The sequence below is a fragment of the Agrobacterium tumefaciens genome, assembly GCA_025559845.1.
GTDB lineage: Bacteria > Pseudomonadota > Alphaproteobacteria > Rhizobiales > Rhizobiaceae > Agrobacterium.
Genome location: CP048469.1, coordinates 1 through 115,343 on the forward strand (window position 1 = coordinate 1; position 115,343 = coordinate 115,343).

At 57.2% G+C, this 115,343-nt stretch carries 107 protein-coding genes, 3 tRNA genes and 1 riboswitch (1 of these 111 running past the window's edge); of the genes, 73 read left to right on the forward strand and 37 right to left on the reverse strand.

The features are described from left to right. Window positions 1-1,464, forward strand: coding sequence for a chromosomal replication initiator protein DnaA (dnaA, locus tag FY156_00005; GenBank protein UXR99983.1), 1,464 nt, complete (start codon window positions 1-3; stop codon window positions 1,462-1,464). Window positions 1,465-1,519: 55 nt separating this feature from the next. On the opposite strand, the gene FY156_00010 is transcribed toward dnaA, so the two are convergent. The 3 genes from FY156_00010 to rph are packed head-to-tail and all read right to left on the reverse strand — an operon-like array spanning window position 1,520 to window position 4,102. Continuing rightward, a complete protein-coding gene (locus FY156_00010; protein ID UXR99984.1) occupies window positions 1,520-2,719 on the reverse strand; it encodes a coproporphyrinogen III oxidase in 1,200 nt (399 codons plus the stop codon). Window positions 2,720-2,724: 5 nt separating this feature from the next. Further along, on the reverse strand, window positions 2,725-3,369 hold the full coding sequence (gene rdgB / locus FY156_00015) for an RdgB/HAM1 family non-canonical purine NTP pyrophosphatase (protein ID UXR99985.1): 645 nt from the start codon (window positions 3,367-3,369) through the stop codon (window positions 2,725-2,727). Between the two features lie 16 nt (window positions 3,370-3,385). Next, window positions 3,386-4,102: a ribonuclease PH gene (gene rph, locus FY156_00020; GenBank protein ID UXR99986.1), complete on the reverse strand. Its 717-nt coding sequence runs from the start codon at window positions 4,100-4,102 to the stop codon at window positions 3,386-3,388. Window positions 4,103-4,377: 275 nt separating this feature from the next. Between rph and hrcA the strand changes: the two genes are divergently transcribed. Both hrcA and grpE read left to right on the forward strand, forming a co-directional pair. Then, window positions 4,378-5,469: a heat-inducible transcriptional repressor HrcA gene (gene hrcA / locus FY156_00025; GenBank protein ID UXR99987.1), complete on the forward strand. Its 1,092-nt coding sequence runs from the start codon at window positions 4,378-4,380 to the stop codon at window positions 5,467-5,469. Window positions 5,470-5,589: 120 nt separating this feature from the next. Then, entirely contained in the window at window positions 5,590-6,240 is a 651-nt protein-coding gene (gene grpE / locus FY156_00030; GenBank protein UXR99988.1) for a nucleotide exchange factor GrpE, read from the forward strand. Window positions 6,241-6,342: 102 nt separating this feature from the next. Here grpE and ptsN read toward each other — a convergent pair whose 3' ends face one another. The 6 genes from ptsN to FY156_00060 all read right to left on the reverse strand — a co-directional run bounded on the left by ptsN (window position 6,343) and on the right by FY156_00060 (window position 11,457). Continuing rightward, window positions 6,343-6,804, reverse strand: coding sequence for a PTS IIA-like nitrogen regulatory protein PtsN (gene ptsN, locus FY156_00035; GenBank protein ID UXR99989.1), 462 nt, complete (start codon window positions 6,802-6,804; stop codon window positions 6,343-6,345). 82 nt (window positions 6,805-6,886) lie between these two features. Next, entirely contained in the window at window positions 6,887-7,465 is a 579-nt protein-coding gene (gene raiA, locus FY156_00040) for a ribosome-associated translation inhibitor RaiA (GenBank protein ID UXS02961.1), read from the reverse strand. A 233-nt stretch (window positions 7,466-7,698) separates the two neighbouring features. Then, window positions 7,699-9,252 (reverse strand): RNA polymerase factor sigma-54, encoded by a 1,554-nt coding sequence (gene rpoN, locus FY156_00045; GenBank protein ID UXR99990.1) that lies wholly within the window; start codon window positions 9,250-9,252, stop codon window positions 7,699-7,701. 152 nt (window positions 9,253-9,404) lie between these two features. Continuing rightward, window positions 9,405-10,190, reverse strand: coding sequence for an LPS export ABC transporter ATP-binding protein (lptB, locus tag FY156_00050; protein ID UXS02962.1), 786 nt, complete (start codon window positions 10,188-10,190; stop codon window positions 9,405-9,407). A 33-nt stretch (window positions 10,191-10,223) separates the two neighbouring features. After that, window positions 10,224-10,778: a hypothetical protein gene (locus tag FY156_00055; protein ID UXR99991.1), complete on the reverse strand. Its 555-nt coding sequence runs from the start codon at window positions 10,776-10,778 to the stop codon at window positions 10,224-10,226. A 13-nt stretch (window positions 10,779-10,791) separates the two neighbouring features. Continuing rightward, entirely contained in the window at window positions 10,792-11,457 is a 666-nt protein-coding gene (locus FY156_00060) for an LPS export ABC transporter periplasmic protein LptC (GenBank protein ID UXR99992.1), read from the reverse strand. A gap of 249 nt (window positions 11,458-11,706) precedes the next feature. On the opposite strand from FY156_00060, the gene sppA reads away from it, so the two are divergent. The 27 genes from sppA (at window position 11,707) to trmB (ending at window position 40,987) form a co-directional block, all read left to right on the forward strand. Beyond that, complete coding sequence (sppA, locus tag FY156_00065) at window positions 11,707-12,660, forward strand: signal peptide peptidase SppA (protein UXR99993.1); 954 nt, start codon at window positions 11,707-11,709, stop codon at window positions 12,658-12,660. 26 nt (window positions 12,661-12,686) lie between these two features. Beyond that, a complete protein-coding gene (locus tag FY156_00070; GenBank protein ID UXR99994.1) occupies window positions 12,687-12,989 on the forward strand; it encodes an integration host factor subunit beta in 303 nt (100 codons plus the stop codon). 56 nt (window positions 12,990-13,045) lie between these two features. Continuing rightward, entirely contained in the window at window positions 13,046-13,378 is a 333-nt protein-coding gene (locus FY156_00075; GenBank protein UXS02963.1) for a LapA family protein, read from the forward strand. Window positions 13,379-13,471: 93 nt separating this feature from the next. Further along, window positions 13,472-14,605, forward strand: coding sequence for a class I SAM-dependent rRNA methyltransferase (locus tag FY156_00080; GenBank protein UXR99995.1), 1,134 nt, complete (start codon window positions 13,472-13,474; stop codon window positions 14,603-14,605). Then, window positions 14,602-15,462 carry an RNA methyltransferase gene (locus FY156_00085; protein ID UXR99996.1) on the forward strand — a complete coding sequence of 287 codons (861 nt, stop codon included), beginning with the start codon at window positions 14,602-14,604 and terminating at the stop codon, window positions 15,460-15,462. Before FY156_00080 ends, FY156_00085 begins: the two co-directional genes overlap by 4 nt. Beyond that, window positions 15,462-15,950, forward strand: coding sequence for a signal peptidase II (locus FY156_00090; GenBank protein ID UXR99997.1), 489 nt, complete (start codon window positions 15,462-15,464; stop codon window positions 15,948-15,950). Before FY156_00085 ends, FY156_00090 begins: the two co-directional genes overlap by 1 nt. Window positions 15,951-16,005: 55 nt before the next feature. Then, entirely contained in the window at window positions 16,006-18,270 is a 2,265-nt protein-coding gene (locus tag FY156_00095) for a response regulator (GenBank protein ID UXR99998.1), read from the forward strand. Between the two features lie 128 nt (window positions 18,271-18,398). Beyond that, on the forward strand, window positions 18,399-19,283 hold the full coding sequence (locus FY156_00100) for a GNAT family N-acetyltransferase (GenBank protein UXR99999.1): 885 nt from the start codon (window positions 18,399-18,401) through the stop codon (window positions 19,281-19,283). Window positions 19,284-19,400: 117 nt separating this feature from the next. Next, a complete protein-coding gene (mutS, locus tag FY156_00105) occupies window positions 19,401-22,115 on the forward strand; it encodes a DNA mismatch repair protein MutS (GenBank protein UXS00001.1) in 2,715 nt (904 codons plus the stop codon). 93 nt (window positions 22,116-22,208) lie between these two features. After that, window positions 22,209-25,037 carry a [protein-PII] uridylyltransferase gene (locus tag FY156_00110; protein UXS00002.1) on the forward strand — a complete coding sequence of 943 codons (2,829 nt, stop codon included), beginning with the start codon at window positions 22,209-22,211 and terminating at the stop codon, window positions 25,035-25,037. A 4-nt stretch (window positions 25,038-25,041) separates the two neighbouring features. Further along, a complete protein-coding gene (gene murJ, locus FY156_00115; protein UXS00003.1) occupies window positions 25,042-26,631 on the forward strand; it encodes a murein biosynthesis integral membrane protein MurJ in 1,590 nt (529 codons plus the stop codon). After that, entirely contained in the window at window positions 26,631-27,035 is a 405-nt protein-coding gene (locus FY156_00120; GenBank protein ID UXS00004.1) for a VOC family protein, read from the forward strand. The genes murJ and FY156_00120 overlap by 1 nt, the downstream gene beginning before the upstream one ends. A 104-nt stretch (window positions 27,036-27,139) precedes the next feature. Further along, window positions 27,140-28,204 carry a tryptophan--tRNA ligase gene (gene trpS / locus FY156_00125; protein ID UXS00005.1) on the forward strand — a complete coding sequence of 355 codons (1,065 nt, stop codon included), beginning with the start codon at window positions 27,140-27,142 and terminating at the stop codon, window positions 28,202-28,204. A 115-nt stretch (window positions 28,205-28,319) separates the two neighbouring features. Then, on the forward strand, window positions 28,320-28,811 hold the full coding sequence (locus tag FY156_00130) for a universal stress protein (protein ID UXS00006.1): 492 nt from the start codon (window positions 28,320-28,322) through the stop codon (window positions 28,809-28,811). Window positions 28,812-28,988: 177 nt separating this feature from the next. Further along, window positions 28,989-29,552, forward strand: a complete 564-nt coding sequence (locus FY156_00135; GenBank protein UXS00007.1) for a NifU family protein — start codon at window positions 28,989-28,991, stop codon at window positions 29,550-29,552. Window positions 29,553-29,567: 15 nt separating this feature from the next. Further along, window positions 29,568-30,236 carry a tRNA (adenosine(37)-N6)-threonylcarbamoyltransferase complex dimerization subunit type 1 TsaB gene (tsaB, locus tag FY156_00140; GenBank protein UXS00008.1) on the forward strand — a complete coding sequence of 223 codons (669 nt, stop codon included), beginning with the start codon at window positions 29,568-29,570 and terminating at the stop codon, window positions 30,234-30,236. Between the two features lie 39 nt (window positions 30,237-30,275). Beyond that, window positions 30,276-30,770 (forward strand): GNAT family N-acetyltransferase, encoded by a 495-nt coding sequence (locus FY156_00145; protein UXS00009.1) that lies wholly within the window; start codon window positions 30,276-30,278, stop codon window positions 30,768-30,770. Between the two features lie 69 nt (window positions 30,771-30,839). Beyond that, entirely contained in the window at window positions 30,840-31,268 is a 429-nt protein-coding gene (locus tag FY156_00150) for a transcriptional repressor (protein ID UXS00010.1), read from the forward strand. 30 nt (window positions 31,269-31,298) lie between these two features. After that, window positions 31,299-32,093, forward strand: a complete 795-nt coding sequence (locus FY156_00155) for a 1-acyl-sn-glycerol-3-phosphate acyltransferase (protein ID UXS00011.1) — start codon at window positions 31,299-31,301, stop codon at window positions 32,091-32,093. Between the two features lie 135 nt (window positions 32,094-32,228). Beyond that, window positions 32,229-33,632, forward strand: a complete 1,404-nt coding sequence (gene miaB / locus FY156_00160; protein ID UXS00012.1) for a tRNA (N6-isopentenyl adenosine(37)-C2)-methylthiotransferase MiaB — start codon at window positions 32,229-32,231, stop codon at window positions 33,630-33,632. Between the two features lie 40 nt (window positions 33,633-33,672). Then, window positions 33,673-34,728: a phosphate starvation-inducible protein PhoH gene (gene phoH, locus FY156_00165; GenBank protein UXS00013.1), complete on the forward strand. Its 1,056-nt coding sequence runs from the start codon at window positions 33,673-33,675 to the stop codon at window positions 34,726-34,728. Window positions 34,729-34,737: 9 nt separating this feature from the next. Then, complete coding sequence (gene ybeY / locus FY156_00170) at window positions 34,738-35,244, forward strand: rRNA maturation RNase YbeY (protein UXS00014.1); 507 nt, start codon at window positions 34,738-34,740, stop codon at window positions 35,242-35,244. 15 nt (window positions 35,245-35,259) lie between these two features. Further along, a complete protein-coding gene (locus FY156_00175; GenBank protein ID UXS00015.1) occupies window positions 35,260-36,390 on the forward strand; it encodes an HlyC/CorC family transporter in 1,131 nt (376 codons plus the stop codon). A 192-nt stretch (window positions 36,391-36,582) separates the two neighbouring features. After that, window positions 36,583-38,172, forward strand: coding sequence for an apolipoprotein N-acyltransferase (gene lnt / locus FY156_00180; protein ID UXS00016.1), 1,590 nt, complete (start codon window positions 36,583-36,585; stop codon window positions 38,170-38,172). Between the two features lie 135 nt (window positions 38,173-38,307). Then, entirely contained in the window at window positions 38,308-38,727 is a 420-nt protein-coding gene (locus FY156_00185) for a helix-turn-helix transcriptional regulator (protein ID UXS00017.1), read from the forward strand. A 188-nt stretch (window positions 38,728-38,915) separates the two neighbouring features. Further along, window positions 38,916-40,178 (forward strand): methionine adenosyltransferase, encoded by a 1,263-nt coding sequence (locus FY156_00190; protein ID UXS00018.1) that lies wholly within the window; start codon window positions 38,916-38,918, stop codon window positions 40,176-40,178. Between the two features lie 110 nt (window positions 40,179-40,288). Continuing rightward, a complete protein-coding gene (trmB, locus tag FY156_00195; protein ID UXS00019.1) occupies window positions 40,289-40,987 on the forward strand; it encodes a tRNA (guanosine(46)-N7)-methyltransferase TrmB in 699 nt (232 codons plus the stop codon). A gap of 10 nt (window positions 40,988-40,997) precedes the next feature. On the opposite strand, the gene FY156_00200 is transcribed toward trmB, so the two are convergent. Both FY156_00200 and FY156_00205 read right to left on the reverse strand, forming a co-directional pair. After that, the gene (locus tag FY156_00200) at window positions 40,998-41,897 is read right to left on the reverse strand and encodes a ribokinase (protein ID UXS00020.1); all 900 of its coding nucleotides are present in this window, start codon (window positions 41,895-41,897) and stop codon (window positions 40,998-41,000) included. A gap of 52 nt (window positions 41,898-41,949) precedes the next feature. Next, window positions 41,950-43,140, reverse strand: a complete 1,191-nt coding sequence (locus tag FY156_00205) for a DNA recombination protein RmuC (GenBank protein ID UXS00021.1) — start codon at window positions 43,138-43,140, stop codon at window positions 41,950-41,952. Between the two features lie 145 nt (window positions 43,141-43,285). On the opposite strand from FY156_00205, the gene FY156_00210 reads away from it, so the two are divergent. The 3 genes from FY156_00210 to truA are packed head-to-tail and all read left to right on the forward strand — an operon-like array spanning window position 43,286 to window position 45,591. Further along, the gene (locus FY156_00210) at window positions 43,286-43,798 is read left to right on the forward strand and encodes a peptide deformylase (GenBank protein UXS00022.1); all 513 of its coding nucleotides are present in this window, start codon (window positions 43,286-43,288) and stop codon (window positions 43,796-43,798) included. Window positions 43,799-43,849: 51 nt separating this feature from the next. Beyond that, complete coding sequence (locus FY156_00215; GenBank protein UXS00023.1) at window positions 43,850-44,785, forward strand: methionyl-tRNA formyltransferase; 936 nt, start codon at window positions 43,850-43,852, stop codon at window positions 44,783-44,785. Then, window positions 44,785-45,591, forward strand: coding sequence for a tRNA pseudouridine(38-40) synthase TruA (gene truA / locus FY156_00220; GenBank protein UXS00024.1), 807 nt, complete (start codon window positions 44,785-44,787; stop codon window positions 45,589-45,591). The genes FY156_00215 and truA overlap by 1 nt, the downstream gene beginning before the upstream one ends. A gap of 2 nt (window positions 45,592-45,593) precedes the next feature. Here truA and FY156_00225 read toward each other — a convergent pair whose 3' ends face one another. From FY156_00225 to dapD, 3 genes are read right to left on the reverse strand one after another with little or no spacing between them, the layout of a single operon-like run. Further along, the gene (locus FY156_00225; GenBank protein ID UXS00025.1) at window positions 45,594-46,190 is read right to left on the reverse strand and encodes a hypothetical protein; all 597 of its coding nucleotides are present in this window, start codon (window positions 46,188-46,190) and stop codon (window positions 45,594-45,596) included. Then, on the reverse strand, window positions 46,174-47,370 hold the full coding sequence (gene dapE, locus FY156_00230; GenBank protein UXS00026.1) for a succinyl-diaminopimelate desuccinylase: 1,197 nt from the start codon (window positions 47,368-47,370) through the stop codon (window positions 46,174-46,176). The genes FY156_00225 and dapE overlap by 17 nt, the downstream gene beginning before the upstream one ends. Window positions 47,371-47,387: 17 nt before the next feature. After that, window positions 47,388-48,242: a 2,3,4,5-tetrahydropyridine-2,6-dicarboxylate N-succinyltransferase gene (gene dapD, locus FY156_00235; GenBank protein UXS00027.1), complete on the reverse strand. Its 855-nt coding sequence runs from the start codon at window positions 48,240-48,242 to the stop codon at window positions 47,388-47,390. Between the two features lie 135 nt (window positions 48,243-48,377). Here dapD and FY156_00240 point away from each other — a divergent pair, with 135 nt between their 5' ends. After that, a complete protein-coding gene (locus tag FY156_00240; GenBank protein UXS00028.1) occupies window positions 48,378-49,238 on the forward strand; it encodes an LOG family protein in 861 nt (286 codons plus the stop codon). A gap of 167 nt (window positions 49,239-49,405) precedes the next feature. After that, on the forward strand, window positions 49,406-51,736 hold the full coding sequence (locus FY156_00245; GenBank protein UXS00029.1) for a methyl-accepting chemotaxis protein: 2,331 nt from the start codon (window positions 49,406-49,408) through the stop codon (window positions 51,734-51,736). Between the two features lie 68 nt (window positions 51,737-51,804). Here FY156_00245 and FY156_00250 read toward each other — a convergent pair whose 3' ends face one another. Continuing rightward, complete coding sequence (locus FY156_00250) at window positions 51,805-52,749, reverse strand: nucleoside hydrolase (GenBank protein UXS00030.1); 945 nt, start codon at window positions 52,747-52,749, stop codon at window positions 51,805-51,807. 194 nt (window positions 52,750-52,943) lie between these two features. On the opposite strand from FY156_00250, the gene FY156_00255 reads away from it, so the two are divergent. Next, a complete protein-coding gene (locus tag FY156_00255) occupies window positions 52,944-53,375 on the forward strand; it encodes an Hsp20 family protein (protein UXS00031.1) in 432 nt (143 codons plus the stop codon). Window positions 53,376-53,428: 53 nt separating this feature from the next. Next, window positions 53,429-53,686, forward strand: a complete 258-nt coding sequence (locus tag FY156_00260; GenBank protein UXS00032.1) for a DUF1150 family protein — start codon at window positions 53,429-53,431, stop codon at window positions 53,684-53,686. Window positions 53,687-53,782: 96 nt separating this feature from the next. Here the strand turns inward: FY156_00260 and FY156_00265 are convergent, their stop codons facing one another. Both FY156_00265 and FY156_00270 read right to left on the reverse strand, forming a co-directional pair. After that, window positions 53,783-54,382: a hypothetical protein gene (locus FY156_00265; protein UXS00033.1), complete on the reverse strand. Its 600-nt coding sequence runs from the start codon at window positions 54,380-54,382 to the stop codon at window positions 53,783-53,785. Between the two features lie 112 nt (window positions 54,383-54,494). After that, window positions 54,495-55,217, reverse strand: a complete 723-nt coding sequence (locus FY156_00270) for a pyrimidine 5'-nucleotidase (GenBank protein UXS00034.1) — start codon at window positions 55,215-55,217, stop codon at window positions 54,495-54,497. 106 nt (window positions 55,218-55,323) lie between these two features. Here FY156_00270 and FY156_00275 point away from each other — a divergent pair, with 106 nt between their 5' ends. Then, window positions 55,324-56,226, forward strand: coding sequence for a DMT family transporter (locus FY156_00275; protein UXS00035.1), 903 nt, complete (start codon window positions 55,324-55,326; stop codon window positions 56,224-56,226). 48 nt (window positions 56,227-56,274) lie between these two features. Here the strand turns inward: FY156_00275 and argB are convergent, their stop codons facing one another. Continuing rightward, complete coding sequence (gene argB / locus FY156_00280) at window positions 56,275-57,162, reverse strand: acetylglutamate kinase (protein ID UXS00036.1); 888 nt, start codon at window positions 57,160-57,162, stop codon at window positions 56,275-56,277. A gap of 289 nt (window positions 57,163-57,451) precedes the next feature. Between argB and FY156_00285 the strand changes: the two genes are divergently transcribed. Next, window positions 57,452-57,829, forward strand: coding sequence for a hypothetical protein (locus FY156_00285; GenBank protein ID UXS00037.1), 378 nt, complete (start codon window positions 57,452-57,454; stop codon window positions 57,827-57,829). A 13-nt stretch (window positions 57,830-57,842) separates the two neighbouring features. Here FY156_00285 and FY156_00290 read toward each other — a convergent pair whose 3' ends face one another. From FY156_00290 to rpmH, 4 genes are read right to left on the reverse strand one after another with little or no spacing between them, the layout of a single operon-like run. Beyond that, on the reverse strand, window positions 57,843-58,496 hold the full coding sequence (locus tag FY156_00290) for a YihA family ribosome biogenesis GTP-binding protein (protein ID UXS00038.1): 654 nt from the start codon (window positions 58,494-58,496) through the stop codon (window positions 57,843-57,845). Beyond that, a complete protein-coding gene (yidC, locus tag FY156_00295; protein UXS00039.1) occupies window positions 58,493-60,292 on the reverse strand; it encodes a membrane protein insertase YidC in 1,800 nt (599 codons plus the stop codon). The genes FY156_00290 and yidC overlap by 4 nt, the downstream gene beginning before the upstream one ends. Further along, window positions 60,292-60,675, reverse strand: a complete 384-nt coding sequence (locus FY156_00300; protein UXS00040.1) for a ribonuclease P protein component — start codon at window positions 60,673-60,675, stop codon at window positions 60,292-60,294. The genes yidC and FY156_00300 overlap by 1 nt, the downstream gene beginning before the upstream one ends. Before the next feature lie 35 nt (window positions 60,676-60,710). Further along, on the reverse strand, window positions 60,711-60,848 hold the full coding sequence (gene rpmH / locus FY156_00305; protein ID UXS00041.1) for a 50S ribosomal protein L34: 138 nt from the start codon (window positions 60,846-60,848) through the stop codon (window positions 60,711-60,713). Between the two features lie 358 nt (window positions 60,849-61,206). Between rpmH and FY156_00310 the strand changes: the two genes are divergently transcribed. The 9 genes from FY156_00310 to FY156_00350 all read left to right on the forward strand — a co-directional run bounded on the left by FY156_00310 (window position 61,207) and on the right by FY156_00350 (window position 72,592). Next, window positions 61,207-63,231 (forward strand): methyl-accepting chemotaxis protein, encoded by a 2,025-nt coding sequence (locus FY156_00310; protein UXS02964.1) that lies wholly within the window; start codon window positions 61,207-61,209, stop codon window positions 63,229-63,231. Between the two features lie 126 nt (window positions 63,232-63,357). Then, a complete protein-coding gene (locus tag FY156_00315; protein UXS00042.1) occupies window positions 63,358-64,878 on the forward strand; it encodes a HAMP domain-containing histidine kinase in 1,521 nt (506 codons plus the stop codon). Window positions 64,879-65,095: 217 nt separating this feature from the next. Beyond that, window positions 65,096-65,172, forward strand: a tRNA-Arg gene (locus tag FY156_00320). A 355-nt stretch (window positions 65,173-65,527) separates the two neighbouring features. Next, entirely contained in the window at window positions 65,528-67,024 is a 1,497-nt protein-coding gene (locus FY156_00325; GenBank protein ID UXS00043.1) for an acetyl-CoA hydrolase/transferase family protein, read from the forward strand. A 145-nt stretch (window positions 67,025-67,169) separates the two neighbouring features. Then, window positions 67,170-68,492, forward strand: coding sequence for an alpha/beta hydrolase (locus tag FY156_00330; protein UXS00044.1), 1,323 nt, complete (start codon window positions 67,170-67,172; stop codon window positions 68,490-68,492). Window positions 68,493-68,562: 70 nt separating this feature from the next. After that, a complete protein-coding gene (locus FY156_00335; protein ID UXS00045.1) occupies window positions 68,563-69,600 on the forward strand; it encodes a proline racemase family protein in 1,038 nt (345 codons plus the stop codon). Window positions 69,601-69,772: 172 nt separating this feature from the next. Beyond that, window positions 69,773-70,810, forward strand: coding sequence for a dihydroorotase (pyrC, locus tag FY156_00340; GenBank protein ID UXS00046.1), 1,038 nt, complete (start codon window positions 69,773-69,775; stop codon window positions 70,808-70,810). Between the two features lie 69 nt (window positions 70,811-70,879). Further along, window positions 70,880-71,578 carry an orotate phosphoribosyltransferase gene (locus FY156_00345; GenBank protein ID UXS00047.1) on the forward strand — a complete coding sequence of 233 codons (699 nt, stop codon included), beginning with the start codon at window positions 70,880-70,882 and terminating at the stop codon, window positions 71,576-71,578. 87 nt (window positions 71,579-71,665) lie between these two features. After that, window positions 71,666-72,592: a carbohydrate kinase gene (locus FY156_00350; GenBank protein UXS00048.1), complete on the forward strand. Its 927-nt coding sequence runs from the start codon at window positions 71,666-71,668 to the stop codon at window positions 72,590-72,592. A 153-nt stretch (window positions 72,593-72,745) separates the two neighbouring features. Here the strand turns inward: FY156_00350 and pgi are convergent, their stop codons facing one another. Together pgi and FY156_00360 are read right to left on the reverse strand one after the other, a co-directional pair. Next, window positions 72,746-74,371 (reverse strand): glucose-6-phosphate isomerase, encoded by a 1,626-nt coding sequence (gene pgi / locus FY156_00355; GenBank protein UXS00049.1) that lies wholly within the window; start codon window positions 74,369-74,371, stop codon window positions 72,746-72,748. Between the two features lie 108 nt (window positions 74,372-74,479). Continuing rightward, the gene (locus FY156_00360) at window positions 74,480-76,189 is read right to left on the reverse strand and encodes a long-chain fatty acid--CoA ligase (protein ID UXS00050.1); all 1,710 of its coding nucleotides are present in this window, start codon (window positions 76,187-76,189) and stop codon (window positions 74,480-74,482) included. 341 nt (window positions 76,190-76,530) lie between these two features. Between FY156_00360 and FY156_00365 the strand changes: the two genes are divergently transcribed. The 7 genes from FY156_00365 to FY156_00395 all read left to right on the forward strand — a co-directional run bounded on the left by FY156_00365 (window position 76,531) and on the right by FY156_00395 (window position 84,726). Beyond that, the gene (locus tag FY156_00365) at window positions 76,531-77,586 is read left to right on the forward strand and encodes an ABC transporter ATP-binding protein (protein UXS00051.1); all 1,056 of its coding nucleotides are present in this window, start codon (window positions 76,531-76,533) and stop codon (window positions 77,584-77,586) included. Window positions 77,587-77,738: 152 nt separating this feature from the next. Continuing rightward, on the forward strand, window positions 77,739-78,755 hold the full coding sequence (locus FY156_00370; protein ID UXS00052.1) for a Fe(3+) ABC transporter substrate-binding protein: 1,017 nt from the start codon (window positions 77,739-77,741) through the stop codon (window positions 78,753-78,755). A gap of 171 nt (window positions 78,756-78,926) precedes the next feature. Continuing rightward, window positions 78,927-80,501, forward strand: coding sequence for an iron ABC transporter permease (locus FY156_00375; protein UXS02965.1), 1,575 nt, complete (start codon window positions 78,927-78,929; stop codon window positions 80,499-80,501). Between the two features lie 169 nt (window positions 80,502-80,670). Beyond that, window positions 80,671-82,860, forward strand: coding sequence for a TonB-dependent siderophore receptor (locus tag FY156_00380; protein ID UXS00053.1), 2,190 nt, complete (start codon window positions 80,671-80,673; stop codon window positions 82,858-82,860). 112 nt (window positions 82,861-82,972) lie between these two features. Further along, window positions 82,973-83,254: a DUF2218 domain-containing protein gene (locus tag FY156_00385; GenBank protein UXS00054.1), complete on the forward strand. Its 282-nt coding sequence runs from the start codon at window positions 82,973-82,975 to the stop codon at window positions 83,252-83,254. A 109-nt stretch (window positions 83,255-83,363) separates the two neighbouring features. Then, window positions 83,364-84,245, forward strand: coding sequence for a helix-turn-helix transcriptional regulator (locus FY156_00390; GenBank protein ID UXS00055.1), 882 nt, complete (start codon window positions 83,364-83,366; stop codon window positions 84,243-84,245). Between the two features lie 88 nt (window positions 84,246-84,333). Then, window positions 84,334-84,726 carry a PRC-barrel domain containing protein gene (locus FY156_00395; protein ID UXS00056.1) on the forward strand — a complete coding sequence of 131 codons (393 nt, stop codon included), beginning with the start codon at window positions 84,334-84,336 and terminating at the stop codon, window positions 84,724-84,726. Between the two features lie 72 nt (window positions 84,727-84,798). Here the strand turns inward: FY156_00395 and FY156_00400 are convergent, their stop codons facing one another. The 4 genes from FY156_00400 to FY156_00415 all read right to left on the reverse strand — a co-directional run bounded on the left by FY156_00400 (window position 84,799) and on the right by FY156_00415 (window position 86,816). Beyond that, the gene (locus tag FY156_00400; protein ID UXS00057.1) at window positions 84,799-85,041 is read right to left on the reverse strand and encodes a DUF982 domain-containing protein; all 243 of its coding nucleotides are present in this window, start codon (window positions 85,039-85,041) and stop codon (window positions 84,799-84,801) included. Between the two features lie 316 nt (window positions 85,042-85,357). After that, the gene (locus FY156_00405) at window positions 85,358-85,516 is read right to left on the reverse strand and encodes a YqaE/Pmp3 family membrane protein (protein UXS00058.1); all 159 of its coding nucleotides are present in this window, start codon (window positions 85,514-85,516) and stop codon (window positions 85,358-85,360) included. Window positions 85,517-85,636: 120 nt separating this feature from the next. Further along, a tRNA-Thr gene (locus FY156_00410) sits at window positions 85,637-85,712 on the reverse strand. 141 nt (window positions 85,713-85,853) lie between these two features. Next, window positions 85,854-86,816: a nitronate monooxygenase gene (locus FY156_00415; GenBank protein UXS00059.1), complete on the reverse strand. Its 963-nt coding sequence runs from the start codon at window positions 86,814-86,816 to the stop codon at window positions 85,854-85,856. Between the two features lie 255 nt (window positions 86,817-87,071). On the opposite strand from FY156_00415, the gene FY156_00420 reads away from it, so the two are divergent. Then, window positions 87,072-88,205: a hypothetical protein gene (locus FY156_00420; GenBank protein UXS00060.1), complete on the forward strand. Its 1,134-nt coding sequence runs from the start codon at window positions 87,072-87,074 to the stop codon at window positions 88,203-88,205. A gap of 42 nt (window positions 88,206-88,247) precedes the next feature. Here the strand turns inward: FY156_00420 and ppk2 are convergent, their stop codons facing one another. Next, window positions 88,248-89,129 carry a polyphosphate kinase 2 gene (gene ppk2 / locus FY156_00425; GenBank protein UXS00061.1) on the reverse strand — a complete coding sequence of 294 codons (882 nt, stop codon included), beginning with the start codon at window positions 89,127-89,129 and terminating at the stop codon, window positions 88,248-88,250. A gap of 208 nt (window positions 89,130-89,337) precedes the next feature. On the opposite strand from ppk2, the gene phoR reads away from it, so the two are divergent. The 7 genes from phoR to phoB all read left to right on the forward strand — a co-directional run bounded on the left by phoR (window position 89,338) and on the right by phoB (window position 97,251). Further along, on the forward strand, window positions 89,338-90,606 hold the full coding sequence (gene phoR / locus FY156_00430) for a phosphate regulon sensor histidine kinase PhoR (GenBank protein UXS00062.1): 1,269 nt from the start codon (window positions 89,338-89,340) through the stop codon (window positions 90,604-90,606). Window positions 90,607-90,801: 195 nt separating this feature from the next. Further along, window positions 90,802-91,836: a phosphonate ABC transporter substrate-binding protein gene (locus FY156_00435; protein ID UXS00063.1), complete on the forward strand. Its 1,035-nt coding sequence runs from the start codon at window positions 90,802-90,804 to the stop codon at window positions 91,834-91,836. Window positions 91,837-92,075: 239 nt separating this feature from the next. Next, window positions 92,076-93,560: a phosphate ABC transporter permease subunit PstC gene (pstC, locus tag FY156_00440; GenBank protein ID UXS00064.1), complete on the forward strand. Its 1,485-nt coding sequence runs from the start codon at window positions 92,076-92,078 to the stop codon at window positions 93,558-93,560. After that, window positions 93,557-94,876 (forward strand): phosphate ABC transporter permease PstA, encoded by a 1,320-nt coding sequence (pstA, locus tag FY156_00445; GenBank protein ID UXS00065.1) that lies wholly within the window; start codon window positions 93,557-93,559, stop codon window positions 94,874-94,876. The genes pstC and pstA overlap by 4 nt, the downstream gene beginning before the upstream one ends. A gap of 16 nt (window positions 94,877-94,892) precedes the next feature. Next, on the forward strand, window positions 94,893-95,708 hold the full coding sequence (locus tag FY156_00450) for a phosphate ABC transporter ATP-binding protein (GenBank protein ID UXS00066.1): 816 nt from the start codon (window positions 94,893-94,895) through the stop codon (window positions 95,706-95,708). 103 nt (window positions 95,709-95,811) lie between these two features. After that, window positions 95,812-96,537, forward strand: coding sequence for a phosphate signaling complex protein PhoU (gene phoU / locus FY156_00455; protein ID UXS00067.1), 726 nt, complete (start codon window positions 95,812-95,814; stop codon window positions 96,535-96,537). Window positions 96,538-96,564: 27 nt separating this feature from the next. Beyond that, entirely contained in the window at window positions 96,565-97,251 is a 687-nt protein-coding gene (gene phoB / locus FY156_00460) for a phosphate regulon transcriptional regulatory protein PhoB (protein ID UXS00068.1), read from the forward strand. A 68-nt stretch (window positions 97,252-97,319) separates the two neighbouring features. On the opposite strand, the gene FY156_00465 is transcribed toward phoB, so the two are convergent. Continuing rightward, window positions 97,320-97,853: a GcrA cell cycle regulator gene (locus FY156_00465; GenBank protein ID UXS00069.1), complete on the reverse strand. Its 534-nt coding sequence runs from the start codon at window positions 97,851-97,853 to the stop codon at window positions 97,320-97,322. A 430-nt stretch (window positions 97,854-98,283) separates the two neighbouring features. Between FY156_00465 and FY156_00470 the strand changes: the two genes are divergently transcribed. From FY156_00470 to FY156_00480, 3 genes are all read left to right on the forward strand, one after another. Then, on the forward strand, window positions 98,284-99,486 hold the full coding sequence (locus tag FY156_00470; protein UXS00070.1) for an aspartate aminotransferase family protein: 1,203 nt from the start codon (window positions 98,284-98,286) through the stop codon (window positions 99,484-99,486). A 55-nt stretch (window positions 99,487-99,541) separates the two neighbouring features. Continuing rightward, window positions 99,542-100,459, forward strand: coding sequence for an ornithine carbamoyltransferase (argF, locus tag FY156_00475; GenBank protein UXS00071.1), 918 nt, complete (start codon window positions 99,542-99,544; stop codon window positions 100,457-100,459). A 243-nt stretch (window positions 100,460-100,702) separates the two neighbouring features. Next, entirely contained in the window at window positions 100,703-101,692 is a 990-nt protein-coding gene (locus FY156_00480; protein ID UXS00072.1) for an Hsp33 family molecular chaperone, read from the forward strand. A gap of 49 nt (window positions 101,693-101,741) precedes the next feature. Here the strand turns inward: FY156_00480 and apaG are convergent, their stop codons facing one another. Together apaG and FY156_00490 are read right to left on the reverse strand one after the other, a co-directional pair. After that, window positions 101,742-102,134: a Co2+/Mg2+ efflux protein ApaG gene (gene apaG, locus FY156_00485; GenBank protein ID UXS00073.1), complete on the reverse strand. Its 393-nt coding sequence runs from the start codon at window positions 102,132-102,134 to the stop codon at window positions 101,742-101,744. 228 nt (window positions 102,135-102,362) lie between these two features. Then, window positions 102,363-103,547 (reverse strand): O-succinylhomoserine sulfhydrylase, encoded by a 1,185-nt coding sequence (locus tag FY156_00490; GenBank protein UXS00074.1) that lies wholly within the window; start codon window positions 103,545-103,547, stop codon window positions 102,363-102,365. Window positions 103,548-103,590: 43 nt separating this feature from the next. Then, window positions 103,591-103,669: riboswitch (SAM riboswitch) on the reverse strand. A 72-nt stretch (window positions 103,670-103,741) separates the two neighbouring features. Between FY156_00490 and FY156_00495 the strand changes: the two genes are divergently transcribed. The 3 genes from FY156_00495 to FY156_00505 all read left to right on the forward strand — a co-directional run bounded on the left by FY156_00495 (window position 103,742) and on the right by FY156_00505 (window position 107,030). Next, window positions 103,742-104,839 carry a 2'-deoxycytidine 5'-triphosphate deaminase gene (locus FY156_00495; protein ID UXS00075.1) on the forward strand — a complete coding sequence of 366 codons (1,098 nt, stop codon included), beginning with the start codon at window positions 103,742-103,744 and terminating at the stop codon, window positions 104,837-104,839. Window positions 104,840-104,895: 56 nt separating this feature from the next. After that, window positions 104,896-104,969: transfer RNA gene (locus tag FY156_00500), tRNA-Gly, on the forward strand. Between the two features lie 225 nt (window positions 104,970-105,194). After that, window positions 105,195-107,030: a tyrosine-type recombinase/integrase gene (locus FY156_00505; GenBank protein UXS00076.1), complete on the forward strand. Its 1,836-nt coding sequence runs from the start codon at window positions 105,195-105,197 to the stop codon at window positions 107,028-107,030. A 74-nt stretch (window positions 107,031-107,104) separates the two neighbouring features. Here the strand turns inward: FY156_00505 and FY156_00510 are convergent, their stop codons facing one another. Then, window positions 107,105-107,755: a LysR family substrate-binding domain-containing protein gene (locus FY156_00510; protein UXS00077.1), complete on the reverse strand. Its 651-nt coding sequence runs from the start codon at window positions 107,753-107,755 to the stop codon at window positions 107,105-107,107. A gap of 106 nt (window positions 107,756-107,861) precedes the next feature. Here FY156_00510 and FY156_00515 point away from each other — a divergent pair, with 106 nt between their 5' ends. Next, complete coding sequence (locus FY156_00515) at window positions 107,862-108,188, forward strand: helix-turn-helix transcriptional regulator (protein ID UXS00078.1); 327 nt, start codon at window positions 107,862-107,864, stop codon at window positions 108,186-108,188. A gap of 29 nt (window positions 108,189-108,217) precedes the next feature. Here FY156_00515 and FY156_00520 read toward each other — a convergent pair whose 3' ends face one another. After that, window positions 108,218-108,421, reverse strand: coding sequence for a hypothetical protein (locus FY156_00520; GenBank protein UXS00079.1), 204 nt, complete (start codon window positions 108,419-108,421; stop codon window positions 108,218-108,220). Between the two features lie 703 nt (window positions 108,422-109,124). Here FY156_00520 and FY156_00525 point away from each other — a divergent pair. After that, a complete protein-coding gene (locus FY156_00525; GenBank protein UXS00080.1) occupies window positions 109,125-110,702 on the forward strand; it encodes a methyl-accepting chemotaxis protein in 1,578 nt (525 codons plus the stop codon). Between the two features lie 42 nt (window positions 110,703-110,744). Here the strand turns inward: FY156_00525 and FY156_00530 are convergent, their stop codons facing one another. After that, entirely contained in the window at window positions 110,745-111,668 is a 924-nt protein-coding gene (locus FY156_00530; GenBank protein UXS00081.1) for a LysR family transcriptional regulator, read from the reverse strand. Between the two features lie 140 nt (window positions 111,669-111,808). Here FY156_00530 and FY156_00535 point away from each other — a divergent pair, with 140 nt between their 5' ends. Both FY156_00535 and FY156_00540 read left to right on the forward strand, forming a co-directional pair. Continuing rightward, on the forward strand, window positions 111,809-112,507 hold the full coding sequence (locus FY156_00535) for a type 1 glutamine amidotransferase domain-containing protein (GenBank protein UXS00082.1): 699 nt from the start codon (window positions 111,809-111,811) through the stop codon (window positions 112,505-112,507). 3 nt (window positions 112,508-112,510) lie between these two features. Beyond that, window positions 112,511-113,704: an MFS transporter gene (locus FY156_00540; GenBank protein UXS00083.1), complete on the forward strand. Its 1,194-nt coding sequence runs from the start codon at window positions 112,511-112,513 to the stop codon at window positions 113,702-113,704. 156 nt (window positions 113,705-113,860) lie between these two features. Here FY156_00540 and FY156_00545 read toward each other — a convergent pair whose 3' ends face one another. Next, the gene (locus tag FY156_00545) at window positions 113,861-114,475 is read right to left on the reverse strand and encodes a TetR family transcriptional regulator (GenBank protein ID UXS02966.1); all 615 of its coding nucleotides are present in this window, start codon (window positions 114,473-114,475) and stop codon (window positions 113,861-113,863) included. 23 nt (window positions 114,476-114,498) lie between these two features. Further along, on the reverse strand, window positions 114,499-115,343 hold the 3' portion of the coding sequence (locus tag FY156_00550; protein UXS00084.1) for a hypothetical protein. Its footprint extends 22 nt past the window's final position; only the last 845 of its 867 coding nucleotides appear in the window; its start codon lies beyond the right edge, outside the window; it ends in the stop codon at window positions 114,499-114,501.

A 115,343-nucleotide genomic window follows, 5' to 3' on the forward strand; every position in this document is an offset into this window, starting at 1 on the left:
ATGAAGCACGATGCGCTGTTTGAACGTTTTAGCGCGCGGCTCAAGGCACAGGTCGGTCCCGAAGTTTACGCCAGCTGGTTTGCAAGACTTAAACTCCATTCTGTTTCCAAAAGCGTTGTTCGCTTTACTGTTCCAACGACCTTTTTGAAGTCGTGGATCAACAACCGTTATATGGATCTCATCACCAGCCTGGTGCAGAGCGAGGATGCGGATGTTCTGAAGGTCGAGATCCTCGTCCGTTCGGCAACCCGTCCGGTTCGTCCTGCGCAGGCGGAAGAGCGCATGCAGCCCGTACAGGAAGTCGGTGCGATCCAGCGGAACAAGCCATCCATTCCGCAGCAGCCGGCTATAACGCCGTCGCTTCAGTCTGCTACGGCGCAGCCTACAGTGCGGCAGGGAAGCTCTGGTCCATTGTTCGGCTCTCCGCTTGATACACGTTTCACCTTCGATACCTTCGTTGAGGGCTCGTCGAACCGTGTTGCTTTGGCGGCGGCCAAGACCATTGCAGAAGCTGGTGCTGGCGCTGTGCGCTTCAACCCGCTGTTCATTCATGCAGGCGTTGGCCTAGGCAAGACGCACCTGTTGCAGGCTATCGCCAATGCAGCCATCGACAGCCCGCGCAATCCGCGCGTCGTCTATCTGACGGCTGAGTACTTCATGTGGCGTTTTGCAACGGCGATCCGTGACAATGATGCACTGACGCTCAAGGACACCTTGCGCAACATCGATCTGCTCGTCATCGATGACATGCAGTTCCTTCAGGGCAAGATGATCCAGCACGAGTTCTGCCATTTGCTGAACATGCTGCTGGACAGCGCCAAGCAGGTCGTTGTCGCTGCCGATCGCGCCCCTTGGGAGCTGGAATCGCTTGATCCACGCGTCCGTTCGCGCCTTCAAGGTGGCATGGCCATCGAAATCGAAGGCCCTGATTATGACATGCGTTATGAAATGCTGAACCGTCGCGTCGGCTCAGCCCGTCAGGATGATCCGTCCTTTGATATTTCGGAAGATATTCTGACGCATGTTGCCAAAAGCGTCACGGCAAGCGGGCGCGAGCTTGAGGGTGCCTTCAACCAGTTGATGTTCCGCCGCTCGTTCGAACCGAACCTGTCTGTGGATCGCGTTGACGAACTGCTGTCGCATCTCGTCGGTACGGGCGAAGCCAAGCGTGTTCGCATCGAAGACATCCAGCGTATTGTTGCCAAGCATTATAACGTGTCGCGCCAGGAACTTGTGTCCAACCGTCGTACACGCGTTATCGTCAAGCCGCGTCAGGTTGCCATGTATCTGTCGAAGATGCTGACACCTCGTTCCTTCCCGGAGATCGGCCGTCGTTTCGGTGGACGTGACCACACGACCGTTCTGCATGCGGTGCGCAAGATCGAGGAACTGATTTCGGGCGACACCAAGCTCGGTCACGAGGTCGAACTGCTGAAACGTTTGATCAACGAGAACAACGCATAAAAAAAGCGGCCTTCGGGCCGCTTTTTTATTTATCAGTCAGAGGCTTGAAGTTCAGTCAGCAGGCCAGATCAGCGACGACGGCGTCCAGAATGAGCATGCCGGCAGGCGTGCAGCGCAAGCGAGAATTGCCGAGCCGTTCGACAAAACCGTGTTGCAGCAGGAAGTCTTCCTTTTCCGGATCGAGTTCACGACCTGAAAGTTCGCTCCACCTGGCAAGATCAACGCCTTCCCGAAGCCGAAGACCCATCAGCAGCAGTTCGTCCGACTGTTCGTCAACGCCCAGAAGCTCCTGGTCGACCATGCCGTGCCCGTCGCGTTCCACGGCTTCGAGCCAGGTTTCCGGATGTCGCTGGGTCGCGGTCGCAAGCTTGGACGAGCCCTTTGTCAAACGCCCATGGGCGCCAGGTCCGATGCCGGCATAATCTCCATACCGCCAGTAAGTGAGATTGTGTCGGCTTTCCGCGCCGGGACGCGCGTGGTTCGACACTTCATAGGCGGGCATGCCGTAACGCTCGGTGATTTCTTGCGTTGCCTCATAAAGAATAGCCGAATGTTCACCGTCCGGCACAATGAGTTTGCCTGCTTTGTGCAGACCGTAGAAGGGGGTGCCTTCCTCGATCGTCAACTGGTAGAGCGACAGATGATCCACGGCGTAGGAGATCGCTTCTTTCAGTTCCGCGTCCCATTCCTCCACCGTCTGTTTGGGGCGGGCATAGATCAGATCGAAAGACATGCGTGGAAAGATCTCGCGTGCCAGCCGGATCGCTTTCAAGGCATCGGCAACATCATGCAATCTGCCCAGGAATTTCAGGTCACGATCATTGAGGGCCTGCACACCGAGTGACACCCGGTTGACACCCGCCGCCCGATAGCCGCGAAAACGCTCAGCCTCGACGCTGGACGGGTTGGCCTCCATGGTAATCTCGATGCCATCTGGCACATGCCAGAAGCGTGAGACGCCATCGAGGACAGCGCCAACCGTCCGTGGGTCCATCAGCGATGGTGTGCCGCCGCCCATGAAGATGCTGGTGACGACGCGAGGACCACTGATGGCCCGCATGCGCTCCATTTCTTTCAGGAAAGCTGCAGTAAATCGCTCCTGATCCACGGGTTTGTGGCGGACATGACTGTTGAAATCACAATAGGGACACTTGGCCGCACAGAACGGCCAGTGCAGATATATACCAAACCCCGGATCACCCGTATCCGGCAGAAGCGATGTGCCGGGGGCAGAAATCTGATGCTCCCCGTTCATCGGGTTCAAGCCTCCAGGCACGTTTCTACGAATTTCTTGAATGCACGCGCACGGTGCGAAAGGGCAAAATCATCGCCCGGTTTCCAGCCGTGTTTTTCCTCGGCGGTCATTTCGCCGAATGTCGCCTCATAGCCTTGCGGCTGGAAAATCGGATCGTAACCGAACCCGCTCGTTCCGCGTGGCGGCCAGGCAACAGAGCCTTCAACCTCTCCACGGAAATACTCGAGATGACCATCCGGCCAGGCAAGGCAGAGCACGCTGACGAAACGGCAGCCTCGCTCGGCAGGAGTTGCAGCCCTGCGCTCGGCAAGTGCATCCTCGACCTTCTGCATGGCCATCTGGAAATCGCGCGTGCCGTCAGCGGTTTCCGCCCAGTTGGCCGTATAGACACCAGGTGCGCCATCAAGAGCATCGATCACCAGACCGGAATCGTCGGAGAGGGCCGGCAGACCAGACGCTTTCGCTGAGGCAAGCGCCTTGATGGCAGCATTTTCCTCAAACGTCGTGCCGGTCTCGTCCGGCTCGGCGAAATTGAGTTCCGCCGCCGATTTTGCCGAAAAGCCGAACGGTCCGATGAGGTCGGCGATTTCGGCAATCTTGCCCTTGTTGTGGCTGGCGACGACGATCGTGCGGGTATCGAGCTTGCGCATGGCGTATCCTATCGGCTCAGGCAATTGCCTGCTTCTGCAGGGAAACCAGTTCAGCGCATCCTGTCTTGGCAAGACCAAGCAGCGTCAGGAACTCGTCTTCGGAAAAAGGCGTACCTTCCGCCGTACCCTGGATTTCGACGATACCGCCTGCACCGGTGATGACGAAATTGGCATCGGTTTCGGCAGAAGAGTCTTCCAGATAGTCGAGATCGATGACGGGCTGGTTGGCAAAGATGCCGCAGGAAATCGCAGCAACATGGTCTTTGAGAACCTTGTCGACCTTGATCATGTTGCGGGTTTCCATCCACTTCAGGCAATCGTGCAGGGCAATCCATGCGCCGGTGATCGAGGCTGTGCGTGTCCCGCCATCTGCCTGGATCACGTCGCAGTCGATGCTGATCTGGCGCTCGCCAAGTGCCTGCAGATCAACGACAGCGCGAAGCGAGCGACCGATGAGGCGCTGGATTTCCTGGGTGCGGCCACCCTGCTTGCCAGATGCAGCTTCTCGCTTCATGCGCTCATGCGTGGAACGTGGCAGCATGCCATATTCTGCTGTGACCCAACCTTTGCCGCTGTTGCGCAGCCACGGCGGCGTCTTTTCTTCAAGGCTCGCGGTGACAAGCACATGCGTGTCACCGAATTTGACAAGACAGGAACCTTCCGCATGTTTCGAGAAATTACGCTCGAAGGAAACCTTGCGCATCTGGTCGGTTTTTCTGCCTGAAGGCCGCATCTCGTCACTCTCCTTGTTCGTTTCAGCCTTCTAGAGCGTTTCCCGGTGAAATGGAAACAGTTCTGTGGGTTCTGAGGGGATTATATGTATGCGAATAGCCTGCATCGTTGCGATCGCATTCGGACAGGGCCCTTCATACCGATGGATCGTCCACATCAATTGCCTTCGGCGAGGCGATGAAGAAGCGCCTTGTGTTACGCCAATTTCCGTTTTGCCGTGGCCGCACGACGCATTATATTGACGCAGAATAATGACGATGAAAAAGAACGGGCAAAATGGGTTTTTCGGCGCCGCTTTCAAGAGATCAGGCATCGTTGCTGGACGAACGCTCGCGGGAGATCTTCCGGCGAATTGTCGAAGGATATCTGGAGACAGGTGAGCCCTTGGGCTCGCGCAGTCTGTCCCGATTGTTGCCGATGTCGCTTTCGCCTGCCTCAGTTCGCAATGTCATGAGCGACCTGGAAGAACTGGGCCTGATCTATTCGCCGCATATCAGTGCCGGGCGCCTGCCGACGCAGACGGGTCTGCGGTTTTTCGTTGACGCCTTCATGCAGGTCGGCGATCTGCCGGAAGATCAGCGTGCCAGTATCGACCGTCAGATCGGCCCCATGTCGGGCCAGGAGCAGCCGCTCGACGGATTGCTGACCGAAGCAAGCCGCATGCTATCTGGCATGTCGCGTGGTGCCGGATTGGTGTTGACCGCCAAAAACGACGTCATATTGAAGCATGTCGAGTTCATACGGCTTGAGCCGACGAAGGCGCTTGCCGTGCTGGTCGGTGATCACAACCAGGTCGAAAACCGGATCATCGAATTGCCGGCGGGAATTTCGTCCTCGCAGCTCACGGAAGCCGCAAACTTCATCAACGCCCATCTTGGCGGGCAGACATTGCAGGAACTGAGGAGCCAGTTTCAGATCCACAAGGCGGAGCTCCAGACAGAGCTCGGCCAGCTCGCGCAGGATCTGGTCGAACGGGGACTGGCGATATGGGCTGGTGATAATGAGGATGGCAAGCTTGGCCGTCTCATTGTTCGTGGCCGCTCCAACCTGCTGGAGGGCCTTGCGGGGGAAGAGGATATCGATCGTGTCCGCATGTTGTTCGATGATCTCGAGCGCAAGGAAAACCTCATCGAGATCCTCAATCTGGCCGAGAGCGGTTCGGGTGTGCGTATTTTCATTGGCTCGGAAAACAAGCTCTTTTCGCTTTCCGGCTCGTCGCTGATTGTCGCGCCTTATCGCGACGAGGAAAACCGGGTTGTTGGCGCGGTTGGCGTTATCGGCCCGACGCGGCTCAATTACGCCCGCATCGTTCCCATGGTGGACTACACGGCACAGATTATGGCCCGCCTTTCCAGGAAAACACGATAGGAATTGGTCTAATGACCAGACAATTGCGGCAGGCTTTTTGCCGCAAGCCTTGATTTTTGCCGACCAAAGCTCGATATCGGGCGCAAACAACAAAGTTAATCTTCCAATCTGGAGAACGTCATGACCGACGATACAAAAAAGCCCGGACCTGACGCGGACGTCGCCGAAGAAGTAATCGACAGTGCGCTGGCGGGTGAAGAAGCTCTCGAAGACATCACCGCAAAGGCAGCAGAACCCGATCCGATCGAGGTTTTGAAGGCCGAAAATAGTGATCTGCGTGATAAATTCCTGCGTCTTGCCGCAGAAATGGACAATCTTCGCCGTCGCACAGAACGCGAAGTCAAGGATGCGAAGCTTTATTCCGTGGCAGGTTTTGCGCGCGATATGCTGGCTGTATCAGACAATCTGCGCCGTGCGCTGGAAGCTATTCCAGACCATCTCAAGACCGATGCGGAAGCCGGTATCAGCGGACTGATCGAAGGCGTTGATATGACTGAACGCTCGATGTTGTCTGCGCTTGAGCGCCACGGCGTCAAGAGGATCGATGCTGAAGGTGAGAAGTTCGATCCGAATTTCCATCAGGCAATGTTCGAAATTCCGAACACGACTGTTCCCAACAACACGGTGCTTCAGGTCGTTCAGGCGGGCTATACCATCGGTGATCGTGTATTGCGCCCCGCCATGGTTGGCGTTGCAAAAGGTGGTCCGAAGCTGGAAGCTGTTGCGACTGCTGAGCCGGGCACAGGCTCGCTCAATGAAAAAGATGCCTGAGACAACAAGTCTCCGGAAGAATAAAAAAACGCGCCTCGGGGCGCGTTTTTTTTGTGTGAATGTCTTCCCGAACGTTAGCCGCTCTCACAAAGGCTCGCGCCGTCAGGCAGCGGTTGCCTGCTCCTGATTGAGAAATGCATAGATCGCCGTGTCGGAATCTGTTGCACGCAGCTTGGCCACAAGCTCCGGGTCACGCAGCGCACGCGCAATGCGCGACAGCGCCTTCAGATGGTCGGCGCCGGCCCCTTCGGGGGCAAGAAGAAGAAACACCAGATCGACAGGCTGATCATCCAGCGCTTCGAAATCGACCGGCGTCTCAAGGCGCGCAAAGACGCCGGTGATCGCGTTGATGCTGCTGAGTTTGCCATGCGGAATAGCGATGCCATGCCCCACACCGGTCGAGCCGAGCCGCTCGCGCTGGAGGATGACGTCAAAAACTTCCCGTTCCGACACTCCAGTAATTCTGGCCGCTTTCGCCGCCAGTTCCTGGAGCAGTTGTTTTTTGGAATTCACCTTGAGGGCGGGAATAATCGCATCTTGTTGCAGCAAATCTGCCAACGCCATTCTATTTTTCCTTCATGCCATCGAGACGGTAGGGAGGCAAATTCGCTGTTGCGGGGATGCCTCCCACGTCTTGTCAGACTGTTCAGCTCTTGATCGTCGCTGCGTCGATCCAGCCTATATTGCCGTCGTTCCGCCGGTAGACGATGTTGAGATATTCCTTACCGGGGCTGCGAAACACCAGAACCGGTTCGTCCGTCATGTCGAGGGCCATAACGGCGCTGGCGACGGACATGGTCTTAATCTGTTTCGAGCTCTCGGCTACGATGGTGGGTGCGTAATCTTCCGGAACTTCGTCGTCCGCGTCCGAGATTGCATCCATCACGGTATAAGCAATTTCCTGTGTGCCGCCGTTGGAAGCAGAACCGTTGTGGTGGTCCTTCAGCTTCCGCTTGTAGCGACGCAGGCGTTTTTCAATCCGTTCCGCAGCAGCATCGAAGCTTGCCTGAGGATCATTGGCCTGACCTGCTGCGTGCAAAACAACACCCGTATCGAGGTGAATTTTGCAATCTGCAGCAAAACGCGGCCCGGATTTTTCAACGGTCACTTGTCCTGAATACCCCCCATCGAAGTATTTGGTAACCGCCAGACCTATGTTGTCCTCGATCCGCTGACGGAAAGATTCGCCGATCTCCATATGTTTACCAGATACACGCACACTCATGGAATTTTTCCTTTTTGTAGTGATTTGCGAGTACCAGCTTACGTCAAGCTGCGCGCGCATCCAAGCGTTTCGAAGACCTCTTTGGGCCTCCATTCCAAATTTACGCCTCTGGACGGTGGAGATGAATCCGTTACAAACAACCTTGCTACCGTGTGCGGCGGGCTTCTAGCCGTTGCATCGGTAAGAGTCAATGGGATGCCGGAAAACCCTAGAAAACGTGATCTCTGGGGTCCTTAATAGGTCGACAATTTCGCCATCGCCTTTTTCTCGCGACGTCTTTGAACGGAGGAGGGGATGTTCATCGCTTCACGGTATTTTGCAACCGTGCGGCGTGCGAGATCGATACCGCTGCTTTTCAGATTATCGACAATATCATCGTCGGAAAGAACAGCATCCGCGGCCTCCTGAGCGATCATCGTCTTGATACGATGGCGGACCGCTTCTGCGGAATGGCTGTCGCCACCCTCGACGGAGCTGATCGACACGCTGAAGAAATATTTCAGCTCGAAAACCCCGCGAGGTGTCAGCATGTACTTCTTGGACGTGACGCGGCTGACGGTGGATTCGTGCATCTTGATCGCATCGGCAACGGTCTTGAGGTTCAACGGCCGCAGATGGCCAACCCCATTGACCAGGAACGCATCCTGCTGGCGCACGATTTCCGTGGCGACTTTCATGATTGTCTTGGCGCGTTGATCGAGGCTTCGCGTCAGCCAGTGCGCGGTCTGCATGCACTCCGACAGGAAATCTTGATCCTCGCCTTCCCGCGTCTTGTGTTTCGAGACCTCGGCAAAATAGGTCTGGTTGATCAGCACCCTTGGCAGGGTATCGGGATTGATCTCCACCAGCCATCCACCTTCGGACGACGGGCGCACGATGATGTCGGGCACGATCGTCTCGGAAACAGTCGACTCGAAACCGGCACCTGGTCGTGGGTTGAGCGTTCTGATCTCCGAGAGCATATCGAGGAGGTCTTCTTCATCCACACCGCAAAGTTTTTTTAACGTCGCAAAATCGCGTTTTGCCAGGAGTTCCAGGTTGTCGATGAAAGCCCGCATAGCCGGATCGAGCCGGTCTTTCTGGGCAAGCTGTATGGCCAGACATTCGCTGAGTGAGCGCGCAAAAACACCAGGTGGGTCAAATCCCTGAAGTGCTTTCAGGACGTTTTCCGCTGCAGCCGTTGTCGTTCCCAGCCGCTCCGCGGTCTCCTGCGCCGCATCGACGGCAATATAACCGGTCTCGTCGAGTTGGCCGATCAGTGCGTCCGCAATCAGGCGATCTTCGGCAGAGGTAATGGCGAAGGGTACTTGCTGGTTCAGATGGTCATGCAGGCTTGGTTTGGCGGCGACAAAATCGTCAAGATCGTAGCTTTCGCCAGCTTCCTGGCCCGGCATTGAGCGCCACTGGCTCAGAAGCTCCGGCGCATCGGCCTTCCGCGGTTCCGCGTCGTCAGGGAAGACGTTCTCGAAGCTGGTATCAAGCTGTTCACCGAGATTAGCGGCGCGGTCCCCGTACCAGTCGTCCGAATCGGATGTGACGGAAGGCGTTTGCGCGCTGGAAAGATCGTCATCTCCATCGTTGAAGTTTGCTGCATTTTCAGGCGCAGTCGTGCTTAAATCGCTATCGTTTGCTGCAATTTCCAGCAGCGGGTTTCGCTCGACCTCTTGCGCGATAAACTGCGTCAGCTCGAAATGCGTCATTTGAAGCAGCTGGATCGACTGCATCAATTGAGGTGTCATCACGAGGGACTGGTTTTGACGCAGCAAAAGGCTGGCAGACAATGCCATGGCGGACGCGAAACTCCCCTTACAGCTTCCTCACAGCCTCATTTTCCAGAAAATTCACGGAGACAATGAAACTTGGCCCAAAAATTGCTTTTTTATCTCATTTGGTCAAGCGTCAGAGTGGGGCGAGGTGAAGAATCTTTCGCGTCCAGCCGTCAAAGGCTAAAATTATTGCCGAGATAGAGGCGGCGTACATCGGGATTATTGACGATGTCATCCGCACGGCCATGAGTCAGCACTTCGCCCGCATGAATAATGTAGGCACGGTCGATCAGGCCAAGCGTTTCCCTCACGTTATGGTCTGTAATCAGAACGCCGATCCCACGGGCAGTCAAGTGCCTGACAAGATTCTGAATATCGCTGACGGAGATTGGATCAACGCCGGCGAAAGGCTCATCGAGCAGCATGAAGGTTGGGTCGGTCGCAAGCGCGCGGGCAATTTCAAGACGACGGCGTTCACCGCCCGAAAGGGCAACGGCCGGAGACTTGCGCAACTGCGCGATGTGAAACTCTTCCAGCAACTCATCGAGCTTGTGGTTGCGTTTCTTGGCGTCCGGTTCATGCACCTCAAGAACGGCCTTGATGTTGTCTTCGACCGTCAGTCCGCGGAAAATCGACGCTTCCTGCGGCAGGTACCCTACGCCGAGGCGGGAACGACGATACATAGGCATGGAGGTAACGTCGTTGCCGTTAATGGCGATCTTGCCCGTATCAACAGGTACAAGACCGGTAATCATATAAAAGCAGGTCGTCTTGCCGGCGCCGTTCGGGCCTAGCAAGCCCACGGCTTCGCCGCGGCGTACAACCAGCGAAACACCATTGACGACGCGTCGCGTATTATAGGTTTTCGTGAGGCCGTGCGCGATCAGCGTGCCTTCGTAGCGTGCCTTGTCAGCACCAGACGCCGCTTCATCGGAGCGGCCCGGCGTGCCGCCGAACATATTTGAGAACGATGGTATCTTCACGAGGAAAGACTACTGTTTCTTTTGCGACTTGGGGTCGAGCATGATCCGAACCGGACCACCACAGCTTTCAAGCTTGGCCTGTCCCGTGTTCATCAGCACCGTCAGCTTGCAGCCGGTGAAGACATTGGTGCCTTCAGACAGAACGACCTGTTTGCCGGTCAGGATGAATGTCTGTGCCGCCATGTCGAACTCGCCGTGATCGGCGGTTGCTTTCTGGGTTCCGGATGTCAGGAAGACGTTGTTGTCGACGAAGATCTTTTCGATATTCGCGTCACCGCTCGTCAGCGACGAACCTTCACCCTTGTAGTTCACAGTCATCTTGCCGGACTGAAGGGTGGTCGTTCCCTGAACCACTTTCACATTGCCGGTGAAATAGGCCTTGCGCTCCTGATCCCGGATCTCGAGCTGGTCGCTTTCGATGGCGATCGGCTGGTCACCGGAAAGTTTGACGCCCTGCATGTTGCTGGTCGTGTTCTGCGCCAGCGCGGTGGAGGCGAAACAGACAGCGGCGATCGCAAGATAGGCCGACTTGCCGAGGAAAACGGGACGGGAAATGTGCATCATCTGGACCGGGCTCTCACTTGCCTTCATTCTTGATATTGGATGCAGCGATACGTGCGCGTACCTGCCCCGAAAAAGTGATTGTTTTGCCATTATCGGCGATATGAATCGATTGCGCAACAATGGAGCCGTCCTTTGTCTTAATGGAAACGGGCTCTTCGCTGCTCATTTTTCCGGCCTTCAGATCGACATCCGCAGACTGGAACTTTGCTTGTATGCCATTGCTGAGATTGATGTCAAAAGGTGCAGTCATCTTCAGCGAGTTTGTCGAACGGTCGAAAATGCCTTCCTGTGCGATAACCTGTGCAATGCTGTCATTGACCGGCACTGCGGCAAGAACCTTTTCAAGCGTCATGAGATTGGGGTTTGCGATGTCCTGAAGCGCGCGATCGGCATTCATGGAGTAGTCGATGCCCTGCTCGTTGCGGCCTGCAACAGCAGGTTTCTCCATCACGATCTTGCCGTCTTCAATGCGAGCGCTCTCGAGCGAGACTTCGTCCGGGACCCAGGTTCTGACAAGCGAGACGCCAATGAATGCGAGCGAAACCACAATCGCGCTGACCGGTAGAATGATCTTCAGACGCTTGACCAGCACGGAATGTTTGAGCGCACGTTCGTAGGCCGCGGCCTGACCGTTCGGCAATGAAAATGCGGGCGCTGGTTCGCGAAGTCTTTCAAGCATGTGAGTGGGTCCGGTCACTTCGTGCGCGCCATTCATGGTCCGCAGCGGAAGTTTTTTGTTCATCCTGATGTGTTTGGCACGTGTGCCTTGCCCTGCCAATATGGTTTTTGTCTGGAAAGGTGCAAGAGATGCGCTAATTTTATGATTATTCGGTTTACGCATTGCTTCCTTGCAGCTTCACGCTAGAACCACCACATTGCGCGTTGCATGCGGCATCGCTTGCTCAGGACCGCCGAGGCAGAGGTTTTCATGGATCAGATGGCGATAGCGGATCGCAGGCAGTTGCGCCGAAAGCTTACATTCTGGCGGGTTGCTGCCGTTTTCCTGTTGATTGCAGGCCTCTTTGGACTTTACCGGGTTTTCTGGACAGCGCCGCAACAAAGCGAGCGCCCGCATATCGCCCGTGTCGAAATTTCCGGACTTATCCAGGACAATACCGAGCTTCTTGAGCGCCTCGCCAAAATCGAGAAAAGTGACAATGTGAAGGGGTTGATCGTTTCGATCTCGTCTCCGGGCGGCACGACCTATGGCGGTGAACGCATCTTCAAGGCACTTCGTGCTGTGGCGGAAAAGAAGCCGGTGGTTTCCGATATCCGCACTCTGGCTGCTTCGGCAGGATACATGATTGCCGCGGCTGGCGACACGATCGTTGCAGGCGAAACCTCGATCACCGGCTCGATCGGCGTGATCTTTCAGTATCCGCAGCTCGGGCCGTTGATGGAAAAGCTCGGTGTCTCACTGCAGGAAATCAAGTCATCTCCGCTGAAAGCCGAACCGTCGCCGTTCCATGACGCGCCCGAAGAGGCGAAGACCATGATAAGGGCCATGGTGACGGACAGCTACGACTGGTTTGTCAACCTTGTGGCGGATCGTCGCAAGCTTCCGAAAGAGACCGTTCTGGCACTGGCGGATGGATCGATCTACACGGGCAGGCAGGCGCTGGCCAACAAGCTGGTGGATGCTCTGGGTGGTGAAAAGGAAATCCGCGACTATTTCCAGACACGCGATGTGGCAAAGGATTTGCCGATCGTCGAATGGCGCGCGCCGTCATCGAAATCGCCACTTTCGCTCTTCAGCATTGCCGGGATCGCAAGAATACTCGGATATGAGGATTTTCTACCGCTTGCAGGGGCTGGTCAGATCGGCGCGGACAAGTTGTTTCTTGACGGTCTCGTTTCGGTTTGGCAGGTTGAGCAAAATTAAAAACCCAATTTTTTCAGGGGGCAACCGTGATAAAGTCTGAACTGGTGCAGATCGTTGCTGCGCGTAACCCGCACCTTTATCACCGCGACGTCGAAAATATCGTCAACGCGGTGCTGGATGAAATCACGGATGCGCTGGCTGCAGGAAATCGTGTCGAGCTTCGCGGTTTCGGCGCATTTTCCGTGAAGAACCGACCTTCCCGCTCAGGCCGGAACCCACGTACGGGTGAATCGGTTTTTGTCGAAGAAAAGTGGGTGCCGTTTTTCAAGACCGGCAAGGAATTGCGCGAGCGCCTCAACCCCGGCATGGGTGATGAAGAGGACGATTGATCCTCTCGGCCTTCAAGGTCGGACCCAGGCCCGCCCGCCAAGATGGAGTATTGCGGATGTCGAAAAAACTCATCAACCTCATCATCCTGGTGCCGCTGGCAATTGTGCTGATTATTCTGTGCGTCGCCAATCGACAGTCGGCTACGCTTGCGCTCAATCCGTTCAGACCTGAAGACAGCGTTCTTTCTTTTACTGCGCCGTTTTTCGTGTTCCTGTTCCTCGCGGTCATTTTCGGCGTTTTGCTGGGCTCGGCGGCGACCTGGTTTTCGCAAGGGAAACATCGAAAGCGCGCCCGTGCCGAAGCAAAAGAGGCGGTGCGCTGGCATGACGAGGCAAACCGCCAGAAGGCCGCCGCAGCCGCGCAGGTTTCGCAACTCCCGGCAAAGTGATATCGCAGACATTCGTGTGGTCTCTATGCGAGCGCCGCATGGAGTGGTATTTGCTGCCTGATAACGAGTTGGGCAGAAGCGGAAAGATTTCCATTGAAGAAAAAAGACAGCCGGCCGGGCAGTAAGGTTCGTGCCGGGAGCGAAAAAAAACAGGCTTATTCTGCAAAGTCGCCAAGACGCCCGGAAACCGCGCTGAAAAAGCGTGAGCCCGACGCCGTAAGGAGCGCGCCAAAAGCTGCTGCCAAAGAAAAAGTTGCTGCGCCCCTTCCCGTAGAGCAGGTCCCGACCCGCGCGCTGAAGACCCGGATCGGCGATCTGCCGACGGAACAGGTTCCGATCATTCTGGAATCGAGCGGTGCAGGCGATTTCCATCTGATTGACAGCGGTAACGGGCTGAAGCTCGAACAATATGGCGATTACCGGATCGTTCGCCCGGAAGCGCAGGCCCTCTGGCGGCCGACGCTGCCAGAGCGCGTCTGGCAGAATGTCGACGCGGTGTTCACCGGCGATACCGATGAAGACGGGATGGGCCGCTGGCGTTTTCCCAAGGCAGCACTTGGTGAAACCTGGCCATTGTCGCTTCTCGGTGTTGATTTCCTTGGCCGTTTCACGGCGTTTCGTCATGTCGGTGTCTTCCCGGAGCAGATCGTGCACTGGGAATGGCTGAAAAACACGATCGAGACCGCTGATCGGCCGCTGAAGGTGCTCAATCTGTTTGGATACACTGGCGTTGCATCGCTGGTCGCGGCGGCTGCAGGTGCGGAAGTCACCCATGTCGATGCCTCCAAGAAAGCAATTGGCTGGGCAAAGGAAAATCAGGCCCTGGCGCGACTGGAAGAGGCGCCGATCCGCTGGATCTGTGAAGATGCCATGAAGTTCATTCTGCGCGAGGAACGACGCGGCAATACCTACGACATTATTCTGACCGACCCGCCGAAGTTCGGCCGTGGCACGCATGGCGAGGTCTGGGAGCTTTTCGACCACTTGCCGCTGATGCTGGACGTGTGTCGGGACATTCTGTCGCCAAAGGCAGTCGGGCTTGTGCTGACCGCTTACTCCATTCGGGCCAGCTTCTATTCCATGCATGAATTGATGCGCGAAACGATGCGCGGTGCCGGTGGCGTGGTGGCCTCAGGCGAGCTTGTCATTCGCGAGGCCGGTCTTGATGGCAAGACGCCGGGCCGGGCTCTTTCCACTTCACTTTTCAGCCGCTGGGTGCCGAAATGACAAACGATATGCGCGAAAGCGGCGCGCGCCGCGTTGGGCAGGTCAAGGAAGTAACCAGCCTTGCCAACCCGATCGTCAAGGACATCAAGGCTCTTACCCAGAAGAAGGGGCGTGAAGAGACCGGCACCTTCCTGGCGGAGGGGCTGAAACTGGTCATTGACGCCGTCGAACTGGGCTGGACGATCAAAACGCTGGTTTATGCCAAGGCTGCCAAGGGCAAGCCGCTGGTGGAGCAGGTTGCGGCAAAGACCGTGGCTTCCGGTGGCCTCGTGCTGGAAGTCAGCGAAAAGGTTATCTCTTCCATCACCCGACGTGACAATCCGCAGATGGTTGTTGGTATTTTCGAGCAGAAATGGAAGCCTCTCAGGGACATTCGCCCGCTTAAGGGTGAAACCTACATTGCGCTCGACCGGGTGCGCGATCCTGGTAATCTTGGCACCATCATTCGTACCGCAGATGCCGCAGGTGCATCCGGCGTCATTCTGGTTGGTGATTGCACCGATCCGTTTTCACTGGAGACGGTCCGAGCCACCATGGGGTCTATTTTTGCAATCCCGGTCGCACGAGCCAGCGTCGAGGAATTTCTGGCCTGGAAAAAAACGGCTGACGTCAGTGTCGTTGCGACCCATCTTGCCGGTTCCGTCGACTATCGGACCATCGATTACGCAAAAAAGCCGGTCGTGCTGTTGATGGGCAACGAACAATCCGGTCTGCCGCCGGAACTCGCCAGCAAGGCGGATCAGCTTGCGCGTATTCCCCAGCAGGGGCGCGCCGATAGCCTGAATTTGGCCATAGCGAGTGCTGTCATGCTTTTTGAAGCACGTCGCCATCTCCTAGAGCTTGCGCCGGTGAAATGATGCAGAACACAGCCGTCTTTTCGAAAACCGTTCCCGCTGTTGCTTTGATCGTCGCCGCGCTGGTGCTCGATCAAGTCGTCAAGCTACTGGTAGAAGCCTACCTGCCATTGCAGGAGATGGTGCCGGTGATGCCATTTCTGGCACTATACCGCACCTACAATCTCGGTGTTGCCTTCTCGATGCTGGCGGATATGGAGGGCTGGTTCATCGTTGGCATGCGCCTCGTCATCGTCTGTTTCGTCATCTGGATGTGGCGCAAGACGGAGCCGAACCGAACCTTCGCACATCTTGGTTTTGCTCTGATCATCGCAGGCGCGGCAGGAAATATTTTCGACCGTTTTCTGTATGGGCACGTGATCGATTATATCTTGTTCCACACGCAAACCTGGTCTTTTGCCGTTTTCAATCTTGCTGACAGTTTCATAACGATCGGTGCGGGCTGCGTTATTCTGGACGAGTTTTTGCACGCGAGAGCGGCCAAAAAGTAAAATTTTAGAGTTTCGTCGAAAGATATCAAAACCGTTGCTGTGCTAGCGGTTTTGTATGAGCGAACTTGCGAAACGCCGGGAAAAGATTGCGGACGATTTTGATGCTGCGGTTGCTTCAAAAAAGCAATCGTCGGTGGCTGAAGACGTTTCACCGCATTTGGGTCGCCAGAAGCACTCTTCGCAGCTCGCCCGCCTTGCCGATTTTCCAACATCTGTTGTCTTCCTGGCGGCTGTCGCGCTGGGATTGTTGTTCGCGCTGGCCCTGCCATTTGCTGCGACAGTTCTGGTCGCTCTTTCAGCGGCAGTTGCTGCGGTCGCATTTTTTGTACGGCATCGTTTCTTCGCTTCGAAGGTGTTGGATGCAATATCCATGCATGAGGAGGATGGCATCTCCGCACGACGTATGGAGAACCGCTCTATCGTTGCAGACATTCATGAGGTGATGGGCGATATTGTCGTGATCCGCGACATGGATCGCCGCATTGTTGAGGCCAATGCGATTTTCCGCGACATGACCGGCTGCGTTGCTCCCGAAGGACGGACATGCGAAGAAATCGGCATTGCATTTCGGCCTGGGGACCGGGCGCATGCCTATGACGTTGAAATCGCGACGCCTTTCGGGCAGCGTATTTTCGTATGGCAGGATGCCGTCACGCGGGATATTGGCAGCAGCCGACTTCTCATCAGCAGCATTGCACGAGATGTGACCGAGGAAAGGTTCGCAGTCGCGACACGCGAAGATGCGCGTGCCCGAGCGGAAAAGGCCGATGCCGACAAGGCGAGGCTGCTTGCCACTGTCAGCCACGAAATCCGTCTTCCCTTGTCGGGCATTCTGGGCATGAATCACCTTCTTTCGCAGACAAGGCTGAACCAGGAGCAGCGCAACTACCTTGATGGCATGAGACAGTCGGGCCAGTCTCTTGTCCAGCTTGTCGAAGATTTGCTTGATTATTCGACGATGGAGGCGGGCCGCTTCACGCTCAATCCACGGGCTGAAAATCTGCGGCAGTTGATCGAGAGTGTCGTGGAAATGCTGGCGCATCGCGCCCATGAAAAAGGCATCGAGATAGCGTCTTCGATCTCCGTCGATGTGCCGGATTATCTCGATTTCGATCCGGCGCGATTGCGCCAGGTTCTGTTCAACCTGATTGGAAACGCGGTAAAATTCACGAAAGAGGGTGGCGTTGTCGTGCGCGCTGATTTCGCGGATGGGGATTTGCGCATCGCCGTTGAGGATAGCGGCCCCGGCATGACCAAAGCGGAACAGGCACGTATTTTCGGCGAGTTCGAGCAGGCCGGACCTCTGACACAACGCAGCGCCGGAACAGGTCTCGGATTGGCGATTTCTGCTCGCATCATGCGTGAATTTGGCGGCAAACTGATGGTGTCTAGCCGTAAGGGCAAGGGTAGCGTCTTTACCCTGTCATTTCGTCCGGGCTCGGTCGGCGCAGGCAAACGAACCAGCGATCGCAGGCGCTGCCTCGATCACACCAATGTCCTGCTTCTCGCGCCGTCAGGCGTCGCATCCGGCACGATGGCGAGCGCGATCTCGGCATTTGGTGGCAGGTGCAAACATGTTTACAGGCTCGACGATCTCACGGCATTACTTGAAAGCCCCGCTAACTATCTCGCCGATATCACTGACGTCATCGTTGACCAGCGGATCGCCGATGATTTCAAGGAAGTATTGCGAAACGCGGCCGTGCTCAACGAAAAAACCGTTCGTCGCACCTTGCTGGTTAGTCCCGAGGAGCGTCCGTCGCAAATGCATGGCGATTTCGACGCCTGGCTCATTCGGCCGCTGCGCGAAAAGTCGCTCATCGATGTGCTGTGTGGGCGCCTGCGCGGGATTGAGCGGCGCGATGCCATAAATGACAATCATCCCGATGTCGGCCTGTCGCCACGCATGACAAGTGGTTCATTTGGTATCGATGTCCTTGTCGCCGAAGACGATGCCGTTAATGCGCGCATCATTGAAGCAGTGCTTCGCAAAAGCGGCTTTTCGCCCCGACTTGTTTCGGATTTCGACGCCTTGAGGTTGGCGATCGCACCGGGAGCGGAAACCTTGCCGGATGTCGTCATCTCTGACCTTAACATGCCTGGTGGTGACGGTCTGGAAGTGTTGCCGGCGCTTTTCCAGTCCCGCAAGGGCGAAAGGCAAATTCCGGTGATCGTCCTCACCGGAGAGACAGACCGCAGCACCGCTGACCGGCTGCTGGAGGCAGGGGCTGGAGCGGTGCTGACAAAGCCGGTCGATCCGAAACGGCTGATCGAGGAAATCCGTCGCCTGCTCGAAGGAAAACGTCTGTTTCTGTCCTAGGTCAAATCGACGATTGCATCGTCGCCACGGTCGCGAACGGTAATTTATTACGGTGGCATATTGTCACTGTTCTGTCGTCAATTGGTGATTTATGACAATGAAATCCTTTGGCGGTGGAGCGATTCCCCATGGTTGCGGAAATCCTGAATCACGACGTTTGTGAAAACGATGGTGCCGTCAAACCCATCTCGGGTTTGAAGCCAAACAATGAGGGTGTTCTCGGCCGGATTGGCACGCTGGAGACGAGGCTTGCCCGAACCGACCGCGAAATCGATGCTGCCCAGTCCGTCCGTTTTCGGGTTTTCGTTGAAGAGATGAAAGCACGGCTTCCCGCCGATGCCATGCGACGCAAACGCGATATCGATGCCTGGGATAGTGTGTGCGACCACCTGCTTGTTCTCGACAATGCAATCGAGGGTGACACAGAAGATCAGATTGTTGGTACGTATCGCCTGCTGCGGCAGGATACGGCGGTCGCAAACAATGGATTTTATTCGGCCAGCGAGTTTGATATCGCCGGCCTGATCGCGCGTCATCCAGGAAAGCGTTTCATGGAACTTGGTCGTTCCTGCGTCCTTCCGGAATATCGTACCAAGCGCACGGTTGAACTGCTGTGGCAGGGAAACTGGGCCTATGCTGTCAAGCACCGTATGGACGCGATGATCGGCTGCGCTTCGTTCCCCGGTGTTCAGCCTGAAAGCCATGCGCTTGCTCTTTCCTTCCTGCATCACAATTGCATTGCGAAAGGTGAGTGGGCTGCGGAGGCTCTCCCCGAGCTTTATCGTGAAATGGATTTGATGCCGGCCGAGGCTGTCAACGCTCGCAAGGCGCTGAATTCCATGCCACCCCTCATCAAGGGTTACATGCGCCTCGGTGCGATGTTCGGTTCGGGTGCCGTTGTGGATCACGCCTTCAATACCACGGATGTGCTGGTCGTCTTGCCGGTGTCATCGATTGCCGGCCGGTACATCACCTATTATGGCGGCGGTGAAGCGCAGCGCTTTAACGGCTGAGTGGCGAAATTCTCAAGCTTCCTGTGGGCAGGCTGTTTGTGCGTGTTGTCCTTGCGTGATGGGGTCGCTAGTCTCTGCGCTCCTTTCCCGTAACACGAAACCGATACGATCAGGCCATTGACGGACGTTCATTCCACTGCCTCGCTGATTTCAGAGGAGAGCCGCGCTTCGGCCACTCCGATGATGGAGCAATTTATCGAGATCAAGTCGAACAATCCCGGTTCGCTGCTGTTTTACCGCATGGGCGATTTTTACGAATTGTTCTTTGAAGACGCGGTGGAAGCATCCCGTGCCCTCGGCATCACGCTGACGAAGCGCGGTCAGCATATGGGGCAGGACATCCCCATGTGCGGTGTGCCGGTTCATGCTGCGGATGATTACCTGCAAAAGCTGATCCTGCGCGGTTATCGAGTTGCCGTCTGCGAGCAGGTGGAAGACCCCGCGGAAGCCAAGAAACGTGGATCGAAATCCGTTGTCCGTCGTGACGTGGTGCGGCTGGTCACGCCCGGCACGCTGACCGAAGAAAAGCTGCTGTCGCCAACGGAATCCAACTACCTCATGGCACTTGCCCGTATTCGTGGCAGTGCCGAAGCGCAGTTCGCCTTGGCGTGGATCGACATTTCCACTGGCGTATTCCGCCTGGCGGAAACAACGCTGACCCGGCTTCTGGCTGATATCTGGCGGATTGATCCGCGCGAACTCATTGTCGCCGATAGTCTGTTCCATGACGAGGAACTGAAGCCGGTTTTCGACGTGCTCGGCCGGGTCGCGGTGCCGCAACCCGCCATTCTTTTCGATAGCGCCACCGCCGAAGGGCGTATTGCACGCTATTTCAATGTTTCCACGCTCGACGGCTTTGGAACATTTTCGCGTGTGGAAATGGCTGCTGCCGCAGCGGCCGTTGCCTATGTCGAGAAAACCCAGATTGCCGAACGTCCAGCACTTGGCAGCCCTGAACGCGAAAGTTCCGCCAGCACGCTTTTCATCGATCCGGCAACCCGCGCCAATCTGGAGTTGGTGAAAACTTTGTCCGGTGACCGCGATGGCTCGTTGCTGCACGCCGTCAATCGAACGGTGACCGGCGGCGGTGCCCGTCTTCTGGCCGAACGTTTGATGTCGCCTCTGACTGATCCGGAGAGGATCAATACGCGCCTCGATGCGGTTGCCTATCTCATTGATGATGTGTCCTTGTGCGAAAAACTGCGGGATGCCCTGAAGCAGGTCGCGGACATGCCGCGTGCGCTGTCGCGTCTTGCGCTGGAGCGTGGTGGTCCTCGTGACCTCGGTGCGATCCGTCAAGGGCTTTCGGCCGCCGCCCACGTTGCGTCAATTCTCGACCAGGGGCTCCTGCCGGATGAGCTGGCGGCTGCGCTTGCCGATCTCAAGGCGCTGCCTGGCGATCTGGAGGCCATGCTTGCAGCGACACTCGCAGACGACATGCCTCTTCTCAAGCGCGATGGCGGCTTCGTGCGGGAGGGCTCCAATCCCGATCTCGATGAGGTGCGTGCGCTGCGTGACCAGTCACGGCGTGTCGTTGCAGGATTACAGCTAAAATACGCTGACGAAACCGGCATCAAGTCACTGAAGATCAAGCACAACAATGTTCTGGGCTATTTCATCGAAGTCACGGCTGGCAACGCCGATGTCATGACGTCGACGGACGAGGCGAAAGCTCGTTTCATTCACCGCCAGACGATGGCGGGCGCCATGCGCTTTACGACGACGGAGCTTGCTGACCTCGAAAGCCGTATTGCCAACGCTGCTGCGCAGGCGCTGACAATGGAGCTGGATGCGTTCGAGCAGATGGTGAAAGCCGTCGTGCAGCAGGCCGAGCCGATCAAGGCAGGTGCTTTGGCGCTGGCGGTGATCGATGTTGCCGGAAGCCTGGCCCATCTTGCTGCCGAACAGGCCTATTGCCGGCCGATCGTCGACGCATCCATGACCTTCGCCATCAAGGGTGGGCGCCATCCGGTTGTCGAACAGGCGTTGCGGCGCCAGTCGGCTGGCCCCTTCATCGCCAATGACTGCGACCTCTCCGCTGTCAATGGTGGCAATAACGGTGCGATCTGGTTGCTCACCGGCCCGAACATGGGCGGTAAATCGACGTTCTTGCGTCAGAACGCGCTTATTGCCATTCTGGCGCAGATCGGTGCCTTCGTCCCGGCGGAAGCCGCCCATATCGGTGTCGTGGACCGCTTGTTCTCCCGCGTTGGCGCTTCGGACGATCTGGCGCGCGGACGCTCGACCTTCATGGTTGAGATGGTGGAGACGGCCGCCATTCTCAATCAGGCGACGGATCGATCTCTCGTCATTCTGGATGAGATTGGCCGTGGTACGGCAACCTTCGATGGCTTGTCGATTGCCTGGGCAGCGGTGGAACATCTGCACGAAGCCAATCGCTGCCGCGGACTTTTTGCCACCCACTTCCATGAACTGACAGTCCTTTCCGAAAAACTCGGCCGCCTTTCCAATGCCACGATGCGGGTCAAGGAATGGGAGGGTGATGTCATTTTCCTGCATGAGGTCGGGCCGGGCGCTGCCGATCGTTCTTACGGCATTCAGGTGGCCAAGCTTGCTGGACTGCCTGCCTCGGTCGTGGAGCGTGCCCGTGAAGTGTTGACGAAGCTGGAGGATGCCGATCGCAAGAACCCGGCAAGCCAACTCATTGACGATCTGCCGCTGTTTCAGGTTGCCGTCCGTCGCGACGATAGCCGCAAGAGTGGGCCATCCAAGGTTGAGGACAGCCTGAAGGCGATGAACCCGGACGAAATGACGCCGCGAGAGGCACTGGACGCGCTCTATGCGCTGAAGAAAGAACTTGGCAAGGCTTGATGCGTAGATTGCCTGTCCATTGCCTTCGAAACTCGATATAGGACAGTGCCGACCGAAGGGTGGGCTGCCCGCAAGACATGGATACCGGCATAGATGGCCATCAGCGACCTCGATTTTTCTGCAATCCTCGATGTTCCGGCACTCAAGCAGGAATGCGACCTGGTCTTTAAGGGGGAAGGCAAGCGCATTTCTGACGTCCGGTCCGAATTGCTGCCGATCTTCCGTAAGGCCAGCACGGAAGGCCGCCAAAAGGCCCGGGATCTGTTGAATGCCGATGGCAGCGGTATCGATTGCGCGCGACGGATCTCCTGGCTTCAGGATCGTCTTATCGAAGTGCTCTACGATCTCACATGCCAATACGTCTATCCGCAGGATGCACCGCAGATTGCAGTGACTGCTGTTGGCGGTTACGGTCGCGGCACGCTGGCACCGGGATCGGACATCGACCTCCTGTTCCTGATGCCGGCTAAAAACACGCCTGACATGCACAAGGCGGTGGAGTTTGTTCTCTATCTTCTTTGGGATCTCGGCTTCAAGGTTGGTCATGCGACCCGCACCGTCGATGAAAGCATTCGTCTTTCCAAGTCCGACATGACGATCCGGACGGCTATCCTGGAAGTTCGCGCGATTTGCGGCAAGAAGGCTTTGACGGACGATCTTGAAAAACGTTTCGAGTCAGAAGTCGTGACGGGAACCGGACCGGAATTTATCGCCGCGAAACTTGCCGAGCGCGATCAGCGCCACCGCAAGGCTGGCGATACGCGGTATCTGGTCGAGCCCAATGTCAAGGAAGGTAAGGGCGGCCTGCGCGACCTGCATACCCTGTTCTGGATTGCCAAATATTATTACCACGTCCGCGATGCTGCCGATCTCGTCAAGCTCGGTGTTCTGTCGAAGCGTGAACTGAAGCTTTTCGACAAGGCCGACGACTTCCTCTGGGCTGTGCGTTGCCAGATGCATTTCATCACCGGCAAGGCGGAAGAGCGTCTGTCGTTCGACATCCAGCGAGAGATTGCCGACGCGTTAGGTTACCAGCCGCGTCCCGGCCTCTCTGCTGTCGAGCGCTTCATGAAGCACTATTTCCTTGTCGCCAAGGATGTCGGCGATCTCACGCGCATCGTCTGCGCTGCCCTGGAAGACAAGCAGGCGAAGGACGTTCCGGGCCTGACTGGTGTTCTGAGCCGCTTCGCACGCCGTCTGCGCAAGATTCCGGGTTCCGTCGAGTTTGTGGAAGACAGGGGGCGGATTGCGCTTGCAAAGCCTGAAGTCTTCAAGAACGATCCGGTGAACCTGATCCGGCTGTTCCATATCGCCGACATCAACAATCTCGAACTGCACCCCGATGCCTTGCGCGTCGTCACCCGATCGCTGTCGCTGATCAACAACGATCTGCGTGAAAACGACGAGGCCAACAGGCTGTTTCTGTCGATCCTTACCTCACGTCGTGATCCGGCCCTGACGCTGCGGCGGATGAATGAAGCCGGAGTTCTCGGCAGGTTCATTCCCGAATTCGGCAAGATCGTCGCGATGATGCAGTTCAACATGTATCATCACTATACCGTCGACGAGCATCTGATCCGTTCCGTCGGCATTCTCTCTGAAGTCGACAAGGGTGTTGCGGTTGATGCTCATCCGCTCGCCAATCAGCTCATGCCGAGCATTGAGGATCGCGAAGCGCTCTACGTTGCGGTCTTGCTGCACGACGTCGCAAAGGGGCGGCAGGAAGATCACTCGATCGCTGGCGCACGTGTTGCCCGCAAGCTTTGCCAACGCTTCCGGCTGACCGGCAAGCAGACGGAAACGGTGGTTTGGCTGATCGAGCAACACCTGTTGATGTCCATGGTCGCACAAACCCGCGATCTGCACGATCGCAAGACCATCACCGATTTCGCCGATAAGGTTCAGTCGATGGAGCGGCTGAAAATGCTGCTCATCCTTACTGTCTGCGACATACGCGCGGTTGGACCCGGCGTATGGAATGGCTGGAAAGGGCAGTTGCTCCGTTCGCTCTATTACGAGACGGAACTGCTGCTTTCAGGCGGGTTCTCGGAAGTCTCCCGCAAGGAGCGCGCCAAGATTGCCCGTCAGGCTCTTGACGACGCGCTTGATGACTGGGGGCAGAAGGCTCGGCGGAAGTATACCAAGCTTCACTATGAGCCTTATCTGCTGACAGTGGCGCTGGAGGATCAGGTCAGGCACACCCGCTTCATTCGAGAAGCGGACAAGCAGGAAAAAGCGCTGTCGACCATGGTCAGGACCCATTCGTTCCACGCCATTACCGAAATCACCGTCTTGGCACCGGACCATCCGCGTCTTCTGTCAATTATAACGGGCGCCTGTGCCGCTGCTGGCGCCAACATTGCCGACGCGCAGATCTTCACGACATCTGACGGCAGGGCTTTGGACACGATCCTCATCAACCGGGAATTCCCGATCGACGAGGACGAGATGCGCCGTGGCAACAACGTGGGCAAGCTCATTGAGGAGGTGCTCTCCGGCAAGCAGCGCCTGCCGGAAATGATCGCGACCAGAACCAAGAGCCGGCGCAAGAAAAGCGCCTTTACGATTCCGCCATCGGTCATCATCTCCAACGGCCTTTCCAACAAGTTCACCGTCATCGAGGTGGAATGCCTTGACCGTCCGGGTCTGCTCGCCGACATGACGGCGGTGCTGGCTGATCTTTCGCTAGATATCCACTCTGCCCGCATCACCACTTTCGGTGAAAAAGTCATCGACACCTTCTACGTCACAGACCTGTTCGGTCAGAAGGTGACCAACGACAATCGTCAGGCGAATATTTCCGTTCGGCTGAAAGCTGTCATGAGCGAGCAGGAAGACGAGTTACGAGACCGTATGCCGAACGGCATCATCGCGCACCCCGACGTGGCCGCATTGCCGGCTGCAACGACGGCAAAGGCCTGATGTCATGAGCCTCATTGGCAAGTTCGCCACGGTGGGAATGGCAACGCTTGGCAGCCGTGTTTTCGGCTTCATGCGTGAAATGCTGATGGCAGCCGCTGTCGGCACGGGTCCGGTCGCGGATGCGTTCAATGCCGCGTTCCGCTTTCCCAACACCTTCAGGCGGCTGTTTGCCGAAGGGGCCTTCAATTCGGCATTCGTGCCGCTTTTCGCCAAGGAAATCGAGGCGAATGGGATGGAAGGCGCGAGGCGCTTTTCCGAAGAGGTTTTCGGTGTTCTATTCACCGTACTTCTTGCGCTGACGATCCTGATGGAATTGTCGATGCCGTTCATTGTTCGGACGGTGATTGCTCCGGGCTTCGTCGATGATCCGGTAAAGTTCGAAAATACCATTCATCTCGCGACGATCATGTTCCCCTATCTCGCCTGCATGTCGCTGGCGGCAATGATGGGCGGCATGTTGAATTCGCTGCACCGATATTTTGCCGCTGCGATCGCTCCGGTTTTTCTGAATATCATTCTGATCGGCGTTCTGGCTCTGGCCTGGTGGAAGAACTACGACCCGCTGCAGGTGGGGTATGCGTTGTCCTGGGGGGTCATGGCAGCCGGTCTCGTGCAGCTTGCCATAGTCTGGGGTGCGGTGCGCAATGCGGGTATGAAGATCGGGTTTCGCCGTCCTAGGATGACGAAGAACGTCCAGCGGCTGCTTGTCCTTGCTCTTCCGGCTGCGATCACCGGCGGCATCACGCAGATCAATCTGCTCATCAACACCAACATCGCCTCCGGTGGTGAAGGTGTAATTTCTTCTCTGGCCTATGCCGATCGCATCTATCAATTGCCACTTGGCGTCGTCGGCATTGCCGTTGCCACGGTGCTTTTGCCGGAACTGGCGCGCGCCTTGCGGGGCGGGCATATGGTGGAAGCTGGCAGTCTGCAGAACCGCTCTGTCGAGTTCGTCCTGTTCCTGACGTTGCCGGCTGCAGCCGCACTTCTCGTCATGGCTGAGCCCATCGTGCGCTTTTTGTATGAACGTGGAAACTTTGCGCCATCGGCGACTGTTACGGTGTCGCAAATTCTCGGTATCTACGGCCTCGGTCTTCCGGCGTTCGTGCTGATAAAGGCTTTCATTCCGGGTTTCTTTGCCCGTGAGGATACGCGTACGCCGATGATCTTTGCGGCGATCTCCGTTGTTGTGAATGTCTCTATGGCACTTACTCTGTTTCCGCGTCTGGGCGGACCAGGCATTGCGATCGCCGAAATTACAGCCGGCTGGATAAACGCTGCATTGCTGTTTGCAACCTTGATGTGGCGCGGCCATTGGCAGATCGATATTCCGCTGCTGACCCGCATTCCACGACTGCTGTTCTCGGCTGCCGTCATGGCTGTTCTCATTCACTACGCTCTGGCGTATCTGACCTTCGAACTGTCTTCTGCATCATCCATCCTGGTGCGGGCAGGAACCATCATGGCACTCGTGTTTGCTGCAATGCTGGTCTATTTCGGTCTGGCTTTCCTTTCCGGCGGGGCGGATATCGGCATGGTTAAAAGGGCGATCAAGAAACGCGGGAAAAAGACCACACAGACGGAGAGCAACTGATGTCCTTTGCCGAAAATCGCCGCGTTGCCATCGTCACCCTTCTGGTGGACGAGTACGATCGTGCCAAAGCGTTTTATTGTGGGGTTCTCGGCTTTGAGTGTCAGGCGGATCAACCGCTTGGTGATGGCAAGCGTTGGCTGGTGGTCAAGCCGAAGGGACAGGAAGGCTGCGGCCTTCTGTTGGCTGAAGCGGATGGCGAGGCGCAACGGCAGGTCATTGGTGGCCAGACGGGAGGGCGCGTCGGCTTCTTTCTGCATACCGATGATTTCGCCCGCGACCATGCGGCTTTGCTGGCGCGCGGTGTGCGCTTTCTGGAAGAGCCCCGCCACGAAGTCTATGGCTCTGTCGCCGTGTTTGAAGATCTCTATGGAAACCGCTGGGATCTTCTTGAACCGCGTGGTTGATATCCCCTGAAAGCCCTTGATTGCCAGTGCTTGCGGGTGCATAAGCCCGCCTTGCAATTCCAATCACGGGGCGGGGCCCTCCACAAGCCTTTTCGAGGACGACAATGAACGCATTCAAGCCGCTGGTTTTCTCGGGCGTCCAGCCGACCGGCAATCTGCATCTCGGTAATTATCTCGGTGCGATCCGCAAGTTCGTGGCATTGCAGGAGGATAACGACTGTATCTACTGCGTCGTGGACATGCACGCGATCACCGCGCAGCTCGTCCATTCCGACCTGAAGGCGCAGACGCGCTCCATCGCCGCCGCCTTCATCGCCTCCGGTATCGACCCGGTGAAGCATATCGTTTTCAATCAGTCCGCCGTCCCGCAGCATGCGGAACTGGCCTGGGTGTTCAACTGTGTAGCGCGCATCGGCTGGATGGAGCGCATGACCCAGTTCAAGGACAAGTCCGGCAAGAATGCCGAACAGGTCTCGCTGGGTCTGCTTGCCTATCCGAGCCTAATGGCCGCCGACATTCTCGTCTATCGCGCCACCCATGTGCCTGTCGGTGACGACCAGAAGCAGCATCTCGAGCTTGCCCGTGATATCGCCCAGAAGTTCAACATCGATTTCAGCGATCACATCCGCAAGGCCGGTCTCGGCGTCGACATCACTGTCGGCGATGAGCCTGTACACGCGTATTTCCCGATGGTGGAGCCGCTGATCGGTGGTCCGGCGCCGCGCGTGATGTCATTGAAGGACGGCACCAAGAAGATGTCTAAGTCGGACCCGTCCGACCTGTCTCGCATCAACCTGATGGACGATGTGGATGCCATCTCGAAAAAGATCAAAAAGGCAAAGACCGACCCGGACGCGCTGCCGAGCGAAGTTGAGGGCTTGAAGGGTCGTCCCGAGGCGGAAAACCTTGTCGGCATCTATGCCGCGCTCTCCGACAAGACCAAGGCGGACGTATTGCAGGACTTCGGCGGCCAGCAGTTCTCGGCTTTCAAGCCTGCCTTGATCGAGCTCGCCGTGAACGTTCTGGCACCTGTCAACAACGAGATGCGCCGTCTGCTCGACGATCCAAGCCACATCGATGCCATCCTCAAGCAGGGTGGCGAACGTGCTGGCGCCATCGCCGAAAAGACGATGAACGAAGTGCGCGATATCATCGGCTTCCTGCGGTAACGAATTGCCGCCCGGCATTCGTTGCCGGGCGGTTTGCGCCCGCCGTGATTTGATATAATCTCCGCCCGAACCGTCGGGCGGCTTTTCGTTTCATGGCGGAAACAGGGAGTGCAGAATGGTTTCAAAACGGCTGTCGCGTCTGGAAGGGCATCGGCGCAAGTTTCTTGCAGTCATCGATGGGACACCGGAATGCGAAAGGGCCGTGCACTACGCCGGTCGTCGCGCCAAGAACTCCAACGGCGGGCTGGTCCTTTTGTACGTGATACCGGAAGGCGATTTCCAGCAATGGCTGGGTGTCGAGCAGATTATGCGTGCGGAAGCGCGCGAGGAAGCGGAAGCCACGCTCGCGAAAATCGCCCAGAAGGTTCGCGATACAATCGGGATCGAACCGGAATCGGTGATCCGCGAGGGCAGCGCAACCGAAAACATTCATGGCCTGGTCGAAGAAGATCGAGATATTGCTATCCTGGTTCTGGCGGCGGGATCGACAAAAGAAGGACCGGGGCCGCTGGTGTCTTCGATCGCTGGACGTGGCGCGGCTTTCCCCGTGCCTGTCACCGTACTTCCCGACACGTTGACGGATGAGGAAATCGACGCGCTTTGCTGAGAGGGACGTTTTCTGATGGGCGATAACATGCCCTCGGCTTGCGGACGTCGATCGGCTATTGGTGATTTCTTGAATGTAATTATCATGTCAGGGCTTGAAGTCAGACTTCGCCGGGCGTATTTTTTGGAAGAATTCTAAATTGCGGGGCGTGAACGGCGACCTCGAAGGAGATGCGAAATGTTCATTCAGACGGAAGCCACGCCAAATCCGGCAACGCTCAAGTTCCTTCCTGGCAAGGTCGTTTTGGAAAGCGGCACGGCTGAGTTCCTCAACCCTGCGCAGGCACAGGCATCACCCTTGGCTGAACGCCTGTTCGCTATTCCCGGTGTTACCGGCGTTTATTTCGGTTTCGACTTCATCACCGTCACGAAGGACGATGCTGAGTGGCAGCACCTGAAGCCTGCGATTCTCGGCTCCATAATGGAGCATTTCATGTCCGGTCGCCCGATCATGGGTTCTGCGGTTGCAGCTGAACTTTCCGACGAGGAAGATGAGTTCTTTGAAGCCGGCGATGAAACCATCGTCGCCACGATCAAGGAACTGCTGGAGACCCGCGTTCGTCCGGCCGTTGCGCAGGATGGTGGCGACATCACCTTCCGTGGCTTCCGCGATGGAACGGTTTTCCTGAACATGAAGGGGGCTTGCTCCGGTTGCCCGTCCTCTACTGCCACGTTGAAGCACGGCGTTCAGAACCTGCTGCGTCATTTCGTGCCGGAAGTGCGCGAAGTCGAAGCTGTCTGATTGTCTGGTTGAAGCATGATTGTTCTGGCGCTTGACACCTCTGGCGTTGATTGCTCTGCCTGCATTTATGACAGTGCGGTGGATCGCGTTCTCGGCGAAGTCACCGAAAACATCGGCAAGGGTCATGCGGAACTGCTGATGGGCATCATCGACGTTGCGTTGACGCAGGCGTCGATGACATTGCGCGATGTCGAGCGGATTGCCGTCACGATCGGTCCCGGCTCTTTTACTGGTATACGCGTCGGGGTGGCGGCAGCACGTGGATTTGCGCTGTCGCTTCACAAGGAAGCGGTGGGCGTGACCACGCTCGAAACTTTGGCCCTTGACCACTTGCTGAGGCATCCTGGCCAGCGCGTTGCCGTGGGCTTGGATGCGAAACGAAGCGAGGCCTATCTCCAGATTTTTGGCGCAGATGGCCTGCCGTCAAGTGATGCCGCGTTGCTGCCTCTGGAAGACGCGAAGGCGACGCTCACGGGCTTTGACGGCGTGGTGATCGGCTCTGCTGCACCGCTGTTTGCAGGCGAGGAAACGGGTTCCGGACCGGATCGCTTCCCGATCGCGACAGTTGCACGCGCTGCGGCACGCAAGCCGGAGGGGATGCCGAAACCCGCGCCTTTGTACTTGCGCGGTCCGGATGCCCGACCGCAAACGGGTTTTGCGCTGGAACGCCTCTCGGTTGCCTGATAGGTGGCGTCCGTAAGCGATGACGGATGATTCCCTGCAATGTTTGACGATTACCTGAGCTGGAAACCCTATTTCGAAATCGTGCCGATGCAGCACGAGGACTGCGCGGCGGTGGCGGATATGCACGCCCTGCGCTTTCCGCGCGCCTGGAATGACGGCGAGTTCTCAAGCCTCCTGACGCAGTCATCGGTTTTCGGTGCGGTGGCACGCCAGACCAATGCTTTTTTCAGCAAACCTCTCGGCGGCTTTGTTCTTGCCCGCGAAGTGGCGGGTGAGGCGGAAATCCTGACCATCGCCGTGGGTGAAAAATTTGCACGGGCCGGGCTCGGTTGGCGTCTGATGCAGTCCGCGACCCGTGAAGCAATGATGCGTGGCGCTGAGACGATGTTCCTCGAGGTGGACAACGCCAATACATCGGCTGTAGGGCTTTACAGGAAGCTCGGCTTCAAGACCGTCGCGGAGCGCAAGGCTTATTATACCGCCCGGGATGGATCGAAGTCGACGGCGCTTGTCATGCGTCGCGACTTTCGCTAGTTCCGAATTCTGTAATATGTTCGGCGCATGCAGCGCCATTCCAACGGAAGAATCTGAAGGCCAGAAGACGTGATAGACCTTTCGAAAACGCTGGAAGAACTTTGTGCCGAGCGCGGCATGCGGATGACGGACCAGCGCCGAGTCATCGCCCGTGTCCTGCAGGAATCCGACGACCATCCCGATGTGGAAGAACTCTATCGTCGGTCTTTCGCCGTTGATCCCCGCATTTCCATTTCCACGGTCTACAGAACCGTGAAGCTTTTCGAAGATGCCGGTATCATCGAACGGCATGACTTCCGTGACGGCCGTTCGCGCTATGAGACTGTGCCGGAGGAACATCACGATCATCTGATCGATCTGAAGCATGGCGTCGTGATCGAATTCCATTCTCCAGAAATCGAGGCACTCCAGGAAAAGATCGCGCGTGAGCATGGCTTCAAGCTCGTCGACCATCGGCTGGAACTTTATGGCGTTCCTCTGAAGCCCGACGAACGCTGAGACCCCAGTGGTAAAGCGGGCGGTGCAATCGTGATGTGGCTCCGGGCAACCTATATTGCGGTCGTTCTTCTGATCGTCACGCTCGTCTTGCTGCCACTTCAATTGCTCGGGCTTGCATTCGACTGGCGTCTTCGCCGGCGTATCCCGCGTATCTGGCATCGTATCGCGTGTCGTGTTCTCGGTATCCGCGTCCATGTTCACGGAGAGATCGAACGCGCCAAACCGCTGATGCTTGCCGTCAATCACGCCTCCTGGAAAGACATTCTCGTTCTTGGCAGCATTGCAGATGTGGTGTTCATCGCCAAGACAGAGGTGCGCGACTGGCCGGTATTCGGCTGGCTGGCACGTCTGCAGAAAAGCATCTTTGTTCAGCGCGAACAGAAACGCAGCACCGGTGACCAGGTTGGCGAGATCGCCAGCCGGATGGCGGATGGCGAGATTGTCGTTCTGTTCCCCGAGGGGACGACATCAGACGGAAACCGCCTGCTGACGATCAAGTCGTCGCTTTTCGGTGCGGCCTCCACAGCTGCGGAACAGGTGCCGGGCAAGCTGGTCTATGTGCAGCCGGTGTCGATTGCTTATACGCGAGTTCAGGGCATGGCGATGGGGCGTTATCATCGCATTATCGCCGCCTGGCCGGGAAGCATAACCTTGGTGCCGCACCTGCTCGGCGTTATCAAGGCGGGCTCCATTGATGTCGAGGTGACATTTGGAGACAGTGTCCCATTCCACAATACCGATAATCGCAAGCGGCTCGCCGCGGATATCGCTGCGTCTATTCGCTCGATGCTGGCATTCAGCCTTAGAGGCGGATGGCGGAAATAGTGGCGCGATAAACCGATGAGTCTCCTGATGCGCCTGTCACGCTTTCGCAAAAACGGGATCGATTTTCATACCGATGCGTGGCGGTCCCGGTATTTTTCTGTTTAATCTGGCGTTGAAAAACACTAGATAGCCGCCATGACCCAGGAAACGCTAGGCCTAGACGCCGCCGAGATCACTGCCCGTGAGGGTTCGAACAGCCGTAAAGTCTTCATCAAGACCTACGGCTGTCAGATGAACGTTTATGATTCCGTCCGCATGAGCGATGCGTTGGCGAAGGACGGTTACGTCCAGACGGAAGACATGGGCGAGGCTGATCTGGTTTTGCTCAACACCTGTCATATCCGCGAGAAGGCAGCTGAAAAGGTCTACTCCGCGCTTGGTCGTCTGCGCGACATGAAAAAGTCGCGCGAAGAGCAGGGTCGCGAGTTCATGATTGGCGTTGCCGGATGCGTTGCTCAGGCCGAAGGCGAGGAAATCCTGCGTCGCGCGCCTGCCGTCGATGTCGTTATCGGCCCGCAGACCTATCACCGCCTGCCGGATGCCCTGAAACGTGTTCGCGAAGGTGAGCGTGTCATCGAGACCGAGTACGCGGTGGAAGACAAGTTCGAGCATCTTCCCGTCGCGGAAAAGGCAAAACTTCGTTCCCGCGGCGTGACTGCGTTCCTGACGGTGCAGGAAGGCTGTGACAAGTTCTGTACGTTCTGCGTCGTGCCCTATACGCGTGGATCGGAAGTGTCGCGCCCGGTTCGCCAGATCGTTGATGAGGCGATGAAGCTGGTCGACGCCGGTGTGCGCGAGATCACGTTGCTTGGTCAGAACGTCAATGCCTGGCAGGGCGAGGGGCCGAAGGGCGAAAAATGGGGTCTTGCCGAACTGCTGTATCGGCTTGCTGAAATTCCGGGCCTTGCGAGACTGCGTTATACGACCAGCCATCCGCGCGACATGGACGATCGCCTGATCGGTGCGCATAGCGATCTGCGTATCCTCATGCCGTATCTGCACTTGCCGGTACAGGCAGGCTCGGATCGTATTCTGAAAGCGATGAACCGCCGCCATACGGGCGCGGAATATATCCGGCTTATCGAAAGAATTCGCGCGGCTCGCCCTGATATTGCCATGTCGGGAGACTTTATTGTTGGTTTCCCTGGCGAAAGTGATCGCGATTTCGAAGACACGATGGCCATCGTCGAGGAAGTGAAATACGCACAGGCGTTCTCCTTCAAATACTCGACCCGCCCGGGCACGCCCGGTGCTGATCTGACGGATCAGGTTGAGGAAGAGGTGAAAGCGGAACGGCTTGAAAGATTGCAGGCGCTGTTGCTGAAACAGCAGCAGGAATTTGCGCAATCTCTCGTCGGAAAGACCATGGATGTGTTGCTGGAAAAGCCCGGTCGCATGCCTGGACAGTTGATAGGTCGCTCGCCGTGGCTGCAATCTGTGAATCTTGATGCAAAGACTTTGAAAATCGGTGACATTGTTAATGTACGAATCACCGCAACGGGTCCAAACAGCTTGTTTGCCGAGGTGGCAGAGAGTTAGAGTGAGGATCAGTAGCTGACTGGGACAGGAGCCTGACCGCTTGAACGCACACGAATTGGTATCACCTTCATCGCGCCAGCCACGCTCAGCCGCGACCGACGCCAATCACTTCGTCCTAACGTTCGAGAATAACAGAATCGCTGGAGAGCTATTCGGTCAGTTCGATCAGAACCTGAAGCTGTTGGAGCAGCGTCTCAATATCGACGCCCGCCCGCGTGGCAACTCCGTTGCAATTACGGGCGACGTGGTATCCACCAATCAGGCCCGACGCGCGCTGGATTTTCTCTACGAACGCCTTTTGAAAGGCGGGACGGTTGAACTTTCCGATGTTGAGGGCGCGATCCGCATGGCCATGGCTGCCGACGACCAACTGACCTTGCCGACGATGGAGCGCAAGGCGAAGATCTCGATGGCGCAGATTTCCACGCGCAAGAAGACCATCGCTGCCCGCACTCCGACGCAGGATGTCTACATGCGTGCGCTGGAACGGTCGGAACTGGTCTTTGGTGTCGGCCCTGCCGGCACTGGCAAGACCTATCTGGCGGTGGCGCATGCCGCGCAATTGCTGGAGCGCGGTGCCGTCGACCGCATCATTCTTTCGCGCCCTGCCGTTGAAGCGGGTGAACGTCTTGGCTTCCTGCCGGGCGACATGAAGGAAAAGGTCGATCCCTACCTGCGGCCACTTTATGATGCGCTCTATGACATGATGCCGGGTGATAAGGTGGAGCGTGCCATTCAGGCAGGTGTGATCGAAATTGCGCCGCTGGCATTCATGCGTGGCAGAACACTTGGCAACGCAGCGGTCATTCTGGACGAAGCCCAGAACACCACGACCATGCAGATGAAGATGTTCCTGACACGTCTTGGCGAAAACGGTCGTATGATCGTGACCGGTGACCCAAGCCAGGTCGACCTTCCGCGTGGCGTGAAGTCCGGCCTTGTCGAAGCGCTCCAGATCCTCGGGGATGTGGAAGGCGTGTCGGTTGTTCGCTTCAAGGATGTCGATGTGGTACGTCATCCGATGGTGGCGCGCATCGTGCGTGCCTATGAGGCACATACGGCCGTGCCGGACGACAGTCTCGTGAAGGGCGATTGACGCAATAGAATGACAGCACTGGATATTCAGATCAGCATCGAGGCCCAGGGCTGGGCCTCGGAAGAAGAGCTTTTTGCATTTGCGCAAAAGGTTTTGGACACGGCGGTCGATTTTCTACGCCGGGAGGAAAAGCAACCCTTCCCGAAAATGCCGATAGAATTGTCACTGGTTTTCACCGATGACGAGCAGATTCGTGAAATAAACGCCGAGTGGCGTGACAAGGACAAGGCGACAAATGTGTTGTCTTTTCCAGCGTTTCCGCTCGAACCCGGCGGCATGCCGGGGCCGATGCTGGGCGATATTGTGATCGCTCGCGAAACGGTTGAGCGGGAAGCCCTTGAACTTGAGAAGAGTTTCGAGGATCATCTGACTCATCTTCTGGTCCATGGATTTCTCCATCTCTTCGGATATGATCACATGGACGAGGAAGAAGCGGAAGAAATGGAGTCGCTTGAGACTCGCATTCTGGCGGTGCTTGGCCTATCTGATCCGTACGCGGGACAGGAACCGCTTTAATTATAGTCTGGAGCCATGAACGAACATTCTGCACGACCTGCCAATGAGGGCAGAGAGAACGGCGAGCAGTCCTCCTCGGAGGAGGGCAGTAGTCAGTTACGTTACGATTTCAGCGCGAAACCGAGATCGACAATCTGGTCGCGCATCGCACGGTTGCTGAAGCCGTCGCAAGGAGAGCGTCTGCGCGAGGATATCACCGACGCGCTGATGTCAGACACCGAAATCGGTGCTGCCTTTTCGCCCGAAGAACGGGCAATGCTCAACAACATCCTGCGTTTCCGCGAGGTTCGCGTTGAAGACATCATGATCCCGCGCGTGGATATTGATGGCATCGACCAGAACATGACGATCGGCGAAGCGCTGATCCTGTTCGAAGAGACCGGCCGCTCCCGTATGCCTGTCTATGACGAGAACCTCGACAATCCCAAGGGCATGATCCACATCCGCGATCTTCTGTCCTATGTTGCAAAGCAGGCTCGCAACAAGCGGCGTATCGGAACGAGAATCGCTCTTGATACCGAAACGAACGCGGCCCGTACGCCACGGCCGAACTTCGATCTGGCGCGTGTTGATCTCGAAATCTCCGTCGCCAATGCCGGCCTGGTCCGCAAGATCCTTTTCGCGCCGCCTTCGATGCTGGCGTCGGATCTGCTGAAGACGATGCAGGCGCAGCGAACGCAGCTCGCTCTCGTCATTGATGAATATGGCGGCACTGACGGTCTCGTCAGCCACGAAGACATCGTCGAAATGGTCGTCGGTGATATCGATGACGAACACGACAAGGACGAGGCCATGTTCTCGCGCCTCTCCGCAGATGTTCTGGTGGCCGATGCGCGCGCCGAACTCACGGAACTGAGCGAGGCCATTGGCCCGGAGTTCGATGTTCGCGAGCACGTGGAAGAAATCGACACACTTGGCGGTCTGATCTTTTTCGCGCTCGGCCGCATCCCGGCGAAAGGCGAAACTGTCAGAGCGATTCCTGGGTTTGAGTTCCAGATTCTCGACGCGGATAGCCGTCGCATAAAGGGCGTTCGGATCGTGCGCGATCATGGGTCCGAAGGGCAGGATGACCGGGCTCCAGATGATGCTGAGCCCGATGAGGTGATGGCTTTGCCGGCACCCGAGACGCGCCAGATCACACATTGATAGAACGCAGAATGACAGATCCCGGCAGGTTACCTGCCGGGTTTTTCTTGTACCCGTCTTCTGCACGGCCTGCTTGCAGGCATGGTGTGGACGACGAATCTTTTTTCCATTACGTCGAAGAATAACGGGAAACACGTCGCACCATGCGGTGATGAGGTGTGATCCTTCCGGCTGAACGTGAACGGAGATCGTATGGAGCGTCTCGCAGGCAAGGTGATGCTGGGCGGCAGATTGAGCCGCGCCGTCATAGCGATCGCAGCAGGGGCATTGGGAGCGCTGGCTCTGCCGCCGTTCGGTTTCTTTGCTTCGCTTTTCGTTTCTTTCACCCTGCTCGTCTGGTTGGTGGATGGCTGCACGGGCAAGCCGGGGAGCGGTTTCTTCGGTCGCCTTTGGTCGAGCTTCGGCATAGGCTGGTGTTTTGGTTTCGGATATTTTGTCGCCGGTCTCTGGTGGCTCGGCAATGCCTTGTTGCTCGAGGCTGACGAGTTCGCCTGGGCATTGCCGCTTGCCATCCTGGGCCTGCCGGCTGTCCTGGCGCTGTTTTACGGCTTCGCGGTTGCGCTTGCGAACCTCCTCTGGTCCGACGGTCTCGGCCGGATTGCAGCGCTTGCTGCAGCTTTCGGGCTTTCGGAATGGCTGCGCAGTTTTGTCGCGACCGGCTTTCCATGGAATGCCATCGGCTATGGCATGATGCCGGTTCCGGTCATGATGCAGTCGGCAAACCTTGTGGGTGTGCTCGGGGTGACCGTTCTTGCCGTCTTCATTTTTTCGGCCCCGGCTCTTATCGGCACGAAAAAAGGGATGTGGCCGGGTCTGGTTCTGGCCGGACTGCTTCTCGCAGGTCATTTTGGCTACGGCCTCTATCGCCTCCGAATGCCGTTGGAAACACCATCGGATGCCCTGACCGTCAGGATTGTTCAGCCGTCTATCGATCAGTCGCGCAAGATGCTGAATGCCGATCGTGCCGATATCTTCAATGAGCACCTGCGTCTGACGGGATTGCCACCGGCGGAGGGGAAAAAACGTCCGGATATCGTGGTGTGGCCGGAGACTTCGGTACCGTTTATCTTGACGCAAAATCCGGATGCGCTGGCCGAGATTGCCAAAACGCTGGAAGATGGCCAGGTGCTGTTCACTGGTGCGGTCAGGATGGAGGATGCGGGAGCCGGTCGTCCGCCACGCTACTACAATTCTGTCTATGCGATCGACAGCCAGGGCCAGATCATTGGCGCAACCGACAAGGTTCACCTCACGCCATTCGGTGAATACGTGCCCTTTGAAGACGTGCTGCGCAGATTTGGCTTCGATAATGTCGTCAGCTTGCCCGGTGGGTTTTCGGCGGCTGCATCGCGCAGCGTCCTGACCCTGCCTTCCGGAAAAACCTTCTACCCTTTGATCTGCTACGAGATTATATTTCCAGGCGAAATGACGCCCTCTCCGGCAGGGTCGACGGCCATTTTAAACGTCACGAATGATGGTTGGTTTGGGGACACGCCCGGCCCTTATCAGCACTTTCTGCAAGCCAGAGTAAGGGCGGTCGAAACCGGATTGCCAGTGATTCGCGGTGCCAATACAGGCATTTCGGCGGTGATTGACCCCTATGGGCGAATAATTGACGGACTTGACTATGGTCAAATTGGAATTGTTGACGCTACTCTGAGTGGCGCTGCTGACAGCGCATTTACCTACGACATACATCGGACGTATTTCTGGTTGATTTTTTCAATCATGATGAGTGCAGCGGTAGTATCGTGCCTGAGTTTCATGCGGCGCACGAATTGACCAAAAACCCCTAGAATTGCATAGTGAATAGGTCAGTCGTAAAACAAGTTTCTGTGCCAGCCGTAATATCGGTTCATTTTCGTGGGTGAATAATGAACCGAAATATCAACCCTTTCCGAGTGTCAGGACCGCATGATGACCGAAAATAAAAAGAAGCCTAACCCCATCGACATTCATGTCGGAAGCCGAATTCGCCTCCGCAGGACCATGCTCGGCATGAGCCAGGAGAAGCTGGGCGAGAGTCTCGGGATCACCTTCCAGCAAATTCAGAAATATGAAAAAGGCACCAACCGTGTCGGCGCAAGCCGCTTGCAGAACATTTCGGCAATCCTGAATGTTCCGGTTTCCTTTTTCTTCGAAGATGCCCCGGGTGAGCAGGTTGGTGGCGCTTCGGGCATGGCCGAAGCTTCCAGCTCGAACTACGTTGTGGATTTCCTGTCTTCGGCAGAAGGTCTGCAACTGAACCGCGCTTTCGTGAAAATTGCCGATCCGAAGGTTCGCCGTCGTATCGTTGACCTCGTCAAGGCTTTGGCTGCCGAAGGCGACGCCGAGTAAACGGCTCCTGAAATCCTCGCGTGCGCTGATGATCCGGCAGCACGCTCTCGACGGCCCGCAAGGGCCGTTTTTTTTGGAAATTTAGAAAGGAATTCTCACATAAAGATATATTTATGTGGTTGTGTCCTTGTCTTTTTGGGCTGAAATGACTAACACACACGAAGACCGTTCTTTGAGGGGAATCCCGCATGCGTGCCAATTATCTGTTCACCAGCGAGTCCGTGGCCGAAGGTCATCCGGACAAGGTTTGTGACCGTATTTCCGATGAAATCGTCGATCTGATTTATCGCGAAGCGGCCAAGACCGGCGTCGATCCCTGGACCGTGCGCATCGCGTGTGAAACGCTCGCGACGACCAATCGCGTCGTTATCGCCGGTGAAGTGCGCGTGCCGGACACCCTGTTGAAAAAAGACAAGGAAGGCAACGTCCTCAAGGACGCATCCGGTCATCCTGTCATCAATCCTTCGAAGTTCAAATCTGCGGCCCGCAAGGCCATCCGTGATATCGGCTACGAGCAGGACGGCTTCCACTGGAAGACGGCAAAGATCGATGTGCTGTTGCACCCGCAGTCGGCGGATATCGCGCAGGGCGTTGATAACGCATCTGACAAGCAGGGCGACGAGGGCGCTGGCGACCAGGGCATCATGTTCGGTTACGCCTGCCGCGAAACGCCGGATCTGATGCCGGCGCCGATCTACTACTCGCATCGTATCCTGCAGCTTCTCGCAACAGCGCGTAAGACGGGTGAGGGCGATGCTGCAAAACTCGGCCCAGACGCCAAGAGCCAGGTCACGGTTCGTTACGTTGACGGCAAGGCGGCAGAGGCAGTGTCCATCGTGCTGTCGACGCAGCACCTTGATGCAAGCTGGGACTCCAAGAAGGTTCGTGCTGTCGTCGAACCCTATATCCGTGAAGCCCTTGGCGACCTGAAGATCGCTGACGATTGCCAGTGGTACATCAACCCGACCGGCAAATTCGTCATTGGCGGCCCTGATGGCGACGCAGGTCTGACCGGTCGCAAGATCATCGTCGATACCTACGGTGGCGCAGCGCCGCACGGCGGCGGTGCATTCTCTGGCAAGGATACGACGAAGGTTGACCGTTCGGCAGCTTACGCAGCGCGTTATCTCGCCAAGAACGTCGTTGCTGCCGGTCTTGCTGACCGTTGCACGATCCAGATTTCCTACGCGATCGGTATCGCCCAGCCGCTGTCGATCTATGTTGATCTGCATGGCACCGGCAAGGTCAACGAAGATCAGGTCGAAGCGGCAATTCGCAAGGTCATGGACCTGTCGCCATCGGGCATTCGTCGTCATCTCGATCTGAACAAGCCGATCTACGCCAAGACATCTTCCTATGGTCACTTCGGCCGCAAGGCTGGCCGCGACGGTTCCTTCTCCTGGGAGAAGCTTGACCTCGTGAAGCCGCTCAAGGAAGCTTTGGCAGCATAAGCCTTGTCATTCGGCGGCGTTTGAGAGATACCGTCAGCAGTTTTGTAACCCGCACAGCGCCGCCAACAGGCGTTGTGCGGGTTAAATCTATTTGTTCTTGAGAGTATGACATGACGGAAGAGCGGCGCTCGCGTGCAACGGAAGCGTTTTTTGGCAGACGCAAAGGCAAGCCATTGCGGAACCAGCAGGTCGACACGATCGAAAACCTGCTGCCATTGCTGAAGATCGATCTGGGAAGCCAGCCGCCGCAAAATCTGGCCGCCCTTTTCCCTGCAGACGTGAAGTCGATCCGCCTCGAGATCGGTTTCGGTGGCGGTGAACATCTGGTTCACCGGGCTGTCGAAAACCCGGAAACCGGTTTTATTGGCGTCGAACCCTTCGTCAACTCCATGGCCAAGCTGTTGGGCAGTGTTCGCGAACGCGAACTGATGAATATCCGTTTGTACGATGATGACGCGACACAATTGCTCGACTGGTTGCCGGAGGCCTCCATCGATCACATCGATCTGCTCTATCCCGATCCCTGGCCGAAGAAAAAGCACTGGAAACGCCGCTTTGTGTCCGACGTCAATCTGGCCCGCTTCCACCGTGTCTTGAAGCCGGGCGGCAAATTCTGCTTCGCGTCGGATATCGACACCTACATAAACTGGACGCTTCAGCATTGCGCCCGGCACGGCGGTTTTGAGTGGACTGCGAAAAGTGCCGATGACTGGCGCACGCCTTACACCAACTGGCCGGGCACGCGTTACGAGAACAAGGCGAAAAGAGAAGGCCGAAGCTCGGCCTATCTCACATTCATCCGGACCTGATTGCCAATCATCAGACTTGGGCGTCTACGTCCCGAGCATTGGGGATGGACGGCTGCGCACCTGCACGCGTGCAAGCGAGTGAGCCTGCCACGGCGGCACGCTTGAGAGCTTTCTCGAAGTCGAGCCCCTGATCGAGGCTGGCGGCAAGATATCCGCAGAACGTGTCGCCTGCACCGACCGTGTCGACCGGCTCGATCTTCAGGCCGGCGGCCCTGAAAACCTTACCGTTACGCATGGCGATCACGCCGTCCGCACCGAGAGTAACGATCAACGTCTGGCCGGTCTCGGCATGCAAGGCCTTTAACTCGTCTTCGCGTTCGCTGGTGGAAAGACCATTTTTCCCGATCAACAACTCGAACTCCGTTTCATTGGCAATCAGGATATCGGCCAAACGCGCGATCCGCGGCGCATCCTGTGTCAAAGGAGCGGTGTTGATAACGGTGGTGATGCGTTTTGCCTTGGCGGCCTTAAGTGCAGCCTCGATCGCGGGGGCGGGGATTTCAAACTGCAACATCAGAATATCGCCTGCGGACATCTCGGAAACAGCTCTGGCAGCATCGGCTTCCGAAACTTCGCCATTGGCGGCGGGAATGACCGAAATCATGTTCTCTCCGCCTTCGCCGATCAGGATCACGGCTGTGCCGGTGGGGGTCGCAACTGTCTTGACCAGCGACAGGTCGGTACCGGCATCATGTAGCAAGGCCAATGCAGGTGCCGAGAAGGTATCGTCGCCGGTCGCGCCCGCCATCTTCACGCTGGCACCCGCCCTTCGCGCTGCCAGTGCCTGATTGGCACCCTTGCCGCCTGCGGCTGTCGAGAAGCTCTCGCCGGTTACGGTTTCGCCCGGTTTTGGCAGGCGTTTTGCAGTGGCGACGAGGTCCATGTTGATGGAGCCGAAAACAGTAATCATCGGGGCATGTCCGTGTGAAAATCAAGCAAGGCGGCGACTTTGCCCGAGACGGTCACTCGTCGTCAACTACCCTGAGCTTGGTCATCCCCGCTCTGTTTTCAACGAAGCGACGCGGCTCGGTTTCCGGCCGCGATATTTCCTTCTCCTTCGGGGAAAAATCCAACCCTTCAATTTTCTGGCCGCGCGCCAGAACCTTGTCCGAGGATATCAGCATCATGTCGATGTCTTTTTGGGCCAGCCCGAAATGCGCCTGCAGCTTGCGCGTACGGTCATCCAGACGCCGCACGTCATCCATCAAAAGTGCGACTTCACCCTGAATGAGATGTGCTTGCTCGCGCATGCGCTGATCCTTCAGCACGGACTGAATGACCTGAACCGACAACATCAGCAGGGACGGCGACACGATCACGACGCGTGAGCGATGGGCACGCTGCACCAGATATTCGAAATGCTGGTGGATATCCGCAAAGATCGATTCCGAGGGCACGAAAATGAACGCCGTATCCTGAGTTTCTCCCCGAATGAGATATTTCTCGGCCACATCGCGGATATGCACTTCCATATCGCGGCGAAACTGCTGGGTGGCCAGACGCTTGGCATCGGGAGATTCATCGGCCTTGATGGCGTTCCATGCTTCAAGTGGAAACTTCGCGTCGATTACAAGAGGTGGCGCGTTATTCGGCATCTTGATGGTGCAGTCCGGCCGGTAACCGTTCGATAGCGTCGGTTGTAACTGGTAGGACCCATCCGGAAGCGCGTCGGCAATCAAGGCTTCCATGCGTGCCTGTCCGAAAGCGCCGCGAGTCTGTTTGTTGGAAAGGATCGCCTGAAGTCCGATCACGTCCTTCGCGAGGTCCTGGATATTGCCCTGCGCGGCATCGATTACGGCCAGTCGTTCCTGCAGGCGGCTCAGATTTTCATGGGTGGACTTGGTTTGCTCGGTCAGAGTGTCACCAAGCCGTTGCGACATGCCGTCCAGCCGCTGGTTTAGCGTCTGGCTCATTTCGTTCTGTCGCGCACCCAGTGTTTCGCCCATGGCTGCGATGCGGCCGTGCAGTTCCGCCTGCGTTTTCAGGAGGTGAGAAATCTCGTCATTCTGCGACGTTCCTTTTCTACGGCCGGAAGACAGCAGCCAGAACATTGCCAGCCCCAGCACCAGCACGACAAGCAGGGCGCCGAAGCTGATGTCGACGGAACCGGCACGCAACGCTGGGGCGAGTAGAACGGAAAGATCGAGGTTCATAACCAAATCTAGCAGGTTTCTTGTGATTCGTAAGATCAAAACAAGAACATTCCTGCGGCGAAAATGAGTCTTCCGGTCCTCGCGGATGGTAATGAAATGGCGTGTTTTTTATTTCCTCTGCGCACGAGATACGTTATGGGAAGCCATGAGCATCAAACCACTTATCATTTTGCCAGATCCCGTGTTGCGCCAGCAGTCGAAGCCCATCGAACAGGTGGACAGCGACGTGTTGCGCCTTGCCGACGACATGCTGGAAACCATGTATGATGCGCCGGGCATTGGCCTCGCTGCCATTCAGGTCGGCGTGGCGCGGCGCATGCTGGTAATCGACGTTTCGCGTGAAGACGAAGAAAAAAAGCCGATCGTTTTCATCAACCCTGAGATCCTCAAGGTTTCCGACGACATCTCGACCTACGAAGAGGGTTGCCTCTCTATCCCGGATTACTACGCCGAGGTTGAGCGCCCCGCTGCCTTGACGGTTCAATATGTCGATCGCGATGGCAAGCAGCAGACGGTCGAGGCCGATGGCCTTCTGGCGACTTGCCTGCAGCACGAGATCGATCACCTGAACGGCGTCCTCTTCATCGATCATATTTCGCGCCTGAAACGCGACATGGTTATCAAGAAATTCACGAAACTGGCTCGCGCCAAGGTGTGATTCCGGCTTTTCGCCGGACATCGCAGCAACGATTGCGGGCAGGGGGCGATCATGGCTCTACGCATCATCTTCATGGGAACACCGGAATTTTCCGTGCCGACTTTGCGGTCGCTGGTGGATGCCGGTCATGAGGTCGTTGCCGTCTACACGCAACCGCCGCGCCCCGGCGGTCGCCGTGGCCTTGATCTTCAGAAATCGCCGGTGCATCAGGCCGCTGAACTGCTTGGATTGCCCGTCCTGACGCCCTTGAACTTCAAGGCAGAAGAAGACCGTCAGCAGTTCCGCGATTTTCAGGCTGATGTCGCGGTGGTGGTTGCCTATGGGCTGCTGCTGCCAGAGGCGATCCTGAGCGGTACCCGGTTGGGCTGTTACAATGGTCACGCCTCGCTCCTGCCGCGTTGGCGCGGTGCTGCCCCCATCCAGCGCGCAATCATGGCGGGTGATGCCGAAACCGGCATGATGGTCATGCAGATGGAAAAGGGGCTCGATACTGGCCCGGTTGCCCTGACGGCAAAAGTAGCCATCGGTGAAAACACGACCGCAGGTGAATTGCACGACAGTTTGATGCTGGCGGGTGCGCGTCTTATGGCGCAGGCTATGGAAAAGCTGGAAGCCAACGAACTGCCGCTGACGCCGCAGGCGGAAGACGGTGTTCTCTACGCATCGAAGATCGACAAGGGGGAAACCCGCATCGACTTCTCGCGGCCATCGGAAGATGTTCATAACCATATACGCGGCCTCTCACCGTTTCCTGGCGCGTGGTTTGAAATGCAGATTGGCGGCAAGGCGGAGCGCGTCAAGGTTCTCGCCAGCGAACAGGCATCAGGCATGGGAGAAGCCGGCTCGGCATTGGATGACGCCCTGACCGTCGCCTGTGGCAGTGGCGCGGTCCGGTTGGTGCGCCTGCAGAAGGCTGGCGGAAAGCCGATGTCGGCGTCTGACTTCCTGCGTGGAACCCCGGTTTCTGCCGGGACGAGGCTTAACTGATGCCACGTTTCCGGATGACCGTCGAATATGACGGCACGCCCTATGTCGGCTGGCAGCGGCAGGATAATGGCCAATCGGCGCAAGGAGCCCTGGAAGGGGCAATCCTGTCGTTGACCGGCGAAAAAGTGTCTGTGCGTGGTGCAGGTCGTACGGATTCTGGCGTCCACGCCATGGGGCAGGTCATCCATGCTGATCTGTCGCGTGAATGGCAGCCCTACAAGCTTCGCAATGCCCTGAACGCGCATCTTTCCATGGCAAACGAGGCGGTGTCGGTTCTCGATGTGATGGAAGTGACCGAGGATTTCGACGCCCGTTTTTCCGCCCTTCGTCGGCACTATCTCTATCGGATCATCTCGCGGAAAGCCCGGCTTGCGCTGGAACACAAGCGCGCTTGGTGGGTACCGAAAGACCTCGATCACGAACGTATGCATTCGGCGGCGCAGATGCTCGTCGGCAGGCACGATTTTACCACTTTCCGCTCAGCACATTGTCAGGCGAACAGTCCGGTCAGAACGCTTGATCGTCTGGATGTCACGCGCAATGGCGATCTCATCGAAATACGCGCGACGGCGCAGAGTTTCCTGCACAATCAGATCAGGTCGTTTGCAGGCACGCTGAAACTGGCCGGCGAGGGGACGATGACGCCGGAAGACGTCCGTTCAGCCCTTGAGGCGCGTGACCGCAAGGCTTGCGGCCCCGTGGCTCCTCCTGACGGACTTTACTTCATGCAGGTGGACTATCCCGATGTGATTCCGCCGCGCCGCCGATCTGAAGCTGAAGCTGAAGCAATCGACGACGGCGAGTGATCTCAGCTCGGATAAACGCCGAGAAAGCGTTGCAATGCTTCAGACAACAGCATTCCTGGCACAAGCAACGTCATGACGATGGCTGAGACCAGCAGGGGTTGGTCGCGGATAAAGAACTTCACGATCCGCGAAAATGCAAAAACCAGCGACAAGAGAAGCGCCAGCCAAAGAACCGCAATCACGCCCTGTAGCGCTGGGATGAAGAACGCAATCAAGATCAACGCCGCATAGGCGTAGGAAAACGGAACAGACAGCCAGTTGACTGTCACCACCAGCGGCGGAAACTTCTCCCGGGCTCCGAAGATCAACAGCAACGCTCCGATCAGAAGCAGTGGCACGATCCAGCAGATCGCCTCCACCAGAGCCAGTCGAACGAAGAACAGCGCGCCTGTTCCCGTGCCGGGCGGGTACCCGGCGAGAAAAGCTGCCCGCAGCCATAGCCAGGAAATCAGCATGGCCGGCAGGCACCAGAGAGCGGAATAGAAAGAACGGGCCATGCCGCGATCCGTCAGGTCTAGATAGCGCGCACCTTCGTGGTTGCCTAGCAGCAGCAGCCACAATCCTCGAATATAAAGGCTTATCTCACTTGCCGTCGGCATGGGCGAACCAGCGTTCGATGAAGGTTTCGTAGATCCGCGTCAGCGTTTCCAGATCGGCAACGGCAACACGTTCGTCGACCATATGCATGGTCTGCCCAACCAGGCCAAACTCGACCACTGGGCAATAATCCTTGATGAAACGCGCGTCAGAGGTGCCACCTGTCGTCGACAGCTTCGGTTCGTTGCCGGTGACCTCCGCCACGGCGCCAGAGAGTGACGAAATCAGCGCGTTGTTGCGGGTCAGGAACACATGGCTGGGACGATCCGCCCAGACGATGTCGTATTTCACCGGCGAACGGTCGGGCCGTAACTGCCCCTCGGCTGCTGCAGCATCAAGGCGACGGAGGATGTCCGCCCGCAGGGTTTCAGCAGTCCAGGTATCGTTGAAACGGATGTTGAATGCTGTCGTCGCCTTTGCTGGAATGACATTCGTGGCGGCATTCCCGGTGTCGACGGTAGTTACCTCCAGATTGGAGGGCTGGAAGTTGTCCGTTCCGTGATCGAAGGGCGGATACATCAGGGCCTGCGTCAGTTGCAGCAGCCCGCGAATGGGGTTGTCGGCCAGATGCGGGTAAGCGGCATGGCCCTGCACACCATGAACGGTGATACGGCCCGAAAGCGAACCACGCCGGCCGATCTTGATCATGTCGCCAAGCTGGTCGGGATTGGTTGGTTCGCCAACCACGCAGGCATCCCAGCTTTCGCCATTGGCTGCGGCCCATTCGAGAAGTTTCGACGTGCCATTGATCGAAGGGCCTTCTTCGTCTCCGGTAATCAGGAAAGACACGGAGCCTTTTGGAGCCCCGTGTTTTTCGATATGGCGTGCAATCGCCGCCACAAAGCAAGCTATGCCACCTTTCATGTCCACCGCACCGCGCCCGAACATTTCACCGTCGGCAATCTCGGCGGCAAAGGGAGGGTGGCTCCATGCCGCTTCGTCGCCAACGGGGACAACGTCCGTGTGGCCTGCAAACATCAGATGCGGACCGTCGGTACCGAGCCGGGCATAGAGGTTTTCAACGTCCGGCGTCCCGGCTTCCGTCGCCATGACACGATCCACCTTGAAGCCGAGTGGCGAAAGCAGCGTGTCGAGCAGTGAGAGCGCACCGCCCTCTGCGGGCGTTACCGAAGGGCAACGGATGAGGGCGGCGAGATTGGCAACGGGATCGGTGGCGTTCATGTCGGTTCTACTTCGTATCAGTCGCGCAGCAGTTCGTTGATGCCGGTCTTGGAGCGGGTCTTTTCATCGACGCGCTTGACGATGACAGCGCAATAGAGGCTCGGGCCCGGCTCGCCGTTCGGGAAAGGCTTGCCCGGCATGGTGCCAGCGACGACGACGGAGTAGGGCGGTACTTCGCCATAGGTGATTTCACCGGTCGCACGGTCGACGATCTTCGTCGACTTGCCGATGAACACGCCCATGCCGAGCACAGCGCCTTCACGGACGATGCAGCCCTCGACGACTTCCGAACGGGCGCCGATGAAGCAATTGTCTTCGATGATGGTCGGCCCGGCCTGAAGCGGCTCCAGAACGCCGCCGATGCCGACGCCGCCCGAGAGGTGAACGTTCTTGCCGATCTGTGCACAGGAGCCAACCGTCGCCCATGTGTCGACCATCGTGCCTTCATCGACATAGGCGCCGAGATTGACGAAGGATGGCATCAGAACAACGTTCTTGGCAACATAGGCGGAACGGCGCACAACGGCGTTTGGTACGGCGCGGAAACCTGCGGCGCGAAACTGGTTTTCGCCCCAGTTCTCGAACTTCGACGGTACCTTGTCCCACCAGCTCGATTCGCCCGGGCCACCGGTAACGATTTCCATGTCGTTCAGACGGAAGGAAAGCAGAACGGCCTTCTTCAGCCACTGGTTGACCTTCCAGTTTCCATCAGCCTGCTTTTCGGCAACGCGTGCCTTGCCGCCGTCGAGAAGCAGGAGTGACGTCTCAACTGCGTCGCGGATTTCGCCTTTGGTCGATACGTTCACACTGTCGCGGTTGTCGAATGCGCTTTCGATGATGGTTTCGAGTGAGGTGAGATCGGCAAGGCTCATAGGAATTCCTTAAGGTCGCTTGTGGTCGTTGGTCGCGGATAAGGCCCGCGCCGCTGGAAGGCTATGGTCATTTGCTCTAAGGGAGTGTTTTAAGGGCGTCAACGTGATTTGGCGCGTGAGACGAAAGGCACGGAAATGGCAAGACTGAAAAACGGCAAGTTGCGGCGTAAAGATGGGGCATGGGACCCCCTGAAGCGCAGTGACGCGGACAAGCAGCAGGCCGAGGTGACGCCCAAGACACCACAGTCGGATTCGCCGTCCTATCGTCTGGCCTACGCGGACATGGATTTTCTCTGCCGCGAAGAATTACGCCCGGTAAGGCTTCAGCTTGAACTTCTGAAAACAGAGATGGCCCTGACTGAACGCGGCATCACCTCCACGGTGGTCATGTTCGGCGGCGCACGCATTCCAGCACCGGGAAACGATGCCTGGGCGGCACGCAACGAGACTCAGAAGCGCAACCTGGAAGAGGCGTCCGTCTATTATGACGAGGCACGAAAGTTCGCCCAGATCTGCACCAGTTACGGCGAAAAGTCCGGCCACCGCGAATATGTCGTCGTGACGGGTGGTGGGCCCGGCGTGATGGAAGCCGGCAATCGTGGCGCTGCGGATGTCGGTGGCCCCTCCATCGGCCTGAACATCGTTCTTCCACATGAGCAGGCGCCAAACGCCTATGTGTCGCCGGACCTCAGCTTCAACTTCCACTATTTCGCCATCCGCAAGATGCACTTCCTCATGCGGGCAAAGGCTGTGGTCATCTTCCCAGGCGGCTTTGGTACGCTCGACGAACTCTTCGAGACGATCACTCTCATCCAGACCAAGCGCATGGCGCCGATCCCGCTGATCCTGTTCGGTGAGAAGTTCTGGCGTACGCTCATCAACTTCGAGTTCCTTGCTGATTTCGGCACCATTTCCCCTGAGGACATGGAGCTTCTGCACTTCGCAGAGACGGCGGATGACGCTTGGAAGATCGTTGCGGAGCACTACGAGCATTGACAGCGTGTTAACGCGGCATGGCAATTTTTAGCGGTTCATTAGCAAACACCGACTAGAGTTGCCCCGTCGCGTTGCAGCGCACTGTCCGTTTGGGCAGGCCTCCATGACGGAGAGAAGCAATCCGTTGACGCCGGCGTCTCAGGGCTGGCGATTTGATCGAGGCCAAAATGCTCAATTTCAAAGTGAGGTCGCTTGCGACCAAGCTGATCCTTGTGACTGGCTGTGCAATAACCGCTGTTCTGGTCGCATCCAATTCCTTCCTCATTTCCCAGACCAGTGATCGCGTCCACTCCCTGACGATGGATCAGGCCAATACCGAGGCGCGGGCGATTGCAAGCGTCATCGCGGCCGACGTCGGCGAATTGGGAAGTGCTGCCCGCTCCATGGCGGGCGTAATCGGGAGAGCTCACGAAGCCAAGTCGATGGATCGTCCGGGCATCGTCAATGTGCTCAAGGCGAATGTCGAGCAGAACGCTTTCGCATTCGGAAGCTGGTTCTGCGAGCAGATTGGCCTGTTTGACGGCCAGACGACCGAGATTGCCAACAGACCTGAACTCGGCACCAACGAAAATGGCGCCTTTGCTCCCTACTGGTCGAAGACACAGAAGGGGGAAATCCAGTTCTCTACATTCAAGAACGACTATACGGCGGAGTGGTATTCGCTCGTCGCCAAGACTGGGAAAGGCGCGATTACGCAGCCTTATCTGGCCGAAGGTACGGATGTCCCCACAACCATGACCTCGCTTGCCTATCCGGTCATGTCCGGTGGCAAGATGATCGGCGTTGCGGGTGTCGATATTTCGCTCTCGTCCCTCTCACAGAAGCTTGGCGCATTGCGCCCGTTTGAAACCGGTCGTGTGACCCTCGTTTCTCAAGGTGGACAGTGGCTCGTGCCACCGACGCCGGAGCTGAACATGAAGGCCTATGACGGCGAAGGGGCAGGCACCGTTCAGGCCGCCATCACTTCCGGCAAGCAGGGGTTGATTGAAAATCTGGGCCTCGATACCGATACACCCTACAACCGTCTCGTCTATCCGTTTGCGGTGCCGGGGCTCAATGCCACCTGGGTCGTTCTGGTGGATGTTCCTCATCAGGCTCTCAACGCCCCGGTGCATGAGCAGACTTACATGATGATTGTCGGCGCGCTCGTTATCCTCGCTGCCGTCATCATGGCGCTCTACTTTGCTGTCCGCCACTTCGTCCGCAATCCACTTGCCGCTCTGGTCTCCGATGTCAAAACGCTGAGCGAGGGTCGTTATGACGTTCCCGTGTCAGGTCAGGAACGTACCGACGAGACGGGCGCTGTCGCATCTGCGCTGGAAGGGTTCCGGGCCAAACTTGCCGGAATCCGCGAAGTCGAGGCAGAGGCGGCGACACAGCGTGGGAATGCGGAATCCGAGCGCCAGCGGTCCGAGATGGAGCGCAATGAGAACAATCGGATGCAGCAGCACATCGTTGCGGTACTCGGTTCCGGCCTTAATGCGCTTTCCAACGGCAATCTTACCTATCGCATCAAGGAAGAGTTTCCCGGCGAATACGAGAAGCTGCGCAGTGACTTCAATTCCGCGCTCGCGAGCCTCGAGGAAACGGTTGCGACGGTCAACGCAACGGTCGTCAGTATCGGAAATGGCACAGGCGAAATCACCCGCGCCGCAAGCGATCTGTCGCACCGCACAGAACAGCAGGCTGCAAGCCTTGAAGAGACCGCTGCTGCCCTCAACGAGTTGACGGCTCAAGTCAATTCCAGTGCCGAAAACGCCGCACAGGCGGCAGGTGCGGTCAGCCATGCCTGTGACGATGCCGGCAAATCCGGTGCCGTCGTACAACAGGCTGTCAATTCCATGGAAGGCATCGCCCAGTCTTCGCAGGAAATTTCCCGTATCATCGGTGTCATCGATGAGATTGCATTCCAGACCAACCTTCTGGCTCTGAATGCGGGCGTGGAAGCAGCGCGTGCCGGGGAAGCAGGCAAGGGCTTCGCCGTTGTTGCGCAGGAAGTGCGTGAACTGGCACAACGTTCCGCGACGGCCGCCAAGGAAATCAAGGCGCTCATCAATACCTCTTCGACGCAGGTCGGTGAAGGCGTGGAACTCGTTGGCCGCGCTGGCGAAACGATGAAGAAGATTGCCGATCAGGTCATGCAGATCAATCATCTGATCCGGCAGATTTCCGCCTCTGCGAGCGAACAGGCCGTTGGTCTCAAGGAGATCAACGCAGCCGTCAACCAGATGGATCAGGTCACTCAGCAGAACGCGGCCATGGTAGAAGAGACCACGGCAGCGAGCGTCACGCTGAATGGCGAGGCGGAGAGCCTGAAAACCCTGGTTGCAGGTTTTGAAGTCTCCGGCAGCCGATCCGGCCAGCAGCTGCGAAATGTTGCGGCCGTCATGCGGACGCCTGCGGCGCCTGTCGCGGCGCAAACCCGCACTACGCCTCGTGCCCGTCCACAGACACATGGTGCAAATGCGCTTGCTCAGGACGACTGGACGGAATTCTGAACCGTCTTTTCATTTAGAAAAGGCCGCCGAGATTCTCGGCGGCCTTTTTTGTTTTTTACCAGAGCTGGTTAGAGGCGCGCGAAACGCTCGGTCAACAACTCGAAGAATCCATCGGAATCGACGTTGCGGATCACCAGGGCATTGGGCTCACGTTCGGTCACCCGCCACCAGTCAACAACCGTCATGCCCATGGTGAGCTCGGAGTTGACCTCGATCTCCACATTGCAGTCACGCCCCTGGAACAATTCAGGTTTCAGAAGGTAGGCAATGACGCTTGGGTCGTGCAACGGGCCGCCGTCAGAACCATATTTTTCGACGTCGAAACGCTCGAAGAATTCCAGCATCTCCGCCATGGCAATTGCCGGCTTGGTGCCGATATCGTGAATGCGGGCAACACGGTCTTTCGTCGTTAGAAGCTTGTGTGTCACGTCGAGCGGCATCATGACGATCGGAATGCCTGAGCGGAAGACGATGTCAGCGGCCTGCGGGTCGACGTAGATGTTGAATTCAGCGGCCGGAGTGATGTTGCCACCTTCAAAGAAGCCGCCTCCCATCATCACCAGTTCCTTGACGCGCCCGGCAATTTCCGGTGCCTTCTGTAGCGCCAGCGCGACGTTGGTCAAAGCGCCCAGTGTGCAAAGCGTCACGGTTCCGGCCGGTTCGCGCAGCAGCGTCTCGATCATGAAGTCGACGGCGTGCTGCGTTTGTGCAGCCATCGTCGGCTCATCGAGAACCGGACCATCAAGTCCCGTATTGCCGTGAACGTGTTCGGCAGTGATCGGCTTGCGCACCAGCGGCTTTTCCGCGCCCTCGTAGACGGGGATGTCGGTTCGGTTGCACAACTCGCAGATGATGCGAATATTGCGACTGGTCAACTTCAGCGGAACATTGCCCGCAACCGCACAGAGCCCGAGAATTTCCATTTCGTCCGGACTGGCGAAGGCAAGCATGATTGCTGCGGCATCGTCCTGACCAGGGTCTGTGTCTATGATGATTTTTCTGCGTTCTGCCATTTTTTCCGCCTTTGGAGGTAAGGCGCTTTTGTCGAGCGGCAGACGCGCACTTGTCAAGTCTCAATGCTTGGGGTGCGCACGCTGTCTTGCGTTTTGCTGTTCGCATTCCCATATTGCTTTAGCCGATCAATTCAATCGGCAAGGTTGCCGGTTTCGGGGCCGAAAACGTCGCTTGGTTGCAAGGACAGATCGAAATGAGCCGCATGACGCCATTCACTCACCCGCTTCTGCTGGGTTTCGATGCCATGGAGAAAACGCTTGAGCGCATGGCAAAAGCCAACGACGGCTATCCCCCCTATAATGTCGAACGCCTGCAGGGCAATGAGGTGACACCGGAACGCCTGCGCATCACCATAGCGGTTGCTGGTTTTTCGGAAGATGATCTCGATGTGAGCACGGCGGACAACCAGCTTATCATTCGTGGTCGACAACAGGATCAGGAAAAGGACAAGCGCGATTTTCTCTATCGCGGTATCGCTGCACGGCAGTTCCAGCGCGTTTTCGTACTGGCTGACGGTATGCAGGTGAAAGACGCGAGCTTGCGCAACGGCCTTCTCTTCATCGATCTCGTTCGCCCGGAAATCTCCAACGTAGTGAAGAAAATTAATATTTCCGTCTCAAAGTAGAACGTGAACGCCGGATTCGGACTTTCGTACGGTGTGAAGAAGGAGGCTGAAATATGCTTTTGAAAGAAGCGCATGCGCGCCTTACCCAGTCTCAGCTCGCCCATATTGGCGAAGGAGAAGTGGGATATATCCGCAAAATTCGGGCTGAAGACGTCAGCCGCTGTTTCCCGGAGGCGCCGGATCTTGATCCGCAGCTCGATCTCTGGGCGCTGTTTGGCGCGGATGGTACGCCGATCCTTTTGACTGACAATCGTTCCAGCACCTTCTTCAAGGCGGCTGAAGACGAGCTGACCACCGTCAGCCTGCATTAAAGCGCCAGACGCTTTACCACCGATTACGTTCAGATTTCTGGCGGTACGTTGGAAATTGAAAAGCCCGCCTTGTGAGCGGGCTTTGTCGTCTGTGGCTTAGAGGAACGGGCGGTCCGGCATGTCGTCGATCGAGATGACGCCGTCCTTGTTTCGGTCGAGACGTTCAAACATTTTCTGGCCAGCGCCGGTGAATTCGGTTTTGCTGAGCTGACCGTTTTCGTCGGTGTCGGCCATGCGGATCAGCGCAAAGCCTGCACCCTTGCCGCCGTGTTTGCCCCAACCGTGATGGCCGAAACGACCACCCTGTTCGCGTTCCGCATGGTGTTCAGGACGCTTGTCGTCCGCCTTGGCGTTTTCGCGCTCAGGGCGCGGGTGCGCGGCGCGGAATGCTTCCATTTTCGCCTGACGGTATTCGCGCATTTCCTTGGGCGTGACGGTGCCGTCCTTGTCCTTGTCAAGTTCGGCGAACAGACCATCCTGGCGGGCGGCGAACTCTTCCTTGGAGATCTTTCCGTCCTTGTTGGTATCGGCAACCTTCAGCAGATGAACGAAGGCCGCTTCCTGGCGGATCGGCATGCGGTCACCGGGGCCTTTGCCCGGAGCGGGTGGAGCGGCAAAACTCGTCGTGACGGCGGTACCGAGAATGAGGGCTGCGCCGAGAGCAGAGAGGGTGATGTTGCGTTTTGATGTCGTCATAACCTTGTCTTCCTTTGGTGTGTCCCTGAAGAGAAGGTAGTGGCGGGCTGGCCCGCCTGCCACTTAAACATCCGTAAGGTGGATGAAGAAGTCGTAATGTTTTACTGCAGCACTATTTTGCTGGCGCCCGTTTGTCCGTCGTCAGGCCGGTCAGAAATCCGGTCAGATCGTCGGTAATGTAGTCGATGTGTTCATCAGTCTCCGCCGGAATTTCCCAACGCTCCATGATGACGCCTTCAAGGTTCGACGGGACAAGCAGAACCGTTTTCATACCAAGCGTTTTCGGGGCGACGAGATTGCGAGGCAGGTCCTCGAACATGGCCGCGCGTTTCGTGTCGAGCTTTGCGAGTGCTGCGAACTTTTCATAGGTAGCGCTCGCGGGTTTCGGCAGATATCCCGCCGCGACGATATCGAAAATATCCTCGAAATTATCGAGGATTCCGAGTGCTCCTGCTGCAGCCTGGGCATGCTTGACGCTGCCATTTGTCAGGATGAACTTGCGACCGGGCAATGCCTTGATGGCATCGCCGAGTTCCGGATGAGGCTGTAGTGCCGAATAGTCGATGGCATGCGCACGCTCCAGAAACTCATCCGGGCTGATGCCGTAGTGGATCATCAGGCCCTGCAGTGTCGTTCCGTGCTCGTGGTAATAACGCTTCTGCAAGGCACGTGCTTCGTCAGTGTCGAGTTGCAGCAACTCGGCGACATAAGCGGTCATGTTGCGATCAATCTGTGAAAACAGATTGATGTGATGCGGGTAGAGCGTGTTGTCGAGATCGAAGACCCATTCTGTGACATGGGAGAAATCGGGCAGGTTTTTCGGCTTCTTGTCCATCGTTGTTTTATGCAACGGCTTGGGCCGAAAGAAAATCAAAAAAGCAGGCCAGATTTCCGCTTTCCCGACCTTGGGTGCCCTTGCCTCGCATGCTAGCGCATTGTCCATGGAACTCTGGATACCCATCACCATCGCTGCAGCTTTCATGCAGAACCTGCGCTCTGCCCTGCAGAAGCACTTGCAATCGTCGCTCGGAACGCGCGGCGCCAGTTTCGTCCGCTTTGGTTACGGCTTTCCGCTGGCAATTCTCTATGTGGTCTTTTTGCGCTTCGGCTTGGGAGAGATGTTCCCAACCTTCAGCACCGGTTTTTTCGTATGGGCTGTGATCGGCGGATTGGCGCAGATCTTTGCGACCATGATGCTTGTGCATCTTTTTTCGCTGCGCAATTTTGCTGTCGGCACGGCCTACTCCAAAACGGAGCCGGTGCAGGCGGCGCTTTTCGGATTCATACTGTTGGGTGAGAAGCTGACGACGGGATCTGTTATCGCTATCGTGGTTGGCGTCATCGGGGTGATGATTATTTCCATGGCGCGCATGCCTCTGTCCTGGCGCAACATCGCCGTCGCGATGACCAGTCGTACGGCTCTTCTCGGCATCGCCTCCGGCGGCGTTTTTGGCATTTCAGCCGTAGCCTATCGAAGTGCGTCGCTGTCTCTGGAAGGAGCCGGTCCCATCATGTCCGCGGCGGTTACGCTTGCCTGCGTGACCACGTTCCAGACAGCATTCATGCTGGTCTGGATGCTTTGGAAAGACAAAGGCGAAATAGTGCAGGTCCTTGTCACATGGCGCTCATCGGCGCTTGTCGGGATGGCAGGCGTTCTGGGATCGGCCTGCTGGTTCACGGCCATGACATTGCAACAGGTGGCCTACGTTCGTGCGCTGGGCCAGATTGAACTGGTCTTCACCTTCATGGCGTCATGGTTCCTGTTTCGCGAACGCATCAATGTCATGGAGGCCGGAGGATGCCTGTTGATCGTCACAGGCATCCTCGGTTTGCTGTTCTGGTAGAAGCGCGCGCTGATCTCGTCACGCTCAACAATAAACGAACGTTCCCTATCAGGGAACGATGAGCGTGCCTGCGCCGCCTTCGGTGAAGATTTCCAGCAGAACGGAGTGCGAGGCCTTGCCGTTCAGAATGACTACACCCTGGACGCCCGCCTTGATGGCGTCGATGCAGGTTTCGACCTTGGGGATCATGCCACCGGAAATCGTGCCATCCTTGATGAGCGCACGGGCCTGCGACACCGTCAGTTCCTTGATGAGTTCCTTGTTCTTGTCGAGAACGCCGGGCACGTCGGTGAGGAACAGCAGACGCGTTGCATTCAATGCTCCGGCAATGGCGCCCGCAAAGGTGTCGGCGTTGATGTTGTAGGTCGCGCCGTCACGGCCCGGAGCAACCGGTGCGATGACAGGGATCATTTCTGATTTTGCCAGAAGGTCGAGCAGGGTGCGGTCGACCTCGACGACTTCACCAACGAAACCGAGATCGAGAACGCGCTCGATGTTGGAATCTGGATCGATCACCGTCTTTTTTGCCTTTTCGGCGAACACCATGTTGCCGTCCTTGCCGCAGAGGCCTATTGCCCACTCACCGGTCTGGTTGATGAGGGCAACGATCTCCTTGTTGATGGAACCGGCAAGAACCATCTCGACGATCTCGACGGTCTTGGCGTCGGTAACGCGCAAGCCACCTTCAAATTTCGATTCGATACCCATCTTGTTCAGCATGGCGCCGATCTGCGGGCCGCCGCCGTGAACGACGATCGGGTTCACGCCAGACTGCTTCAGCAAGGCAATATCTTCCGCAAAAGCTTTTCCGAGCGTGGCGTCGCCCATGGCGTGGCCGCCATATTTTACGACGATGGTCTTGTTCTCGTATCGCTGCATGAAGGGCAAAGCCTGTGCAAGCAGCCGCGCCTGTGTTTCGCTTTCGGAAGCAGTCATGAAAAAACCCCGGTCTGTAATTGCGGCCTTCAGATCGTCACCACGACCTGGAACCTCTCAACGCTCTAAAGCAAGTTTTTGACGGATGAAATAACGGCCGGGCGTTATTGTGGCGATGGAGCGTAAAATTCTGACCGAGCCTGCGGTTCGACGCGTAATATGATTGACATATAACGCCAATCGGACCAGCCTTGTCCGTGGAAGGGGAGGGGTTATTCAGCGGGGCGACAGATAACGCTGCCCGTCGCGACGCTGCGGCGGCCTGAACGACCGAGGAGTTCGAAAACATATGACGGTCCCGGATCGAGACAAGCGGAGTGGCCTGCGAGACGAAGTTCTCGCTGGCGAATACGTGTTGGGCGTCTTGCCTCCGGACGATATGGCGGAACTTGAAAGACGTGTCGGAAGCGACCGTCAATTTGCGGCGATGGTCAAACGCTGGCAGGAAAATCTGGCAGAAACCGCATATCGGGAAAAAGCCGCGATCGCCGTTCTGTTGAAGGATGATCCGGTTCGGCAAAAGCTTGTGTCCAGAGGGATGCCAAGCGGCAAGCGTGCGATGCTCGCTGCCATTTTGACCGAGGTCTGGAACTCGGTCCGGTTCTGGCGCCTGTTGGCGCTGACGGCGATGCTGTGGACCGCCGTCCTGCTTTTCTCAATCGCCTGATGCGTGGCGTTTCTTAGAGAGTGACCGTTCTCACGATCTCGGCGCGCAACGCATCGAGACCAGAGGATTTTTCCGATGAGGTCGCCAGCACTTCCGGGTAGGCGGCAGGGCGCTTGCGAATTTTTTCCAGCGTTTCGTTGATGAGACGCGGGATACCGGCTTCCTTGATCTTGTCGGTCTTGGTCAGCACGATCTGGTAGGATACCGCTGCCTTGTCGAGAAGGCTCAGGACCTCTTCGTCGTTCTTTTTGACGCCATGACGGGAATCGATCAGCACATAGACGCGCTTCAGGGTCGCGCGGCCGCGCAGATAGTCGAAGACCAGCTTCGTCCAGGCGTCGACTTGATCCTTCGGCGCCTGTGCGTAACCATAGCCTGGCATGTCGACCAGCGCCATGGGCGGCAGGTCGCCAGCTTCGCCGGAATAGCCTTCAGGGACGAAGTAGTTCAGTTCCTGTGTACGGCCCGGTGTATTCGACGTCCGGGCAAGACCCTTGTGGCCAACCAACGCATTGATGAGCGAGGATTTGCCGACATTGGAGCGGCCTGCAAAGGCGATCTCCGGCGGTCCCTCGGGCGGCAGGAATTTCATCGCGGGCACGCCGCGAATGAAAATCCAGGGACGCCCGAACAGGGGCTTTTCGTTGGCCACGCCGGTCTGCGTCATTTCGATTGCACCGGCTTTCGTTTGAACAACCCCTTGAGATTGTCAAACAGTTCTATCTTGGCACCGTGGCGCTTCATGATGACAGCCTGCTGCGTAACCGACAGCGTGTTGTTCCATGCCCAGTAGATGACGAGACCTGCAGGGAAGGAAGCCAGCATGAAGGTAAACACCAGCGGCATCCAGGTGAAGATCATGGCCTGGGTCGGATCTGGCGGCGTCGGGTTCATGCGCATCTGAACGAACATGGTGATGCCCATGATAAGCGGCCATACACCGATCATCAGGAAGTGCGGAACGTCGTAAGGCAGCAATCCGAAGAGGTTGAAGAGCGATGTCGGATCGGGCGCGGAGAGGTCGTGAATCCAGCCAAAGAACGGCGCATGGCGCATTTCGATGGTGACGTAGATGACCTTGTAGAGCGCAAAGAAGACCGGGATCTGCAGAAGCATCGGCCAGCAGCCGGCAACCGGGTTGATCTTCTCTTCCTTGTACAGCTGCATCATCGCCTGCTGCATGGCCATGCGGTCATCGCCATGCTTGGCTTTCAACTCTTCCATCTTCGGCTGAACGCGCTTCATGTTGGCCATGGAAGCGTACTGCTTGCTTGCCAGCGGGAAGAACAGAAGCTTCACGACAATGGTGGTGAGCAGGATGGCGACGCCGAAGTTGCCAAAATAACGGAAGAAGAAGTCCATCATTTTGAACATTGGCTTGGTGATGAAGTAGAACCAGCCCCAGTCGATCAGGAGGTCGAACTTCGGAATGGCATACTGCGACTCGTAACGGTCAACCAGCGGCACTTCCTTGGCGCCGGCGAAAACGAGGCTCTTCATTTCGATCGACTGGCCGGGCTCGACCGTCAGAGTGTCGGCCTTGAAGTCGGCCTGGTAACGCGGCTGGCCGTCGGTGAAATGCGAATAACGCGCTTCGAACGGCGTCGTCTGCGGCGGAACGATCGCTGCCGCCCAGTACTTGTCGGTGATGCCGAGCCAGCCGCCAGTTGCCTTGGCAACCGTAACAGGTGCTTCTTCGACATCCTTGTATTTTTCTTCCGTCAGGCTGCCGTCGGCGCCGGAGACGCCGAGAAAGCCTTCGTGAATAACGAACACCGACGGCGTCGCAGGCTTGTTGTTGCGTGTAACGCGGCCGTAGGTGGCAAAGGAAACAGCTTCCTGGCCCGGGTTCTCGACCTTGTCGGCGACCGTGATCATATAATGCTCATCGATCGAGATGGTGCGCGAGAACAAAACGCCCTTGTCGTTTGTGTAGGTCAGGGTAACAGGCGTGGTTTCGGTCAGCTTGTCGCCGCTGGAAAGCGTCCAGACCGTCGCCGGTCCAGGCACAGAGCCAATCGCCGTACCGGCGATATAGCCGAGCTCGGCGAAGTAACCGTCCTTGGAGTCGGATGGGGAGAAGAGCGTGATGATCGGGCTCGAGTCATCTACGGTCTCATGGTATTCCTTGAGCCGGATGTCGTCGAAGCGTGCGCCCGTCAGGTTGATCGAGCCGGAAACAGCATTGGTGTCGATCGTGACGCGCTGGTTCTTGGCAAGAGATTCTTCGCGGGTCGCGGTTGCAGCCGGCTGAGCGGCGGAACCAGGCAGAGTCCCCTGGGCAGGCGCGGTCTGCGTACCGGTCTGCTGTGCACTTTGCTGCGTTGTCTGCTGCTGCGCCTGGCGAGCCTCTTCGGCGCGGCGCTGCTGCTCAATGCGTGGGTTCATGTAAAGGAATTGCCAGGCAAGGACGATGACAACCGAAAGGGCTATCGCGATGAAGTAATTGCGGTTCTTTTCCATCATTCTTTCCTGGAGCGGGTCTCCTGGGACCGTTTCGGTTTCGCCGTTCCTTCAATCCGCTCGATCAGGAGCGACTGGAGTTTCGGGAAGGTTACATCAAGAACATCCCGGCGGGCGACAATCACATAATCATGGCCGGGCTTCATTGCGAATCCGGCAGAAAGCCTCACGGCCTCTTTCAGGCGGCGGCGCATGCGATTTCGCTCGACCGCGTTTCCCTGCCTTTTCGTCACGGTAAAGCCGACGCGTGGGTCGGTCTCCGGGGATTGGCGATTGAGCACTTCCATGAGGAAGATACCGCCGCGCCTTTTTTCTCCCGCCTGAACGGCAAGGAAATCCGACCGGTTTTTCAACCGGTCGGGTCTCTTTTTACATTGCGTCATGTGCCCGCGACTTTCATCGGGCCACAGGGCGGCAATTAAGCCGACAGACGCGCGCGGCCACGCGCACGGCGGGCTGCGAGAACTTTACGGCCGCCAGCAGTTGCCATGCGGGCGCGGAAGCCGTGACGGCGCTTGCGAACAAGCTTGGACGGTTGGTAGGTACGCTTCGACATTTATTTAATACCGCGGTGTGCGGCCCTTCTTGAATTTGCACTATTTGCAAGAGCGTTTCGTTTTTTGCACGGCTGATCCCGCCTGGGCGAGCTTTCAAAGGCCGAGCGTGCGCGGCTTATAAGGGCATAGGGCAAGCAAAGTCAATCGCTGAAGGGGTTTTGGCGGATCACCTCTTCGGGAAAATGCGATTCCTGTCGTTCATCTATGAACCGTCCCCGGCAAGAGATTCGGGCACTGGAGGAAAGATAAAATTCGAAATTCTTTCTTAACGCTGCATTGATAGATCTTGTAGCGAGAAAGGTTATGCCAGCTTCCTATTTTCTGAGCGGCTGGCATTTTCGCTGAGGGGGAATGATTTTGAGAATTCGTGGTCGTATCAATCTTCTTGTCGGGCTCATGAGCCTGGTCGCCTGCACGATTGGCGGGCTTTCCATCTATGCGGTCAGTGAATTCCGGGTCAGGACGGCAGAATTCGAAAGTGCTGCGGAACGCGCCTACAAGGGTGAATCCCTCAATCGTCTGGTGACCGCCGTCGTCATGGAAGCGCGTGGTATCTATGCGGCGCCCGATGCTGCAACCGCGGCACCTTTCGCGGAAGGCATCGTCAAGAACCTCGATGCCATGGAAAATCTTATCGCAGCCTGGACCCCGCTCGTTCCGGCGCAGCAAAAAGCGGCATTTGACAATCTTGTCAGCCGTTTCAAGGAATTTAAGGCGTTCCGTCTGGAGACTGCGCGTCTTAGCAAGGAGGTCGGTCCTCAGGCGGCGAACCAGCAGGGCAACAACGACGCGAACCGCGCTAACCGCAAGGCCTATCAGGCGGAAATCGATGCCGTCGTGAAAAGCGACATCGCCGAACTCGGCGTCATTGAAAAGGGAATGGTGAGCTTCGGAACCATGATGTTCTGGGCCGTCGCCATCGTAACGTTCATCGGTATTCTGATCGGTGCGGCTTTTGGTCTGTACATTGGCACGCGGCAGCTCAGCCAGCCCATCCGCAAGGTCTCGGACGTCATGAGTGCGGTAGCGGATGGCGACCTGGACGCTGACGTGCCTTACCTTGGTCGCAAGGACGAAATCGGCGAGATGGCCGCTGCCGTTGAAGTTTTCAAGCAGAACGGTCGCGCAATGCGTGACATGAATGCCCAGGAAGCGGCCATGCGGGCGAAAAGCGATGATCTGCAGGCCGGGATGGCGGTGGTCGTTGATGCCGCTGCTCAGGGTGATTTCCGCCGTCGGATCGAAAAGGATTACGGTGACGAAAACCTCAACCGTTTTGCACAGAACATCAATGCTCTACTCGTCGGTGTCGATAACGGCGTGTCCGAAGTCAGCCGCGTTATCGAAAGCCTTGCCCAGGGCGATCTGACGCGCTCGATGGAAGGCGATTTCCGCGGCGTTTTCGCCGGGCTGCAGTCAAACGTCAATCAGACGCTTCTGAAGCTGCGCGAAACCATGGGTGAGGTGCGCAGCAGCACCGAGGGTATCAGCGGCAACGCCAACGAACTTCGCTCCGCCGCAGACGATCTGTCGAAAAGAACCGAGCAGCAGGCCGCAGCCCTTGAGGAAACGTCTGCCGCGCTCGACGAGATCACCGCTGTGGTTCGCAATTCCACCGACCGTGCGCAGGAAGCCAGCCAGATGGTTTCCGAGGCAAAGGAAAAGACCGAGGAATCCTCCAAGGTCGTCGGCGATGCGGTTTCAGCGATGGATCGTATCGAGCAGGCTTCACGGGAAATCAGCCAGATCATCAATGTTATCGACGAGATCGCTTTTCAGACGAACCTTCTGGCGTTGAACGCCGGTGTGGAAGCCGCGCGTGCCGGTGAAGCCGGCAAGGGCTTTGCCGTCGTCGCTCAGGAGGTCCGTGAGCTTGCCCAGCGTTCTGCAACCGCTGCGAAGGATATCAAGGCGCTGATCACCAAATCCGGTGAGGAGGTTGGCCGTGGTGTCTCGCTGGTTCAAAAGACCGGCAATGCGCTGAGCGAAATCGAAACCCGTGTTCTTGCGATCAACGAGCACATCCATTCCATTGCGACAGCGGCCAGAGAGCAGTCCACGGGCTTGCAGGAAGTCAGTACCGCCATCAACCAGATGGATCAGGTCACACAGCGCAATGCCGCCATGGTCGAAGAGACGTCTGCAGCAACGCACAAGCTGAGCAGTGAGGCGGGCCATCTGGTAAGCCTCGTGGCACGCTTCAAGCTGGGTAGCGAAGACGGTCAGGCTCATCTCCGCTTCAAACCTCAGTCGCGCCCGGTTGCCGTATCGGAGCGCTCAGCACCAGTGCCTTCGCCGGCACGCAGACTGGTCAGCAGTGTCGGTCGCGCAATGAATGGTCAGGCGGTTGCACAGGTGGATGGCGACTGGCAGGAATTCTGAGCAGGGCATAACCAATGCATCTCGTTGGAGCGCCGCCTTTTCGGGCGGCGCTTTTTTGCTGGCCGACGGCTTTGCCGACGCATTGGAAAAATGTTCGTTTGCTCCTATGATTGTATCCGCATTTGAATGAGCCGTTCCAAGAAACCGACGGCGGATACAGGACTGGCCCGGTTGTTTTCAAAAGGCGTAGACAGTTTGAAAGGTGAGGAGAGCGAGCCCGGCCCGGGTATAACGGGACTGACGGCAGGTCTTTCCGGTCGCCTGCTCTTGTTGACCGTGATCTTTGTCATGATTGCCGAAGTGCTGATCTTCGTGCCATCTGTCGCCAACATGCGCCTGTCCTGGCTGCGTGACCGGCTGAACACGGCGGCCGCCGCCGGCGCCGTGATTGATGGCTTGCAGGCGGAGCTGCCGCAAAGCGTTCAGAACGACACCTTAATGGCGACAGGTGCCAAGCTCATCGCTCTGCGCAAGGATGGCACGTCGAGGCTCTTGGCTGCGGCTGAAACGCCCCCTGGTGTGGATGAGCAGTACGATCTTTCCGATGTCTCGCAGTTGACGGCCGTGCGGGACGCTTTCTCCACGCTGCTCTTCGGCGGCAACAGGGTAATCCGGGTTTTTGATGTCGTCGGAGACAGTGACACCATTATCGAACTGGTGATTGGTGAGTACAAGCTGCGGGCGGCGATGCTCGCTTATGCGCGCAACGTTTTCCTGATCTCGATCGTGCTGTCGTTGATAACGGCGGTGCTGATCTTCGTCTCCATAAACCGGATCATGATACGCCCCATCCGCCGCCTCACGCTCGGTATGCAGCGCTTCTCGGAAGACCCGGAAAATCCGGCCGGAATATTCGTGCCCGAGGACGGAAACGACGAATTGTCGGTTGCGGGTCGCCATCTCGCAGACATGCAGACACAGTTGCACAAGACCCTGCGGCAGCAGAAGAACCTTGCCGATCTGGGGCTCGCCGTCTCGAAGATCAATCACGACATGCGCAATATCCTGTCCTCTGCCCAGTTGATGTCCGACCGGCTTGTGGACGCGAAAGACCCGATTGTCCGAAGCTTCGCGCCGAAGCTGTTGCGGACTATCGACCGTGCCGTGGCCTATACGGGGGAGGTCCTTGCCTATGGTCAGGCGACCGAGGCCGCACCACGGCGCAGAATGAACAATCTCAGCGTGCTGGTGCAGGATGTTCGAGACATCCTGGCGATTGACCCTGAAAGCGGAATTGAGTTCGAGGATGATGTTCCCACGGATCTGATGGTGGATGCGGATGCGGAGCAGCTTTTCCGCGTCGTGCACAATCTCTGTCGAAATGCCGTTCAGGCCCTGCAGTCGGAGCCGTCGCTTGCGGCCTCGGCGCGGCTCTCCATCTCTGCACGCAAGACCGGGGGTGTCGTCAGTATCGTGATCGATGACAACGGCCCAGGGATGCCGCAGAAGGCGAGAGAGAATCTCTTTTCGGCGTTCCGGGGGTCGGCGCGTTCCGGTGGTACGGGACTTGGCCTGGTCATTGCCCGTGAGTTGGTCCTTGCCCACGGCGGCACGATTGCGCTTGTCGAAAAACCTGGCTCTGGAACCCAGTTCCGTATCGAAATTGCGGATCGCCCTGCTTCGGTTCAGACCGCTAAAAGCGCCTGAGAAAGCGGGGTTTTGCCCACTTCAAATGGGGCTTTTGGCCGTGCCAAAAATAACGTCGTGAACCCCTCAAAAATTCTCGGAAAAGAAAAACCATTTAAAATCAAATAGATAGAATTATTGATACAGGAAAATGACAATTTCTCAGCAAAATCGCTTGCATTCGGAATGAGGACGTTTTAGAGGATCGCCACGCCACCGGAAACGACCGGAACGGCACGCACCCGTAGCTCAGCTGGATAGAGCACCAGACTACGAATCTGGGGGTCAGGAGTTCGAATCTCTTCGGGTGCGCCATTTCTCTTTCTCTTAAAAATGACTTGTTTGGCTCGCTGACTCACAGCTTGAGACCAGGAAGTTTCGTCGAGAGAAATCTCTTCCTGAATCTGATACAGCGATTTACGAAATGCCCTTGGCGCGGTTCCGTGCCGATTTTTCGTTGCCCGAATCGCTCTCTCCCATGGACAAGCTGCAGAGGCAAAATGCTTCCTTGAACCTGTCGCATTCGTGCGCCAGTCGCAACAGGGGAATATGCCTTGCAATATTCTTCGTGCATGGCTTGATCTATGTCAGTTTCCACGCCGCAAGACCGCGCGACAATCATCACGGTGTCGGAGAGCCGTCATCGTGAACGCATATCAGGGAGAAGAGCATGCTCGAGGAGCGCATCCGCAACGCGTCGTTGTTGAAAAGGATTGTCACGGCTGATGAGGCCGCAAGCCTTATCAAGGATGGCATGACCGTCGGCATGAGCGGATTTACCCGCGCGGGTGAAGCGAAGGCCGTACCGCTGGCGCTTGCTGAGCGTGCCAAGACCCACCCGATGCAAATCACCCTGATGACAGGCGCCTCGCTTGGCAACGACCTCGACAAGACCATGGTCGAGGCGGGCATGCTGGCGCGTCGCATGCCTTTCCAGTCTGATCCGGCTTTGCGCAAGGCAATCAACGACGGCAAGGTGATGTTCATTGACCAGCACCTTTCCGAAACGGTCGAGCAGCTTCGTGGCGGGCAGATTCATGGTGTCGATATCGCTATCGTTGAGGCGGTGGCGATCACCTCGGATGGCGGCATCGTGCCAACCACATCGGTCGGCAATTCGGCAAGCTTTGCCATCCTTGCTGACAAGGTAATCGTCGAAATCAATCTTTCGCAACCGGCCGTCCTTGAAGGCCTGCACGATATTTTCATTCCGGCCAAACGACCGACCCGCATGCCCATTCCGGTCGTCGCCCCTGATAGCCGCGTCGGCCTGCCATTCATCCCAGTCCCGCCGGAAAAGATTGCGGCGATCGTCCTGAGTGACAAGTCGGACAGCTTTTCGACCGTGCTGCCGCCGGACGCCGAAACAAAGGCGATTGCCGGCCACCTGAGCGATTTTCTGCTGAACGAAGTCGCGCAGGGGCGTATGGGCTATGAACTTCAGCCCTTGCAGGCAGGTATCGGCACAATCGCCAACGCCGTGTTGCACGGTTTCATCGATACGCCGTTTCACGATCTCAAGATGTATTCCGAGGTTCTGCAGGATTCGACCTTCGAACTTTTCGATGCCGGAAAGCTGGTTTTTGCGTCTGGCTCATCGATCACGCTGTCGTCTGAAATGAACGACCGCGTCATGCCGCGACTGGGTGATTACAAGAACCGGCTGATTTTGCGCCCGCAGGAGGTCAGCAACCATCCGGAAGTCATTCGGCGGCTTGGCATCATCGGTATCAACACGGCGCTTGAATTTGACATCTACGGCAACGTGAACTCCACCCATGTCGGTGGAACGCACATGATGAACGGCATTGGCGGTTCGGGTGATTTCGCACGCAATGCCTACATGTCGATCTTCGTGACAAAATCGATTGCCAAGGGCGGTGCGATCTCCAGTGTCGTTCCTATGGTCAGTCACGTCGATCATACCGAGCATGACGTTGATATTCTGGTGACGGAGATGGGGCTCGCAGATCTTCGCGGGTTGGCTCCACGCGAGCGTGCGCCGGTTATCATCGCAAACTGTGTACACCCGGATTACCGCGACGCACTCATGGATTATTACGAACGCGCAGCGGCACGTGGCGGACACACGCCACATCTCCTTGAGGAAGCATTTTCATGGCATGTCGCGTTGCGGGAGCATGGAACGATGTTGCCCAAAGGTTGAGACGATTGGGTCTCTTTGGACACACCGGACAGGAAATGCGCCGGGGGACGGCCCCCGGTTGCTAGCCTAAATGGTCAGCCTTGGGTAGAAATCCTGGACGCTTGGCCGTTTTCCGGCTGCTTGTTGGTTGTGGGAGAATGACCTGATGCCCTTTCGCTTCGTGGCCATGATCGCCATCGTTGCTTTGCTTGCCGGGTGCGGCGGGCGGCCCATTGGGGTAATGACGCCAACAGGAACGACTGTGGCAGGTACGACTCCGGTCAACCTTCTGGTCGCGACGACACGCGCGCCATCGGATGATGCGGCTATTCTCTTCGGTGGCGAACGCGGTACTGGCCTGAAGGTCGATGCCGTTACCGTGTCGATCCCGCCTGACGCCAATCGCAAGGTGGGCCAGGTGCAATGGCCGAAAAAGCTGCCGCCCGATCCGCTGAAGGATTTCACGACAGTCGCGGTCGAACCGATCCCGTCGGAAGCGGCCACGAGAAGCTGGATCGGCCGACATATCCAGAAGGATCGTCGGGTTCTTGTCTTCGTTCACGGCTTCAACAACCGGTACGAGGAATCCGTTTATCGTTTTGCACAGATCGTGCATGATTCCGGCACGGACGTCGTTCCCGTGGTCTTCACCTGGCCGTCCCGCGCCAGCATTTTCGACTACAACTACGACAAGGAAAGCACCAACTATTCGCGTGATGCTCTGGAAGAGATGCTGACGCGTCTGGCGAAAGACAAATCCATCAGCGAAGTCACCGTCATGGCGCATTCCATGGGGACCTGGCTCGCCGTGGAAGCATTGCGCCAGATGGCAATCCGCAATGGTCGCGTTGATCCGAAAATCAGCAATGTCATTCTGGCTGCGCCTGACCTTGATGTGGATGTTTTCAGCCGGCAGTTCGCAAGTCTTGGCAAGACGCCGCCCAAGTTCACACTGTTCGTCTCGCAGGATGATCGGGCACTCAGCCTGTCGCGTCGCATCTCCGGCAATGTTGATCGCCTGGGGCAGATCGATCCGTCCGTTGAGCCCTATCGCAGCGAACTGGAAAAAGCAGGCATCACCGTTCTGGATTTGACCAAGCTTCAATCCGGCGATCGCTTGAATCATGGAAAATTCGCCGAAAGCCCGGAGGTCGTGCGGTTGATCGGTGATCGCCTGATCGCCGGACAGACTGTGACGGATTCGGATGTCGGTTTGGGCGAAGCCTTGGGCGCTGTCAGTATCGGCGCTGCACAAACGGTCGGAACGGCTGCCAGCGTTGTGGTCAGCGCTCCGATCGCCGTCTTCGATCCGCGTACACGCGAGAATTACGGTCGCCAGGTGGAACGGCTTGGCCGGTCGGTTGAAAACACGGTTGGCTCCGTGGGCGATACGGCTGGCGCCGTGGTGGATGAGGACGCACTTCGCGCCTCCGGCCTCAACTGCAATGCGGCTGCCAACCGCAACAGGGCCGAATGCCGTAACCGCTGATATCTTTGTGTACAGTTTGTATTTTTGTGGATATGGTCCGGTTCAGACGTAAACTTCCGGAGTAAGTCCCATGCGTTGGAAACGCACCCTCCAGCTTCTCGATGTTCATTGCGAAGGCGAAATCGGCCGTGTCGTGACGGGCGGCGCGCCGAAAATTCCCGGTAATACGGTTGCCGAGCAACTCGACTGGATGAACACCGATCCCAAAGGGCACGCGCTTCGCCGCTTTCTGACTCTGGAGCCTCGTGGTACGCCGATGGGCTCGGTCAATCTGTTGTTGCCGCCGAAGCATCCCGATGCGCACGCTGCGTTTGTCATCCTTCAGCCGGATCAGGCCCATGCGAGCTCAGGCTCGAACTCCATCTGCGCCACCACGGCCTTGCTGGAAAGCGGCATGGTGGAGATGCAGGAGCCGGAAACCGTCGTCATGCTGGAAACAGCGGCCGGTCTGGTCAAGGCAACTGCCACCTGCCGTGATGGGCGCTGCGAGAAGGTGAAGCTCACCATGGTGCCATCCTTCGTGCACGAACTTGATGTCAGCATCGACACGCCCGAATGGGGCAAGGTAACGATGGACATCTCCTACGGTGGCATCTTCTACGCGCTGGTTGACGTCCGCCAGATCGGCCTGACGATCGACAAGGCCAATGCCGCGAAACTGGTTGCGGCGGGCATGGCGCTGAAGGACATCGTCAATCGCGAAGTGAAGGTCGTTCATCCGGAAATTCCGGCGATCTCTGGTGTTGCTTATGTGATGTTCCGCGATGTCGATGCCGACGGATCGATCCGCACCTGCACGACTATGTGGCCGGGACGCGCAGACCGTTCTCCCTGCGGCACGGGTAACTCCGCCAATCTTGCGACGCTTTATGCGCGCGGCAAGGTCAAGGTCGGAGATGAATACAAATCGCGCTCCATCATCGGTTCGGAATTCGACGTCGGGCTTTCCGCCGTCACCGAGGTAGCGGGTCGCCCCGCCGTTATCCCGACCATTGCCGGTCGCGGTTTCACCTTCGGGCTACATCAGGTCGGTCTCGATCCGTTCGACCCGCTGGCGGATGGTTTTGCCATGACCGATGTCTGGGGGCCGCAGGCCGGCGGCATCTGACACCTCCGAAAAAAATGCCATCAACAGCCGCCGATTTGTTTCAGCGGCTGTTTTCTTTTGATGAAAGATGCTAAGCGGGCCGGACTCCAGAAAGCTGTCGGTCTTGTTTTACGCATGTCGTGATCGCAAAACCGCAGCATATTTTGCGCGACATGCTTTAGAGGTTCCCACGATGAAGTCGATCACCCTTCGCCGCCCCGATGACTGGCATCTGCATTTGCGCGATGGCGCCGTTCTGGAAGGTGTGATTGCCGATACAAGTCGCCATTTTGCGCGCGCCATCATCATGCCGAACCTTGTTCCTCCGGTCGTAACGACGGCGGATGCTCGCGCCTATCGTGAGCGTATCGTCAAGGCCATTCCGGCTGGTGACCGTTTCGAGCCGTTGATGACACTTTACCTGACCGAAGGCACAAATGCTGACGACGTCGAGGAAGGCAAGAAAAGCGGTCTGATCCATGCCGTCAAACTTTACCCGGCTGGTGCCACCACGAACTCGCATGGCGGTGTCAGGGACCTGACCAAGGTCGCGCCGGTGCTGGAACGCATGGCGAAAATTGGTCTGCCGCTGTGCGTACATGGCGAAGTCACGACGCCGGAAGTCGATATCTTTGACCGCGAAAAAGCCTTTATCGACACCGTTCTGGAACCGCTTCGTCAGCGCCTGCCGGAACTGAAAGTGACGATGGAGCATGTCACGACCAAGGATGGCGTGGATTACATCAAGTCCTCCAAGGCAAATCTCGCTGGTTCCATCACCACGCACCACCTGATCATCAACCGTAACGCCATTCTGGTTGGCGGTATCAAGCCGCATTATTATTGCCTGCCTGTTGCCAAGCGTGAGGAACATCGTCTGGCGTTGCGCGCTGCCGCCATCTCCGGCGATGCGCGCTTCTTCCTCGGCACGGACTCCGCCCCGCATGTCGATCCGTTGAAGGAGTGCGCCTGTGGTTGCGCCGGTATCTATACATCGATCAATACGATGAGCTGCCTTGCCCACGTATTCGAACAGGAGAACGCTCTTGAGACGCTGGAAGCCTTCACCTCGCTGAACGGCCCGGCATGGTACGGCCTGCCGCCAAACGAAGACACCATCACCCTGGTCAAACGGGAGGAGCAGGTCAGCTTCCCCGACAAGATCGAGACCGGCGCCGGACTGGTGACGGTGTTCGATCCGATGTTCCCGCTTCACTGGGACGTCCAATAAATCCTTCAATTGCTGCCGGATTCTCCGGCAGTTTTTATATGCACTGATGACGAAAAGAGGAAAACGCCGATGTCCCAGTTCACATTTACCGATCGCGCCGTGGTGGCGGAGCTTGTCGCAAAGATGCTGTGGGAGATAAAGGCGGTTCATTTCAATTCCGAAAGCCCCTACACCTTCGCATCGGGCATGAAGAGCCCTGTCTACATCGACATGCGCAAGCTGATTTCCTATCCGCGTATCCGCTCTGCGGTGATGGACTTCGCGGCGGCGAAGATCGTGGCCGATGCGGGCTTCGAGAAATTCGATTGCGTGGCCGGTGGTGAAACGGCGGGCATTCCTTTTGCCGCCTTCCTTGCCGAGCGCCTCGGTCTGCCGATGATCTACTGCCGCAAGAAACCGAAGGGCCACGGCCGTAACGCGCAGATCGAAGGCCATATGCCCGAAGGTGCACGCGTTCTCGTTATTGAGGATCTGACGACAGCCGGCGGTTCGATGTTCACCTTCATCGACGCCATTCGTGCAGCCGGTGGCATCGTCGACCACGGCATCGCGCTGTTTTACTACGGCATCTTCAGGGAAGCCGAGGCGCGCTTTGCCAATGGCAATGTGGCGCTGCACTACCTCAGCACCTGGCGCGATGTTCTTGCTGTGGCGCGCAAGGAAAAACTGTTCGATGACAAGACCTTGTCCGAAGTCGAGGCCTTCCTCGACAACCCGCTGCCGTGGTCGGCAAAGCATGGTGGCGTCAGCGAATTGCCGCAATCGTAATTTGGGATGGCGTTTGGCTGGCCTTTTCGCCAGCCATCGTCTAAATCGATTTAAGTCCATTTGATTTTATGGTTTGAGGAGACCGTGATGATCCTGTGTTGTGGTGAAGCCCTTATCGACATGCTGCCTCGGCAGACAACGTTGGGAGAGGCGAGTTTTGCCCCTTACGCAGGTGGTGCGGTCTTCAATACGGCGATTGCGCTCGGTCGCCTCGGTGTGCCCTCGGCTTTTTTCTCGGGCATTGCCGATGACATGATGGGTGAAATTCTGAAGGATACACTGAAGGCCAGCAAGGTTGACTTCAGCCTGTGCGCCTTCTCCAACCGCCCGTCGACGATCGCCTTCGTCAAGCTGGTGGACGGGCACGCGACCTACGCTTTTTATGACGAAGGTACCGCCGGACGTATGTTATCGGAAGATGATTTGCCGGCACTTGGAGCAGATTGCGAGGCCATGCATTTCGGTGCCATCAGCCTCATTCCCGAGCCATGCGGCAGCACCTATGAGGCGCTGTTGGCACGCGAGCATGACAAGCGCCTCATCTCGCTTGATCCCAATATTCGCCCCGGCTTTATCAAGGACAAGCAGAAACATCTCGAGCGCATCAGCCGCATGGCGGCGATGTCCGACATTGTGAAGTTCTCCGACGAAGATCTGGCCTGGTTCGGTCTGGAGGGTGATGAAGATACGCTTGCCCGCCATTGGCTGCATCATGGTGCAAAACTGGTTGTTGTCACTCGTGGGGCCAAAGGTGCGGTCGGTTATACATCGAACCTGAAGGTTGAAGTCGCATCCGAACGCGTTGAGGTCGTCGATACCGTTGGTGCGGGTGATACATTCGATGCCGGCATTCTCGCTTCGCTGAAAATTCAGGGTCTCCTGACAAAGGCGCAAGTCTCTGTATTGACGGAAGAGCAGATCCGCAAGGCGCTCGCCCTTGGCGCCAAGGCTGCTGCGGTAACGGTTTCTCGCGCCGGTGCAAATCCGCCATGGGCGCATGAGATCGGGCTCTAAATCTATAGGGCACAATCTCTGAAACAGCGTGTCCGCGACCGGCTCGCTGCGTCGTAGTTGTTGTTCCGCGACAGACCGATTCAACCAAGACCTTGAATGAGAAAAGCCGGAAGTTTCCTTCCGGCTTTTGCATATGATCGTGTCAGTGTTTTTTTACTTCGCCAAACCTGCCAGCGTCGCAACAAGACCCTGAGTCGAGCTGTCATGGCCGGCAGCGCTTTCCTTGCCTTCGACAACGGGCAGCAGGCCGGTTGCAAGCTCCTTGCCAAGCTCAACGCCCCACTGGTCGAAGGAGTTGATGCGGAACAGGACGCCTTCAACAAACACGCGGTGCTCATAGAGAGCGATGAGGCGGCCGAGCGCGAATGGCGTCAGCTTGTCATAGACGAAGGTGATCGAGGGGCGGTTGCCGGTAAAGACACGGTGTGGCGCGATGAAGTCGGCCAGTTTGTCTTCCATTCCCTTGGACGTGAGCTGAGCCTTCGCTTCTGCCAGCGTGCGGCCCTTCATCAGTGCTTCGGACTGTGCAAGGCAATTGGCGATGAGAAGCTGGTGCTGGTGGCGCAATTCAGGCTCGAAGCCGTTTGCCGCGATCATGAATTCAGCCGGAATGACGCTCGTGCCCTGGTGGATGAGCTGGTAGAAAGCGTGCTGGCCATTGGTGCCGGGTTCACCCCAGACGACAGGGCCAGATTGACCTTCAACCGGCGTACCGTCGATGGTGACACCCTTGCCGTTGGATTCCATGTCGAGTTGCTGCAGGTAAGCCGGGAAGCGCGACAGGCGCTGATCATATGGCAGGATCGCCCGTGTCGGATAATCGAGCACGTTGCGATGATAGAAGCCGATAAGGCCAAGCAGCATCGGCAGGTTTTCGCGGACTGGCGCTTCGCGGAAGTGCTTGTCCATGGCGTGCGCGCCATCGAGGAACTTGCCGAAGTTTTCCGGACCAATGGCAATCATCAGTGGCAGACCGATGGCCGACCAGATCGAATAACGTCCGCCGACCCAATCCCAGAAACCGAAGACGCGGTCGCTTTCGATACCGAACGCCGAGACTTTCTCAAGGGCGGTGGAAACCGCCGCGAAATGATGCTTGACGGCGCTTTCACCGAGCTTGTCGGCGATAAACTTGCGGGCCGTTGCCGCATTCGTCATCGTCTCGATCGTCGTGAACGTCTTCGAAGCGATGATGAAAAGGGAAGTTTCCGGGTCGATCAGCTTCAGCGTATCGGCAATGTGCGCACCGTCGATGTTGGAAACGAAATGCGCGCGTGGGCCATCGTGGAATGGGGCCAGTGCCAGCGTCGCCATCACAGGGCCGAGGTCGGAGCCGCCGATGCCGATATTGACGACGTCGGTGATTTTCTTGCCGGTCGAACCCTTGAGAAAGCCCGAGCGGATTGCATCGGCAAACTTGCCCATCGACGCCAGAACGCTGTTGACGTCAGACATCACGTCCTTGCCGTCGACCAGCACTGGCGTGTTCGAACGGTTGCGCAATGCGGTATGAAGAACGGCACGGTCTTCGGTGAAGTTGATGGCCTTGCCGGTAAACATTTCTTCGCGCTTGGCTTCAACGCCGCCTTCGACTGCCAGCTTCTCAAGCAGTGCAATGATGTCGTCGTTCACGGCGCATTTCGAATAGTCCATCAGCAAGTCATCGAATTTTGCGCTGAAACGGCTGAATCGCTTGTCGTCGGCCGCAAAGGCGGCACGAAGATCGGTTGCGGCAGTGCTGCTCGCCGTTGCTTTCAGTTTTTCGATGATGGCCTGCATTTTATGCTCCTCGGCTCCGTGGAAGGATGAGGAAACTATTCTCTTTCAGTCGTCCAAATCAAGGCGACTTTGACAAAAGAAAAGAGCCGGTCTCCCGGCTCTTTCGGATCAGTTGAGATTGCGCAATTCGCGCCGCAAAATCTTCCCGACATTCGATTTGGGAAGTTCGGTGCGGAACTCGATGATCTTCGGTCTTTTGTAGTTGGTCAGGCTTTTGGCGCAGAAGGCTTTCAGGTCGGCTTCGGTCAAGGCGGGGTCTTTCTTGACAACGAACAGCTTGACGATTTCTCCAGAGTGTTCGTCGGGAATGCCAATTGCGGCGCATTCCAGTACACCCGGATGAGCCGCAGCCACTTCCTCAACCTCGTTCGGGTAAACGTTGAAGCCGGAAACGAGAATCATGTCCTTCTTCCGGTCGACAATCTTGGTGTAACCGCGATCGTCCATGAAGCCCATGTCGCCGGAACGGAAAAAGCCGTCCGCGGTCATGACCTTGGCAGTCTCGTCCGGTCGCTGCCAATATCCGGCCATCACCTGCGGTCCGCGAATGCATATTTCGCCGATGTCGCCCGACCGAAGGCTGTTGCCATCTTCATCACGAATATCGATTTCCGTAGAGGAGATCGGCAGGCCGATCGTGCCGCTGAATTCTGCCGCATCCAGCCGGTTGACGGTCGCAACAGGCGACGTTTCCGAAAGACCGTATCCTTCTGTGATCGGGCAGCCGATCATCGCCAGCCAGCGCTCGGCAACCGGTCTTTGCACCGCCATGCCGCCGCCCAGAACGAGGATCAGCGACGAGAGATCGAGCTTGCGGAAATCCTCATTGTTCATCATGGCGTTGAACAGCGTATTGATACCGGGGAAGATATGCGGCCGGTAGTGCGACAGCTCCTTCACGAAGCCCGGAATATCGCGAGGATTGGCGATCAAGAGATTATGGCCGCCGAGAGCAATGCCCATCAGCGAGTTTACGGTCAGCGCGAAAATGTGGCAAAGCGGCAATGCGCAGACGAAGTTCAAAACCTCGGGGCGGTTCTTGGTTGCGAAGGCTGCATCAAGCCACAGGCTGATCTGCATCTTGTTGGCCAGGAGATTGGCATGGGTAAGCACCGCACCCTTCGAGATGCCTGTCGTACCGCCCGTGTACTGCAGGAAGGCGATATCCTGCGGCCCCAGCGCAGCCGGCTTCAGCTTGAGGTTTTCTCCTTCATGCAGTGCCGTTTTGAATGTCACTGACGCGGGGATGGCATATGCCGGAACCAGCTTCTTGACCTTGCGCACCACAAGATTGACGAGATGCCCTTTCAGCCCCAGAAGGTCACCCATGGCCGCAATCACCACATGTCGCACGGCGGTTCTGGGAACGGCCTGTTGCGCGACATGCGCGAAGTTTTCCAGCACGAACAGTGCCTTGGCACCGGAATCCTTCAACTGGTGCTCAAGCTCTCTGGGTGTGTAGAGCGGGTTGACATTGACCACGATCATTCCCGCCCGCAGAATGCCGTATACGACAACAGGGTTTTGCAGGATATTCGGCATCATCACCGCGACGCGGTCGCCTTTTTCCAGTCCACGCGATTGCAGCCAGGCCGCAACAGAACGCGTCATCTGGTCGAGTTCCCGATAGGAGATCGACTTTCCCATGCTGGAAAAGGCTTTCCTGTCGGAAAACTGCGCGCAGCTTTTCTCGAGAAGGTTGACAAGCGAAGCATGGCTTGGCGCGGGAATCTCTGAAGGGACACCCGGCGGGTAAGACGCCAACCAACGTTTTGCTACGTTGGCATTTTCCTGGTGGCCCAGGGTCATTTCACTCATGCTTCTCCTCCCAGAGTCTCCGTTGCATCCGGCGTTCTTAATCAACGCCTCGGACGCATCAAACTGTTTTCATCCGCAAATGCCGGGCGATCAATCCCAATCATAGACATCAATGCGGTGCCACCGGGTTGGCCGCTCCTCCTGCTTTCCGGTGACGATGATAGACGTGTTGCGACACATCGTCCATCAGTGAACAAAACGTATTTAACTCTAACGTAAACGTCAATATTGCTGCCAAGAATGTTGTGCGCCTTCACTGAGGCGTGTGCGGCGGCGAGATTTTGACTTTAATCCTGATTTGAGCGATCAACATAATCAGTGACGAGAAGGCAGGACTGGAAATGGCAGGCAGTGCAGCGCTTGAACTGAAGGCGGTTGGAAAAAGCTACGGCGGCACGAATGTGCTGTCCGATATCGACCTGACTGTTGAGCGCGGCGAGATCATCTGCCTCGTTGGCCGCTCTGGCTGTGGAAAATCGACGCTGCTGCGAATTGTTGCGGGCGTGGAAACACCGGAGCAGGGCGCCGTCTTTCTTAATGGTACCGAGGTTGCCGGTCCTTCCGTTTTTGTGGAGCCCGAAACGCGCAACATCGGCTTCGTGTTTCAGGACTACGCGCTTTTCCCGCATCTGACGGTCGAACAGAACGTGATGTTTGGCCTTAAATCTCTGCCGAAAGCGCAAAAGCACCAGCGGGCAGAAGAGATGATCCATCATGTCCACCTTCAGGATCTGGCCAAACGCTACCCCCATACGCTTTCGGGAGGGGAGCAGCAGCGTGTTGCGCTGGCGCGTGCGCTTGCGCCGCAGCCCAGCCTTTTGCTGATGGATGAACCTTTTTCCAATCTGGATCGCGGTTTGCGAGACAGCGTGCGCGAAGAGACGCTTGGGCTGCTTCGCCAGTTGGGAACAACCGTAATCATGGTCACACACGATCCGGAAGAGGCTTTGTCTGCCGGCGACCGCGTCGTGTTGATGCAGCGTGGCCGGATCGTGCAGGTCGGTACGGGTTATGAAATGCACGACCATCCCGAGACCCGCTACGCGGCCGACTTCTTCTGTGCCTTCAACAAGATCGATGGCACGGTCAGCCAGGGCAAGGTTTCAACGCCACTCGGTCTTATAGGCGATGCCTCCGATTTTTCGGAGGGGCAGGCGGCCATAGCCTACGTCCGTCCCAATGCGATTTCGATCCTTGAGGACCATGACGTCAAGGACGGTATTGCAGGGGAGATATCGAGCCGCGTCTTCCTTGGCGAAATCGAGCAGCTCGGAATTGCCGTGCCCGGTCTGGCGCACGATCTTCGCGTCAGGACAATGCGACGCACCCCCACCAAAACAACGGCGGTCCGTTTCGGTATCGATCCTTCGGGCGTGTTGATATTTACCACAGGTTGAATAGAGAGTTTTTGCCTCGCCTGTCGGGCTGATTTTCAACTTTTGGTGATCGTAACGGCTGCCTGAACGTCCAGATAAAACTTGATTTGATGCATCAGGTATGATGTCTGCTGCCCATCTTGTGTGACGTTTAAGAGGGAGTAGACGATACCATGACAAAGCTTTCCAACATTGCCCTGCTAGCAAGCACGGCTGCTTTTGCTGCCGGCACAGCCGCTGCGGCCGAATTGAACATCTACACAACCCGCGAGCCCGGCCTTGTCCAGCCGCTTCTCGATTCCTTTACGGCATCAAGCGGTATCAAGGTCAACACCGTGTTTTTGAAGGACGGTCTTGCAGAGCGCGTGTTGAGCGAAGGAGCGAGTTCGCCAGCAGATATTCTTATGGCAGTTGATGCCGGCAATCTTGTCGACCTGGCTGAAAAGGGCGTAACGCAGCCGGTGGAATCCGAGGTTCTGACCAAGGCAATTCCGGCGGAGCTTCGCGATGGAAAAGGCAACTGGTTTGCCTTGTCGATGCGCGCACGCGTCCTCTATGCGGCTAAGGACGTCGACTTGACCTCGTTCAACTACGAGGATCTGGCGGACTCCAAATGGAAGGGCAAGGTCTGCATCCGCTCTGGCCAGCACCCATACAACACCGCGCTTTTTGCAGATTACATTGCCCACCACGGTGCTGAAGAGACCGAAAAGTGGCTTGCAGGTGTGAAGGACAATCTGGCGCGCAAGGCTGGCGGCGGTGATCGCGACGTTGCCAAGGATATTCTCGGTGGCATTTGCGATATCGGTATCGCCAATTCCTACTATGTCGGCCTGATGCGCTCCGGCAAGGGCGGTGAGGAACAGGTCAAGTGGGGCGATGCGATCAAGGTAGTTCTGCCGACCTTTAAGGACGGCGGTACGCAGGTCAACATCAGCGGCGCAGCCGTCGCCAAGAATGCACCGAACAAAGCCGAAGCCGTCAAGCTACTGGAGTATCTCGTTTCGGATGAAGCCCAGAAGATCTACGCCGAAGCCAACTATGAATATCCGGTCAAGCAGGGTGCTGCTCTGAACGAGATCATTGCCTCTTTCGGTACCTTGAAGATCGATAACAAGCCGCTGACGGAAATCGTCTCCCATCGCAAGCAGGCGAGCGAGTTGGTCGACAAGGTTGGCTTCGACAACTAAACGTCGAATTCACAATGAAAAGAGGGCGCTCGCTGATGCGGGCGCCTTTGCCTGTTTGTAGAAAAGCGCATGATCTCAGACACCATTCAGCGACCAGTAGCGCGCACCGGGACAAGGTTTCGCTCCTCGTTCTGGTGGCTCTGCCTGTCGTTGCTTGCCGCGATTGCCTCGATGGTTCCGGTGCTGGCGCTGGTTTCGCAGGCCATTCAGGGCTCTGAGGGGCTCTGGGCACATTTGCGATCGACCGTTCTGATGACGGCGCTGCCGGAAACGGTTGTTCTCTTGGCGGGTGTCGGCCTGTTGGCGGGGGTGGTCGGAACCTGTTCCGCCTGGCTTGTCACCGCTTATGACTTTCCAGGGCGAAAAATGTTGGAATGGGCGTTGCTGTTGCCGCTTGCCATGCCGACCTACATCGTCGCTTATGCCTATCTGGATATTCTCCACCCGATTGGCCCCGTGCAGGGTGCTGTCAGGTGGCTGCTTGGATACTCCAGCCCTCGGGAATTCCGCCTGCCGGATATACGCTCCATGGCAGGCTGCATCATTTTTCTCGGTTTTGTTCTCTTCCCCTACATCTACATTCCTGTCCGGGCCATGTTTCTGACGCAGGCCGGCAATCTCCTTGAAGCGGCCCGCATGCTTGGCGTCTCGCGCCATGCCGCATTCATGAAGGTTGCAATTCCCTTGGCGCGACCGGCCATCGCCGTCGGGGTCAGTCTCGCCCTGATGGAGGCGTTGAATGATATTGGCGCTTCGGAGTTTCTCGGCGTTCGCACCCTCACAGTCTCCGTCTACACCACCTGGATCACCAAATCCGATCTGCCGGGTGCCGCGCAAATTGCGCTGTTCATGTTGTTTATCGTTGTCGGTCTGGTGGCATTGGAGCGGTGGGCTCGGCGCAAGCAGCGATATGCTTCTTCAGCGCAGAAAAACAGAGAACTGGAACCGGTCAGGCTTTACGGCCTGAAGGCCTTGGCAGCGCTTGGCCTCGGTATGGTGCCCGTCGTCATCGGCTTTATTGCACCCGCCACCTATCTCGTGGTTGAGGCCTGGAAGCGTTTTCAGTTCAATGGTCTTTCGGCACGCTTTGCCAGTGAAGCGCTCAACACCATCGTTTTTGCTGGTATCGCAACTCTGATGACGGTTTTCTTCGGACTTGTCGTGGCCTATGCCATGCGGCTTGCTCCTGGTCGAGCTTCGCTCTGGTCGTTTCGGTTTTCAACGGTAGGATACGCAGCACCAGGAACGGTAATTGCAATTGGTGTGCTGATTGCACTGGGCGGCTTCGACCGTTTTCTCGATGCAAGCATGAAAGAGATTTTTGGCATTTCCACCGGTCTGCTGATGATCGGCAGTGGTGCAGCCCTGATTTATGCCTATACGGCGCGCTTTCTGACCATCGCGGCGGGTGGCATTGATGCAGGATTGAGCCGCATTCCCCTGTCCTTCGACCATGCATCCCGCACCCTTGGACGCTCGGCCACTCAGACCTTTCGACAGATTCATCTGCCGCTATCCAGAGCATCTCTGGCTGCTGCAGGCCTTCTGGTCTTTGTGGATTGCGTCAAGGAATTGCCCGCAACGCTGTTGTTGCGACCGCTGAACTTTGAAACCTTTGCTACCCATCTTTACGGGGAAGCTGCGCGCGGCACCTATGAGGAAGCATCGATTGCGGCCTTGGCAATCGTCTGTATCGGGATTCTCCCTGTCATGTTGCTCGCAAGGGTGGGCCGGCGCAGAGCGTAAGGTTGCGTCGCCTTGCGGTCGTGTTTTGCGGCGCAAGAGGCCAAGAAGCTTCAAATCCTGCCAGAAATGAACAAGCGTTCCGCCTTATTCCTGATGTAAATACTCATCTTAATGAGGTGTTGCGGCTTGTCGAAATTGTGACTGCCGCCGGTATGTTTTGGGGCATGTCTTGAAAAATTTGAACGTGGCGTTTTTGAGCCGCCTGGCAACAGGCTCGGCAATCGCAATTTGCATGCTGCCTCTGTCGGCGAATGCGCAGGACACAACTGTTCTGCAGCAGATTACCGTTGAGGGGCAGGGAACGCAAAACGCCACGGGCCCGGTTAGAGGTTATGTTGCGAAAAAAACCGCGACTGGTTCCAAAACCGATACGGACACCAAGGACATACCGCAGTCTGTCTCGGTTGTCGGACGCGAGGAGATGAACAATCGCGGCGTCGTCACCAAGGTCGACGAGGTGCTGCGCTACACGCCTGGCGTCACGGCCGAGCCGTTCGGTACCGATCCCGATACGGACTGGTTCTATATCCGCGGTTTTCAGGCAACTCAGACTGGCGTCTTCCTGGATGGCCTGAACCTGTTCAGCTACGGTTTCGGCGGCTTCCAGATGGATGCATATGGCCTGGAACGTGTCGAGGTTCTGAAGGGACCGGCTTCTGTCCTTTATGGCGGCGCGAACCCTGGCGGTATCGTGCAGATGGTCAGCAAGCGTCCGCAGGACGAACCGATCCGCGAAACGGAAATCGGCATCAACAATTTCGGCAATGCCTTCTTTGGGTTCGATCTTGGCGACAAGGTCGATGAACAGGGTGTGTGGAAATATCGTGTGACCGGCAAAGTCTCTGGCGGCGACAACTACACCAATTATTCTGAAGATCTGCGCGGTTTCATCATGCCGCAGGTGACCTTCGAACCCGATGCGCAAACCAGCGCGACAGTCTATGGATATTTCTCGGCGCTCGATCAGACCCATGTTGGTAATGGCTTCCTGCCCTATGTCGGCACGGTTGTGGATGCGCCCTTCGGCAAGTTGAGCCGCGAAGCATTTTATGGCGAACCTGATCTCGACAACGGACGTGTTTATCAGTCGATGGTCGGTTACGAAGTCAGCCACGAGTTCGACAATGGCTGGAAGCTGAGCCAGAACGCGCGTTATGGGCATCTCTACAAGCGTGAAACCGGACCCTACACAGGCGGCTGGGCGAATGCGGATGCGAACGGTCAGCCGATCCTTGACGCAACCACCGGCGACTACATGCTGACGCGCTTCGGTTATGACGGTCTTTCCAAGGTGGACAGCTTCGGCATCGATAACCGTGCCGAACGCGAGTTTGACACCGGTGCGATCAGCCATTCGCTGCTTCTCGGTCTCGACTACAAATATTACAAGCTCGATCAGGTGCAGAAGTGCTGCGGGTCCAATCCGATCGGTGCGCTCAATCCTATCTACGGCTCAACACAGGGCACGAACTTTACCTACGCCGACAATGTCGTGACGCAGCAGCAGATCGGTATCTATGCGCAGGACCAGTTACGTTTCGGCGATGGTTGGCTGGTAACCTTGAACGGTCGATATGACTACGTCGATACGGAACTCAACAATCGTCTGCCGTCCGGCGTGTCGCGCCGTTCCAATGATGACGCCCTGAGCGGTCGTGCTGGTCTTGCTTATGAGTTCGACAATGGGCTGACACCCTATGTCTCGGCAGCGACATTCTTCAATCCGCTGATCGACACGCTGGCCGACGGTAGCGCCGCAGTGCCGGAAGAGGGGCACCAGTTCGAGGCCGGTTTGAAATACGAGCCCACCTTCTTTGATGGCAGCATCACCGCTTCCGTGTTCAAGCTGGTCAAGCAGAATGCCATCGTGTCTTACACAGCCGGCGGTATCACCACCAGCGGCCAGTTCGGCGAGGTGGAATCCACCGGCTTCGAGCTGGAAGCGAAGGCCAATCTGAATGAGAACTGGAAGGCGATTGCGTCCTATTCTTATACGGACCTCGACATTGCCAAGGATGCCAACCCCAACCTGATCGGCAAATCGCCTTGGATCGTGCCGAACCATGCGGCGTCGCTGTGGCTGGACTACGCCTTCACCAACGATGCGCTGCAGGGTCTCAGCATTGGTGGTGGCGTGCGTTATCAGGGCAAGTCCTGGGCTGACGCGGAAAATACGCTGCGTGTTCCCGATGCGGCTGTTTTCGATGCGGCTATCCGTTACGAAAAGAATGACTGGACCGCATCCGTCAACGTGTCGAACCTGTTTGACAAAGAATACGTCAAGAGCTGCGGCGGGGCTTCCGTTTGCGGTTGGGGTGACAGCCGGACGATCACCTTCAAGCTGTCGAAGAAGTGGTAAGCTAGAGCCGACCGCGCTTTGATTACCAACTCTTCATTTGAGTTTGCCTTCCCGGGCCCATAAAAGATGACTGTAAAAGTCTTGTTGAAATATCCCGGGAAGGAAACGCTTCATGCTGGAAGCCAGAGCCGAATTGAAAACCGAAAGCGGCAGCAAATATCTTGTGCAACTGTTCAAGCATTTCGCTCACAAGATCGAGGTGACCTATAACGAGGCACATGGTGAGTGCCAGTTTGACTTCGGTGCGGCAAAACTGGATGCAGAGCCTGAAAAATTGATGATCTTCGTTTCCGCACCCGATGCCGAGAAACTGGACCGCGCGAAATCGGTTGTCGAAAGTCACCTGCTTCGGTTCGCGTTTCGTGAGAAGGTCGAAAGCCTGAGCTGGCAGTAAAAACTGCAAAAGGCGGCTGCTGTTGCGGTCGCAACTTTTTGCCGCTATAAACATGAATATTGAACTCATGTTTATAGCGCGTAATCGCGCCTGTCGGGATAGAGACGCGATGGCATTCCGCGTTCGCATGGAAAATGAAATCGAGGGTTTTGCCGTTGTCGGCGGGCCGCGCTCGCGCATGTGGAACGGTATTGTCGCCGATCTCTGGGACGTTCGCTGCGCACCCCGCGCAGGCGGTCGTTATGTTGGCAAAGACCCGCGCTTCGTTTTCTTGCTGGATATGAATGGGAAGGACGACAGCCGGTTCATGATGAACCGCTGCCGCCGTGACAGCTATACGGCGTCACACGCCAACAGGATTTCTTTCGTTCCTGCCGATGTGGACGTCTATGGGGAGCTGAAGGACGTTTCCTTTGTGCGCCATCTCGATCTGCATTTCGATGCCGGATTGCTGGGGACGCGATTGTCCCAAGGGTTTGACCCGGAGGCGCTGCTCGATCCGCACCTGATGTTCGAAGACGAGCGCTTGCTGACGCTCGCCCGGCTTATCGCGGCCGAGTGTGACAATCCCGATCCGTTGCATGATCTCTACGGCGAAAGCCTGGTGTTGGCCCTGTTGACGGATTTTCTCAAGGTGAAACGCGAACCTGCCAGAAAGCGCAGCAAACTCGCTGCCTGGCAGCTCAGGGCCGCCACCGATCATATTCGCGAAAACTGCCTTCGCTCCATTCGTCTTGAGGAACTGGCGGAACTGACCAACCTGTCACAATCGCATTTCAGCCACGCCTTCAAGGCATCGACCGGCTTGCCGCCGCACCAGTGGCAAATGCAGGCGCGTATCGATCGTGTCAAAGAGTTGATGGCAAAGGCGGAGATGCCGCTGACCGACATCGCCGTTGTCGCGGGGTTCGCGGATCAAGCGCATTTTTCACGCGTATTCCGCAAGATGGTTGGCGTTTCCCCATCAGCCTGGCAGCGAAGCCGCCAGTAGGCGCCGATAAAAAAAGCCGGAACGATTTCCGGACACATGGGTTTACCAGACGTGACACCAGAGAGGAAAAATCGAAAGGAGTTACGTCATGTTGCATAACGAACCCCGCGCCGGACAGGACCCCTATGTCAAGGATACGCCGAGCCTTATCGCGAGCGATAAGGTGGAAGGCACCCGCGTTTACGGTGCCGACGGCAAACATATCGGTTCCATTCAGCGCGTCATTCTCGAAAAGCATGGCGGGCGCGTCGCTTACGCGGTCCTCAGCTTCGGTGGCTTCCTGGGAATTGGCGATGACTACTATCCGCTCCCGTGGGAAAAGCTCCACTACGATGAAGAGCTTGATGGCTACCGCATCGATCTGACCAAAGAGCAGATTGAAAACGCACCGCATTTTGCTGAGCTCGACGATGCAGCGCTTCTGAATGCCAAGGACCGTAAGGTCTACGACTACTACGGCGTTTCGCCATACTGGATGTAGTGGTTACGGCAGATCGTCGGATACATGAAGAAAACGGCCCGAATGGGCCGTTTTTTATGGGTTGTCTTCTCATCAATGGGTCTTGTTTTGAACTTCAGACACCGCATCGGTGAAACATCTGCGGGCTTCCTCTGGAGACTTGCGTCCATCGAGCGCAGCTCTGCAGGCGCTTCGCGCTTTTACGAAGCTGAGCCCGCGTGTATTCGGCCAGCGCTCCGTCAGTAGTGCCAGTGCTTCCAGCGGACCAACAACCGTATTCTTGCCGCAAGCCTCAAGGTTGACTTCAACGGGTTCTGTCCATCTTTCGTTCTTCATCGTGCACCTCCCAGAGCAACGCGACACCGAAATTCATTCACAGCAACCAAAAAAGGGAACGCCGCCTTCAAGCGGGCTCCTCTTTTTAAGAATATTCGCAACTGCGCGAATTGACAACGATGTCTAGCGAAATCCGAAAAACGACAATATCGCCAGCACGATGACGACGAGACCGACGATGTAAATGATCTGGTTCATGGCGTATCTCCCTTGATGCTGACTAGTAACGTGCAGGATCAAAGGATGTTCCCGGAAAGGCATAAGTCATCACTTTCTCGCGCAGGGGAACGCGAGAAAGAGAGAGGCAGTTAAATGCTCATTTTCTCAGGATCACCCAGATCGCGTGGATGATGCCCGGCACATAGCCGCAGATCGTCAGAAGAATGTTAATCCAGAAATGCACGCCAAGGCCCACCTGGAGAAAGACGCCAACGGGTGGCAGGAGAATGGCGATAAGAATTCGAATAACGTCCACGATAAACCTTTCATGTGAGCGCGTTTAACGATCAACGCATGCAGGTCATATGTGGTTTCACAGGTCTGCGAAGCAATAACGCGTAACTTGAAACAATGGAATTCTGGGGGGAGGAAGAAATGGTGCCGCTTACGTGACTCGAACACGTGACCCCATCATTACGAATGATGTGCTCTACCGACTGAGCTAAAGCGGCCCGACTTGCAATCCGAAATGTCTCGGATCAGCGTCATGGCGGGCTGATACAGGCAATGCTTACGGATTTCAAGTCTTGAATGCACGAGTTTTGAAAAATCCGCAAAAGCCTTGCCTGTTCCGATGTTTAAATGGCGAGCTTTCAGGCTATCGCGCAAAGGCGCTGGCGGGCGGCATGGTATTCGCCGACCAGTCGGTCAACGAGACCTGAGACGGGTTCGATGGCCCTAACGGCGCCAATGCCCTGTCCCGCACCCCATATATCCTTCCAGGCCTTGGCGCCCCCAGTGGCCGTTTCGAAGTCCATTTTCGAGGGATCGGCTTCCGGCAGGTTGTCCGGGTCCATGCCCGCCGCGACGATCGAGGGTTTCAGATAGTTGCCGTGAACGCCCGTGAAGTAATTCGAATAAACGATGTCGTTGGCGTGGGCCTCGACGATTGCCTGTTTGTAGGCATCGGAAGCGCGCGCTTCCTGCGTGGCGATAAAGGGTGAGCCGATATAGGCCATATCTGCCCCCATCGCCTGCGCGGCGAGGATGGAGCCGCCGTTGGCGATCGCGCCGGCCAGCAACAATGGTCCGTCGAACCAGGTGCGGATTTCCTGCACAAGTGCGAAGGGCGAAAGCGTACCCGCATGCCCGCCAGCACCAGCCGCAACCGCAATCAGGCCGTCTGCACCTTTGCGAATGGCGGATCGGGCGTGCCGGTCATTGATGACATCATGCAGCACGATGCCACCATAAGAATGCACAGCCGCGTTGACCTCTGGCACTGCCCCAAGCGAGGAAATCACGATAGGCACCTTGTATTTGACGCACAGACCGAGATCGTGCTCCAGACGCCGGTTCGACATGTGAACGATCTGATTGACCGCGAAGGGGGCTGCGGGTCGATCCGGATTGGCCTTGTTATGGGCAGCCAGTTCCTCGGTGATCATGGCCAGCCATTCGTCGAGCTGGCTTTCCGGCCGGGCATTGAGGGCCGGAAACGCGCCGATGATACCCGCCTTGCATTGCGCCAGCGTCAGTTGCGGATGTGAAATGATGAAAAGCGGCGAGGCAATGACCGGAAGACGCAGATTGTCTTTCAGTACGGACGGTAACATATTTCCTCCCATGAATTACGTTTACGCGCACGTAAGCATTATCGCGCTCGATCAGGGAATGAAAGCGAAAACACAAACGGCATGGTGATTGTCGAACATCTGCGGTCACCACGCCACAATGAACGGTTTTTCCCATTCCCTTTCGACCTTTATCCCAAAGGGTGCTTGCGGATGCGACACTTAGACGTTACCGAATCCTGAATAGAATGGCGCAATGCCGCAAATTTTTGCAAGGCAGCAGAACAAGGATCGGGCGTGAGCGGACTCGAAACGGCAATCAGAAATGCTCTGGAGAAATCGGACAGATCGAACGCCGAAGTTCGTGCGCGGATTTATCAGTCCTCAAGGCAGGCACTTGAGGCAGGTTTGCGCAAGCAGGGCATAGACGACCCGCAGGTGGTAGCCCAGCAGCGCCAGCGCCTGGAAACGCTTATCCATGTGATCGAAAACGAAGAGCGCAATCGCCTTCTCGATGCTGTTGAACGGCAATTGAAGCCTCAGCCGCATGATCATGATAATGCAGCGCATGCCAAGCCGGCCGATCAAGAGCAGCACGACGAGATTTCGGTTGAGCCGGAACTGCGCGGCGAAACGCGGGATGCCACACCTGTTGCTCCGCATGCGGAGACGCTCCGGGCGGAACCGCGAACGGCAGCATCTCCGGTGAAAAACACGCGCAAGGGCGATGGTTCGCTTGCCTTTCGGCCAGAGGGTGCTGTACCGCGCAAGAAACGGCGTGGATTTTTTACGAAATTTTTCGTGATGGTGACGCTCCTTGCCTTTGTCGGCATGGGCGCGTGGTGGGTATATTCTTCCGGTCTGCTGTTGTCGCCGGAGCAGCGGGATACGAGTGTGCCCAACCCGCCGGCAGAAGTTCAGTCGGAAGATTTTACCGGCACGGAACCGGCGCCAAGTCTTTCCGCGGGTCGTGGTTTTTCAGATGACTGGGTTGAATTGTTCAACGCAGAGCGCGGTGCTGCCGGCATTCAGGCAGGCAGCAGGGCCGGTATCGAAAGTATCGCCACGCCTGCAGGCAAGGCGGTACGCGTGACATCCAGATCCACGTCGCAGGACGGCAGTGTCAGCGTCGAGGTTCCAGTCGAGGTGCTGAGAGATATGGCGGGCAAGTCCTCGACTATATCGATCACCATGCAATCGTCCACCGACCGGCAGACCCAGGTCTCCATTGTTTGCGATTTCGCAACCTTGGGCGATTGTTCGCGTCACCGCTTCACGGCAACGGCAGAGCGGGCCGACATGCTGTTGAATGCGACCTTCGAACGGTCTCTGGCCCCCAACGCACCGGGACGTATCTTCATCAACAGCGACATCGACGGCAATGGCCGGTCGATCAACGTCTACTCGGTCCGTATTCTGCCAGGTCAATAAGAGAAAAGCGCCGAACGGCGCTCTTTCGCTTTGCAAGCTTGGCTATTTCAGAAAGCCCGGTCCTGATCCGAGGATTTTGCCGTCGATCTCGCCGATCGCTTTTTTATCTTTGCCGTCATAATCAAGCGCGCTCAGAATATGACGGATGAGATTGACGCGGGCCCGCCGTTTGTCGTTGGCCCGTACCACGGTCCAGGGCGCGACATCCGTGTGGGTCTTTTCCAGCATCTCGTCGCGTTTGGCCGTGTAATCATCCCATTTTGTCAGCGCGGCAATATCCATGTCTGACAGTTTCCAGCACTTCAGCGGGCTGTGCCGGCGATCATGAAAACGGTCGAGCTGTGTTTCGCGGCCGATGTCGAGCCAGAATTTGAACAGATAGATCCCCTCATGGGCGAGCATCTTTTCCATCCGTGGCGTTTCCTTCAGGAACCGCTTGTACTCATCCGGCGTGCAAAAGCCCATCACCGGTTCGACACCGGCGCGGTTGTACCAGGATCTGTCGAAGAGAACGAGTTCACCAGCCGTCGGGAAGTGCGAGATGTAACGCTGGAAGTACCATTGCCCACGTTCTGTTTCCGTGGGTTTTGGCAGCGCAACCACGCGCGCATAGCGCGGATTGAGGTAGGAGCGGGTGGCGAAGATCGCCCCGCCTTTTCCGGCCGCATCACGTCCTTCAAAAACGGAGAGAATGCGTTTGCCGGTCGCCTGTAACCAGAACTGAACCTTGACGAGTTCTATCTGTAGCGCTTCGAGCGTCTCATCGTATTCGTCCTGCTTCATCTTCTTGTCGTAAGGGAAGCCGCCAGATGAAAGCTTTTTGCTCTCCACCCAATCCGGGAGGACGGGATTGTCGATATCGAAGACGCGTGTCTTTCCGTCAATCGTCAGTTCGACCGACCGATCTTTCACTTCTGTTCCCATGCTCGCTCCCTTCATCGCACTATGAATGCTTTGTCCGGCAATGAGTTCACATTCGCACACGGAATTCAAGCGCGGGGAGCGGGATATGTTGCCGGCTTAATTTCGTGGATATAGGCTGTGAAACACGTGTCGTGATGAATATCTGTCATAAAGCTGGCATATGAGATTTCGATTGCGTCGTTGAGCGAGAATCGGAAAGCAGGCGAAAATGGCATCTATGGAAGGTGAGGAGAGGGGCGGGCATTTGTGGTGGAAGTTGCGCCATAGCTGGATGCCGATCCTTATCGTCACGATGCTTGCCATCGTCGCCCTTTTTGAGCTGCATTCGCCATATCTGCCTGCCGCATTGTGGCTTGGCGCCGTCATTGCCATCCTGCTTGTCGCTAAAAGCAAAAAGCGCGACCTTGTCATCGAAGAGGAAGCCCCTGTTGTCGAAGAGCGGGAAGAGGTCGGTGAAAATGTCATTGCCGGTGTAAGGGCGGGTTTGGCCGTTCTCGATACGCCCATTTTTATTTTGGACAAGAACACGGCTATCCTGTTTCAGAACGGGGCTGCGGAACGGGCTTTCGGTGCTTTGCCTGTTGGCGCGCATATTTCGGCAAGACTCCGCTCACCTGGTCTGCTTGACGCCATCCGCGAAACCGTGGCGACCGGTCAGCCGAACCAGATCGAACATTTCGAGCGGCTGCCGTCCGAACGGGTTTTCATCGCACGGATTGCCGTTGCCGATGTGCAAAAGGGTGTTGGGCCTGTATTCTACATACTCTCGTTCCGCGATGTCTCGGAACTGCGTCGCATCGACCGGATGCGCAGTGATTTTGTCGCCAATGCGAGCCATGAGTTGCGCACCCCGCTGGCTTCTCTGCGCGGTTTCATCGAAACCATGCAAGGCCCGGCGCGCAATGATCCCAAGGCCCAGGAACGCTTCCTTGCGATCATGCTGGATCAGTCCACCAGAATGGCCAGATTGGTGGACGACCTCATGTCGTTGTCGCGGCTTGAATTGCGCGCCAACATCGCCCCCGATCAGAAGGTCGATCTCGTGTCCGTCATCGGCCATGTCAGGGACGCACTCTTGCCTCTGGCGAAAGATCTCGACATGACCATCAATCTGCACCTGCCGGACCATCCGGTTGAGGTGGATGGTGACCGTGACGAGTTGGTGCAGGTTTTCCAGAACCTCGTTGAAAACGCTTGTAAATATGGTCAGGAAGGCAAAATTGTCGATGTCTGGTTGCGTGCCGAGCCGGGAAGCCCGGTCGAGGTAAGCGTTGTCGACAAGGGGCCGGGCATTCCGGCTGAGCATGTCCCGCGACTGACCGAGCGTTTTTATCGCGTCAGCGTTGCTGACAGCCGCTCGAAAAAGGGGACCGGGCTGGGGCTTGCCATCGTTAAGCATATTCTTACTCGCCACCGTGCCCGCCTCATTATCAAGTCCGAGCTGGACGTCGGAACCGACTTTACCGTCAGATTCTGACATAAAAGACGCCGCGATTGTTGGTGTATTCAGGAAAATCATTAAAATTCAAAGATATAGTTTGTCACAAATCTTTTATGCAAATGACATAAAAGGATGTGGCTACGGTGGTTAAGAAGAGGTCGCCGAGCGCAAGCTACGAGCGAATGCCGCTATCGGCTGCGTCCACAAACAAGCCCACGATGGGAGAGACAAATGAATATCGTTAAATTTTCCGCAGCAGCCCTGGTGGCCTCTGTCGCCTTTGCTGGCGCCGCCGCTGCTCGCGACCAGATCCAGGTTGCTGGTTCTTCCACAGTTCTGCCCTACGCAAAGATCGTTGCTGAAACCTTCGCTGAGACCTTCCCGAACTTTAAGGCTCCGGTTGTTGAGTCTGGCGGCACGGGCGGCGGTCTCAAGGCATTCTGCTCGGGCGTTGGCGAAGGCACGATCGACATTGCCAATGCTTCGCGCGCCATCAAGGCTGACGAACTGGCTGCCTGCAAGGCTGCTGGCGTGACCGACGTCCAGGAAGTCAAGATCGGTTACGACGGCATCGTTTTCGCCATGGACAAGTCCAACCCGGACGTGAAGCTTGAGCCTAAGGACCTTTACCTCGGCCTCGCTGCGGAAGTTGTGAAGGACGGCAAGCTCGTTGCCAACCCTTACAAGAAGTGGTCTGAAATCAACAAGGAACTGCCGGATGTAGCGATCGCTGCTTACATCCCTGGCTCCAAGCACGGCACGCGCGAAGTCTTCGAAGAGAAGATCATGGCTGACGGCTGCAAGGAAGCTGGCGCAACCGACGTTATCAAGGGTCTGGTTTCCGACGCCAAGCAGGCTGCCGCCAAGTGCGTAGCTGTTCGTAAGGACGGCGCTGCTGTTGATATCGACGGCGACTACACCGAGACCCTCGCTCGCATCGACGCCAACAAGACCGGCCTCGGCGTATTTGGTCTGGCTTTCTACGAAAACAACGCTGACCGCCTCAAGGTTGCGACCGTAAGCGGTGTTGTTCCGTCGACCGAGACTGTTGCCAGCGGCAAGTACCCGGTTTCGCGCCCGCTGTTCTTCTACGTGAAGAAGGCTCACCTCGGCGTTATCCCTGGCCTCAAGGAATATGTTGAGTTCTTCGTTTCGGACGAGATGATCGGCCCTGACTCTCCGCTCGCCAACTACGGCCTGGTTGCAGCTCCGGACGCAGAGCGTGAAGAAATCCGCTCGAAGTTCGGCGCCGGCTCCACGATGTAATAAGGCCGAAGGGCGCGGCTTGTCCGCGCCCTTCGCTTCGTTTGTCCTCGGTTGACAGTTCCTATTCATCATTGCGTGCATGATTTCAGATGGATAGGACGTATCAACCTTGACGTCTGTCCGGCTTTCCTAGAGGGAGGCGGCAGGCTTTCAAAGGATGATCCAGCAGTCTCCTTTTTGATGACTTTAAATTTGCCCGATATCGCACCGTGCCTTTGAGGCACGCCGAGGGAACTCTAATGAACACATCCATTCTTTTGCTGGTACTGGCGCTGATCGGCATCGGCAGTTATCTGCTTGGCAGTCGCCGGGCCGTTGCGCTTTCTGGGGGGCGTCCCTCCAGCATGCATTCCCGTGCAGGCTATCACGGTTCTTACGCTGTCGTCTGGGCTGTTTTGCCCGCAGCGCTCATCCTCGCAGTCTGGCTTGTGATCAGCCCATTGGTGGTCACGTCAGCCGTGCGTGGCGGATTTCCTGAAGATGTGCGTGCGCAGCCTGAAGCGCAGCAGAGCCTGACCTATGGCATGGTAACGTCAATTGCACGTGGTCTGCAGAGATTGAACACCGAGGAGCTGGCGCAGGTCGAAGCGGATACTGCCGCTACCCGTCCGTTGCTGGCGTCCAAGGGCGTCGCGATTGCTGGCGACCCAGAGCGCTACATGATCGATGCCGCACACACACTCAATGGCATGACGTCGACCAGCCGGTTGGCGATGATCGTTGTGGTGCTGGCAGCAGCATTGGCTGGCGGCGCATATGCGCTTCGGTCCATCGCGCCGCGTTTCAGAGCGCGCAATCAGGTCGAGAAGGTCATCCTTGCCTCCTTGCTGGTTGCCTCTTCGATCGCCATCCTGACGACAATCGGCATCGTACTTTCGATGCTGACGGAAGCCATCCAGTTCTTCACCATGGTCCCGGCGCACGAATTTTTCTTCGGCACAGTCTGGGACCCGCGTTTCGCCGCAGCTGGTGCCACGGATAGTTCCGGTCAGTTCGGTCTGATCCCGCTGCTCGCAGGCACACTTTATATCGGCTTCGTCGCGATGCTTGTCGCCGTTCCGGTTGGCCTGTTCTCGGCAATCTACATGTCGGAATATGCCGGACCGAAGCTGCGTTCGGTCGCAAAGCCCTTGCTTGAGGTTCTCGCCGGCATTCCCACGATCGTCTACGGCTTTTTTGCCCTGACGACGGTCGGACCGTTCCTGCGCGATATTTCCGCACAGATCAACGGCCTTGCCACCGGCAACTACACGAACTTCATTCAGGCGCAAAGCGTTCTGACGGCCGGTTTCGTCATGGGCATCATGCTGATCCCTTACGTCTCGTCCCTGTCGGACGATATCATCACCGCCGTGCCGCGTTCGCTCCGTGATGGTTCGCTGGGGCTCGGTGCGACCCGCTCGGAGACGGTCAAGAAGGTTATTCTTCCGGCTGCTCTTCCAGGCATCGTCGGCGCGCTTCTGATGACGGCCTCTCGCGCCATCGGTGAAACCATGATCGTGGTTCTCGCCGCCGGTGTTGCTGCCCGCCTGCAGATCAATCCTCTTGAGCCGATGACCACTGTCACCGTGAAGATCGTCAGCCAGTTGACGGGTGACCTTGAGTTCACCTCGCCACAAACGCTGGTCGCCTTCGCGCTCGGCATCACGCTTTTTGCCATCACGCTATGCCTCAATATCTATGCGCTCTACATCGTGCGCAAATACCGGGAGCAGTATGAATGACCGACATCGTTTCTCCCGCAACCGGCGGTGCCACAAGTGCACCGGCCCGGCGTGATATCGGCATCAAGCGCCGTTATGCCGCAGAACGTCGCTTCCGTGCCTATGGAATGGCAGCGATTTCCTTCGGTCTGATCTTCCTGTTCCTGCTTCTTTGGTCGGTTGTCGGCAAGGGATACACGGCTTTTCAGCAGACGATGATCACTGTGCCGGTGGAATTCTCCGAGCAGATCATCGATCCCAAGAACGAGCGTGCGACCAATCCGGCGAAGCTCATGACCGCCAACTACCCAGTGATCGCCCGTGATGCGGTTGCCAAGGTTCTTGGAGTGGCACCGACGGACCGCACGGGTCTGCGTGCTGTCAACGCCATGATTTCTGACAGCGTCCGCACCCAGTTGCGTGACATTGTCACCGCTGATCCCTCGATCATCGGCACGACGCGGAATGTGACGCTGCTCGCTTCTGGCGATGTCGACAGCGCCTTCAAGGGTCAGGTTGACCTGACGGTGGATGAAAACAACCGCCGCGTTTCGAACCAGCAGCTTGGCTGGATGAACCAGCTCGTTGAGAGCGGCCAGCTTGCCAAACATTTCAACACGGGCATCTTCGTCAACGGCGCGTCGAGCCGTCCGGAAGCTGCCGGTGTCGGCGTGGCGCTGATCGGCTCTTTCTACATGATGATGATCGTTCTCGTGCTATCGTTGCCGATTGGCGTTGCAGCCTCGATCTATCTCGAAGAATTTGCACCGAAGAACCGCCTGACGGATCTTATCGAGGTGAACATCAACAACCTCGCGGCTGTTCCTTCGATCGTTTATGGTCTGCTTGGTCTTTCGGTCTTCATCAACTTCATGGGCTTTCCGCGCTCGGCCTCGTTGGTCGGCGGTCTCGTCCTGACATTGATGACGCTGCCAACCATCATTATCGCGACCCGCGCTGCCCTCAAGGCCGTGCCGCCGTCCATTCGCGCCGCTGCCCTTGGTCTTGGCGCGTCGAAGATGCAGACGATCTTCCACCACGTGCTGCCGCTTGCCATGCCTGGCATTCTGACCGGCACGATCATCGGCCTCGCACACGCCCTTGGCGAAACGGCGCCGCTGCTTTTGATCGGCATGGTGGCCTTCGTTGCGAACTACCCGACGACGCCGCTCGATCCTTCGACGGCACTGCCGGTACAGATTTACATGTGGGCGAACGAAGCAGAGCGTGCCTTTGTCGAAAGAACATCTGGCGCTATCATCATCCTGCTCCTGTTCCTCATCGTCATGAATGTTGGCGCAATCCTGTTGCGTCGCCGCTTCGAACGGCGCTGGTAAAGGGAGCTAGAAAGCTATGAACATGTTGTCGGAAGCAGCAGTTGAAAAGGCGCTGGACAAGAAAATGAATGAAGTTTCGTACAAGATGATTGGCAAGGACGTTTCGGTTTTCTACGGCGAAAAGCGTGCGCTTTACGACGTGAACCTGAATGTCCGCGAAAATACCGTTACTGCACTTATTGGTCCGTCCGGTTGCGGCAAATCCACCTTCCTGCGTACCCTGAACCGCATGAATGATACGATCGATGGCTGTAAGGTCACCGGCAAGATCACGCTCGATACCGATGATATCTACGATCCGGCAATCGACGTGGTGGAACTGCGTGCTCGTGTCGGCATGGTGTTCCAGAAGCCGAACCCGTTCCCGAAGTCGATCTACGAAAACATTGCTTACGGTCCGCGTATCCATGGCCTCGCCCGTAACAAGGCGGATATGGACCAGATCATCGAGTCCAGCCTGCAGAAGGCCGGTCTGTGGAATGAGGTCAAGGATCGCCTGCATGAATCCGGTACGGGTCTGTCCGGCGGTCAGCAGCAGCGCCTTTGCATCGCACGCGCAGTTGCCGTGTCCCCGGAAGTGATCCTCATGGACGAGCCTTGCTCGGCCCTCGACCCGATCGCTACCGCCAAGGTCGAGGAACTGATCCATGAGCTGCGTGCCAACTTCACGATCGTGATCGTGACCCACTCCATGCAGCAGGCCGCTCGCGTCTCGCAGCGCACCGCGATGTTCCATCTTGGCCATCTGGTCGAGGAGAACGAAACGGACAAGATGTTCACCAACCCGGATGACCAGCGCACGCAGGACTATATCATGGGCCGCTTCGGCTGATTGCCCGCTCAGCGCCTCAGAGAAACCGAACAAGTTTGGCGCCTCCGTTCTGCCACCCGCCATCGGCGGGTGAAAACGGAAGGCAAAGCCCAGGGACGAGATCATGACACAGACAACGACGCATTCGCATATCATGTCGGTTTACGACGACGAGTTGAAATTCCTCAGCCGCCGGATTGCCGAAATGGGCGGCCTGGCGGAGCAGATGTGCGCGGACGCCGTTCGCGCCCTTGTCAATTCCGATGCGGCATTGGCACAGAAAGTGATTTCCGACGACGCCATCCTTGACCATGCCGAGCGTGAGATCGGCGACAAGGCCATCGTCACCATCGCCAAGCGCCAGCCAATGGCTGCCGACCTGCGCGAAATCATCGGTACGCTGCGCATTGCGGCGGATCTGGAGCGCGTCGGCGATCTCGGCAAAAACACCGCCAAGCGCGTGATTGCCGTTGCGGGAACCGGTGTTCCACGCAAGCTGGCTCGCGGCCTCGAACATCTCTCCGAGCTTGCCCTGGTACAGCTCAAGGAAGTTCTCGATGTTTATTCGACACGTTCGGCTGAGAAGGCGCAGGCCATCCGCGAACGCGATGAAGAAATCGACGCGATGTACACCTCGCTCTTCCGCGAGCTGTTGACCTACATGATGGAAGATCCGCGCAACATCACGACCTGCACGCATCTTCTGTTCTGCGCCAAGAACATCGAACGTATCGGCGACCACGCGACCAATATCGCCGAGACGATCTACTACATGACCACCGGCAGCCAGCCGGAAGGTGAGCGTCCGAAGGACGATAGTTCCAACACTCTCGGTTCCGTGACCGAGTAACAGACCGGCAGACCTGCGGAGTTCAGTATGGTACCGAAGATTGCAGTTGTTGAAGATGAAGAGGCGCTGAGCGTTCTGCTTCGTTACAATCTTGAGGCTGAGGGTTACGACGTCGACACGATACCGCGTGGCGATGAGGCCGAGATCAGGTTGCAGGAGCGGGTTCCCGACCTCCTGATCCTGGACTGGATGTTGCCTGGCGTCTCCGGTATCGAACTGTGCCGCCGGTTGAGGATGCGGGCGGAAACCGAACGTTTGCCGATCATCATGCTGACAGCGCGTGGCGAAGAAAGCGAACGCGTTCGCGGTCTCGCCACAGGCGCGGATGACTATGTGGTGAAACCCTTCTCCACGCCGGAACTGATGGCACGCGTCAAGGCGATGCTGCGTCGCGCACGCCCGGAGGTTTTGTCGTCAGTCCTGAAATGCGGCGACATCGAACTGGATCGGGAAACACACCGCGTGCATCGCAAGACGCGTGAAGTGCGCCTGGGACCGACCGAGTTCCGTCTTCTGGAATTCCTGATGACGTCGCCGGGTCGTGTTTTCTCCCGTTCGCAGTTGCTGGATGGCGTCTGGGGTCACGATATCTATGTGGACGAACGGACCGTTGACGTCCACGTTGGCCGTCTGCGCAAGGCGCTCAATTTTTCGAACATGCAGGATGTCATCCGCACGGTACGTGGCGCCGGTTATTCCATGGAAGCGGCATAATCCAACATCAAATACCAGAAACGAAAAACGGGCCTTAAGGCCCGTTTTTTTATTCCGTGTTGTTCCACTTATGCCTTGCGGCGTTCGCTGACAGGCTGGTAGGCGAGCTTCGCGTGGAACTTGCAGTAGGGCGAAGATTCCAGGGCTTCGCAGCCACAGAAATGGAAGTCGTCCTTCAGCGGGTCGCCAACCGGCCACTTGCAGGTGCGCTCGGTCAATTCCGTCAGCGTCAGGCGGCGCGAGGCCGGCGTAACGATATCGCGCGAAGGAACGTATTCGAGCACCTGAGCTGTCTCGATATCCATCTCTTCGTGAAGGGCTGTCGCAACGCTGGCGCGTGCCACGGTCCGAACCGGCGTGGTGTTGACGCGGGCGGTGTAGGTTGCCGTACGAGGTGCCGCTGGTGCCGTACGCTTCGGTGCAGAGCGCGCCGATGTTACTGTTCCGCCAGCCTTGGCGCGGCCCGGAAGATTGAGACGGTGAACCTTGCCGATAACGGCGTTACGGCTTACACCACCCAACTGTGCCGCTATCTGGCTGGCACTGAGGCCCTCGGACCAAAGTTTCTTGAGTTTTTCGACTCGTTCATCCGTCCAGTTCATGCCGCTTCTCCGCTCGTCGCGTCTATTTCGGCAGAATCCTTCTCCATCTCGCGAGCGCACTCCGAGTGTCAATTCCGCCGGATTTTTGGTGACTAGTTCCGCCGCAATGCAGTCTAGTAATTGACGATTAACCTAGTGTGAGGCTGACTCCGTGGCAAGAGTCGCGGGAATCATCTGGAATCGATTTTCCGGTTTTCCCCAACTTGCTGTTCAGGAGAGTCCGAAAGGCAACACCTTGTGGTTCGGTCACGTGTTCCCACTATGACTTGGGAACGCCGGAAAATGAGGACTTTTGTTGACATCGGCAGTTGAAGTGACAATAGTGCCCCAGCCGCCGCAAGGCGGCATTTTTGATTTTCAGGCAAGGGATAACCTTGTCCACCTATTGACAACGATATGAAAGCGCATTTGCGCAAGGAGTGATGCAGCCATGGCCGAAGCCAACGCGCCATTGTTTGATACGTTTTCAAGAGCGCCGCTGCGTTTCGAACGCGGTGAGGGCGTCTGGCTGTTCACGGAAAGCGGCGAGCGATATCTCGATTTTGCGGCCGGTGTTGCTGTCAATTCTTTGGGCCATGCCCATCCGCATCTTGTCGAGGCTATCAAGACGCAGGCTGAAAAGGTCTGGCACGTTTCCAACCTTTATGAAGTGCCCGGACAGGAAAAGCTCGCAAAGCGCCTGACCGAAGCAACATTTGCTGACAAGGTGTTCTTCACCAACTCCGGTGCTGAGGCGCTGGAATGTGCCATCAAGACTGCACGCCGTTATCACTACTCCAAGGGCCACCCGGAAAAGTTCCGCATCGTCACCTTTGAGGGTGCGTTCCACGGCCGTACGCTGGCAACAATCGCTGCGGGCGGGCAGCAGAAATATCTCGAAGGTTTCGGCCCCAAGGTTGAAGGTTTCGATCAGGTGCCGTTCGGTGATCTCGAGGCCTTGAAAGCCGTTGTCACCAATGAGACGGCAGCCCTGCTGATCGAACCGATCCAGGGCGAGGGCGGCATTCGCGCGCCCAGCAAGGAATTCCTGCAGACGCTTCGTGATCTGTGCAACGAACACGGCATGCTGCTGATCTTTGATGAGGTTCAGACGGGTGTTGGACGTACCGGCAAACTGTTTGCCTACGAGTGGACTGGCGTTGCGCCTGACATCATGGCTGTTGCAAAGGGTATTGGGGGCGGCTTCCCGCTCGGCGCTTGCCTTGCGACGGCTGATGCGGCTTCCGGCATGACCGCAGGCGTGCACGGCACGACCTATGGCGGCAATCCGCTCGCCATGGCCGTCGGCAATGCCGTACTGGACGTTGTTCTTGCAGACGGCTTCCTTGAAAGAGTGCGTGATGTCGCGCTGGTGTTCCGTCAGGGGCTTGCTTCGCTCAAGGATCGCTTCCCCGACGTGATCGAGGAAATCCGTGGCGAAGGTTTGCTTCTCGGCATCAAGGCGCGCGTACCATCAGGCGAATTGCTGCAGGCGATGCGCGCAGAGCATCTGCTCGGCGTGCCTGCAGGCGACAACGTGGTGCGCCTTCTGCCGCCGCTTGTCACCACGGCGGAAGAAGCGCGCGAGGGTCTTTCGCGTATCGAAACGGCTGCCGCCTCTCTGACAGCGGCAAAGCAGGCGAAGATCGCCTGACAAGGGTTAAGGCGGACCTGCTTTGACAGGTCCGCAAGCATTGGGACAGGGTAGCATGGCTTCACCAAAACATTTTCTCGACCTCTCTGCCGTCGGCTCAGAGGATTTGCGGACAATTCTCGACGATGCGCGGGTGCGCAAGATCGCCACGAAAAACGGTACGGCAGAAAAGCCGCTTGCCGGCAAAATGCTGGCGATGATTTTCGAAAAGCCTTCTACCCGAACCCGTGTTTCCTTTGACGTCGGCATGCGCCAGCTCGGCGGCGAAACGCTTTTCCTCTCCGGTACCGAGATGCAGCTTGGCCGCGCCGAGACCATCGGCGACACTGCCAAGGTGTTGTCGCGTTATGTGGACGCGATCATGATCCGCACCACGGATCACACCCGCCTGCTCGAACTTGCTGAACACGCAACCGTGCCTGTCATCAACGGCCTCACAGATGACACCCATCCCTGCCAGATCATGGCGGATATCCTGACGTTCGAAGAACATCGCGGTCCGGTGAAGGGCAAGACGATTGCCTGGACAGGCGACGGCAACAATGTGCTGCATTCCTTCGTGGAAGGCTCCGCACGCTTTGGCTACCGGATGAACATGGCCGTGCCGATGGGCTCGGAACCGCACGACAAGTTCCTGAACTGGGCCCGCAACAATGGTGGTGACATAATGCTCTGCCACGATGCCGACAAGGCCGTTGCCGGTGCGGATTGCGTGGTCACCGATACCTGGGTCTCGATGAACCAGGAACACAAGGCGCGCGGCCACAACATCTTCCAGCCCTATCAGGTCAATGAAGCCCTGATGGCAAAGGCCGACAAGGATGCAGTCTTCATGCATTGCCTGCCGGCTCACCGTGGTGAGGAAGTGACCGACGCAGTCATCGACGGATCGCAATCGGTCGTTTTCGATGAAGCAGAAAACCGCCTGCATGCGCAGAAGTCCGTCATTGCATGGTGCATGGGCGTCATCTGACGTTCTCCGCACCGCTTGCATGCGGCATCCAGCAGGTTCTTGAACTTTGCTGCGCCTATAACCATCTGAGGGACTTCAAACGGCTCGCCGGATATTACTGGCGGGCCATCGTCACGTTTTGCACGATTTTGTCTGGCAGTGGTTTCTCTCTCCGGCAACGTGTGCGACAAGCAAAAAAACGAAAGTCGGAACGCCGGGCATTGTCCGGTTGCGGCGCATTTGGCTGCGCCAAGGAGTATGGATATGGCAGACGCAACAGTTGAACTGGATGATCTCGATTTTGCCGGCGACGATAAGGTCGTGCCGTTTCAGGTCGAAGGTCTGGACGTGCGCGGTCGCGCCGTTCAGGTGGGGCCGCTGCTGAATGCTATTCTTGAGCGCCATAATTACCCCGAGCCGGTTGCCCGCTTGTTGGCAGAGGCGACGGTCCTGACGGCCTTGATCGGCACCTCGCTGAAGTTTTCCGGCAAGCTGACGGTTCAGACGAAGGGTGATGGCCCCGTCGATCTGCTTGTCGCGGATTTCTCTGCGCCTGAGAGCATGCGCGCCTATGCGCGGTTTGATGATGAGCGACTGGCGGAAGCCACGGCTGCTGGCGCAACCTCGCCGGAGCAGTTGCTGGGAACGGGCATTCTGGCCTTCACCATCGATCAGGGTGCGGGCATGCAGCCTTATCAGGGCATCGTGCCGCTCGACGGTTCTTCGCTTGAAGAGATTGCCGGTGTCTATTTCCGTCAGTCGGAACAGCTTCCCACACGGGTGCGGCTCGGTGTGGCGGAGTTCTTTGACCGTGATGCCAACGGCAAGCCACGCCACGGCTGGCGGGCAGGGGGCGTGATTGCCCAGTTCCTGCCGCAGGCCCCGGAACGGCTTCGCTCGCGTGATCTTCATGGCGGTGATGGCGACGAGAACGGTCATGGTCATGTCGAAGACGATGCATGGACGGAAGCGGTGACCTTGCTGGATACGGTGGACACCGACGAGCTCACCGACCCGCAGGTGCCGGTTGAGCGACTGTTGTACCGTCTTTTCCATGAGCGCGGCGTGCGCATCTACGAACCGCAATCGGTCGTCGATCGCTGCAATTGTTCTCGCGAAAAGATCAAGGGTGTGTTGAGCGGCTTTACGGCGGAGGAGATTGAGGTAAGCCAGGAAGACGGTGCGATTGCCGTGACCTGCGAGTTCTGCTCCACCACCTATCGGTACGACGTCAGCGAACTCGAAAACGCCTGACAAAGACAGCAAAGCCGCACCGGTCCTCTGGTGCGGCTTTTTTCAAATCTTAGTTCAGCACACGCAGAAGTCCTGGCGAATCCAGCGAAAACGCAGGTATCGTTACAGTGAACACTTCGCCGCTGTCTGCTTCCATTTCATAATGGCCAAACATCAGTCCCGATGGTGTGTCCAGCGGACAACCGGATGAATATTCGTAGGTGTCGCCCGGTTTCAGATGCGGCTTTTCACCAACGACGCCAGGTCCGTAGACCTCATCCACCTGTCCATTCTGATCGGTAATGTGCCAGTATCGGTTCACGAGCGTCACTGACAGGTCTGAGTTGTTGGAGATCACGACTTTGTAACCCCAAACATAGCGGTCGTCATCCGGATCGGATTGTTCTTCGAGATAATACGGATCAACCGTCACCTCGATGTCCCTTGTCAGAGCACGGTACATACGCGCCACCTCGAATATTATGCCTTGTGCCTGCATCCTACACTATAGGAGCTGCTTATCGTTAAGAAAATGAACGACTTGCGGAGGTCTTGGTGCTCCAGCCGCTCGGGTTTCGTCCATTAGGGATAACGATAAAGGTAAATTTCGGTTGCCCGAACCAGGCAGTTAAAATCTGAAACCCAATATGTGGACCCTGGCCTGACGTTGCCGCCGGGCCAGGGCAGGGGCTTAGGCGGAGACCGCTTCGAGAGCTTTCGCGAAGTCTTCCAGCAGATCGTCGGTGTCCTCGATGCCGCAGGAAAGACGCAGCGTGCCGCCGGAAATGCCGAGTTCAGCGCGCGCCTCATCGGTCAGGTTCTTGTGCGTCGTTGTGCCCGGATGCGTGATCAGGCTCTTTGCATCGCCGAGATTGTTGGAAATCTTGACGACCCCCAGCGCGTTCTGCAGTGCGAAGGCCGCATCCTTGCCGCCCTTCAGTTCAAACGCCACCAGCGTCGAGCCGCCGGTCATCTGCTTTGCAATGATGTCAGCTTGCGGGTGATCGGCACGGCCTGGATAGATGACCTTCGCAACCTTGCTGTTCCCAGCCAGGAAATCGGCGATCTTGCCTGCATTCGCCGTCTGTTGGCGTACGCGCAGCGGCAGGGTTTCGATACCCTTCAGCAGCGTCCAGGCGTTAAACGGCGACATCGCCGGGCCTGTATGGCGGAAGTAATCCTGCAGTTCCTCTTCGATCCACTTCTTGTCGGAAAGGATGACGCCGCCGAGGCAGCGGCCCTGGCCGTCAATGTGCTTCGTCGCGGAATAGACAACGATATGTGCGCCGAGTTCCAGCGGCTTCTGGAAAAGCGGTGTGGCAAATACGTTGTCGACGACAACCTTCGCGCCAATCTGGTTGGCAAGCTTGGCAACACCGGCGATGTCGACCACCTCAAGTGTCGGGTTGGTCGGGCTTTCGAGGAAGAACAGCTTGGTGTTCGGCTGGATCGCCTGTTCCCAGTTGGCCAGATCGCGGCCGTCGATCAGGGTGCACTCGATGCCGTATTTCGGGGCAAGTGTTTCCACCACCCAGCGGCACGAACCAAACAGTGCGCGCGCTGCAACGATATGATCGCCGGCGCGAAGCTGGCACATGATTGCTGCGGTGACGGCAGCCATGCCGGAGGCAAGCGCGCGGGCGTCTTCGGCACCTTCCAGCAGGCACATGCGCTTTTCGAACATGTCGTTGGTCGGGCTTGCGTAACGTGCGTAGATGAAGCCGTCAGTCTCACCCTTGAAGCGTGCTTCCGCAGCCTCGGAGTTTTCATAGACGAAACCCTGCGTCAGATAGATCGCCTCAGACGTCTCACCGTACGGGGAGCGTAGCGTACCGCCGTGAACCAGTTGGGTTGCCGGGCGCCATTTATTGCTCATGTGATCACCTTCAAAACAAAAAAACCGGCCGCAAAAGCAGACCGGTTACAAGCACCCGGTCTTTTTAGCCACTTGTTTAACGTGGCTGCAAGCCGACCGGCCAAATCACCACGGGATAAGCTTGCCTTACTGCCGTTACTGGCTTGCGTCAATGCTTTCCTTTTGGTTTTGTCGCCACAAAAGGGATGATGAAAATGACGAGAACGACAGGCATACTGGCAGATGGCGCAATCAAGGCATTGTTTGCCAGCGGTAAGCTGAAAAGCGAAGCGCCTCTGGATGCCGATCAGGTGCAGCCTGCCAGTCTCGATCTCAGATTGGGTTCGAAGGCTTATCGCGTTCGCGCCAGCTTCATGCCTGGCCCCGGCACACCGGTACTCGACAAGCTTAATCGCCTGAGATTGCACGAAGTCGACCTCAGTGAGGGGGCGGTACTGGAAACCGGCTGCGTCTATATCGTTCCCCTGATGGAGAGCCTCGCTTTGCCTGCCGACATGTCGGCATCGGCCAATCCGAAAAGTTCGACAGGCCGTCTCGATATCTTCACGCGCGTCATCACCGACAATGCGCAGGAATTCGACAAGATCCCGGCTGGCTACACTGGCCCTCTCTACCTCGAAATCAGCCCGCGCACGTTCCCGATCGTCGTGCGCCGCGGTTCGCGCCTGTCGCAGATCCGCTTCCGCATGGGGCAGTCCCTGCTCAACGAAAGCGAATTGCTCGGCCTTCATGCCGCAGAAACGCTGGTTGCCAGTGAAACCCCGAATGTTACGGGTGGCGGTATCGCGCTTTCCATCGACCTCAAAGGTTTCGGGGATGATGGCCTGATCGGTTATCGCGGCAAACACCATACCGCGGTTATCGATGTCGACAAGAAAGCCCAGCACGACGTTCTGGATTTCTGGGAGCCGCTTTATGCACGTGGCCGTGCCGAACTGATCCTTGACCCCGATGAATTCTACATTCTCGTGTCACGCGAAGCAGTGCATGTGCCGCCGCTTTTCGCGGCAGAAATGACACCGTTCGATCCCCTGGTCGGCGAATTCCGCGTTCACTATGCCGGCTTCTTCGATCCGGGCTTTGGTCATGCACAGGCGGGCGGCACGGGTAGCCGCGCCGTTCTGGAAGTGCGCAGCCATGAAGTCCCGTTCATTCTTGAACATGGCCAGATTGTTGGACGCCTTGTCTATGAACATATGCTGGAGAAGCCGGAAGGCCTCTACGGTTCCGGCCTCGGCTCGAACTATCAGGCACAGGGCCTGAAGCTCTCCAAGCATTTCCGGGCCGCCTAAATAGATCCAGTACCGCTTGACAGTTTTTACGAACTGTCGGAATTGTTGTGCAGCAGGCGGGTGTAGCTCAATGGTAGAGCAGCAGCTTCCCAAGCTGAATACGAGGGTTCGATTCCCTTCACCCGCTCCAATTTTGGTTCTGTAGAGTTCCACTGAATTCTGCAAGCCATTGAAAACAGGGCCGAAAGGCCCTTTTTCATTCCAGTGACGTCCACTGGAAACCGCCAACATCCGGGACTTTTAAGTCCATTTTTAAGTCCATGAATACGGATGAGGCGCTTTCCGGATTGTTGCTGGAGGAGCGAGGCCAACGAGACAAGCATCTAGTCCTGACTCATAGTTCAGGAGCTGGAGCATGGCACTCTCAGATATGGCCGCCCGGAACGCCAAGGCGACCGGCAAGGCTTACACCGTCAGCGATATCGACGGCCTCTCCCTCGCGGTCTCTCCGACCGGAGGCAAGACCTGGCACTACCGCTACTACTGGGCCGGCAAGCAGAAACGCATGTCACTGGGCACGTATCCGGAGGTTGGCCTTCGGGAAGCGCGCGCTCTTCGCGATGCGGCTCGCGCGTTGCTGGCCAAGGGCATCAATCCCCGAGCGGATCGCAAACAGAAGCGCCAGGCTGTCCGTCTGGCCGACGAACACACCTTCCAGGCCGTGTTCGACAAGTGGGTCGAGCACCGCAGGCTCGTCCTCAAGGAAGGGCGTCAGAGCACTCTGACGCAGATCCTTCGCATCTTTAAAAAAGACATCCTGCCCACACTCGGGAAACGCCCCATCTACGAAATTCAGCGTCCGGACCTTCTGGAGGTCGTAGCCAGGATTGAGCGTCGGAAGGCGCTCAGCGTGGCGGAGAAGGTGCGTACCTGGTTCAGGCAGATGTTCCGATACGCGCTGATCATCGTGCCTGGCCTGCCGCAGAACCCGGCGTTCGATCTGGATGTGGTGGCGTTGCCGATGCCGCCCGTTCGTCACAACCCGTTCCTGCGAATGGATGAGTTGCCGGCAATGCTGTCACGGCTGAGAAAGTACCATGGTCGGCTTCAGACACAGCTGGGGCTTCGACTGCTGCTCCTGACCGGCGTGCGTACGGGGGAGCTTCGGCTGGCGACACCTGATCAGTTTCATCTCGATCAGGGTCTATGGATCATCCCCCCGGAGGTTGTGAAACAGTTGCAGCTTGAGATGCGCAAGGAGGGCAAGCGGCCCGGCGACATTCCTCCCTACATCGTTCCTCTGTCGGCACAGGCCATGGAGATCGTTCAGCACATGCTGGAGCAGTTCAAACCTGCTCAGCGCTACCTGTTCTCACATGGCTGGGACCTGAAGAAGCGCATCAGCGAGAACACACTCAATCAGGCTCTCAAGCGCATGGGCTATACGGATCAATTGACGGGGCATGGCATTCGGGCGACGATTTCGACTGCACTGAATGAAATCGGCTATCCGAAAGTCTGGGTGGACGCGCAGCTTTCGCATTCAGATCCTGACAAGGTGAGTGCCGCCTACAACCATGCGGAATACGTGGAGCAGCGCCGACGCATGATGCAGGATTGGGCTGACCGGCTCGATCTGTTCGAACAGCATCAGGTGGAGGCCGCGAGCATGCACCTGACCGTCCATCTGGAAGGTGTTCCGGAGGTTCCTGATGAAGTTCCAGAGGGGGCGGAGGTCGCCATTGCACCTGCCCCTATCGTGTTGGTCTCGAAGCCTGGAGCCGGCATGCCTGCGCTGCCGGACACGGTGCATCGACTGTCCGCGATCACGGGGCCGCGTACACCACCGGTCTTGTCGGAAAGCCAGCGCGAGCAACTGGAGCGGTTGGATATCTTCAATTCGCCACACCTGCTTTCTGCGGCCGATTTTGCAAAAATGGCTGGCAAGTCGCGGCGGTGGATCAGCTACGAGATCAGCGGACGCAAGATGTTGGCGCTGAGCCTCGGCAACCTCGGTCAGCGCGTCCCGGATTGGCACTTCACGCCCCTCAGGCACAAGCTGATACAGGCGGTTCTCAAGTTCGCGCGTGATGCGGACTCGTGGGAGATCTACCGCGCGCTTTCCGGGCCGCACGATGACTTCAAGGGGCTTGCCCCTATCGAAGCGGTGACCGCAGAGAACCTGCACGAAGTCGTTATGGCGGTGTGTTTTTCGCTGAAGGACAGCCAGGCGATGCTTCGGCTGGCGTAGTGGCCTGCTGGCAACGCCGTGTTGAGGCCTGGCGGGCTGCGCTCAAAGTCAGGCCATTTAAGAACTTGCGGCGGTCAACTAAGTGATACCGACTGATCGAGCTTGCGCGCTCGCTCGATCAGCCGTTCGGTGAATGGTGAAGGCGCGTTTTGAGCGCGTAGCAAATACGTGCTCAGATCGTTCGGCGATCCCGCCAGCGGCCGCATCACGATGCCAAGCTTTCGTGCCGTATCGATGCGTGATTTTCCCGCGAAGCCGATTCCGTAGCCCGCAGCGACCAGAACGGCCATCAGTTCGAAAGATTTCGCGTGGTCGACCACGTTGAGTTTCGACGTGGCCGAGCTCAACAATTCCATGATCTGATGGCTAAGGGGCTCACAGTGCTCTGCTGACCAAAGCACCAGGGGGTACTGCACGGCCTTTTCCAGCGTGATTTCTGGGAACTCCAGCAGCGGTGAGAGCGCTGGAACCGCCACGGCAATCTCATCATGCCACAGCAGCTCGTTTTGCAGCTCGGCCTCAGCGGGCGGTGCGACAGCAAATCCAAGATCGTAACGACCATCCTTCACCCCGCTGACCTGCTCGGAAAACAAAGTCTCGGTAAGGCATATCGCCGTGCCGGGCTCCTCTGCGCGCTGCTTCGCCAAGAGGTGCGTCAATGTTGCGGTGAAGGCTCCGAAGGAGACGGCGATCCGTACCGATTCAGGGGGTTGCTGGCATTGCATGGCTGGCTCTCCTGTAAAGAAGGATGCGGTAGACAATGCCAGATAATAGCAGTCCGCGTTTAATTAAACGTGGTTTAATTTATGCTCTTATTTCACGCTTTTGTAGATGCAAAAGCGTGAAATAAGGCGAGGCCGGCCTACAGGCAGTACAAGTTTTGAGGCGGAGCCGGCCAAGGCGTTTGGCATGGCGGTAAAGGCGTTGAGGACGGAGCGCGGAACGGCCCAGGAGGCACTGGGAAACATGGCCGGAATCGAACGGGCGCACATGGGCAGAATCGAGCGGGGTGAGCACATGCCCACCCTGGCGCTGATCCTGCGCATTGCAGATGCGCTGGAATGCAGCGCGGCTCTGCTTATCGAAGAGACAGAGAAGTACCTGAAGCTTGTTCGCGCAGGCGTCATGGCGAATGAAGAACAGGCCGATCGCGTTTGATGCTCGCCATCAGATTACATCGGTGGCATCTACTCGACATTCTTCCAGGCGGATGCGGGAACTTTGTCCCATAGTTGACCATGAGTGATTTCTGCGCGGCGATGGTCGCATGCCCCTTCAAATTCTCCCAGTTCAGAAGATGGAACGCGGTCTTTCATATGACTGTAGACCTGTTCCAATGTGTGCAAGGTCTGGCATCTTCTGAACTGCATTAAATATTTTTTTCTTATCATTGATTGTCGCTTGCATTTATCCGAATTGACAATTGAGGGGTATGCTTCCGGCGTGGGGTTTAAATATAACTCGGTGAAAATTGTTATTGGAATGTGCTTAAAGATTATATTTTCGTGAATGCATTCACAACGAATTATTGACGTGTGCTTATAAGATTTTCAGGTTTCGATTTAAGCAGGATTTACGTTAGACGGACGACATAGGTGGAAGGCAAATCCCGCGGCAGGTATTTGCCTCAATGTGATGGTCTACAAGGGGCGCTGGAAACGATCCAGGTTGCAGCCGAGATCCGAAATTCCTCGTTCTGCGATTTTCCAGGAGATGGGCGCTGGCTGCGCCTTTGGATATCTTCATCCGCTGGGCATGGAAGGCCGCACAGCATGCAGAGCTTGATTACCGTACCTGAAAAAAGGTAAATTTCGCCAAACTCAATTGGCGATCCGTATTCCTGCAGCAGGATCACCACGAATAACGACAAGAGACCGCGATCGTAGTGGTCCTTACATCGTTGCCAACGATCCCGTAACCGGCCGCCCCATAGCGGCAACTGCCTGCCATTGTCACTCCAAGCAGCGGTAACTCGGCGCTTTCTGGCGATGAAATTGGGCGTGTCCGTTGTTCGGCTCGCTCTTGAACCTTTTTCTGGACATTCCGTACGGCGCCCTTCGAGGTTCGGCCTCGGAGTGCTCATGGTGCCGATGCATGCGGAACAATCAGCCAGTAACCGACCGCGAGGTCACCTATTCAAGCGATGTGCGACTGATCACGACCACTGATCTTCAGGGCGATATCACGTTCGTCAACGACGACTTCGTGAACGTCTCGGGCTTTTCCAGAAAGGAATTGGTTGGGCAGCACCACAACATCATCCGTCACCCCGACATGCCGTCGGCGGCATTTCAGGACATGTGGCAGACGATCCAATCCGGGCGTTCATGGAAGGGCTTGGTGAAAAATCGCTGCAAGAACGGTGACTATTACTGGGTAGACGCCTACGTCACGCCGATCATGAAGGACGGCAAGGTCATCGAGTACCAGTCCGTGCGAACCTTGCCTGACGATGCCGCCAAGGGCCGCGCTGAACAGGAGTATCGTCGTTGGCGCGATGGTAAGCGACCGGCTACTGATGGCAGGATCAGGTTGTCCTGGCGTTCAAAGCAGATGCTGATTGCCGGGTTGCCATCGCTGCTGTTGGCCGGCATGGCACTCACTCGTGCTGATCTTCCGTTGGCTTCTTTCGCCGGGCTACTCGCTTTGCTGGCAACAGGTGTGCAACTGGCGCTCCTGAAACCCTTCGGACGCCTGGTAACGGATGCCCGTCAGGTCATCGGCAGTCCTGCGATGGCGTATCTGTATAGCGGTCGTAAAGACGAATTCGGCAGTATCCAGAATGCTCGGCTCACTAAAACCTCGGAAATGAAGGCGGTAATTGCCCGCCTTGAAAACACCTGTCATTACCTGGATCGATCGAAGAGGCGCAGCGACGAGTTCATCGAGCAGTCCAATCGGGCGATCGAGGGACAAGGCCATCATGTCGAGGAGATATCCAGTGCGATGGCCCGGATGCTCGACAGCCAGACCCAGGTTGCCGAAGCATCGGCGCGCACCGCAGATGCTTCGAACGCCTCGCGGGAGGCGACGGTGCAGGGTCGGGATCAACTGGAATGTATGGTCGGGTCAATCAACCAGCTCGCGCTGTCACTGGAGGACACCCGTGCTACGGTGTCGGCACTGGCGGAGCGCAATACTGATATTGGCAAGGTTGTCGACGTCATCACGGCCGTCGCAGATCAGATCAATCTGCTGGCCTTGAATGCAGCGATAGAAGCCGCACGCGCAGGTGAAGCAGGACGCGGCTTCGCCGTGGTGGCCGATGAGGTGCGAAACCTCGCACAGCGTACCCAGCAATCAACAAGCGATATCCGCGGAATTATCCTGGGACTGGAAGAAGATACCCAGGCCTGCGTAGCGGCCATTGAGAACGGGGTGGAGGTATCGCGGCGGACCGTTGATCTCGCGGGCGCGACGGACCGCGCGTTCGGCGTGATCCTGGAATCCGTGAATCACATCTATGAGCTGGCTGGTGATGTCGATACCTCAATGATCGAACAGTCCAGCATCAGCGAGCAAACAGGCAAGCAAATGACGGTTCTTCGAGACAGCGCCAATGAAGCAGTGAAAGCCAGCGGGGCGGCTAAACATGAAGCTGATCGGCTCGGCTGGCAGATAGACAACCTGAATGTGTTGGCCAGTCACTTCAACGCGGGCCTGAGCCGATAGTCTAAAGCTCGCTACTGCAATTCTTCCCCCGTTTCGTCAGCCTTAAAGTGAATCATCCCATGGTGCGCGCTGCCATCGGTCGAGAAGAAACTCGCTGAATACGGTCAATCTGTGCGGCACGGGTTCTCTACGTGCCCGCACAAGGCTGATTTTCGAGGCTGCCCCCTCCCAGTCAGGCAAGACGCGAACCAGTTGGCCGCTGCGTAGCTCTTCATGAATATCCCAGGTCTCTCGCATTGAGATTCCTAGTCCGGCGAGGCACCACTCATGTAAAACGTCGCCGCTGTCGCTGCACAGCGTGCCGCTGACGGTGACGGGTTTCTCCCGCCGCCCCTTGCGCAGCGGCCAAGTGCTTTGCAACAGGCCCGGATAGGCGAACACCAGGCAGTTGTGCTGCGCCAGGTCTTCCGGCTGAGCAGGCTGTCCATGCACTTTCAGGTAGGCCGGCGACGCAGCTAGGATGCGCCGGTTGTCGGCCACACGTCGCGCCACCAGCCGCGAATCGGCCAGCTCGCCCATGCGGATCGCCAGATCCAGGTCGCCGCTATACAGATCCTGCACCTGATCGGACAGGCGCAGGTCAAAGCCGACCTCGGGATGCAGACGGCAGAAGTCGTGGATCGCCGGTGCCACGAACTTGCGACCGAACGGCGTGGGCGCGGTCAGGCGGATGGTTCCGCGCAACGCCTGATTCGCGCCGGTCGCCAGTTCCTGCACTTCTTCCAGCACGCCCAGCGCCACGCGCGCCCGCTCGGCAATGGCGCGGCCTTCATCCGTGATGCGCAGGTTGCGGGTGTTGCGCTCGAACAGCGTGGTGCCCAGTGCCTGCTCCAGCCGGGCGATCTGTTTGCTGACCGTCTTCGGTGCCAGATGCAGGTCGCGCGCGGCGGCGGAAAAGCTGTGCCGCTCCACCACATGCACGAACACCGCCAGGTCATCCAGATTGCGCAATGTCATTTGGGTCATTCCGTAGAAAGTGTTTGTCTATTTTGGTCATTTAAAGGATATACTGATTTGCCCACACTGACACTCTTTGTCCCCCATGCTGCCGTCGCCATGCTCCCTTTGGAGGTGCGCCCCGCAGCGCATCCCGACAGGAGTTTCAGATGAACCAGCGCATTCTTTTTGTCCTCACCAGCCACGACCGCAAGGGGCTGGCTGATGCCGCCGACGCGGCACCCAGCGGCTTTTATCTCTCCGAGGTCACGCACCCGCACCGGGTACTGGCCGATGCTGGCTACGCCGTCGATTTCGTCAGCCCCAAAGGTGGCAAAACGCACGTGGATGGCCTCGATCTGGACGATCCGGTCAATGCCGCGTTCTGGAGCGATGCGGCGCTGCGCCGCGCCACCGAAACCACGCTTTCGCCGGCGCAGGTCGATGCCGACGCCTATGCCGCGATCTTCTATGCCGGCGGCCACGCGACGATGTGGGACTTCCCCGGCAGCACCGAGCTGGCCGCGATTGCCGCTCGCATCTATGAGCGTGGCGGCATCGTTGCAGCGGTCTGCCACGGCCCGGCCGGGCTGGTGAACCTCAAACTGTCCGATGGCCGCTATCTGGTCGAAGGCAAGGACGTGTCGGCCTTCACCAACGACGAGGAGCGCGCGGTCGGTCTGTACGACACCGTGCCGTTCCTGCTGGCCGATGCCTTGCAGGAACGCGGTGCCCGCCACGTGCCCGCGCCGAACTTCCAGGCGCAAGTGGTGGTGAGCGAGCGACTGGTCACGGGCCAGAACCCCGCTTCTGCCAAGGGCGTGGGCGAAGCGATGCTGCCGCTGCTGGCATCGGCAGGACGGGCCTGAACCATGAACGAGCGCATGCCTTTCGTCATCTACGTGTTCGCGCTCTGCGCGTTCGCCCTGGGCTTCACCGAGTTCGTCACCATCGGCCTGGTGTCCACCATTTCCTCTGACCTGCATGCCAGTGTCAGCCAGGTCGGCACGGCGGTCACGGCCTATGCGCTGGGCGCGGTGATCGGCGCGCCGGGCCTGACCGCGCTGGCCACGCGCTGGCCGCGCAAGCGCCTGCTGCTGGTGGCGATGGCGCTGTTCACGCTGGGCAACGCGGTGGTCAGCCTGTCCGATGCGCTCACACCCATGCTGGTGGCCCGCTTCGCCTCGGGGCTGGGGCATGGCGTGTTCCTGGCCGTGGCGTCCAGCGTCGCCACGCAACTGGCGGGACGGCATCGTGCCGGTGCAGCGGTGGCAGTGGTGTTCGGCGGCCTAACGCTGGCCCTGGCGCTCGGTGTGCCGCTGGGCACCTACCTGGGCAGCGTGTTGAGCTGGCAGCTCATCTTCATGGCCGTGGCTGCGAGCGGCGCCATCGGCTTCCTGGGCCTGCTGGCGCTGATGCCGACAGATCGCAACGATGGATCGGCGCAGGCCAATGCGATGGATGGCCTGAAAGCCATGTTCAACCCGCGCCTGCTGGCCGGGGCCGGCATCACCGTGCTGGCCTATGCGGGGTCGTTCGCGCTCTACACCTACATCTCACCCATTCTGTTGCAGGTCACGCACGTCACCGAGAGCACGGCCAGCCTGTTGATGCTGGGGTATGGGGTGATGGCGGCCATCGGCAACGTGTGGGGCGGACGGCTCACCGACCGCAAGGGGGCGGATGCAGCCGTGATGACCGTGCTGGTCGGCCTGGCGATGGTGCTGCTGGCGATCTGGCTGTCGGCCTCATCCCTGCCGCTGATGGTGTTGTTGACCGGCGTGCTGGGCGCGCTGACCTATGCGGCAGTGCCGGCCTTGCAGGCGCGGGTGATCGGCCTGTCGCACCTGCATGCGCCGCAGGCACCGGCGGTCGCCGCCGGGCTGAACATCGCGGGTTTCAATGGCGGTATCGCGCTGGGTTCGCTGCTGGGCGGCGCCAGCCTGGAAGCGATGGGGCTGACCAGCACGGCGTGGGTCGGCGCTATTGCCGTGGGTCTGGGGATCGTCTGGATGCTCTGGCAGATGCGACGACCGGCCTTCCTAGGCGCAAGACTTGAAGGGTAGACAAGCGACGGCGCTACGGCATTTGCGTTGTTTTCTCGCTGTTACCGAAGAATTGCGCTCCGCCGCGTGCCTGAAACAATGCGAGACTTGTCCTGCCGATCGTCTCGCTATAACTTGATCTGAATGGCACTGTAACGTTTCAGCAGGAAAAATCGACTATCCGAAGTTTATCCCTCCCTCCAATAGTTCGAATACCTGATCAAGAACTTCTGAATAGGCTATGGTCTGGGCGGGATAATTTTTCCAAGCATCGTAAGCAGCGCTAGATGCGAACTCTAAAACTTCTGCAACGACTTTAGGTCGAAGGTCCTCGTCAGCTTCGACGTTGAGCCTCTTAGCAATCACGGATACCAAAGCATCCTTTCGGTTTTTTGCTTGCTCTAGGCTACGAGCCCGGATGAGGGGATGTGTTCGGATTAGGGAACGCAGAGTACGAAATCGATCTCCATCAACTCCGTAAAATCCTTCCTCGCAACCTTTTGTAACCTCCACCGCGGCATGTCGAAGCGCTGTGATGATAGGTTCGTCTGCTGCACGTCTTGCAAGGGCTGTGACAATTTCCTCATGCTCAACTGCATCATAATCCAAGACTACATCCTCTTTAGAAGCGAAGTATCGGAAGAAAGTCCTTGTTGAAACATCAACCTTATTTGTTATGTCTTCGATGCGAGTTTCGTCGAAGCCCTGCTTCTCGAAAAGTTCGTACGCTGCATCTACGAGCGCCAGTCGCAGTTCAATCTTCTTTCTTTCCCTGCGGCCGGTTTTATTCATTTTCTCCACAGTTGAACATTTCCTCAGTTAATCTTGGATTGTATGGAAATTCGCTGATTGAAATTATTCAGCGCATTATCTGTTTGCTTGCAATTCTTATACAGCGCGCTGAGGACATATCTTTTAGCAAGCATCGCGCAACGTACTTCAAAGCAAGCACGATTGAGAAATGTGATTTTTGCAGGAGAGTATGTCATAAATAAAGCCTTATGGTTCCATTCATATGGTTTCTTGGCTTTCCTTGTGGCGCTTGGGAAAAGAGCAAAAATTAAAACAGTTGCCAATACAGCTGTGTGCCACCCGCATCGCATGGAGCGAGTGTTCGATATGGGAGGTGACATCGGGTGAATTGTGCTTGGTACATTCGAGCCAACTTCAACCAGACAGATGGTCTCACGAATGCCCCAAAAAGTTGCTTTGGACAGGTGTTTCCACAGCGTTCCTCTCTGAGTCCGATAGCGTGCGCCATACGCCTTAAACCGTAGGTGCGCACCTTCAAGGGCGTTACCCGGGAACTGTCGGCGCTTTGCAACGAACTCAAGTCCTCCTGCGTGCAGCACGGGACCATGAAGGCGACAGCCATCTGCTGGAAGCCAGTGTGGCACATCCATGAAGGCCACTTCGAACGGGCGCTGGCAAGCGCTACGCAGGTTAAGAGTACCCATAGCCAGATGCGCGCGAGCTTCTTGCTCTAGAGCGGCAATCAACAAACACAGTTCCACTGCGCCTGCGCTCGACGGAGCCTCAAGGAGGGCTTCGTAGTCATGCCCACAGCGGCTGGGCGCACGGTGCTTGAAGGTCTCCAATGACGCTCCTCGGGCGCTGCGAACTTGTTCTGCTGGGACACCAACAGGGCTGACCGCCGCCT

Excerpts from the sequence above, each read along its gene's own strand:
- dnaA (UXR99983.1), top strand. The coding sequence starts at position 1 with ATGAAGCACGATGCGCTGTTTGAACGTTTTAGCGCGCGGCTCAAGGCA.
- FY156_00010 (UXR99984.1), bottom strand. The coding sequence starts at position 2,719 with ATGAACGGGGAGCATCAGATTTCTGCCCCCGGCACATCGCTTCTGCCG.
- rdgB (UXR99985.1), bottom strand. The coding sequence starts at position 3,369 with ATGCGCAAGCTCGATACCCGCACGATCGTCGTCGCCAGCCACAACAAG.
- rph (UXR99986.1), bottom strand. The coding sequence starts at position 4,102 with ATGCGGCCTTCAGGCAGAAAAACCGACCAGATGCGCAAGGTTTCCTTC.
- hrcA (UXR99987.1), top strand. The coding sequence starts at position 4,378 with ATGGGTTTTTCGGCGCCGCTTTCAAGAGATCAGGCATCGTTGCTGGAC.
- grpE (UXR99988.1), top strand. The coding sequence starts at position 5,590 with ATGACCGACGATACAAAAAAGCCCGGACCTGACGCGGACGTCGCCGAA.
- ptsN (UXR99989.1), bottom strand. The coding sequence starts at position 6,804 with ATGGCGTTGGCAGATTTGCTGCAACAAGATGCGATTATTCCCGCCCTC.
- raiA (UXS02961.1), bottom strand. The coding sequence starts at position 7,465 with ATGAGTGTGCGTGTATCTGGTAAACATATGGAGATCGGCGAATCTTTC.
- rpoN (UXR99990.1), bottom strand. The coding sequence starts at position 9,252 with ATGGCATTGTCTGCCAGCCTTTTGCTGCGTCAAAACCAGTCCCTCGTG.
- lptB (UXS02962.1), bottom strand. The coding sequence starts at position 10,190 with ATGTTCGGCGGCACGCCGGGCCGCTCCGATGAAGCGGCGTCTGGTGCT.
- FY156_00055 (UXR99991.1), bottom strand. The coding sequence starts at position 10,778 with ATGATGCACATTTCCCGTCCCGTTTTCCTCGGCAAGTCGGCCTATCTT.
- FY156_00060 (UXR99992.1), bottom strand. The coding sequence starts at position 11,457 with ATGCTTGAAAGACTTCGCGAACCAGCGCCCGCATTTTCATTGCCGAAC.
- sppA (UXR99993.1), top strand. The coding sequence starts at position 11,707 with ATGGATCAGATGGCGATAGCGGATCGCAGGCAGTTGCGCCGAAAGCTT.
- FY156_00075 (UXS02963.1), top strand. The coding sequence starts at position 13,046 with ATGTCGAAAAAACTCATCAACCTCATCATCCTGGTGCCGCTGGCAATT.
- FY156_00085 (UXR99996.1), top strand. The coding sequence starts at position 14,602 with ATGACAAACGATATGCGCGAAAGCGGCGCGCGCCGCGTTGGGCAGGTC.
- FY156_00090 (UXR99997.1), top strand. The coding sequence starts at position 15,462 with ATGCAGAACACAGCCGTCTTTTCGAAAACCGTTCCCGCTGTTGCTTTG.
- FY156_00095 (UXR99998.1), top strand. The coding sequence starts at position 16,006 with ATGAGCGAACTTGCGAAACGCCGGGAAAAGATTGCGGACGATTTTGAT.
- FY156_00100 (UXR99999.1), top strand. The coding sequence starts at position 18,399 with ATGGTTGCGGAAATCCTGAATCACGACGTTTGTGAAAACGATGGTGCC.
- FY156_00110 (UXS00002.1), top strand. The coding sequence starts at position 22,209 with ATGGCCATCAGCGACCTCGATTTTTCTGCAATCCTCGATGTTCCGGCA.
- murJ (UXS00003.1), top strand. The coding sequence starts at position 25,042 with ATGAGCCTCATTGGCAAGTTCGCCACGGTGGGAATGGCAACGCTTGGC.
- FY156_00120 (UXS00004.1), top strand. The coding sequence starts at position 26,631 with ATGTCCTTTGCCGAAAATCGCCGCGTTGCCATCGTCACCCTTCTGGTG.
- trpS (UXS00005.1), top strand. The coding sequence starts at position 27,140 with ATGAACGCATTCAAGCCGCTGGTTTTCTCGGGCGTCCAGCCGACCGGC.
- FY156_00130 (UXS00006.1), top strand. The coding sequence starts at position 28,320 with ATGGTTTCAAAACGGCTGTCGCGTCTGGAAGGGCATCGGCGCAAGTTT.
- FY156_00135 (UXS00007.1), top strand. The coding sequence starts at position 28,989 with ATGTTCATTCAGACGGAAGCCACGCCAAATCCGGCAACGCTCAAGTTC.
- tsaB (UXS00008.1), top strand. The coding sequence starts at position 29,568 with ATGATTGTTCTGGCGCTTGACACCTCTGGCGTTGATTGCTCTGCCTGC.
- FY156_00145 (UXS00009.1), top strand. The coding sequence starts at position 30,276 with ATGTTTGACGATTACCTGAGCTGGAAACCCTATTTCGAAATCGTGCCG.
- miaB (UXS00012.1), top strand. The coding sequence starts at position 32,229 with ATGACCCAGGAAACGCTAGGCCTAGACGCCGCCGAGATCACTGCCCGT.
- ybeY (UXS00014.1), top strand. The coding sequence starts at position 34,738 with ATGACAGCACTGGATATTCAGATCAGCATCGAGGCCCAGGGCTGGGCC.
- FY156_00175 (UXS00015.1), top strand. The coding sequence starts at position 35,260 with ATGAACGAACATTCTGCACGACCTGCCAATGAGGGCAGAGAGAACGGC.
- lnt (UXS00016.1), top strand. The coding sequence starts at position 36,583 with ATGGAGCGTCTCGCAGGCAAGGTGATGCTGGGCGGCAGATTGAGCCGC.
- FY156_00185 (UXS00017.1), top strand. The coding sequence starts at position 38,308 with ATGACCGAAAATAAAAAGAAGCCTAACCCCATCGACATTCATGTCGGA.
- FY156_00190 (UXS00018.1), top strand. The coding sequence starts at position 38,916 with ATGCGTGCCAATTATCTGTTCACCAGCGAGTCCGTGGCCGAAGGTCAT.
- trmB (UXS00019.1), top strand. The coding sequence starts at position 40,289 with ATGACGGAAGAGCGGCGCTCGCGTGCAACGGAAGCGTTTTTTGGCAGA.
- FY156_00200 (UXS00020.1), bottom strand. The coding sequence starts at position 41,897 with ATGATTACTGTTTTCGGCTCCATCAACATGGACCTCGTCGCCACTGCA.
- FY156_00205 (UXS00021.1), bottom strand. The coding sequence starts at position 43,140 with ATGAACCTCGATCTTTCCGTTCTACTCGCCCCAGCGTTGCGTGCCGGT.
- FY156_00210 (UXS00022.1), top strand. The coding sequence starts at position 43,286 with ATGAGCATCAAACCACTTATCATTTTGCCAGATCCCGTGTTGCGCCAG.
- FY156_00215 (UXS00023.1), top strand. The coding sequence starts at position 43,850 with ATGGCTCTACGCATCATCTTCATGGGAACACCGGAATTTTCCGTGCCG.
- truA (UXS00024.1), top strand. The coding sequence starts at position 44,785 with ATGCCACGTTTCCGGATGACCGTCGAATATGACGGCACGCCCTATGTC.
- FY156_00225 (UXS00025.1), bottom strand. The coding sequence starts at position 46,190 with ATGCCGACGGCAAGTGAGATAAGCCTTTATATTCGAGGATTGTGGCTG.
- dapE (UXS00026.1), bottom strand. The coding sequence starts at position 47,370 with ATGAACGCCACCGATCCCGTTGCCAATCTCGCCGCCCTCATCCGTTGC.
- dapD (UXS00027.1), bottom strand. The coding sequence starts at position 48,242 with ATGAGCCTTGCCGATCTCACCTCACTCGAAACCATCATCGAAAGCGCA.
- FY156_00240 (UXS00028.1), top strand. The coding sequence starts at position 48,378 with ATGGCAAGACTGAAAAACGGCAAGTTGCGGCGTAAAGATGGGGCATGG.
- FY156_00245 (UXS00029.1), top strand. The coding sequence starts at position 49,406 with ATGCTCAATTTCAAAGTGAGGTCGCTTGCGACCAAGCTGATCCTTGTG.
- FY156_00250 (UXS00030.1), bottom strand. The coding sequence starts at position 52,749 with ATGGCAGAACGCAGAAAAATCATCATAGACACAGACCCTGGTCAGGAC.
- FY156_00255 (UXS00031.1), top strand. The coding sequence starts at position 52,944 with ATGAGCCGCATGACGCCATTCACTCACCCGCTTCTGCTGGGTTTCGAT.
- FY156_00260 (UXS00032.1), top strand. The coding sequence starts at position 53,429 with ATGCTTTTGAAAGAAGCGCATGCGCGCCTTACCCAGTCTCAGCTCGCC.
- FY156_00265 (UXS00033.1), bottom strand. The coding sequence starts at position 54,382 with ATGACGACATCAAAACGCAACATCACCCTCTCTGCTCTCGGCGCAGCC.
- FY156_00270 (UXS00034.1), bottom strand. The coding sequence starts at position 55,217 with ATGGACAAGAAGCCGAAAAACCTGCCCGATTTCTCCCATGTCACAGAA.
- FY156_00275 (UXS00035.1), top strand. The coding sequence starts at position 55,324 with ATGGAACTCTGGATACCCATCACCATCGCTGCAGCTTTCATGCAGAAC.
- argB (UXS00036.1), bottom strand. The coding sequence starts at position 57,162 with ATGACTGCTTCCGAAAGCGAAACACAGGCGCGGCTGCTTGCACAGGCT.
- FY156_00285 (UXS00037.1), top strand. The coding sequence starts at position 57,452 with ATGACGGTCCCGGATCGAGACAAGCGGAGTGGCCTGCGAGACGAAGTT.
- FY156_00290 (UXS00038.1), bottom strand. The coding sequence starts at position 58,496 with ATGACGCAGACCGGCGTGGCCAACGAAAAGCCCCTGTTCGGGCGTCCC.
- yidC (UXS00039.1), bottom strand. The coding sequence starts at position 60,292 with ATGGAAAAGAACCGCAATTACTTCATCGCGATAGCCCTTTCGGTTGTC.
- FY156_00300 (UXS00040.1), bottom strand. The coding sequence starts at position 60,675 with ATGACGCAATGTAAAAAGAGACCCGACCGGTTGAAAAACCGGTCGGAT.
- rpmH (UXS00041.1), bottom strand. The coding sequence starts at position 60,848 with ATGTCGAAGCGTACCTACCAACCGTCCAAGCTTGTTCGCAAGCGCCGT.
- FY156_00315 (UXS00042.1), top strand. The coding sequence starts at position 63,358 with ATGAGCCGTTCCAAGAAACCGACGGCGGATACAGGACTGGCCCGGTTG.
- FY156_00325 (UXS00043.1), top strand. The coding sequence starts at position 65,528 with ATGCTCGAGGAGCGCATCCGCAACGCGTCGTTGTTGAAAAGGATTGTC.
- FY156_00330 (UXS00044.1), top strand. The coding sequence starts at position 67,170 with ATGCCCTTTCGCTTCGTGGCCATGATCGCCATCGTTGCTTTGCTTGCC.
- FY156_00335 (UXS00045.1), top strand. The coding sequence starts at position 68,563 with ATGCGTTGGAAACGCACCCTCCAGCTTCTCGATGTTCATTGCGAAGGC.
- pyrC (UXS00046.1), top strand. The coding sequence starts at position 69,773 with ATGAAGTCGATCACCCTTCGCCGCCCCGATGACTGGCATCTGCATTTG.
- FY156_00345 (UXS00047.1), top strand. The coding sequence starts at position 70,880 with ATGTCCCAGTTCACATTTACCGATCGCGCCGTGGTGGCGGAGCTTGTC.
- FY156_00350 (UXS00048.1), top strand. The coding sequence starts at position 71,666 with ATGATCCTGTGTTGTGGTGAAGCCCTTATCGACATGCTGCCTCGGCAG.
- pgi (UXS00049.1), bottom strand. The coding sequence starts at position 74,371 with ATGCAGGCCATCATCGAAAAACTGAAAGCAACGGCGAGCAGCACTGCC.
- FY156_00360 (UXS00050.1), bottom strand. The coding sequence starts at position 76,189 with ATGAGTGAAATGACCCTGGGCCACCAGGAAAATGCCAACGTAGCAAAA.
- FY156_00365 (UXS00051.1), top strand. The coding sequence starts at position 76,531 with ATGGCAGGCAGTGCAGCGCTTGAACTGAAGGCGGTTGGAAAAAGCTAC.
- FY156_00370 (UXS00052.1), top strand. The coding sequence starts at position 77,739 with ATGACAAAGCTTTCCAACATTGCCCTGCTAGCAAGCACGGCTGCTTTT.
- FY156_00375 (UXS02965.1), top strand. The coding sequence starts at position 78,927 with ATGGTTCCGGTGCTGGCGCTGGTTTCGCAGGCCATTCAGGGCTCTGAG.
- FY156_00385 (UXS00054.1), top strand. The coding sequence starts at position 82,973 with ATGCTGGAAGCCAGAGCCGAATTGAAAACCGAAAGCGGCAGCAAATAT.
- FY156_00390 (UXS00055.1), top strand. The coding sequence starts at position 83,364 with ATGGCATTCCGCGTTCGCATGGAAAATGAAATCGAGGGTTTTGCCGTT.
- FY156_00395 (UXS00056.1), top strand. The coding sequence starts at position 84,334 with ATGTTGCATAACGAACCCCGCGCCGGACAGGACCCCTATGTCAAGGAT.
- FY156_00400 (UXS00057.1), bottom strand. The coding sequence starts at position 85,041 with ATGAAGAACGAAAGATGGACAGAACCCGTTGAAGTCAACCTTGAGGCT.
- FY156_00415 (UXS00059.1), bottom strand. The coding sequence starts at position 86,816 with ATGTTACCGTCCGTACTGAAAGACAATCTGCGTCTTCCGGTCATTGCC.
- ppk2 (UXS00061.1), bottom strand. The coding sequence starts at position 89,129 with ATGGGAACAGAAGTGAAAGATCGGTCGGTCGAACTGACGATTGACGGA.
- phoR (UXS00062.1), top strand. The coding sequence starts at position 89,338 with ATGGCATCTATGGAAGGTGAGGAGAGGGGCGGGCATTTGTGGTGGAAG.
- FY156_00435 (UXS00063.1), top strand. The coding sequence starts at position 90,802 with ATGAATATCGTTAAATTTTCCGCAGCAGCCCTGGTGGCCTCTGTCGCC.
- pstC (UXS00064.1), top strand. The coding sequence starts at position 92,076 with ATGAACACATCCATTCTTTTGCTGGTACTGGCGCTGATCGGCATCGGC.
- pstA (UXS00065.1), top strand. The coding sequence starts at position 93,557 with ATGACCGACATCGTTTCTCCCGCAACCGGCGGTGCCACAAGTGCACCG.
- FY156_00450 (UXS00066.1), top strand. The coding sequence starts at position 94,893 with ATGAACATGTTGTCGGAAGCAGCAGTTGAAAAGGCGCTGGACAAGAAA.
- phoU (UXS00067.1), top strand. The coding sequence starts at position 95,812 with ATGACACAGACAACGACGCATTCGCATATCATGTCGGTTTACGACGAC.
- phoB (UXS00068.1), top strand. The coding sequence starts at position 96,565 with ATGGTACCGAAGATTGCAGTTGTTGAAGATGAAGAGGCGCTGAGCGTT.
- FY156_00465 (UXS00069.1), bottom strand. The coding sequence starts at position 97,853 with ATGAACTGGACGGATGAACGAGTCGAAAAACTCAAGAAACTTTGGTCC.
- FY156_00470 (UXS00070.1), top strand. The coding sequence starts at position 98,284 with ATGGCCGAAGCCAACGCGCCATTGTTTGATACGTTTTCAAGAGCGCCG.
- argF (UXS00071.1), top strand. The coding sequence starts at position 99,542 with ATGGCTTCACCAAAACATTTTCTCGACCTCTCTGCCGTCGGCTCAGAG.
- FY156_00480 (UXS00072.1), top strand. The coding sequence starts at position 100,703 with ATGGCAGACGCAACAGTTGAACTGGATGATCTCGATTTTGCCGGCGAC.
- apaG (UXS00073.1), bottom strand. The coding sequence starts at position 102,134 with ATGTACCGTGCTCTGACAAGGGACATCGAGGTGACGGTTGATCCGTAT.
- FY156_00490 (UXS00074.1), bottom strand. The coding sequence starts at position 103,547 with ATGAGCAATAAATGGCGCCCGGCAACCCAACTGGTTCACGGCGGTACG.
- FY156_00495 (UXS00075.1), top strand. The coding sequence starts at position 103,742 with ATGACGAGAACGACAGGCATACTGGCAGATGGCGCAATCAAGGCATTG.
- FY156_00505 (UXS00076.1), top strand. The coding sequence starts at position 105,195 with ATGGCACTCTCAGATATGGCCGCCCGGAACGCCAAGGCGACCGGCAAG.
- FY156_00510 (UXS00077.1), bottom strand. The coding sequence starts at position 107,755 with ATGCAATGCCAGCAACCCCCTGAATCGGTACGGATCGCCGTCTCCTTC.
- FY156_00515 (UXS00078.1), top strand. The coding sequence starts at position 107,862 with ATGCAAAAGCGTGAAATAAGGCGAGGCCGGCCTACAGGCAGTACAAGT.
- FY156_00520 (UXS00079.1), bottom strand. The coding sequence starts at position 108,421 with ATGATAAGAAAAAAATATTTAATGCAGTTCAGAAGATGCCAGACCTTG.
- FY156_00525 (UXS00080.1), top strand. The coding sequence starts at position 109,125 with ATGCGGAACAATCAGCCAGTAACCGACCGCGAGGTCACCTATTCAAGC.
- FY156_00530 (UXS00081.1), bottom strand. The coding sequence starts at position 111,668 with ATGACCCAAATGACATTGCGCAATCTGGATGACCTGGCGGTGTTCGTG.
- FY156_00535 (UXS00082.1), top strand. The coding sequence starts at position 111,809 with ATGAACCAGCGCATTCTTTTTGTCCTCACCAGCCACGACCGCAAGGGG.
- FY156_00540 (UXS00083.1), top strand. The coding sequence starts at position 112,511 with ATGAACGAGCGCATGCCTTTCGTCATCTACGTGTTCGCGCTCTGCGCG.
- FY156_00545 (UXS02966.1), bottom strand. The coding sequence starts at position 114,475 with ATGAATAAAACCGGCCGCAGGGAAAGAAAGAAGATTGAACTGCGACTG.